This is a genomic window from Stenotrophomonas nitritireducens, from assembly GCF_001700965.1.
GTDB classification, from domain to species: Bacteria; Pseudomonadota; Gammaproteobacteria; order Xanthomonadales; family Xanthomonadaceae; genus Stenotrophomonas; species Stenotrophomonas nitritireducens_A.
The window spans coordinates 2,903,094-3,018,436 of record NZ_CP016756.1; the positions used below are offsets into that span (position 1 = coordinate 2,903,094).

The 115,343-nt window shown below is 61.5% G+C and carries 97 protein-coding genes, 1 pseudogene and 1 riboswitch (2 of these 99 cut by a window edge); of the genes and pseudogenes, 55 read left to right on the forward strand and 43 right to left on the reverse strand.

Annotated elements, in window-relative coordinates:
• Both ubiB and BCV67_RS12285 read left to right on the forward strand, forming a co-directional pair.
• Window positions 1–336, forward strand: partial view of a ubiquinone biosynthesis regulatory protein kinase UbiB gene (ubiB, locus tag BCV67_RS12280; RefSeq protein ID WP_062169616.1) — the final stretch only. It extends 1,332 nt beyond the left edge of the window; the window shows 336 of its 1,668 coding nt (coding positions 1,333–1,668); its start codon lies off the left edge, out of view; it ends in the stop codon at window positions 334–336.
• Window positions 333–1,082, forward strand: a complete 750-nt coding sequence (locus tag BCV67_RS12285) for a pseudouridine synthase (RefSeq protein ID WP_062169614.1) — start codon at window positions 333–335, stop codon at window positions 1,080–1,082. The genes ubiB and BCV67_RS12285 overlap by 4 nt, the downstream gene beginning before the upstream one ends.
• Before the next feature lie 235 nt (window positions 1,083–1,317).
• Here the strand turns inward: BCV67_RS12285 and BCV67_RS12290 are convergent, their stop codons facing one another.
• The gene (locus BCV67_RS12290; protein WP_062169612.1) at window positions 1,318–1,875 is read right to left on the reverse strand and encodes a DUF2059 domain-containing protein; all 558 of its coding nucleotides are present in this window, start codon (window positions 1,873–1,875) and stop codon (window positions 1,318–1,320) included.
• 273 nt (window positions 1,876–2,148) lie between these two features.
• On the opposite strand from BCV67_RS12290, the gene BCV67_RS12295 reads away from it, so the two are divergent.
• The 8 genes from BCV67_RS12295 (at window position 2,149) to dcp (ending at window position 13,247) form a co-directional block, all read left to right on the forward strand.
• Complete coding sequence (locus BCV67_RS12295) at window positions 2,149–3,210, forward strand: HEAT repeat domain-containing protein (RefSeq protein ID WP_062169609.1); 1,062 nt, start codon at window positions 2,149–2,151, stop codon at window positions 3,208–3,210.
• Complete coding sequence (locus BCV67_RS12300; protein ID WP_082746627.1) at window positions 3,207–4,721, forward strand: glycosyltransferase family 2 protein; 1,515 nt, start codon at window positions 3,207–3,209, stop codon at window positions 4,719–4,721. The genes BCV67_RS12295 and BCV67_RS12300 overlap by 4 nt, the downstream gene beginning before the upstream one ends.
• A 17-nt stretch (window positions 4,722–4,738) precedes the next feature.
• Window positions 4,739–6,016, forward strand: a complete 1,278-nt coding sequence (locus BCV67_RS12305; protein WP_065868113.1) for a YaiO family outer membrane beta-barrel protein — start codon at window positions 4,739–4,741, stop codon at window positions 6,014–6,016.
• Window positions 6,017–6,030: 14 nt separating this feature from the next.
• Complete coding sequence (locus tag BCV67_RS12310; RefSeq protein ID WP_062169604.1) at window positions 6,031–8,391, forward strand: LTA synthase family protein; 2,361 nt, start codon at window positions 6,031–6,033, stop codon at window positions 8,389–8,391.
• Window positions 8,388–9,323, forward strand: coding sequence for a hypothetical protein (locus BCV67_RS12315; protein WP_062169602.1), 936 nt, complete (start codon window positions 8,388–8,390; stop codon window positions 9,321–9,323). The genes BCV67_RS12310 and BCV67_RS12315 overlap by 4 nt, the downstream gene beginning before the upstream one ends.
• A gap of 614 nt (window positions 9,324–9,937) precedes the next feature.
• Window positions 9,938–10,369 carry an alternative ribosome rescue aminoacyl-tRNA hydrolase ArfB gene (gene arfB / locus BCV67_RS12320; RefSeq protein WP_057630429.1) on the forward strand — a complete coding sequence of 144 codons (432 nt, stop codon included), beginning with the start codon at window positions 9,938–9,940 and terminating at the stop codon, window positions 10,367–10,369.
• Window positions 10,370–10,372: 3 nt separating this feature from the next.
• Entirely contained in the window at window positions 10,373–10,975 is a 603-nt protein-coding gene (locus BCV67_RS12325) for a lysophospholipid acyltransferase family protein (RefSeq protein WP_062169600.1), read from the forward strand.
• A 112-nt stretch (window positions 10,976–11,087) separates the two neighbouring features.
• On the forward strand, window positions 11,088–13,247 hold the full coding sequence (gene dcp, locus BCV67_RS12330; protein ID WP_062169598.1) for a peptidyl-dipeptidase Dcp: 2,160 nt from the start codon (window positions 11,088–11,090) through the stop codon (window positions 13,245–13,247).
• Between the two features lie 94 nt (window positions 13,248–13,341).
• Here dcp and BCV67_RS12335 read toward each other — a convergent pair whose 3' ends face one another.
• On the reverse strand, window positions 13,342–13,671 hold the full coding sequence (locus BCV67_RS12335; protein WP_062169596.1) for a hypothetical protein: 330 nt from the start codon (window positions 13,669–13,671) through the stop codon (window positions 13,342–13,344).
• Between the two features lie 159 nt (window positions 13,672–13,830).
• Here BCV67_RS12335 and BCV67_RS12340 point away from each other — a divergent pair, with 159 nt between their 5' ends.
• Window positions 13,831–14,895 (forward strand): linear amide C-N hydrolase, encoded by a 1,065-nt coding sequence (locus BCV67_RS12340; protein ID WP_062169594.1) that lies wholly within the window; start codon window positions 13,831–13,833, stop codon window positions 14,893–14,895.
• Window positions 14,896–14,945: 50 nt separating this feature from the next.
• Entirely contained in the window at window positions 14,946–15,716 is a 771-nt protein-coding gene (locus BCV67_RS12345; RefSeq protein ID WP_062169592.1) for a hypothetical protein, read from the forward strand.
• Window positions 15,717–16,427: 711 nt separating this feature from the next.
• Here the strand turns inward: BCV67_RS12345 and BCV67_RS12350 are convergent.
• Entirely contained in the window at window positions 16,428–17,219 is a 792-nt protein-coding gene (locus tag BCV67_RS12350; protein ID WP_062169590.1) for a siderophore-interacting protein, read from the reverse strand.
• Window positions 17,220–17,306: 87 nt separating this feature from the next.
• Window positions 17,307–17,804, reverse strand: a complete 498-nt coding sequence (locus BCV67_RS12355) for a PadR family transcriptional regulator (RefSeq protein ID WP_062169588.1) — start codon at window positions 17,802–17,804, stop codon at window positions 17,307–17,309.
• A 396-nt stretch (window positions 17,805–18,200) separates the two neighbouring features.
• Here BCV67_RS12355 and aceE point away from each other — a divergent pair, with 396 nt between their 5' ends.
• Complete coding sequence (aceE, locus tag BCV67_RS12360; protein WP_057629774.1) at window positions 18,201–20,888, forward strand: pyruvate dehydrogenase (acetyl-transferring), homodimeric type; 2,688 nt, start codon at window positions 18,201–18,203, stop codon at window positions 20,886–20,888.
• Between the two features lie 158 nt (window positions 20,889–21,046).
• On the opposite strand, the gene BCV67_RS20135 is transcribed toward aceE, so the two are convergent.
• From BCV67_RS20135 to dcm, 8 genes are all read right to left on the reverse strand, one after another.
• Window positions 21,047–22,705 (reverse strand): hypothetical protein, encoded by a 1,659-nt coding sequence (locus BCV67_RS20135; protein ID WP_156455876.1) that lies wholly within the window; start codon window positions 22,703–22,705, stop codon window positions 21,047–21,049.
• Window positions 22,705–23,127 (reverse strand): EcoRII N-terminal effector-binding domain-containing protein, encoded by a 423-nt coding sequence (locus BCV67_RS20715; RefSeq protein WP_082746624.1) that lies wholly within the window; start codon window positions 23,125–23,127, stop codon window positions 22,705–22,707. Before BCV67_RS20715 ends, BCV67_RS20135 begins: the two co-directional genes overlap by 1 nt.
• The gene (locus BCV67_RS12365) at window positions 23,127–24,776 is read right to left on the reverse strand and encodes a DEAD/DEAH box helicase (RefSeq protein WP_062169585.1); all 1,650 of its coding nucleotides are present in this window, start codon (window positions 24,774–24,776) and stop codon (window positions 23,127–23,129) included. Before BCV67_RS12365 ends, BCV67_RS20715 begins: the two co-directional genes overlap by 1 nt.
• Window positions 24,777–24,948: 172 nt before the next feature.
• Entirely contained in the window at window positions 24,949–25,773 is an 825-nt protein-coding gene (locus tag BCV67_RS20140) for an HNH endonuclease (RefSeq protein ID WP_156455875.1), read from the reverse strand.
• Window positions 25,770–27,419, reverse strand: coding sequence for an ATP-binding protein (locus BCV67_RS12370; RefSeq protein WP_062169583.1), 1,650 nt, complete (start codon window positions 27,417–27,419; stop codon window positions 25,770–25,772). Before BCV67_RS12370 ends, BCV67_RS20140 begins: the two co-directional genes overlap by 4 nt.
• An 86-nt stretch (window positions 27,420–27,505) precedes the next feature.
• The gene (locus tag BCV67_RS12375) at window positions 27,506–28,750 is read right to left on the reverse strand and encodes a type II restriction endonuclease (protein ID WP_062169581.1); all 1,245 of its coding nucleotides are present in this window, start codon (window positions 28,748–28,750) and stop codon (window positions 27,506–27,508) included.
• Window positions 28,751–28,774: 24 nt separating this feature from the next.
• Entirely contained in the window at window positions 28,775–29,203 is a 429-nt protein-coding gene (locus tag BCV67_RS19595; protein ID WP_082746622.1) for a very short patch repair endonuclease, read from the reverse strand.
• A 2-nt stretch (window positions 29,204–29,205) separates the two neighbouring features.
• Window positions 29,206–30,456 (reverse strand): DNA (cytosine-5-)-methyltransferase, encoded by a 1,251-nt coding sequence (gene dcm, locus BCV67_RS12380; protein ID WP_062169579.1) that lies wholly within the window; start codon window positions 30,454–30,456, stop codon window positions 29,206–29,208.
• A 548-nt stretch (window positions 30,457–31,004) separates the two neighbouring features.
• On the opposite strand from dcm, the gene BCV67_RS12385 reads away from it, so the two are divergent.
• From BCV67_RS12385 to BCV67_RS12415, 7 genes are all read left to right on the forward strand, one after another.
• Window positions 31,005–32,198: a GGDEF domain-containing protein gene (locus tag BCV67_RS12385; protein WP_065868115.1), complete on the forward strand. Its 1,194-nt coding sequence runs from the start codon at window positions 31,005–31,007 to the stop codon at window positions 32,196–32,198.
• Window positions 32,199–32,565: 367 nt separating this feature from the next.
• Window positions 32,566–33,519: a hypothetical protein gene (locus BCV67_RS12390; protein WP_062169575.1), complete on the forward strand. Its 954-nt coding sequence runs from the start codon at window positions 32,566–32,568 to the stop codon at window positions 33,517–33,519.
• Window positions 33,520–33,720: 201 nt separating this feature from the next.
• A complete protein-coding gene (locus BCV67_RS20145) occupies window positions 33,721–34,233 on the forward strand; it encodes a hypothetical protein (RefSeq protein ID WP_156455874.1) in 513 nt (170 codons plus the stop codon).
• A gap of 116 nt (window positions 34,234–34,349) precedes the next feature.
• Window positions 34,350–35,441, forward strand: coding sequence for a DNA glycosylase AlkZ-like family protein (locus BCV67_RS12400; protein ID WP_062169571.1), 1,092 nt, complete (start codon window positions 34,350–34,352; stop codon window positions 35,439–35,441).
• 268 nt (window positions 35,442–35,709) lie between these two features.
• Entirely contained in the window at window positions 35,710–36,045 is a 336-nt protein-coding gene (locus BCV67_RS12405) for a hypothetical protein (RefSeq protein WP_197430023.1), read from the forward strand.
• A 174-nt stretch (window positions 36,046–36,219) separates the two neighbouring features.
• A complete protein-coding gene (locus BCV67_RS12410) occupies window positions 36,220–38,163 on the forward strand; it encodes a hypothetical protein (protein ID WP_065868116.1) in 1,944 nt (647 codons plus the stop codon).
• A gap of 122 nt (window positions 38,164–38,285) precedes the next feature.
• On the forward strand, window positions 38,286–38,486 hold the full coding sequence (locus BCV67_RS12415; RefSeq protein WP_062169565.1) for a hypothetical protein: 201 nt from the start codon (window positions 38,286–38,288) through the stop codon (window positions 38,484–38,486).
• A gap of 230 nt (window positions 38,487–38,716) precedes the next feature.
• On the opposite strand, the gene BCV67_RS19600 is transcribed toward BCV67_RS12415, so the two are convergent.
• Window positions 38,717–39,082, reverse strand: a complete 366-nt coding sequence (locus tag BCV67_RS19600) for a BON domain-containing protein (protein WP_082746621.1) — start codon at window positions 39,080–39,082, stop codon at window positions 38,717–38,719.
• A 235-nt stretch (window positions 39,083–39,317) separates the two neighbouring features.
• Here BCV67_RS19600 and BCV67_RS19605 point away from each other — a divergent pair.
• Window positions 39,318–39,497, forward strand: a pseudogene (locus tag BCV67_RS19605) (HupB); the annotation flags it as partial.
• A gap of 134 nt (window positions 39,498–39,631) precedes the next feature.
• Here BCV67_RS19605 and BCV67_RS12420 read toward each other — a convergent pair.
• The 3 genes from BCV67_RS12420 to BCV67_RS12430 form a co-directional block, all read right to left on the reverse strand.
• A complete protein-coding gene (locus BCV67_RS12420; protein WP_062169563.1) occupies window positions 39,632–41,263 on the reverse strand; it encodes an alkaline phosphatase D family protein in 1,632 nt (543 codons plus the stop codon).
• Between the two features lie 208 nt (window positions 41,264–41,471).
• Complete coding sequence (locus BCV67_RS12425) at window positions 41,472–44,486, reverse strand: TonB-dependent receptor domain-containing protein (RefSeq protein ID WP_062169561.1); 3,015 nt, start codon at window positions 44,484–44,486, stop codon at window positions 41,472–41,474.
• Between the two features lie 642 nt (window positions 44,487–45,128).
• Entirely contained in the window at window positions 45,129–46,274 is a 1,146-nt protein-coding gene (locus BCV67_RS12430) for a hypothetical protein (protein ID WP_062169559.1), read from the reverse strand.
• A 142-nt stretch (window positions 46,275–46,416) separates the two neighbouring features.
• On the opposite strand from BCV67_RS12430, the gene BCV67_RS12435 reads away from it, so the two are divergent.
• Window positions 46,417–47,022, forward strand: coding sequence for a hypothetical protein (locus BCV67_RS12435; RefSeq protein ID WP_062169557.1), 606 nt, complete (start codon window positions 46,417–46,419; stop codon window positions 47,020–47,022).
• A gap of 28 nt (window positions 47,023–47,050) precedes the next feature.
• On the opposite strand, the gene BCV67_RS20355 is transcribed toward BCV67_RS12435, so the two are convergent.
• Entirely contained in the window at window positions 47,051–47,332 is a 282-nt protein-coding gene (locus BCV67_RS20355) for a hypothetical protein (RefSeq protein WP_062169554.1), read from the reverse strand.
• Window positions 47,333–47,437: 105 nt separating this feature from the next.
• On the opposite strand from BCV67_RS20355, the gene BCV67_RS12445 reads away from it, so the two are divergent.
• The 3 genes from BCV67_RS12445 to BCV67_RS12455 all read left to right on the forward strand — a co-directional run bounded on the left by BCV67_RS12445 (window position 47,438) and on the right by BCV67_RS12455 (window position 49,153).
• Window positions 47,438–47,764 (forward strand): hypothetical protein, encoded by a 327-nt coding sequence (locus BCV67_RS12445; protein WP_062169552.1) that lies wholly within the window; start codon window positions 47,438–47,440, stop codon window positions 47,762–47,764.
• A gap of 69 nt (window positions 47,765–47,833) precedes the next feature.
• The gene (locus BCV67_RS12450) at window positions 47,834–48,766 is read left to right on the forward strand and encodes a CorA family divalent cation transporter (RefSeq protein WP_065868118.1); all 933 of its coding nucleotides are present in this window, start codon (window positions 47,834–47,836) and stop codon (window positions 48,764–48,766) included.
• A gap of 78 nt (window positions 48,767–48,844) precedes the next feature.
• Window positions 48,845–49,153: a DUF3817 domain-containing protein gene (locus tag BCV67_RS12455; protein ID WP_062171811.1), complete on the forward strand. Its 309-nt coding sequence runs from the start codon at window positions 48,845–48,847 to the stop codon at window positions 49,151–49,153.
• A 129-nt stretch (window positions 49,154–49,282) separates the two neighbouring features.
• Here BCV67_RS12455 and BCV67_RS12460 read toward each other — a convergent pair whose 3' ends face one another.
• Window positions 49,283–49,462 carry a CsbD family protein gene (locus BCV67_RS12460; protein WP_057630613.1) on the reverse strand — a complete coding sequence of 60 codons (180 nt, stop codon included), beginning with the start codon at window positions 49,460–49,462 and terminating at the stop codon, window positions 49,283–49,285.
• Between the two features lie 689 nt (window positions 49,463–50,151).
• On the opposite strand from BCV67_RS12460, the gene mdoH reads away from it, so the two are divergent.
• From mdoH to hemC, 4 genes are all read left to right on the forward strand, one after another.
• Window positions 50,152–52,065: a glucans biosynthesis glucosyltransferase MdoH gene (gene mdoH, locus BCV67_RS12465; protein WP_062169550.1), complete on the forward strand. Its 1,914-nt coding sequence runs from the start codon at window positions 50,152–50,154 to the stop codon at window positions 52,063–52,065.
• 544 nt (window positions 52,066–52,609) lie between these two features.
• Window positions 52,610–53,275, forward strand: coding sequence for an alpha/beta hydrolase (locus BCV67_RS12470; protein WP_062169548.1), 666 nt, complete (start codon window positions 52,610–52,612; stop codon window positions 53,273–53,275).
• Between the two features lie 65 nt (window positions 53,276–53,340).
• Window positions 53,341–54,108: a LytR/AlgR family response regulator transcription factor gene (locus BCV67_RS12475; protein ID WP_172837741.1), complete on the forward strand. Its 768-nt coding sequence runs from the start codon at window positions 53,341–53,343 to the stop codon at window positions 54,106–54,108.
• Window positions 54,109–54,139: 31 nt separating this feature from the next.
• Complete coding sequence (gene hemC / locus BCV67_RS12480) at window positions 54,140–55,048, forward strand: hydroxymethylbilane synthase (RefSeq protein WP_062169544.1); 909 nt, start codon at window positions 54,140–54,142, stop codon at window positions 55,046–55,048.
• 371 nt (window positions 55,049–55,419) lie between these two features.
• Here hemC and BCV67_RS12485 read toward each other — a convergent pair whose 3' ends face one another.
• Window positions 55,420–56,196, reverse strand: a complete 777-nt coding sequence (locus BCV67_RS12485) for a DUF481 domain-containing protein (RefSeq protein ID WP_062169543.1) — start codon at window positions 56,194–56,196, stop codon at window positions 55,420–55,422.
• A gap of 154 nt (window positions 56,197–56,350) precedes the next feature.
• Here BCV67_RS12485 and BCV67_RS12490 point away from each other — a divergent pair, with 154 nt between their 5' ends.
• Window positions 56,351–57,316: a helix-turn-helix transcriptional regulator gene (locus BCV67_RS12490; RefSeq protein ID WP_062169540.1), complete on the forward strand. Its 966-nt coding sequence runs from the start codon at window positions 56,351–56,353 to the stop codon at window positions 57,314–57,316.
• Between the two features lie 397 nt (window positions 57,317–57,713).
• On the opposite strand, the gene fabB is transcribed toward BCV67_RS12490, so the two are convergent.
• Window positions 57,714–58,922 (reverse strand): beta-ketoacyl-ACP synthase I, encoded by a 1,209-nt coding sequence (gene fabB / locus BCV67_RS12495; protein ID WP_062169538.1) that lies wholly within the window; start codon window positions 58,920–58,922, stop codon window positions 57,714–57,716.
• Window positions 58,922–59,437: a 3-hydroxyacyl-[acyl-carrier-protein] dehydratase FabA gene (fabA, locus tag BCV67_RS12500; protein ID WP_057627977.1), complete on the reverse strand. Its 516-nt coding sequence runs from the start codon at window positions 59,435–59,437 to the stop codon at window positions 58,922–58,924. Before fabA ends, fabB begins: the two co-directional genes overlap by 1 nt.
• A gap of 209 nt (window positions 59,438–59,646) precedes the next feature.
• Here fabA and dinB point away from each other — a divergent pair, with 209 nt between their 5' ends.
• Both dinB and gph read left to right on the forward strand, forming a co-directional pair.
• A complete protein-coding gene (dinB, locus tag BCV67_RS12505) occupies window positions 59,647–60,732 on the forward strand; it encodes a DNA polymerase IV (RefSeq protein ID WP_062169536.1) in 1,086 nt (361 codons plus the stop codon).
• 63 nt (window positions 60,733–60,795) lie between these two features.
• Window positions 60,796–61,446, forward strand: coding sequence for a phosphoglycolate phosphatase (gph, locus tag BCV67_RS12510; RefSeq protein WP_062169534.1), 651 nt, complete (start codon window positions 60,796–60,798; stop codon window positions 61,444–61,446).
• Window positions 61,447–62,156: 710 nt separating this feature from the next.
• Here the strand turns inward: gph and BCV67_RS12515 are convergent.
• Together BCV67_RS12515 and btuB are read right to left on the reverse strand one after the other, a co-directional pair.
• Complete coding sequence (locus BCV67_RS12515; protein ID WP_062169532.1) at window positions 62,157–62,867, reverse strand: AraC family transcriptional regulator; 711 nt, start codon at window positions 62,865–62,867, stop codon at window positions 62,157–62,159.
• Between the two features lie 623 nt (window positions 62,868–63,490).
• A complete protein-coding gene (btuB, locus tag BCV67_RS12520; protein ID WP_172837742.1) occupies window positions 63,491–65,362 on the reverse strand; it encodes a TonB-dependent vitamin B12 receptor in 1,872 nt (623 codons plus the stop codon).
• A 115-nt stretch (window positions 65,363–65,477) separates the two neighbouring features.
• Window positions 65,478–65,713: riboswitch (cobalamin riboswitch) on the reverse strand.
• Between the two features lie 419 nt (window positions 65,714–66,132).
• Here btuB and cobT point away from each other — a divergent pair.
• From cobT to cobS, 3 genes are read left to right on the forward strand one after another with little or no spacing between them, the layout of a single operon-like run.
• A complete protein-coding gene (cobT, locus tag BCV67_RS12525; RefSeq protein ID WP_062169530.1) occupies window positions 66,133–67,203 on the forward strand; it encodes a nicotinate-nucleotide--dimethylbenzimidazole phosphoribosyltransferase in 1,071 nt (356 codons plus the stop codon).
• Entirely contained in the window at window positions 67,200–67,787 is a 588-nt protein-coding gene (locus BCV67_RS12530) for a histidine phosphatase family protein (protein ID WP_062169528.1), read from the forward strand. The genes cobT and BCV67_RS12530 overlap by 4 nt, the downstream gene beginning before the upstream one ends.
• Window positions 67,784–68,524 (forward strand): adenosylcobinamide-GDP ribazoletransferase, encoded by a 741-nt coding sequence (gene cobS / locus BCV67_RS12535; protein WP_065868119.1) that lies wholly within the window; start codon window positions 67,784–67,786, stop codon window positions 68,522–68,524. The genes BCV67_RS12530 and cobS overlap by 4 nt, the downstream gene beginning before the upstream one ends.
• 396 nt (window positions 68,525–68,920) lie before the next feature.
• On the opposite strand, the gene BCV67_RS12540 is transcribed toward cobS, so the two are convergent.
• The 4 genes from BCV67_RS12540 to queD all read right to left on the reverse strand — a co-directional run bounded on the left by BCV67_RS12540 (window position 68,921) and on the right by queD (window position 70,976).
• A complete protein-coding gene (locus BCV67_RS12540) occupies window positions 68,921–69,280 on the reverse strand; it encodes a TfoX/Sxy family protein (RefSeq protein ID WP_062169526.1) in 360 nt (119 codons plus the stop codon).
• Window positions 69,277–69,759 (reverse strand): GAF domain-containing protein, encoded by a 483-nt coding sequence (locus BCV67_RS12545; RefSeq protein WP_062169524.1) that lies wholly within the window; start codon window positions 69,757–69,759, stop codon window positions 69,277–69,279. Before BCV67_RS12545 ends, BCV67_RS12540 begins: the two co-directional genes overlap by 4 nt.
• A gap of 172 nt (window positions 69,760–69,931) precedes the next feature.
• Window positions 69,932–70,285, reverse strand: a complete 354-nt coding sequence (locus tag BCV67_RS12550) for a phasin family protein (RefSeq protein WP_062171805.1) — start codon at window positions 70,283–70,285, stop codon at window positions 69,932–69,934.
• Window positions 70,286–70,610: 325 nt separating this feature from the next.
• The gene (gene queD, locus BCV67_RS12555; protein ID WP_062169522.1) at window positions 70,611–70,976 is read right to left on the reverse strand and encodes a 6-carboxytetrahydropterin synthase QueD; all 366 of its coding nucleotides are present in this window, start codon (window positions 70,974–70,976) and stop codon (window positions 70,611–70,613) included.
• Between the two features lie 183 nt (window positions 70,977–71,159).
• On the opposite strand from queD, the gene BCV67_RS12560 reads away from it, so the two are divergent.
• From BCV67_RS12560 to BCV67_RS20155, 3 genes are all read left to right on the forward strand, one after another.
• The gene (locus tag BCV67_RS12560; protein WP_062169520.1) at window positions 71,160–73,790 is read left to right on the forward strand and encodes a TonB-dependent receptor; all 2,631 of its coding nucleotides are present in this window, start codon (window positions 71,160–71,162) and stop codon (window positions 73,788–73,790) included.
• A 444-nt stretch (window positions 73,791–74,234) separates the two neighbouring features.
• On the forward strand, window positions 74,235–76,811 hold the full coding sequence (locus BCV67_RS12565) for a M14 family zinc carboxypeptidase (protein WP_062169519.1): 2,577 nt from the start codon (window positions 74,235–74,237) through the stop codon (window positions 76,809–76,811).
• Between the two features lie 40 nt (window positions 76,812–76,851).
• On the forward strand, window positions 76,852–77,259 hold the full coding sequence (locus tag BCV67_RS20155; RefSeq protein ID WP_156455873.1) for a hypothetical protein: 408 nt from the start codon (window positions 76,852–76,854) through the stop codon (window positions 77,257–77,259).
• A 181-nt stretch (window positions 77,260–77,440) separates the two neighbouring features.
• On the opposite strand, the gene BCV67_RS12570 is transcribed toward BCV67_RS20155, so the two are convergent.
• A complete protein-coding gene (locus tag BCV67_RS12570; protein ID WP_062169517.1) occupies window positions 77,441–78,841 on the reverse strand; it encodes a DEAD/DEAH box helicase in 1,401 nt (466 codons plus the stop codon).
• 371 nt (window positions 78,842–79,212) lie between these two features.
• Here BCV67_RS12570 and BCV67_RS12575 point away from each other — a divergent pair, with 371 nt between their 5' ends.
• Together BCV67_RS12575 and maiA are read left to right on the forward strand one after the other, a co-directional pair.
• Window positions 79,213–80,202, forward strand: coding sequence for a fumarylacetoacetate hydrolase family protein (locus BCV67_RS12575; protein WP_062169515.1), 990 nt, complete (start codon window positions 79,213–79,215; stop codon window positions 80,200–80,202).
• 94 nt (window positions 80,203–80,296) lie between these two features.
• Complete coding sequence (gene maiA, locus BCV67_RS12580) at window positions 80,297–80,953, forward strand: maleylacetoacetate isomerase (RefSeq protein WP_062169513.1); 657 nt, start codon at window positions 80,297–80,299, stop codon at window positions 80,951–80,953.
• Window positions 80,954–81,453: 500 nt separating this feature from the next.
• Here the strand turns inward: maiA and BCV67_RS12585 are convergent, their stop codons facing one another.
• Window positions 81,454–82,584, reverse strand: coding sequence for a PilT/PilU family type 4a pilus ATPase (locus BCV67_RS12585; protein ID WP_062169511.1), 1,131 nt, complete (start codon window positions 82,582–82,584; stop codon window positions 81,454–81,456).
• Between the two features lie 98 nt (window positions 82,585–82,682).
• Here BCV67_RS12585 and BCV67_RS12590 point away from each other — a divergent pair, with 98 nt between their 5' ends.
• The 9 genes from BCV67_RS12590 (at window position 82,683) to BCV67_RS12630 (ending at window position 93,700) form a co-directional block, all read left to right on the forward strand.
• Window positions 82,683–83,069 (forward strand): DUF4398 domain-containing protein, encoded by a 387-nt coding sequence (locus BCV67_RS12590; protein WP_062169509.1) that lies wholly within the window; start codon window positions 82,683–82,685, stop codon window positions 83,067–83,069.
• Entirely contained in the window at window positions 83,069–83,950 is an 882-nt protein-coding gene (locus tag BCV67_RS12595; protein WP_062169507.1) for an OmpA family protein, read from the forward strand. Before BCV67_RS12590 ends, BCV67_RS12595 begins: the two co-directional genes overlap by 1 nt.
• Window positions 83,951–84,279: 329 nt before the next feature.
• The gene (locus BCV67_RS12600; protein ID WP_057627287.1) at window positions 84,280–84,498 is read left to right on the forward strand and encodes a YdcH family protein; all 219 of its coding nucleotides are present in this window, start codon (window positions 84,280–84,282) and stop codon (window positions 84,496–84,498) included.
• A 179-nt stretch (window positions 84,499–84,677) separates the two neighbouring features.
• Window positions 84,678–86,048, forward strand: a complete 1,371-nt coding sequence (locus BCV67_RS12605; protein WP_062169505.1) for a pyridoxal-phosphate dependent enzyme — start codon at window positions 84,678–84,680, stop codon at window positions 86,046–86,048.
• A gap of 84 nt (window positions 86,049–86,132) precedes the next feature.
• Window positions 86,133–87,320 (forward strand): cystathionine gamma-synthase, encoded by a 1,188-nt coding sequence (locus BCV67_RS12610; RefSeq protein WP_062169503.1) that lies wholly within the window; start codon window positions 86,133–86,135, stop codon window positions 87,318–87,320.
• A gap of 81 nt (window positions 87,321–87,401) precedes the next feature.
• Window positions 87,402–88,232: an ABC transporter permease gene (locus tag BCV67_RS12615; RefSeq protein ID WP_231732398.1), complete on the forward strand. Its 831-nt coding sequence runs from the start codon at window positions 87,402–87,404 to the stop codon at window positions 88,230–88,232.
• Window positions 88,222–89,541, forward strand: a complete 1,320-nt coding sequence (locus tag BCV67_RS12620) for an ABC transporter ATP-binding protein (protein WP_062169501.1) — start codon at window positions 88,222–88,224, stop codon at window positions 89,539–89,541. Before BCV67_RS12615 ends, BCV67_RS12620 begins: the two co-directional genes overlap by 11 nt.
• Window positions 89,541–91,670: a glycosyltransferase gene (locus tag BCV67_RS12625; RefSeq protein ID WP_062169499.1), complete on the forward strand. Its 2,130-nt coding sequence runs from the start codon at window positions 89,541–89,543 to the stop codon at window positions 91,668–91,670. Before BCV67_RS12620 ends, BCV67_RS12625 begins: the two co-directional genes overlap by 1 nt.
• Entirely contained in the window at window positions 91,670–93,700 is a 2,031-nt protein-coding gene (locus BCV67_RS12630) for a hypothetical protein (protein WP_062169497.1), read from the forward strand. Before BCV67_RS12625 ends, BCV67_RS12630 begins: the two co-directional genes overlap by 1 nt.
• Before the next feature lie 13 nt (window positions 93,701–93,713).
• Here the strand turns inward: BCV67_RS12630 and BCV67_RS19615 are convergent, their stop codons facing one another.
• The 11 genes from BCV67_RS19615 to BCV67_RS12685 all read right to left on the reverse strand — a co-directional run bounded on the left by BCV67_RS19615 (window position 93,714) and on the right by BCV67_RS12685 (window position 105,256).
• Window positions 93,714–95,168 carry a glycosyltransferase family 4 protein gene (locus BCV67_RS19615; RefSeq protein WP_062169495.1) on the reverse strand — a complete coding sequence of 485 codons (1,455 nt, stop codon included), beginning with the start codon at window positions 95,166–95,168 and terminating at the stop codon, window positions 93,714–93,716.
• Complete coding sequence (locus BCV67_RS12640) at window positions 95,165–95,887, reverse strand: glycosyltransferase (protein WP_062169493.1); 723 nt, start codon at window positions 95,885–95,887, stop codon at window positions 95,165–95,167. The genes BCV67_RS19615 and BCV67_RS12640 overlap by 4 nt, the downstream gene beginning before the upstream one ends.
• A gap of 20 nt (window positions 95,888–95,907) precedes the next feature.
• Window positions 95,908–96,918: a UDP-glucose 4-epimerase GalE gene (galE, locus tag BCV67_RS12645; protein WP_062169491.1), complete on the reverse strand. Its 1,011-nt coding sequence runs from the start codon at window positions 96,916–96,918 to the stop codon at window positions 95,908–95,910.
• Window positions 96,919–97,139: 221 nt separating this feature from the next.
• Window positions 97,140–98,546 (reverse strand): glucosyltransferase domain-containing protein, encoded by a 1,407-nt coding sequence (locus BCV67_RS12650; protein ID WP_172837743.1) that lies wholly within the window; start codon window positions 98,544–98,546, stop codon window positions 97,140–97,142.
• Window positions 98,547–98,702: 156 nt separating this feature from the next.
• Window positions 98,703–99,494, reverse strand: a complete 792-nt coding sequence (locus BCV67_RS12655) for an acyltransferase (RefSeq protein WP_062169487.1) — start codon at window positions 99,492–99,494, stop codon at window positions 98,703–98,705.
• Window positions 99,495–99,618: 124 nt separating this feature from the next.
• Window positions 99,619–100,017, reverse strand: coding sequence for a GtrA family protein (locus tag BCV67_RS12660; protein ID WP_062169485.1), 399 nt, complete (start codon window positions 100,015–100,017; stop codon window positions 99,619–99,621).
• Window positions 100,014–100,946 (reverse strand): WxcM-like domain-containing protein, encoded by a 933-nt coding sequence (locus BCV67_RS12665; protein ID WP_062169483.1) that lies wholly within the window; start codon window positions 100,944–100,946, stop codon window positions 100,014–100,016. Before BCV67_RS12665 ends, BCV67_RS12660 begins: the two co-directional genes overlap by 4 nt.
• Window positions 100,943–101,902: a glycosyltransferase family 2 protein gene (locus BCV67_RS12670; RefSeq protein ID WP_062169481.1), complete on the reverse strand. Its 960-nt coding sequence runs from the start codon at window positions 101,900–101,902 to the stop codon at window positions 100,943–100,945. The genes BCV67_RS12665 and BCV67_RS12670 overlap by 4 nt, the downstream gene beginning before the upstream one ends.
• Window positions 101,887–103,020 (reverse strand): DegT/DnrJ/EryC1/StrS family aminotransferase, encoded by a 1,134-nt coding sequence (locus BCV67_RS12675; RefSeq protein ID WP_231732397.1) that lies wholly within the window; start codon window positions 103,018–103,020, stop codon window positions 101,887–101,889. Before BCV67_RS12675 ends, BCV67_RS12670 begins: the two co-directional genes overlap by 16 nt.
• Before the next feature lie 554 nt (window positions 103,021–103,574).
• The gene (locus tag BCV67_RS12680) at window positions 103,575–104,510 is read right to left on the reverse strand and encodes an electron transfer flavoprotein subunit alpha/FixB family protein (RefSeq protein ID WP_062169479.1); all 936 of its coding nucleotides are present in this window, start codon (window positions 104,508–104,510) and stop codon (window positions 103,575–103,577) included.
• On the reverse strand, window positions 104,510–105,256 hold the full coding sequence (locus BCV67_RS12685; RefSeq protein WP_062169477.1) for an electron transfer flavoprotein subunit beta/FixA family protein: 747 nt from the start codon (window positions 105,254–105,256) through the stop codon (window positions 104,510–104,512). Before BCV67_RS12685 ends, BCV67_RS12680 begins: the two co-directional genes overlap by 1 nt.
• 246 nt (window positions 105,257–105,502) lie before the next feature.
• Between BCV67_RS12685 and rfbB the strand changes: the two genes are divergently transcribed.
• From rfbB to rfbD, 4 genes are read left to right on the forward strand one after another with little or no spacing between them, the layout of a single operon-like run.
• Complete coding sequence (gene rfbB / locus BCV67_RS12690; protein WP_062169475.1) at window positions 105,503–106,558, forward strand: dTDP-glucose 4,6-dehydratase; 1,056 nt, start codon at window positions 105,503–105,505, stop codon at window positions 106,556–106,558.
• A 51-nt stretch (window positions 106,559–106,609) separates the two neighbouring features.
• On the forward strand, window positions 106,610–107,497 hold the full coding sequence (gene rfbA, locus BCV67_RS12695) for a glucose-1-phosphate thymidylyltransferase RfbA (protein WP_062169473.1): 888 nt from the start codon (window positions 106,610–106,612) through the stop codon (window positions 107,495–107,497).
• Entirely contained in the window at window positions 107,494–108,051 is a 558-nt protein-coding gene (rfbC, locus tag BCV67_RS12700; RefSeq protein WP_062169471.1) for a dTDP-4-dehydrorhamnose 3,5-epimerase, read from the forward strand. The genes rfbA and rfbC overlap by 4 nt, the downstream gene beginning before the upstream one ends.
• Window positions 108,048–108,947, forward strand: a complete 900-nt coding sequence (rfbD, locus tag BCV67_RS12705) for a dTDP-4-dehydrorhamnose reductase (protein WP_062169469.1) — start codon at window positions 108,048–108,050, stop codon at window positions 108,945–108,947. Before rfbC ends, rfbD begins: the two co-directional genes overlap by 4 nt.
• 100 nt (window positions 108,948–109,047) lie before the next feature.
• Here rfbD and BCV67_RS12710 read toward each other — a convergent pair whose 3' ends face one another.
• Window positions 109,048–110,451 carry a mannose-1-phosphate guanylyltransferase/mannose-6-phosphate isomerase gene (locus BCV67_RS12710; protein ID WP_062169467.1) on the reverse strand — a complete coding sequence of 468 codons (1,404 nt, stop codon included), beginning with the start codon at window positions 110,449–110,451 and terminating at the stop codon, window positions 109,048–109,050.
• A gap of 8 nt (window positions 110,452–110,459) precedes the next feature.
• On the reverse strand, window positions 110,460–111,806 hold the full coding sequence (locus tag BCV67_RS12715) for a phosphomannomutase/phosphoglucomutase (RefSeq protein WP_062169465.1): 1,347 nt from the start codon (window positions 111,804–111,806) through the stop codon (window positions 110,460–110,462).
• A 174-nt stretch (window positions 111,807–111,980) separates the two neighbouring features.
• On the opposite strand from BCV67_RS12715, the gene BCV67_RS12720 reads away from it, so the two are divergent.
• Window positions 111,981–112,715: a CoA transferase subunit A gene (locus tag BCV67_RS12720; protein WP_062169458.1), complete on the forward strand. Its 735-nt coding sequence runs from the start codon at window positions 111,981–111,983 to the stop codon at window positions 112,713–112,715.
• 1 nt (window position 112,716) lies between these two features.
• On the forward strand, window positions 112,717–113,346 hold the full coding sequence (locus BCV67_RS12725) for a CoA transferase subunit B (protein WP_062169456.1): 630 nt from the start codon (window positions 112,717–112,719) through the stop codon (window positions 113,344–113,346).
• Here BCV67_RS12725 and BCV67_RS12730 read toward each other — a convergent pair.
• Window positions 113,343–115,343 carry the 3' portion of a rhamnan synthesis F family protein gene (locus BCV67_RS12730; protein WP_065868121.1) on the reverse strand. The gene runs 825 nt beyond the window's last position, so the window shows 2,001 of its 2,826 coding nt (coding positions 826–2,826); its start codon lies off the right edge, out of view; its stop codon occupies window positions 113,343–113,345. The two genes, BCV67_RS12725 and BCV67_RS12730, sit on opposite strands and share 4 nt — an antisense overlap.

The window sequence follows — 115,343 nt, forward strand, 5'->3', positions numbered from 1 at the left end:
CGCCGCGCGCTGAAGGAACTGCGTAAGCGCCTGCCGGAAATCATGACCCAGGCGCCGGACATGCCGGCGCTGCTGCACAGCTGGCTGCGCCAGCAGGTGGAAGGCAAACATGAGCTGGCGATGCGTTCGCAGGACATCGTCAACCTCGACGACACGCTCAAGCGCATGCAGCGCCGCGTGGTCACCGCCGTGGCCGGTGCCGGTTTGATGGTGGTGTCGGCGTTGTTGTACGGCCTGCAGGCCGCTGGCCCGCAGTTCGCGTCGATCCCCGTTTGGTCGTGGGTGACCGGCGTGGTCGGTGCGGTTGCGGTGGCGTCGGCGTGGTTGCGTCGATGAGTGATGTGATTGAAGAAGTGGCAGCGGCGCCGGTGGTGTTTGAACCGCTGCCGCTGTTGTACGAAGACCAGTGGTTGGCGGTGGTCAACAAGCCCGCCGGTTTGATGGTCCACGACAGCAAACTGGCGCGCGGCGAGGATGATTTCCTGGCCGACCGCCTGCGCGAGCAGTTGGGCAAGCCGATCTTCCTGGTGCACCGCCTGGACCGCGCCACCAGCGGCTGCCTGCTGCTGGCCTTTGATCGCGAAAGCGCCAGCACGCTGGGCAAGACCCTGATGGGCGGCGAGGTGGAAAAGCATTACCTGGCTGTCTGCCGTGGCTGGCCGGCCGAAGACGCCTTCACCGTTGACCACGATCTGGATGGCGGCCCTGGCAAGCCGGTCAAGAAGCAGGCCATCACCCACTTCCAGAAACTGCTGGAAGGTGAGCTGCCGATTCCGTCGGCGGGCTTTCCTACCTCGCGTTATGCGTTGCTGCGCTGCCAGCCGCAGACCGGCCGTTTCCGCCAGATCCGCCGGCACCTCAAGCACATGTTCCACCACATGATCGGCGACACCAGCCACGGCGATGGCCGCCACAACCGCAGCTTCCGCATGCAGGGCGTGCACCGCATGCTGCTGCACGCCGAGCGCCTGGCCTTCCCGCATCCGCAGGACGGCCGCCGCATCGACGTACGCGCCCCGCTGGACCGCGAGTTCCAGAAGGCAATGGACCTGTTCGGCTGGAAGCTGCCAGACCAGCCGTAGTGCCCGCACCGCCAATGTAGTGCCGAGCCATGCTCGGCAATGGGCATCACCGATAATCCATCGGCCTTTTGTAGGAGCGGCGTAAGCCGCGAAGCTCGCAGACTTTCAGATTGCAGGCATGCCGCTAATTCCAACAATGCCGGCTTCGCGGCTTACGCCGCTCCTACAGCCTCACTGACGGTTCCGCGGTAACGCCCCTGCCGAGCATGGCTCGGCACTACATGTTTGCGCTGCCTTACTTGGCGCTTTCGCTGCTGATCTTTTCCAGATCCTTCTGCAGGTCCGCCATCAGCGGCGTCATCTTCTGCTGGATGGCGACCATCAGGTTCTGCATCAGCGTCGGGGTCTTGTCGAGCAGGCTCTGGCCTGCCGGGCTTTCATAGAACTCGGCCATCGCCAGCACGTCTTCCTTCGAGAACGATTGCTTGTACAGGTCCACATACATCGGACGCATCTGCGACCAGGCCAAGGCCTGCCGCAATGTCTGCGAAGTGCGCTGCTGGATGCGCTGCAGCCCCGCCTTCTGCTCCGGCGTCAGCGACTGCCGCTCGGCGATCTGGGCGAACTGCTGGGCCTGCATGGCTTCCATCTGCGGCAGCATCGCGTCGAGCATGTTCTGCGCGCGCGAGGCCGCCAGCAGCCGGTTGACGTCGGCATCGGTGGCGGGCGTGGCCCAGGCGGGCGCGATGCCGCCCAGCAGCAGGCCGGCGGCCACCAGTACAGGGGCAAAACGGGTACGGAGGGAGGGGTAGCGCTGCATGGGTCGTCCTTGCGATGGGCAGGGCTTGAGCATAACCGGCGTGCTGCCAGCCACGCTTGACGGTTGTTCGGAGCTTCCAGCCCGGTGTTCAGACGTTCCAAGCGTATTCCATAACGTATTGATTGTTATGGGTAATCGCCCTCTTACGCTCGTTCATTAGCATAAATGAATGACGCACGCATTACATAAACTGCGAAAAATAGAGACGCGGGTCACGTTTTTATCTATGCTCTGCCCCGAAGCTGCACTCCAGGGGGGAGCACGTGGATTCGCAACCCGCGTGCCCGCAACAATCAGGAAGCTGCGATGGACAGTCTGACCGAGGGACCGACAGTACTGGTGGTAGCCAGCGGGGTGGCGATATTCACGCTGCTGCTGGCGAGTGTCCTGTTGGCGATCATTGTGTTCCTGCGCGCACGCGCGCAACGCCGGGATCAGCGTGACGCGCAGGCCCGGCACTATTGGACCGACGTACTACAACGCGAACTTGCCGGTGAAACCGTGCCGGTCAAGCGCCTGCAGCGTGACGAGGTCATCGGCTTCATCGAAGCCTGGAACGCCCTGTGTGAAACGCTGCCCGAAGCCTCGGTGCGACGATTGGCCGCGCTCGGTCACCGGGTTGGCCTGGCAGAGGCGTCGCAGCGCATGCTGCGTGGCAGCTACCACGATCGCGCCATGACCATCATCGCGCTGGGCCACCTGCGCGACCGTCACCTGTACGACCAGCTGGCGCCGTTCCTCGACGACCGCAGCCCTATTGTCTCGCTGTGTGCGGCGCGGGCGTTGGCACAGGTGGACCCACCGCGCGCGATGTCCGCATTCGTGCCGATGATCGCCGAACGCGAGGACTGGGTGCCGGGCAGCGTGGCGCGCATTCTGGCCGAGAACGTCGATGGCAGTGCCGCCCGCGAGATCAGCAATGCCCTGTTGCGCGCCAATGCCGACTCCACTGTCAAGCTGGTGCGGTTCCTGGCCGACATCGATCCGCAGCGAGCGGCGGTGGTGGTCAGGCAGCTGCTCGACGGGCATGTGGACGACCACATCATCTCGGTCTGCCTGCAGTTGATCACCGATGCCCAGGACCGTGAGCGGGTGATCGGATTCCTCGCCGCCTCGCGCTGGCATGTGCGCATGCATGCCGCCGCCGCATTGGGACGCATCGGCACGGCGGCCGACCGCGGGCGCCTGGAAATGCTGTTGTCCGACAGCGTGTGGTGGGTGCGCTACCGCACCGCCCAGGCCCTGCTGGTGCTGCCCGGGATGGGCGCCGATGCGCTGCGCGAAATCCAGTTGCGGCATACCGATGCCTATGGGCGCGACATCATCGAACAAGTGTTGTCCGAACACGCACTGAAGAGTTCGGTATGAACGCTTACTGGCTGATGCTGGTGGGCTATGTGCAGCAGATACCGTGGCTGCGCATCGCCGATTCGATGCAATGGTTCTTCATGATCTATTTCGTCGCGATCAACCTGGCCTACCTGATCCTGAACTACATCTCGGCCTACCAGATCGTGCGCTACATGCGCGAGTACCGGGCCAATTACCTGCCGGCGGGGCTGCGCGAGTACCAGCCGCCGGTCAGCATCGTGCTGCCCGCCTACAACGAGGCCACCTCGGTGGTGTCCTCGGTGCGCTCGCTGCTCAAGACCAGCTATCCCGAGTTCGAGATCGTGGTGGTCAATGACGGCTCCAGCGACCTTACCCGCGATGCGCTGATCGCGGCATTCGGGCTGGTGCGCGTGCCCGAGGCCTACCGTACCCGGCTGCCGACCGAGCCGGTGCATGGCGTCTACGCTTCGGCCACGCATCCAAGGGTGCGGATGGTCGACAAGAGCAATGGCGGCAAGGCCGATGCGATCAATGCCGGCATCAATTGCGTGCGCTACCCGTTGTTCTGCGTGGTGGACGCCGACAGCATCCTGCAGCCGGAAAGCCTGTCGCGGGTGGTGCGGCCGTTCCTGGAAGACAGCAGGGTGGTCGCCAGCGGCGGCGTCGTCCGCGTGCTCAACGGCTGCACCGTGCGCGATGGCATGCTCGACAAGATCGGTCTGCCCAAGCGCTGGCTGCCCAGTTTCCAGCTGGTCGAATACCTGCGCGCGTTCCTGTTCGGGCGCATGGGCTGGTCGCCGATGAACGCACTGCTGATCATCTCCGGCGCGTTCGGTGTGTTCTATAAGGAACGGGTGATCGCCATCGGCGGCTACCGCACCGATACCGTCGGCGAGGACATGGACCTGGTGATCCGCCTGCACCGCAACCTGCGCGAGGAGCAGCGCGACTACCGCATCGTGTTCGTGCCCGACCCGGTGTGCTGGACCGAGGCGCCCACCGATCTTTCATCGCTGCGCAACCAGCGCATGCGCTGGCAACGTGGCCTGGCCGAAAGCCTGTGGACCAATATCGGCATGCTGTTCAACCGGCGCGGCGGTGCGGCCGGCTGGGTCGCTTTCCCGTTCATGCTGTTCTTCGAGTTTCTCGGGCCGGTGATCGAGGTGGTGGGCTACGTCTCGATGATCGTGCTGGCACTGTGCGGGCTGGTGCAGCTGGATGTGTTCCTGATCTTCCTGGCGGCAGCGGTGGGCATGGGCATCCTGCTCTCGGTCAACGCCATGCTGCTGGAAGAACTGTCCTTCGGCCTGTATTCGCGGCCAAGCCAGCAGTTGCGCCTGTTCCTGGTGGCGATCCTGGAGAACTTCGGCTACCGCCAGCTGAATTCCATCTGGCGTTTCTCCGGCACGCTCAGCTGGATGTTCACGCGGCGCAAGCGGCATACCTGGGGGCGCATCAGCCGTGATGGCTCCTGGCAGCAAACCCACAAGGAAGACGCGCCGGCGGCATCGCCGGTGGCGGTCAGTGAATCGAGCACCCAACAATGATTTCCAGGAACCGTTCCATGACCCATTACCGCTCCGCGCGCGCTCCCCGTCACGTGCTGTCGCATTGCCTGATGCTGGCGCTTGCTGCCTTGCCGTTGCTGGCCAGCGCGCAGGAGGCACCCGATGCCTTGAGCGTGCAGCTGACCCAGATCCGCGAGCAGTCCGACGCGAACAACCGCGCGGCCACCATTGCCCGCTACAGCGCGTTGCTGGCCGAGCATCCGGGCAACGGCGACGTGCTGCTGGCACGCGGCCGTACCTATGCCTGGGACGGCCAATACGCCGCCGCCGAGGCCGATCTGCAGCAGGTGGTGACCAACAGCCCGACCTATGCCGATGCCTGGTCGGCGCTGGGTGACATGTACCGCTGGAGCGACCGTCCGCAGCAGGCCGCCGATGCCTATACGCGCTGGGTGGAACTGGCGCCGCAGGATCCGGCGGCGCACATCGCGCGTGGCCGTGCGCTGCGCTCGCTCGGGCAGATCGCCGCGGCACGCGCCGACTTCGATACCGCCGCCACGTTGGGGGCTGATCCCAAGGAAATCGCCGAACTACGCACCAGCCTGCTGCCGCGCATGGCCAACCCCGATGCGGTGGCCGCCGATGGCTACCGCTGGGGCGCCAGCGTGGGCTGGGATCACACCCGCTTCAGCGGGGGGCGGGAGAGCTGGAACGACAACGACCTGAGCTTGCGTCGCTATTTCCGCCGTGGTTCGCTGGGGCTGGAACTGCTGCGCGCCGATCACTTCAACACCTCCGACACTGCTTGGGCGCTGGATGGCTACGTGCCGCTGTGGTCACGCGCCTACGCAAACCTGCGTTACCAGCGTGGCCCGTCCAGTGGCGTGCTGCCACGGCAGAGCTGGCGTGCGGAAGTGTTCCAGGGCGTGGGCAGCGGCTGGGAACTGTCGGCCAGCGTCGATCATCTGCGTTTCTCCGACAACACCGAGTTCTATGGCGTGGGCGTGGGCCGCTACGTGGGTAACTGGTACGGCCGCTACAAGCTGCAGCACGTGCCCGGCGTCGGCTCGGGCAGCTGGAGCCATCGCCTGCTGCTGCGCAACTATTACAAGGGCGATGCCGACAACTATCTGGAAGTCAGCGTCAGCAGTGGCCGCAGCACCGATCTGGATCGCTTCGGCACCGTAGTGCGTGACAGCAACGCAGCCATCGGCGTGGCGTGGCGGCACCAGGTCACGCCGAACTGGGGCTTCAAACTGGGCGCCGGTTATGCCGACGACAACGCCGGGTTTGACGAACAGCGCCTGTCCGGCTCCATCTATACGCGCTGGTAACGGAGCAGTTGACGATGATCTCCACGCATGACGGTGGCGCCTGGGCGCGCTTTTCCTCGGTATTCCCGGTGTTGCTGCTTGCGCAGCTGGTGTTGGTGGCCATGGCGGTGAGCAACGGCGTTGCCGGCGCCGGTGGCGGCGTGCAGGGCGGGGCAGTGGCCGGCATCGCCGTTGCGCAGGCGGTGTTGATGCTGCTGCGTGCGCTGCCGTTGTTGATGCTGTTGAGCGTGCCCTTGCTGATGATCAAACGGGCGCTGCCGCGTACCATTGCATTGGGCGTGCTGTGGTCGTTGTTCCTGGTGGTGCAGGTGCTGCTGGACCAGTATTTCCAGGTGGCCCATGTGCCGTTGGGTGCGGACCTGTTTGGCTACAGCGTGGCGGAAATCCGCACCACCCTGGCCGATGGCGCGCCGTTGGGGCTGCGCGGCGTGCTGGCGATGGCCTTGCCGCTGCTGGTGCTGTGGCTGGGCCTGGGGTGGCTGGCGCGGCGTGATGGGCGAGGCTCCACGGTGGGGAGCACGGTGCTGCTGGTTGCCGCCGGCATCGCCTGGATACTGCCGTTGCCTGCCGGCACCGTGGCCTTGAAGGATGTCGCCTCGCGCGATCTGGCCTGCAACAAGCTGGCCTGGTTCAGCGCCGATGTATGGCGCTGGTTCAAGGGAGAGGCGGATGTGGCGGTGGTGCCCAGCGCGGCGGCCAGCAACGAGCCGGCGTTGGACCCCGACTTCCCGTTCCTGCGCCAGGAGCAGACGCCGGACACCTTGGGTGCGTACTTCTCGCCCACCAGCGATGGCCGCCCGCCGAACGTGGTGCTGATCGTGGTGGAAGGCCTGGGCCGCTCGTTCTCCGGCCCGCAGGCGTCGCTGGGCAGCTTCACCCCGTTCCTCGATGAGCTGGCTGCGCGCAGCCTGTACTTCGACAATTTCCTGGCCAACCAGGGCCGCACCTTTGGCGTGCTGCCCACCCTGATCGGGTCGGCGCCGTTTGCCGATGAAGGCTTCACCGCGCTGGGCGAGCGCATGCCGCCGCATCCGGGCCTGTTCAGTGTGCTGCGCCAGCAGGGCTACAACACCGCCTTCTACAACGGCACCGATACCAGCTTCGATGACGAGCGCGGCTACATGCAGGGCCAGCAGGTGCAGACGCTGGTGGACATGAACAATTTCGGCGCTGCCTACCAGCGCAATCCGTTCAGCGCCTGGGGCTACCCGGACAAGGAACTGGTGTCGCGCGTGCTGGCCGACAACGACACGCTGCAGGCGCCGTTCCTGATGGCGATGCAGACCATCTCGATGCACACCAGCTACGAGTTCCCCGACCAGGATGTGTACCGCAAGCAGTTCGAGCAGCGCCTGCAGCAGTTGCAGGTGCCCGAAGCGCAGCGTGCCGGCTACCGCGCCAGCACCGACATCTACAGCACCATCCTGTACACCGATGAGCAGCTGCGCCGCTATTTCGCCTCGGTGGAAAAGACGCCCTGGTATGCCAACACCATTTTCGTGGTGACCGGCGACCACCGTCTGCCGGAGATTCCGATGGGTGAGCATATCGATCGCTATCACGTGCCGCTGATTATGTTCTCGCCGCTGCTCAAGCAGCCCCGGCGCATCCGCGCGGTGTCCTCGCAGCTGGACGTGACGCCGTCGCTGATGGCGCTGCTGTCCAACACCTATGGGCTGAAGCGGCCCGCGCAGACGGCGTGGCTGGGCACCGGCCTGGATATGGCCGAAACCTTCCGCAACACCCATCAGCTGCCGCTGAAGCAGACCAAGACCAGTGCGCCGGAATATCTTGCCGAACGCTGGTGGCTGCATGACGGCAAGGTGTACGAGTTGCAGGACGGCATGCACCTGGCCGAAACCGACGACGCCAGTGTGCGTGCCTGGGCCCAGCAGCGCCTGCAGCGTTACACCCAGGCCAATGCGATTTTCATGAAGAAGAACGCGCTGACGCCCGAAGGGCTGACCCCGAAACTGGTGGCTTACAGCGCGCCGGCAGCGCCCATGGAAGTGACGGCGGCGCCGGTGGCGCATGGCCTGTCGCTGGCGTCGGCCGAGCTGGCTCGCACCGCCGATGGCGTACAGCTCACCGCGGTATTCAGCAGCGGCGATGCCAAGCCCAGCCAGTTGTTCGTGCCGCTGGCGGTGATGTCCAGCGAGGACGGCCGCGAGCTGCAGGAAGTCTATGGTCAGGCCATGCAGCTGCCGCCCGCAGGCAGCCAGCAGGTGCAATTGCAGCTGCGCCTGCCGGAACAGTGCGGCGGCCATTGCTATGTGTCGGTATTCCCGTCCGATCCGGACACCGGCAAAGCCATCGGCCAGGGCCGTTATCACCTGCAGGTGGATGCAGGCGCAGCGGTGGAGAAGTCGCAATGACCCGGTTTTTCAGCCTGGGTGTGCTGGCAGCGCTGTGCCTGGTGCCGATGGCGCCAGCCGCTGCGGCCAGTCGCGCGATCTGGACCTGGGAGGCCGAGTCCTACGCGATGATCGAAGACCCGGCGGTGGCCGACGAAGCGGTGACGTACCTGAAGTCGCAGCGCATCGATACGGTGTATCTGTACGCCGACGCCTTCAAGGACCGCAACCTCATCGTCGAGCAGCCGCAGCTGTACCGTGCCTTCATCGAGCGCCTGCATGGCAAGGGGATGAAGGTGTATGCGCTGCTCGGTTCCTGGTACCTCAGCACGCAGAACTACGTGTTGCCCGAGTACCGCAAGGAGGCTGAAGCGATGTTCCGCCGGGTGGTGGAGTACAACGCATCAGTGCCGGAAACGGCGCGCTTCGACGGCGCCAACCTGGACATCGAGCCGCATATTCTCGACCAATGGGAAGACGACACCCGCGAAGACCTGCTGATCGGCTTCCTGGACATGAGTGCGGCGGTGATGCGCATCAAGCAGGAAACCGGCGCCACCTTGACGGTGGGCCCGGCCATCCCGTTCTGGCTGGACGGCATCGAGGTGGAATGGAACGGCCGCAGCCGGCCGGTCAGCGAGCACACCATCAACATCTACGATTACGTGGCGTTGATGGATTACCGCGACAAGGCCGAAGGCCCGGACAGCATCCTGTCGCACGCCGCCAGCGAGATCGCCTATGCCAACGAGGTTGGCAAGAAGGTGGTGATCGGCCTGGAAGTCTCATCCAATGACATCAACAAGGTCACCTTCGACGAAGAAGGGCCGAAGGTGTTCGAGCAGGAAGTACGCAAGGTGGAACGCGCACTGCGCAACGAGCCTTCGTTCGATGGCTTTGCGATCCACCATTACCGCGCCTACCGGCGTTGGGCAGGGCGCTACTGGAAGTAGCGGCCTCCGCATGGCACCGGCTTTTCTCCCTCCCTTTTGCGCAGCAAAGGGGAGGGCTGGGGAGGGGTGCTTTTGGGGCTCCATCACCGCAGCAAAATCGAGCTCGCAAGAATCCGTAGTAGTCACCTCTGCTGGTACTCCGGATCAATCGCGAAAAGCCCCCCTCCCCAACCCTCCCCTGCGCTATGCGCAAGGGAGGGGGCAGATGGCTGCGGGCCGCCGAGTCCGCAGCGCCGCCCGCTTTGCTCCACCCCTTTGCGCAGCAAAGGGCAGGGGCCTATGGCTGCAGGCTGCCGAGTCCGCGCGGTGCCCGCTTTGCCCCCTCCCTTTTGCACAGCAAAGGGGAGGGCTGGGGAGGGGTGCTTTTGAAGCTCCAACGCCCCGGAAAAAGGCCACGCCGTAGCCTGGGTAAGCGCAGCGCACCCGGGGTCCAAAAATGGCGGGGTCTTCCCGAAGGTGCGCCAACCACCCCGGGTGCGCTGCGCTTACCCGGGCTACGTTCATGCCTCATCCCGCGCACCACCGTTGTCATCCCGCGCTACGCGCAAGGAAGCGGCCAACACGTTGCGCTCCAGGGGAGGGGCTAAAACTGCCGCAGCCCGTACAATGCGCCGATGGCGACGGAGCAGATTGAAATCTCGGAACGATTGGCGATACCGGAAACGGAGATCGTCGAACGCTTCGTGCGCGCTTCCGGCGCGGGCGGGCAGAATGTCAATAAGGTTTCCACTGCGGTGGAGCTGCGGTTCGACATCGCCGGCTCGCCGTCCCTGCCCGAACCGCTGCGCGAGCGGCTGCTGGCCCGCCGCGACCGCCGGGTGACCAGCGAGGGCGTGCTGGTGATCGACGCGCAGCGCTTCCGTACCCAGGACCGCAACCGTCAGGATGCGCGCGAGCGGCTGGCCAGCTTCATCCAGGCCAGCCTCAGCGTGCCCAAACCCCGCGTTGCGACCAAGCCTTCCTACGGCTCCAAGCTGCGCCGTCTGGATCAGAAAAAAGAACGCGCGCAGGTCAAGCGCGGCCGTTCAACACGTAATTGGGAGTAGTGCTTGAGCAACACGCCGCCGATCGTTCCGGATCTTCCCGCCGCCATGCCGCAGCGCAAGAATGCCGCCTTCAGCCGTTGGCTGGGGCGCAGCATCCTGCGCATGGGCGGCTGGCATATCCGTGGGCCGATCCCGGACCTGGCCAAGGCGGTGGTGATCGCCGCGCCGCATTCGTCCAACTGGGACGGCCTGTGGGGGCTGGCGGCAAAGATGGCGCTGGGCCTGGAAGCGCGCATCCTCGGCAAGGACAAGCTGTTCTGGTGGCCGCTGAGCGTGCTGCTGCGCCGGCTCGGCGTGGTGCCGCTGGACCGCAGTTCGCCGCAGGGCACGGTGGGCCAGGCGGTGGCGATGATCCGCGACAGCGAGCAGGTCTGGTATGCGTTGGCGCCGGAGGGTACGCGCAAGCAGGTGACTGAATGGAAGGGCGGTTTCCTGAAGATCGCCCGCATGGCCGATGTGCCGATCATTCCCGCCTACTTCCATTATCCGGAGCGGGTGATCGGCTTCGGGCCGGTGTTCCATACCAGCGGTGATGATGTGGCCGACATGGCCGCCATCCGCCAGTGGTACCGGCAGTGGCAGGGCAAGAACCACAGCTCCAGCTGAGCCGCTGCCGACACATCCGGCGCTGGCCGGCGCCACCATCGGCACATGTCGGCGGGGCTGGATCGGAGTAGGGTGAAAGGCTGTTCGAAGCCCGTTCCCAAGGAGCCGTTTCATGTCGCGTACCGTTGTTCTGGCCGCCGCCATCAGCCTTGCGCTGGCCGCCTGTTCTGGCAAGGAGTCTACTGCCCCCGTGACCGCCAATACCCCCGCGCCGGCCGCCAATCCGGCCGATGCTTCCACCAACCCCTTCATGAGCGTCAGCACGCTGCCGTTCCAGGCGCCGGCCTTCGACAAGATCAAGGACAGCGACTACCTGCCGGCCTTCGAGGAAGGCATGCGCCAGCAGCTGGCGGAGATCAAGCAGATCACCGACAACACCCAGCCGGCCACCTTCGACAACACCTTGCTGCCGATGGAAAAATCCGGCGCCATCCTGGACCGCGTCAGCCGCGTGTTCTTCAGCGTGGTGCAGGCCGATACCAACCCGGAACGGCAGAAGATCCAGGAAGACGTGGTGCCCAAGCTGGCCGCGCACAGCGATGCCATCCGCCTGGATGCCAAGCTGTTCGAGCGCATCAAGGCCATCCATGACGGCCGCGCCGAAGCGGGCCTGGACCCGGAGCAGCTGCGCGTGGTCGAGGAAACCTACAAGGGCTTCGTCAAGGCCGGCGCGCAGCTCAGCGATACCGACAAGGAAACGCTGAAGCAGTACAACGCCGAGGAAGCTACCCTCGCCAATGACTTCCACAACAAGCTGGTTGCAGCCACTGCCGCCGGTGCGGTGGTCATCGACGACAAGGCGCAGCTGGCTGGCCTGTCCGATGGCGATATCGCCGCCGCCGAAGATGCCGCCAAGGGCCGCAAGCTCGATGGCAAGTGGGTGCTGAGCCTGCAGAACACCACCCAGCAGCCGGTGCTCGGCTCGCTGCAGGACCGCGACGTGCGCGCCAAGGTGCTGCAAGCCTCGGAAACCCGCACCGAGCACGGCGACGCCAACGACACCCGCAAGATCATCCAGCGCCTGGCCCAGCTGCGCGCGGCCAAGGCCAAGCTGCTCGGCTTCCCCAACTTCGCCGCCTACAACCTGACCGACCAGATGGCGCAGACGCCGGAGCACGCGCTCAAGCTGCTGACCGACACCGTGCCGGCGGCAACCGCCAAGGCGCGTGGCGAGCTGGCTGAAATCCAGAAGGTGATCGATGCGCAGAAGGGCGGCTTCAAGGCCACCGCGTCGGATTGGGACTTCTACGCCGAGCAGGTGCGCAAGGCCAAGTACGACCTGGACGAAGCGCAGATCAAGCCCTACTTCGAGCTGGACAACGTGCTGCAGAACGGCGTCTTCTTCGCCGCCAATCAGCTCTACGGCCTGACCTTCAAGGAGCGCAAGGACCTGCCGGTCTACCACCCGGACGTGCGCGTGTTTGAAGTCACCGATGCCAACGGCCAGCCGCTGGCGCTGTTCTACGCCGATTTCTACAAGCGTGACAGCAAGTCCGGCGGCGCCTGGATGGACGTGTTCGTCGAGCAGGACGGCCTGACCGGCACCAAGCCGGTGGTCTACAACGTCAGCAACTTCACCAAGCCCGCCGCCGGCCAGCCCGCGCTGCTGAGCTGGGACGACGTGACCACCATGTTCCACGAGTTCGGCCATGCCCTGCACGGCATGTTCTCCAACACCAAGTACCCCAGCGTGGCCGGCACCGGCGTGCCGCGTGACTTCGTCGAGTTCCCGTCGCAGTTCAACGAGCACTGGGCATCGGACCCGAAGGTGTTCGCCAACTACGCCAAGCACTACCAGACCAAGGCAGCGATGCCGCAGGAGCTGGTGGACAAGATCGCCAAGGCCAAGACCTTCAACCAGGGCTATATGACCACCGAGTACCTGTCGGCGGCACTGCTGGACCTGGCCTGGCATACGCAGGGCGCTGACGCACCGCTGCAGGACGTGGACAAGTTCGAAGCCGACGCGCTCAAGCGCTACAAGGTGGACCTGGCGCAGGTGCCGCCGCGTTACCGCAGCAGCTACTTCGACCACATCTGGGGCGGTGGTTATTCGGCCGGCTACTACGCCTATTTCTGGGCGGAAATGATCGACCACGACGCCTTCGAGTGGTTCAAGGAGAACGGTGGCCTTACCCGTGAGAACGGCCAGGTGTTCCGCGACAAGATCCTGTCGATCGGCAATACCCGCGACCTGGCAACGGCCTACCGCGATTTCCGCGGCAAGGACCCGAGCGTGGAGCCGCTGCTGCACAACCGCGGCTTGAAATAAGCCTAGGCGTGCAGGTGTAAAACGACGAACGGCAGGGGAAACCCTGCCGTTCGTGTTTGTACGTGTTGTTCTGCAGCTGCAGCGCGGGTGCGTGTTACTCGCAGCGCACTGCGGTGATCACATTGTTGGCGTCGACAAACACGCGCAGGCGGTCCTTGCGGATATCACGCGAAACAATGGTGGTCGGGCTGATCGGGTTGAGCAGGCCGGCGCCGCTTTCCTTCTTGAGCCGACGCACGGTGGGCTCATCGTTGACCGTGCCCACCGCCCATTGCAGTGACGAGTCGCTGCACAGGCCGAAGTTCGGGTCGGTATTGGCGACCGGCGGCGCGCTCACGCAGGCGCTCAGGGCAGTGGCCAGCAGGCCGCCGACCAGCAACGGGCGCAGCGCTGCGGCAGTGTGATGCAGTGTGATTGCAGGCATGGGGCGGATCCTCCATTCAAATATGCGCTGAGCATAGCAGCGGCCTGTCACCGGATATTTGTTTTTTTGGAATGCCAACTGCATCGAAGCTGAAAAATGAATAGCTGTTAGGATCATTCCGATTGCATCACTGACCTGACCCCGCCAAGGAAGCTCATCATGAAATCAGCAAAGCGATCCCTTATTGCCGCCTGTGCCACCTTGCTGGTCGGTATGGCAGGCCTGCAGCACGATGCCGATGCCTGCACCCGTTTCGTCTACCACGGCGCCGGCAATGAAATCTTCACCGGCCGCTCGATGGACTACAAGATCGACACCGGCACCCACCTGTGGATGTTCCCGCGCGGCATGCCGCGCACCGGCGAGACCGGCCCGGACACGCTGAAGTGGACCTCGCGCTATGGCAGCGTCATCGCCAGCGCCTACGATATTTCCACCACCGACGGCATGAACGAGGCCGGCCTGGTCGCCAACCTGCTGTGGCTGGCCGAATCCGAATACCCCGAGCGCAACAGCGGCAAGCCTGGCCTCGCAATCTCGGTGTGGACGCAGTACATGCTCGACAACTTCGCCACCGTTGAGGAAGCGGTAAAGGTGCTGAGCGCCGAGCCCTTCACCCTGGTCAGCGATGCAGCGCCCGGCGAGCAGCGCCTGGCCACGCTGCACCTGTCGCTGTCAGATGCCAGCGGCGACAGCGCCATCATCGAGTACATCAAGGGCAAGCAGGTCATTCATCACAGCCGCGACTACAAGGTGATGACCAACTCGCCGATCTTCGAAGAGCAGCTGGCACTGGAAAGTTATTGGCGGCAGATTGGTGGCACGGTGATGTTGCCGGGCACCAACCGCGCCTCGGACCGCTTCGCCCGCGCCGCGTTCTATATCGACGCCATTCCCAAGTCGACCGACCCGGTGGAATCCACCGCCAGCGTGTTCGGCGTGATCCGCAACGTGTCGGTGCCGTACGGCATCACCACCCCGGACCAGCCCAACATCTCCTCCACCCGCTGGCGCACGGTGTCCGACCAGTCGCGCATGCGCTACTACTTCGAGTCAGCGCTGGCGACCAATGTGTTCTGGGTGGACCTGAAGAAGATCGACTTCAGCGAGAAGGGCGGCAAGGTCAAGCGCCTGGACCTGGGCCCGCAGCAGCGCACCATCTATTCGGGTGAAGCCAACGCCCAGTTCAAGGAAACCAAGCCGTTCCGTTTCCTCGGCGTGTAATGCACAACCTGCGTGCCCGGCAAACCGGGCACGCGACATCCGGAGCTTCAATGAAAACCCGATTCAACCTCAAGCGGCCATGTTTGCCGCTGCTGTTGCTGGCGATGGGCGGCATTCCGCTTGCGCATGCGCAGGACAACAGCAATGACGACAGCTGGCGTTTCCAGGCCACGCCCTACGTGTGGATGAGTGGCATGGAAGGCCAGGTAAGGCCGTTCCGTGCTGCACCGATGGCCGACGTGGACAAGTCCTTCTCCGAGTTGATGGACAGCCTGGACGCGGCCGCCTTCATCACCGGCACCGCGCGCCGTGGTGACTTCGTACTGCAGGCCGATTTCACCCATGCATCGACCTCGGATTCGACGCCGCTGCCGATGGGCCTGGCAGCGAAGGTGAAAGTGCGCCAGACCTCGGTGACTGCGACGGCGGGTTATGCCTGGATGGCGACCGAGCGCACCGGCATCGATCTGCTGGCTGGTGTCCGCTATTGGGACATCAGCGCCGCGGTGAACGTACCGGGGCTGGTATCGGCGCGTTCGGATTCCTCCTTCGTCGACCCGATTGCCGGCGTGCGCTGGCGGCAGGCGCTGACGCCGCGCTGGAGCAGCATTGCCTACGTGGATGTAGGCGGTTTTGGTGTGGGCTCGGATTCCACCTGGCAGCTGTTGGCCTTGGCCAACTATCAGGCCACCGACAAGCTGTTCGTCTCGATGGGCTACCGCCACCAGAGCCTGGACTACCGCGACAACGGCAAGCGCCTGGACGTATCCCTGTCCGGCCCGATGCTGGGCGTGACCTACCAGTTCGGCGCAGCGCGATAAGGCCCAAAGCCTGAAAGCCCCTCTCCCCTCGGGAGAGGGGTTGGGGTGAGGGTAGGAGCGAAGCCCCTCTGGAAATCATTCATGCAGGTGCTTCGCTCGCACCCTCATCCGCCCTCCGGGCACCTTCTCCCAAGGGGAGAAGGAAAGCGCTGAAAGCCCCTCTCCCCCCGGGAGAGGGGTTGGGGTGAGGGAAGGGGGCGAAGCCCCCCGCAATCATCGATGCAGGTGCTCCGCACCAACCCTCATCCGCCCTCCGGGCACCTTCTCCCAAGGGGAGAAGGAAAGCGCTGGAAGCCCCTCTCCCCCCGGGAGAGGGGTTGGGGTGAGGGTAGGGGGCGAAGCCCTCCGCAAGCATCGATGCGGGTGCTTCGCACCAGCCCTCATCCGCCCTCCGGGCACCTTCTCCCAGGGGGAGAAGGGAAGCGCTGGAAGCCCCTCCCCCCCGGGAGAGGGGTTGGGGTGAGGGTAGGGAGCGAAGCCCGCTGGAATCATCAATGCAGGTGCTCCGCACCGACCCTCATCCGCCCTCCGGGCACCTTCTCCCGAGGGGAGAAGGGAAGCGCTAGAAGCCCCTCTCCCCCCGGGAGAGGGGTTGGGGTGAGGGTAGGGAGCGAAGCCCCTCTGGAAATCATTCATGCAGGTGCTTCGCCCGCACCCTCATCCGCCCTCCGGGCACCTTCTCCCGAAGGGAGAAGGGTCAGGCTTCAAGCATCACTCCGCCTCGTTCGGATCAGCCTTCCAATAACCGGTAGCGCGGATCCAATCCTTCGGCACCTGCAGATGCCCTTCGACAAACTTGCGCATCATCCGCGCACGCTTGGACTCGGTGGCAATCCAGTAATGCGTGTCGCCATCGGGCTGCTCGAAATCGACCAACGCGTCTTCCAGCAAGGTGCTGCTGGCCGCATCAAAGCCATTGCGCTCGAACCACGACACCGTCACCTGCGCTGCACTCTCCAGCGGCTGCCGATCGCCTTCTTCCGGGATCTCGATGAACACCTCGGCCTGCGCGCCTTCCGGCAATTCCTCCAAGCGCCGCGCAATCGCCGGCAACGCAGTCTCATCGCCAATCAGCACATAGCAGTCGAAATCATCGGCCACCACGTGCGAGCCGCGCGGGCCGGCCACCACCAGCTCATCGCCTACCTCGGCATTGGCCGCCCAACTGGTGGCCGGGCCATCGCCGTGCAGCACGAAGTCCAGCACCAGCTCGCCGGCATCGGCATCGTAGAAACGCGGCGTGTAATCGCGCGCCGGCGACGGCTGCTTGCCTTGCGGGTAACGCGGGCCCTGTTCGGTCAGTTCGGGCAATACAAACTCGCCCTCGGCATTGGCGAAAAACAGCTTTACGTGGTCATCCGGCGAGCGGCTGTCAAAGCCTTCCAGTGCGGCGCCGCCAACAACAATGCGCTGCATGTTCGGGGTCAGGCGTTCAGCGCGCAGCACCTGCAGCTGGCGGAAACGCGGGGTCATGCGGATCAATTGGGTTTCATGCTGTGACATGGGGGTACCTGTGGTCAGTGTCGGCAGGGCCGGGGTGACCTGGCTGGATCGCTCTGGCTGGGTCGTAAGGTGCAACGGTGATGCGGATCAGTTTTCCTGCGATTGCTGTTGCACCAAGTCGGTGGCTTCGGCAATCAGGGCGGCGATGCGGGCCACGTCCGGCGCCTGCCATTCGCCCTTGCGCAACATCAGCGCGTGGGTGAACTGATGCATGGCATCGCGCAGTGGCGCCGGCAGGCTCTCCCGGGCGATGACGCGGGAGTTGTGGCGCGCGCGCATGCGGGCGGTCTCCACGTCCTCGGCGCGCAGCTTGAGCTGGGCCTGGCCCAGGCTGGTGATGTGGTAGCGCTTGCGCCCGCCATCTTCCTCGGCGCTTACCCAGCGCTGGCTCTCGAAATCGGCCAGCAGCGGGTACACCGAGCCCGGGCTGGGGGTGTACACCCGCACGAACATCTCGCTGATCTGCTGGATCAGCTCATAGCCATGGCGGGGCTGTTCGCCGATCAGCGACAGCAGCAGCAGACGCAGATCGCCACGGCCGAGGGGGCGTGGGGTGGGGCGGCGGCGGGGTTCGGTGGGGTTCATCAGAGGTTTTCGATATATCGAAATTGCGCAAAACGATATATCGAAACCGCCACGAGCACAAACGAGCCTGCGGCATTTGGGACGGTGCAGACCAAGGGGGCTTGCATTCCGTACCCCGTGTTGCATTGCAGCATTGCCGGTCTGTCACTGCGCTGACCCTTGCCGATGGCAACTTCGCCCGGTGTTTCGCGCCATTAAGCGTTTGCAGCGGGGTGCCGGCACTGTCCACGGGTGTCCTTGCAGGTGCATGCGGCATGTCGCCAACTGTCTTGCAGACACTGGCTTTTCCCGCCCCATACGCATGCGTAGCCAGCTTGGGAACGTGGCGGGTGCGCTACACTTTGGGGCTCAAAATAACGACAAGCGCGCGCGTGCGTGCAGTAACTGGGAGCGCTAATGAACTGGTTGAACGAGATGCTTAACAACGATACGAACCCCCTGGAAACCCAGGAGTGGATCGAGTCGTTGAAGGCCGTTATCGATGTCGAGGGCCCCGAGCGCGCGCATCAGTTGCTGGAAGGCATGGTTGAACTGACCCGTCGTTCGGGTGCATTCCTGCCGTTCTCGCCCACGACCGAATACGTCAACACCATCGAGCCGCAGCTGGAAGCCAAGAGCCCCGGCAATGCGGAGCTGGAATGGCGCATCCGCTCCATCATCCGTTGGAACGCGATGGCCACCGTGGTGCGCGCCAACCGCAAACCGGGCGACCTGGGCGGCCACATCGCCTCGTTCGCCTCCGGCGCCACCTTGTATGACGTGGGCTTCAACCACTTCTGGCGCGCGCCCAGCGACAACCACCCGGGCGATCTGCTGTTCATCCAGGGCCACAGCGCCCCGGGTATCTATGCGCGTTCCTTCCTGGAAGGCCGCATCAGCGAGCAGCAGCTGGACAAGTTCCGCATGGAAGTGGATGGCGGCGGTCTGTCGTCCTATCCGCACCCGTGGCTGATGCCCGATTACTGGCAGACCCCGACCGTGTCGATGGGCCTGGGCCCGCTGGCTGCCATCTACCAGGCGCAGTTCCTGCGTTACCTGGAAAACCGCGGCCTGATCGAGAAGAGCGACCGCAAGGTGTGGTGCTTCATCGGCGACGGCGAGTCGGACGAGCCGGAAACCCTGGGCGCGATTGCGCTGGCCGGCCGCGAAGGCCTGGACAACCTGATCTTCGTGGTCAACTGCAACCTGCAGCGCCTTGATGGCCCGGTGCGTGGCAACGGCAAGATCATCCAGGAACTGGAAGGCGTGTTCCGTGGCGGCGGCTGGAACGTGATCAAGCTGCTGTGGGGCGGTTACTGGGATGCCCTGCTGGCCAAGGACACCAATGGCGTCCTGAAGAAGCTGATGATGGAAACCGTCGACGGCGAGTACCAGAACTGCAAGGCCTTCGGCGGCGCATATACGCGTGAGCATTTCTTCGGCAAGTACCCGGAAACCGCAGCCATGGTTGCCGGCCTGTCCGACGACGACATCTGGCGCCTGAACCGTGGCGGCCACGATCCGCACAAGGTGTACGCCGCCTACCACCAGGCCGTGAACACCAAGGGCATGCCGACCGTGATCCTGGCCAAGACGGTCAAGGGCTACGGCATGGGCAGCGCTGGCGAAGCGCTCAACCCCACCCACCAGACCAAGAAGCTGGACGACGAATCGGTCAAGCACTTCCGCGATCGCTTCAACATTCCGGTTACCGACGAGCAGCTCAAGGACGGCCAGGTGCCGTTCTACCACCCGGGCCCGGATTCGCCGGAAATGAAGTACCTGCAGGAGCGTCGTGCAGCGCTGGGCGGCTACCTGCCGCAGCGTCGCCAGAAGGCCGACAAGTCCTTCATCGCACCGAAGCTGGAAACCTACGAGCGCCTGCTCAAGGAATCTGGCGAGCGCACCTATTCCACCACCATGGCCTTCGTGCAGACGCTGAACATCAGCCTGCGTGACAAGGAGCTGGGCCCGCGCCTGGTGCCGATCGTCGCCGACGAAGCGCGTACCTTTGGTATGGAAGGCCTGTTCCGCCAGATCGGCATCTACGCTCCGTACGGCCAGAAGTACAAGCCGGTCGACGCCGACCAGCTCATGTACTACCGCGAAGACCAGAGCGGCCAGGTGCTGCAGCAGGGCATCAGCGAGCCGGGTGCCATGTCCTCGTGGATGGCGGCCGGTACCAGCTACTCGGTCAGCAACGTGCCGATGCTGCCGTTCTACATCTACTACTCGATGTTCGGCTTCCAGCGCATTGGCGACATTGCCTGGCAGGCAGCGGACATGCGTACCCGCGGCTTCCTGCTCGGCGGCACCGCCGGCCGCACCACGCTGAACGGTGAAGGCCTGCAGCACGAAGATGGCTTCAGCCACATCGTTGCTGGCGGCATTCCGAACGTGCGCAGCTACGACCCGACCTTCGGTTTCGAAGTAACCGTCATCCTCCAGCACGGCACCAAGGCCATGATGGAAGACCAGATCGACGAGTACTACTACATCACCCTGATGAACGAGAACTACGCCCACCCGGCCATGCCGGAAGGCGCAGCCGAAGGCATCATCAAGGGCATGTACCTGCTCACCGACGCCGGCAAGCCGAAGAAGGGCGAGCTGCGCGTGCAGCTGCTGGGCAGCGGCACCATCCTGCGCGAGGCCATTGCAGCGGCCGAACTGCTGGACAAGGATTTCGGTGTTACCGCCGACATCTGGAGCTGCCCGAGCTTCAACGAACTGCGTCGCGATGGTTTCGACGCCGAGCGTTGGAACCGCCTGCACCCGGAAGCCGAAGCCCGCAAGCCCTACGTCACCCAGCTGCTGGAAGGTCGCCAGGGCCCGGTCATCGCCGCAACCGACTACGTGCGCGCCTACACCGACCAGATCCGCGCCTTCGTGCCGGCAACGTACTCGGTATTGGGCACGGACGGCTTCGGTCGCTCGGATACCCGCGCCAACCTGCGTCGCTTCTTCGAGGTTGACCGTTATTACATCGCGCATGCGGCCATTGCGGCGCTTGCGAAGGATGGGAAGATGACGGCGAAGGATGTCGCCCGGGCTATCAAGCAGTATGGGATTGATCCTGAGAAGGCTAATCCTGTTGGGGTTTGATGTAGAGTTAAGAACTTAGCATCTGCGGAAGAGGTAGCCTAGGAGTGGGCTGCCTCTTTCGTTTCGACGATGCAGCTTGCGGTTTGGGCATATGGTGTGATTAGCGATGTGAGGCTGCCTAGCCACCTTTTCCAATTCTTGTCAGGGAGAAGAATTGGTCAGTGAACCCTTCTAAAGCCTCGAAGTTTGATGGCTGAGCCCGGTGTTTGGAGTGATGCGTAAGTGTGCGCATGATCCAAAATCTTACGAGAGCGATTCCTCCCTCCGGGATACTGATTAAGAATTGACCAAGCGGCCTCAAGAGTGGCCGATGACGATTCTGGTACTTCCTGACAATGAAGCTTGACCAACCGTCCGAACTTGTTAAAGTCGCCGGCACTTTCCGAGAATAGGCCGGCTAATTGCTGCCATGCCTCTAAGTGAGCTTTGTCGATTAACAGCAGAGAGGTGCATAGCTCCCTTTCTACAAGAAGAGAATTCAGTCCGCGTAGTAATAGGGTTTCATCGCGCTTAATGCACGGGCCGAAGGTGCAAAGCTTCTCTGCAACTTGTTGGAGAGTTGGTCTGGTTTTTCGATTTACTGCAATGCGCATCCGGAATATGGCTTTTGAATTTCTTGGGTAGTTCCCTATCGAAATCGCCGTTTCCACGATCTCGGGTAACCTTGTGAGCGCATCTGCGACACATTCAATCGGGTCTCCGCTGATGCGAATCACGCCCAGCGCTTCGCAGTAAGCTTTCCAATCAAAGGTCGCGTCCGCTTCGCGAGAAGACGTGCGTAGCGCTCTCGCGAATGCTCTAAGGGACTTTCCTAGTTTGGTGTTTGGACCAGGAAGGATTTGATCACGAAACCCCTGCCAGAGCTCACCTACTGTATTGATTCCTAGGGCCTGAAAATCGGCAAGTGCAATTTCACAAGGAAAAGCGGAGATCGGAGCTTCTTCGATTTGTACTGGGAGTGGAGCGAGAAAATCGCAGCCTTCGCGAATCTGTGACGCAAGGCCAAAAGGAAGTGACGCCTTGCTCGTAAGTACAGCTAGTATGAGGGGCAGGTTCGCTAGGACCGTCGAATGTGGAACGTCCCAAACGCAATGAAGTCCGTGGACAAAGTCATAGAGGCTAACCTCGCCCTCGGCGGGAAAATGATCCCTCGCTCTATGCCAATAGTCAATGAAATCGGCCCTAAGTGCGAGCTTTGATGCATTCTTGGGTGATCCAGAAAACAAGTCCGATAACGATGAGAGCATTTTCTTCTCTCGTTGCCTGACTCGTTCACGGGTCACCTTTGAGAAGGAGGCAGTCGCGACCCCTTCCAGTGTCATTCTCTCCTCGGGATACTTTAATACTCTATTTTCGAGAATTAAGGTGTCAATATCAGATCCCCTCGATGAAATGAAGGCAGTGAGAACTTCCGGAATCGAGGACAAGAATGAATGGCCGTCAGCTATCGGCTGTCTAGGAAAAAATGTGGCAAGACTGTCGCATCTGATGGGTTTATGATGTTCGTTATCTTTGATCGATGGTGCGATATCGAACAGCTCTATTTCTTGGAACTTTTCCCAATCTACATTCCCATCTTCATCGAGAAGGCTCTCAATAAGTAGGAGCCTATGTCGTAGGACATGAATTTCATGATGCTCAAGCTTTGTCTTTTTGTTCAGGAAGCCGGGAGTGATTGCAATTCTGCTTAATAAATCGCCCAGCGAATTAATGTTGCTGTCTTTAAGGCGTCTTTCAATTTCTCCGATTCTCAGTACGTCTAACGAGATCAGATGCTGACTTGGATCTAGGCGGAAGAATAGAGCGTCATCTATCACTAGTGAACCTTTCGCCAGCCGGTGAGTACTACGCGGCGGCGGTGTGTGTGTATTTCCGGTTTTATAGAGCGTTCGAGGCGCACAGAAAAGTGCCTCGGCTCAGACGAGGAGGTGAAAACAAGAGAGTCTCCGTGAGCGGCGTTGACTGACTTGAAGTACTTTGTGAGGTGGGTAATCCTATATTCGTTTCGAGTACCGCCAGGGGTGTGCAGCTTATTGTTGTAGTAAACAAACCTAAGTCTCCACTCTTTTAGTTCTTCATCCACGCACGAGATCCAAGCGTCTGGGTTAAGGTGGCTTGGGTCTAGCTTTCCAAAGAATCCAACCAACTCAGGGTCCCCCTTAGGGACAAGAATGCCAGCTTGGTGACTTCCAGTGGATCCAATGTCGTTTGCGCTCAACTGCTTGATAAACGTGGTCATCAAATATCCGTTACGGGGCTGATGATGAGCGCCCTTGCAATATCGTCTTGAATTGGGCGCCAGTGGGGTACGGCCTCTTCGCCAAGCTCCCTTCGCTCTTGGGCCCGCTGAAGCATAATTTCTTCGACCGTGCTGACGTAGTAGAGATGGTAGATGCTCACGGGCGCGGTCTGTCCTCTTCGATGCGCGCGCGCACTGGCTTGTGCCTCAAGTGCAGGATTCCACATTTGAGTGAAGTGAATAACGACCGTTGCTGCCGTAATATTAAGTCCAGCTCCCGCAGCTTTGGGGTTCAGTACTAGAACCGCGTCTCCGTCGTGCTTTGAGAATTCATCTACAATTAACTGGCGGTCTACTTGGGGTGTAGAGCCATTGATTGAGTTCCAGTAAATGTCGCGAGAAGGGCGCATCCTGTTGCGAATGACTGAGTTGCATTCGTTATAGCTTGCAAAGATAAGCACCTTTCGATTATTGGCGAATGCTTCTTGAATAATCTCAATGGTACGCGCTAGTTTTGGCGTTATTTTACTTCGATCTGAGTTGATGCGTGTATTAGCGACGTTTTCCCGATACGAATCTGTTTCATTTTTTAGTAGCGATGGGTGTGCACAAAATATCTGAAGCTGCCCTGTAGCAACCATGGAGCCAGCAATTGGATAGGTTGCAATTGTTTCGATTCTGACAGCTTCATAGGCGTCAGCTAGGTCTGGGGTGAGCTCCAAAGGAACAATAATATCAATTCGATCCGGTAAATCTTGAGCAACGTCGGTCACGCGTCGCTTGAGAACGATTGGGGCAGTGATTGCGGCGAGAGATGAGGCTGCCGATTCCGTGTTTGGATACTTGGCGTCGAAATTGGCACGCGAACCCAATAGCCCGGGAATCGCTAGGTCAATAAGGGACCATATGTCAAGAAGTTGGGTCTCTATTGGAGTGCCGGTCATGGGCACTGTTCTTGTTCTTGGAATCTGCGCTATCGACTTCCGCCTCGCTGAATCCGGATTCTTGAGGGCCTGGGCCTCGTCACAGATCATCCACGACCAATTAACTGCCTTAAAGAGTACTAGGTCATTGACCACGGTGTCATACGTCGAAATAACGATCTCTGCGCCAAGAAGGTGCCGGGGCAAGGTCCCCCGTAGTGCGCCTCTATGAACTGAAACGCTGAGGCTCGGAGCAAATCTATCTGCTTCCCTTTGCCAGTTGGCAATAAGCGTGGTTGGACAAATTATAAGTGCAGGTTGGGTTGGCGTTGGACGAACTTGCAATAGTAGCGCGAGAATCTGTAGAGTTTTCCCAAGCCCCATTTCGTCGGCAAGGATGAAACCGTTGAGCCTCTCTGCAACATGAGCCATCCAAGCTACCCCCCGCGCCTGGTAATCGTAAAGTTTCGCATTCAATCCTTCAGGCGAATGCGGGGGGGCGCCGAGATTGCTGAGCTCGGACGCTGGTACCAAGACGGATTCTTCAATTTCGACGCTAATGTTCTGATTAACCGATGCACTTAGATGCAGAACGTCAGGGAAGGATAGATTTAAAGGATTCCGTCCATCAAGAATTGACCGAGCAACAACACCCGAGTCCACAGGTAGCGCAAAGATCACGTCGGCGTCGGCAGCCCAGTTGCAATCAACTGTTGCCGCCTTCAAGAATCTGCGCCCTGCTGTCCTTGTAGCATGATATCCGCCAAGTTCTGCAACGTAGCTTAGTCCGACTCTCGTGATTCGGAGCACTGGCGCTAGCACCGAGGATCTTACAGTCCGGCCTGCGGGTGGGGCGGCTGCGAGATCTTCAAAGCTAATTGACCATGAAGTGGGTTCTTTATTTTCCATCAGCAAGAAGTAACCTAAGTTCTTCTAGAGAATAGGGGGTTGGCTTCCGAAGATGAACAATTCTATGGCAGTTTGGGCAGAGTGGTACTAGGTCGCATCGAGGGTCGTATTCCCTTGGTGTAGTCAATGTCGAGAGCGGCTGCAAGTGGTGAACTTCAATTATTGAGCACGCGCCCCCGAAAAGTTCTTCGATGCCAAAACCGCAGCCTGCGCATCTGTTTCCATGGATTGATAGACATAAATACCGGTTCCTGCGACTACGCTCTCTCTTTATGACAAGAGACGCGGATATAGCTCCCTCCATATAATTCTCGTCGATGACAACTTCATTTTCATCGTATCCAATCAACTCTGCCATGGCTGCGAGTATTGGAATTATTGTGTCAGTCGCAGCTTCTTTCAGTGCTTCAAATGTCCCGTGATTGCCGATGGCGGGACCAGTAGCTTCGATGGCGAATTTTCCATCTGTGATATTCCACTCGTTGTTCTCACTCTCCCCGCAGACTGTCAACTTGTATTTAGGCGGAATCTGTTTGAGAAGAGCTCGCGCGGTTAAGAGCTGCTCCCGTGGGGCCGACAACATTTGATCAATGCACGGTGTGGAATAATTCCCGAAGCTCATTTGAACTTTGTATCGCTTCAATCCATGCGGAACTATTCTGCATACGGGGCCCCTGGTGTTCCCGAGTTGATCGAAGTATGCAATCAATCCAGAGCGAAGGCCTGGTGATGTGTGACCGACAGCTATTTTAGTGCCAATGCCCTTTTCTAAAGCCATTCTCAAAAGAAAAGCCGAATCTTCTGGCGCATTCATTGTCCTTCGCCACCTTTCTCATCGGGCAGTAAGTCGTCAGCGCTCGGGGTCGGGGTGTCGCGCAGAAGTTTCTTCAGATTCATGGATATCTCATCGCGAAGGTCCTCAAAAACCGGCATTAGCTCAGGATTGGAGTTGTTGATTTCCGCAGCGGCGAAGGCCCATAGGAGATAGTCTATTCCGTCCATGGTGTAGCCTTGGGATTGTGCACGGAGGTAGATCTTCTGAAAGAAGTCATGGTGCTTGTTTACTCTTACCCCAACGCGATGGCCCGACTGCCCGGAGCTTCGCATGGCTGGTTCCCATACATGGCCGGATGTGATGTCGTCTACGGTGTCGATGTATATGGCACGAGGGTTGACATCGTTATCAATCGGTACACGTAACTTGATGCCTTGGCCGTGATTATTATCCACTGTGGCTGTTTGCGAGTTCGAATCAACTGAGGATACTGCCGCCGTCTGTGCATTGGTCGAGCCAATTGTCTTGTTTGCACTTTGGTGATCAAGGACAAGTGCAGCGGCCGCTTGTTTATCTTTTCGTCGATAACGCTTATTCGCTTCGTTCCAAAACGGACTTAGTTGCTTCTTGAGGAATTCCTCCAGCGCGGGATCAAAAAGTACTCGGGATTTCTTGACATCGATTTTGAAAGCATCGTCAAGGTTGTGATCAAAATCAAACTCGACGCGTAGAAGGGAATAATGATAGTCGTCGGAGCGGAAGACGCCTAGCCAGCCGCCATGGTGGATGATTCGTCCTTCACGATGAATGTAGAACCCCTGGGCGCGGCTAGATATCTTCGCCCGTTCGTTCTCTTCCTCGCTGAGATCTTTGCTGTGGGGAAGAATCCACGCGCGCATCCGAGCTTCGTGGGTTGATCCATCTTCAAGTTCCAGCTCGATTTTCTGTGCGTGGGAAGGAAGGACTTGTTCTGATTTTTCAGTAAAGAATGGATCCCAAGAGTGGATGGCCTCTCCATTGAGTTCAATGCTTACATTCGGATAATCTTGATTCGTGAGATCCAAGTAGCGATGGAAAACCAGACCGATATGTTCGCGAAGTCGCTCCACTCTGCTTGTTACAGCCCTTCTCTCCGGTGCGCCCCCGGCTTGTTCATATGTTTTAGTAAGCAGACGGTCGCATTTCGACCAGACGAGTAGCGTCCCGTGATCGCCACAAAGCTCGGCAAACTGCGTCTTTTCAGAATCAGTTACGTCTTCCTCAAGCATCTCCCACACATTGTTTTTCTCAACATGATCAAGGTCCCAGGCGAGCTTTTTCAACGTTTCTGATGCGGCTTTTTTACTTATAAGCGCGAATTTTAGGCAGATGGAACTTGATGCGGTTTTTAGGCCCAAGCCGAATTTTCCTAAACTCTTTAGGTTTTCTCGTTTCGGAGCTCCATAGCGCATGGCTTGAAATAACTCGTCCTCGTCCATGCCTGCTCCGTTGTCTCCGAAGTAGACGAATTTTCTTCCGTCACGCTCTAGTTCGACCTGAATGCTGATGTCGGTGGCGCCGGCTGCAATAGAATTATCAATGATATCCGCAGCGGCGGTGTTGAAATCATAGCCGGTATCTCTCAGGCCAAAGATCAGTCTGGACGGATCCGGAAGGTTTGTTAGGTCTCTTGGAGCTGTACTCATTTAGGTATTCCTTTAGATTGACGCGGCAGGACGGTGAGCAGGTTTCCCCAATGAAATCTTTTGGTCGAGGCGAAGCCCGCGATTTATCAGAGGCCGTTCTGACTCGTCTGCACCTCTTGGATGAATTGCGCGAGTGAAATCAAGTACCCACGGTCGCTCTTGGGGTAGGCATCGTGGAGGTTTGAAGGAACGACTAGCGCAAGCTTCTTCGCCCTCATCTCGTACAATTGATGGGTAGAGATTGGGGCCTCGAGTGTAAGGAGATGCTTGTGCTCCACTCGGTCGGCTTCAGTAAGCACTTGTCTCCACCGATCCTTACATGTCGACTTCACGCCCAGCATGATCAGCCGTTGCGAATCAAAGCTCAGGTCAAGATAGCTGTTTTGACTCGGGAACAGAAAATCGGGCTTCGAGCGGTTCTCTGTACGGGCGGTCCTGGAGTGCCTGAGCAGGTTTGCTTTGAATATATGCTCGAGGTGGTTCTCAAGCGTCAGACCTACGCGGCTCTTTCTTCGATTTTGGACAGAAAGAGAATAGGAGATGAACGAGTCCACGTCGGGCTTACCGTCTCCAGAAAGAAATCCTTCCTTCAGGCGCTTGGAGACAATGTGGTTTTCCAAAGCGCGGAATAGTTGCTCCTCCTTCTCCATCCATGCCATCAGCGCATGATCTGGGTCTGCGAGGGTATCGACGCTCATGCACTTGGATCTGCTAAACGCAGAAAACTGAAGTGTCGTGGGAAAGGACTCTCCGAAGAGATTGATCATCTCATCCAAATGGCTGTCGTCGAGCCACCCGGGATCTAGGCCGATAGTTTCGAGAATTACCCTGGATGCGAAACTGAGCTGCTGCTTGTCGAAATCGTTCTCTGATCTGAGAACATAACGGACGCCGCTGGTGTCCACGCCGAACAACCACTCAATCTGCTGCCCAACGCTCGATCCGCTTTTCGCAACAATCAGCAGAAGAGAGCCGTCTTGGCAGTGTGCAATGACAAGAACATCACCAGCGCCGAAATTTGCGGATACCGATGTGCTGGGGAAGTAGAGGCGATACTCATCTCGCATCACTCCGCGTTCCTCCCGAGCCTTCTGCCGGGCGTCGTACCAAGTCAGTAACGCATCCTCAACGATGGGCTCAGGCTCGCTATCGCTCAAATACATCATCTTTGAGGGATACGGCACTCGCTGGTTGGGCTCTCCCAACATTTCACGTAGTGCTCTTACGCCATTGAACTCATGCTGATTTGATCTGAGTACGTTCGCTTCCACCTCCGTAAGCCGCTTTGCAGCCACGCCTTGGAAATACTCAGACAGACTTCCTTGTTTCATGCCGCCCCCTGTTGGCGCCAGTAACTAGTGCTCTTTCAGTACATCTGACGCAATTTCATCTAAAGCCCTACTTCGTCCATCGGAATGCAGTCCGCGGAGCGTGCATTCCCATACTTCTATTACTTTCCACCCCAGCGACTTTAGCTGATTTTTGACGCGTCTGTCTCGGGCTCTATTTCCATCAATCTTTGCTTGCCAGAACTCCGGTCTTGTCTTGGGTAGACGGTACAACGAGCAATCGTGACCATGCCAGAAGCATCCATGGACAAAAACCACGGTCCGGTATTTCGGCAGCACGATATCCGGTCGTCCAGGCAGTCCAGCTCCACCCAGGCGGTAGCGGAATCCCCTCGCATGGAGGCCCTTGCGTACAAGGACCTCCAGCTTGGTATTCGAACCACGGATCCGCGACATCTGTGCGGACCGCTGTGCGGGAGTAATGCTGTCAACCAAGTTCAGGCCTTGGCCCTCTTCTTCGCTGGCTTTGCCGGCTCCGAAGCGGACTCCTGCAGGAGGTGGGGAACCATGATCCGCGCAACCTCGCTGATTACCGGGACCACTACCGAGTTGCCGAACTGCTTGTAAGCACGGGTATCGGAGACCGGAATGCGGAAGTTGTCATCGAAGCCCATCAGGCGCGCGCACTCACGCGGTGTCAGGCGCCGAGGATTTTTCTTCGAGCCCTGCGAGATCAGGATCTCGGAGCCATCCTTGTAGTAACGGGCAGACAGCGTGCGGCAGGTTGTTTCGGGGGTGACAAGGCCAAAACCGAAGCCGTTGCCTTTTTCTCTATGCTTGGCCGCATAGTTCTGCAGGTACTCCCAGAGTTTGTCGGACAGTGTGTACTTGTCCAGAACCTTACCCTTGACACCGCCGATGTAAGGGGCGTCGGCGGGCTCGGAGCCGTCCTGGCGGTGCATCACTGATCCCATCTTTGGCGCGAAGCCAATGTCAGGCAGATCAAGATCGTCCCAGGTGAACGGAGTTTCTTCGCGGAACCCGACGATGATGATGCGCTCGCGATGCTGTGGGCCGAAGTGCTTGCCGTTGATCACTCTGTGGTGGACGTGATAACCAAGCTCGTTCTGCAGCACGTCGATGATGGTCGAGAATGTGCGGCCCTTGTCATGGCTCATCAGGTTCTTGACGTTCTCCAGCAGGAACGCGCGGGGCTTCTTCTCGGCAATGATGCGGGCTACGTCGAAGAAGAGCGTACCTTGCGTCTTGTCCGAGAAACCATGGGGACGGCCCAGTGCGTTCTTTTTCGAAACACCTGCAATGGAGAACGGCTGGCAGGGGAACCCTGCAAGCAGAACGTCGTGGTCGGGAACGTCACTTTCGTGGACCTTGGTGATGTCGGAGGCGAACATATGGCCCTCCCCATCATGGAAGTTCGCTCGATAGGTCTTTACCGCGTAAGGGTCCCACTCGCTGGTGAACACGCAACGGCCGCCCTGCTTCTCGAAGGCCGTACGGATGCCACCAATGCCAGCAAACAGATCGATGAAGCGGAATTTACCTTCACCTGCTGGAGGCTCGCCGAAAGGCAGGAGGCGCTGACGGATGGCGTCGGCAATGTAGGGCTTTGGTTCGGTTTCGCGGGTCTGCCAGCGGCGGACAGTCTTCGGATCGACTCCCAGTGCCTGGGCGACCTCCTTCGGGCTGAAGCGTTGGAGGGAAAGGTCGATCAATTGGTACGTATTCATGAAGGCTCCGGGAACAACGGGGACAGTATGTCCAATTTCTTCCCGTGGGAAAAGAAATAAATCAGGCGAATTTGTCAGAATCCGTAAGGCTTCGGGCCAGCGTGCTCAGCGCGCCCACTTTGAACACGTGTTGTCGCAGATGTTGAGACGGAAGAGCACTCAACATCTGGTTCTGGCTGCTCAGGAAAATTCATCGTGTTGGCGCTGAGCTCGAAACCGGGTACCAGCCAGCAAGCGGGTTGAGACCCGACGGCCGACGCTCCAGGGGCGGGGCAATGGGCTTCGGAAGAAAGAAGGAAGAAAGAGACTGTTTGGCTGAAGCATCTTCTCCCTGGCTGCTACCTCGAAAGGGTATCCGGTGCGGAATGGCGCTCCAGCAGCTCACGAATTCAATCGCCGTACGGGCCAAAAGGTTTTGTACGATAGCGGCCGAAACAACCGGCTACGGGCCGCTACCGGCTCTTACGATTGACCGGCACGTCAAGTCTGAAACATGTCCATCATCGGCTGATGTCATAGCCAACCCATCCCAGAACCACGAACACCCAATGATCGCCACCCTCCTAGTCGGCATGCTCTGCGTTTACCTGCTGAGCTTCACCGTGATGTTTCTGCTCATCAGTCGTCGGCTGCAGGACGAGAACATGGGCATGGACGTCTTTGGCGTGGGCAACCTCATGCTGGGTGGCGCCTATGTGCTGCAGTTGCTGGAAGGGGCGCCGGGCTGGAGTTGGCTGAGCATGCTCAACCACACGCTCACGCTGTGCTCGCTGCTGGCGTATTGCGTGGGGGGGGCGCGGTTCTTTGGCCGCTCGACACCGCTTGCGGTGCCGCTGCTGTGCCTGGCTGTGGGTTACAGCCTGGTGCAGATCCTGGTGAACTGGGCCTTCGGCCCGGTGGCGCGCTATGTGATGTTGGCCGGTGTCTGCGCGGTGTCCTTCGTCGCGATGGTGGCGATGCTGTTGTACGGCGTGCGCAGCTTCGCCAAGGATCTGCGCGGCGAAGTGTTGTTGTTTGCCGGCCTGATCAGCGGCATCTGCGTTTTGAACGTGATCAAGCTCAGCAAGCTGTTGTCCGGCGGCTTTGAGGCGGTGAGCAACGATGGCCGGTTCTCTATGGTCTTCTACGTCTACATGTGTTCGCTGGCGACCATCCTGCCGCCGTCGATTGTGTGGTTGGTGCTGCGGCGCCTTACCGACAGCTTGCGGACCGTTGCAGCCCGCGATCCGCTGACCCATCTGCTCAACCGTCGCGGTCTGAGTACGGCGCTGGACGCCTGCTTCCGGCGGCCGGGAACCACGGCTCGGCTGCTGTTGGTCGATCTGGATCACTTCAAGAACATCAACGACAGCTACGGCCATCATGTGGGTGATGAGGTGCTGTGCGGGGTGGCCGACGCGCTGCGCGCCTCGGTGCGCAAGGACGACCTGGTCTGCAGGCTGGGCGGCGAGGAGTTCGCGGTGATCTGTGTGGGCGCCGATGATGCGTCCGTGCTGCGCCTGGCCGAGCGCGTGCGCAGCAGTATCGAGCAGAAGGTGATGCTGCAGGGCGCGCTCTACGCGCAGCTGCGTTGCACGGTGACCATCGGTGTATCAGACAGCTTTGGCAGCGAGGCGGCCTTGGGCCAGGCCATGCAGCAGGCCGATGCGGCGCTGTATCGCGGCAAGCACACCGGCCGCAACCGGGTGGAGCACAACCAGGGCCCGAGTCGGCGCAACGCTACGCTGGATACGGTTCACTAGCCGCTTGGGTTGCTGTCCCGGTTTTGTTGATGCCGATATTTGGCTCGGGAAAAATCTTTCTAGGTCCAGCCTTGCGCGCGATAGATGAGTTGGCCGAGTGTTGGCTGCGATGCTCATCCACGGCCGGATATATGCATTTTGGATCGCTGGACCGACGGCTCCCTGCCGGCAGTCGGCCGTGCATCCCGAAGGGCCAAAATATTGACGCGCTTGAGCGCTCTATCGCCTGCATGCGCTGTGTATACGCTGCCAATTGCCGTCTATAGAATTCGCTCCGGGGATTCCAGATATTTGCTTCGCGCCTTCAACGGGGCGGGATGGCTGGCGGGTTCCTCCCACTATTCCTGTCGAAATGGAAGTCGCATAAATGCAGATTCGTTTGTTGTCGCTGGCGCTGTTGGCACTGGTGTGTGCGGATGCCCGCGCTGTTGAAGACCTTGCACCGCAGGAAGCTGCAGCAACCGTCGAGCGCCCTGCGCGTATCCGCCTGTTCGGGCAGAACGGCGTCGGCCTCACGATGTATACCAATGCACGCTGCAAGGACGAATACGACGAAGAGGTCGAGGCGTCCGGTTCGATTGGGCACTACTTCAAGGCAATGGTGCGCAAGAAGCCGGAGAACGTGACCATCGGCATGCCCGAGACCGCCGACACGCGCAATCTGGCTACACGCGACAAGCTATGGGCCAGCCCGTATTACGCCGAGCACCCGCTGGTGCCGGGGCAGCCGGTGATGCTCAAGGCGAACATCGCCAATGGCTCAGGCTGGACCTGCAACCGCGGCCGCGGTATCGAAGCCAGCTTTGTTCCAGAGTCCGGCGTGGACTACGAGGGCGACATGATCCGCGACTTCGAAGGCGGCAGCTGCGGCATCGCCTTGCGGCGGATAGCACCGGACGGAACCACCACACCGGTCATCAGCCGCATGATGGCGCCCAAGTGCGAGGCTGAGCCGGCACCTGCGCCATCATTGATGGTGATGCTGATGGATCCGGACAACCTGCAGTACCGGCTCGCCGAAGAGGGCGCCGGCATCGATGAGCTGGACAACGATGAGGACAGCATCGAGGACCTGGAGGAAATGATCGCCGAGGCGCCCATCGCACCGGGCGTGCCGGTATGCATCGTCGCCAGTGACGAAACCAATAGCAGCGAGTTCGGCAAGGCGCTCCCGGCGCTGCTGGAAAAACGTGGTGTACAGGCACAGGTGACCCGGGTAGACGCCAAGGTGCTCACGGCGGAATGGAACCTGACCGAACAGCGGCCGCTGAGCTTTGCCCTGGCCGAGTACTACTGCAGGTCGATTGCCGGGCAGCGTTGATGGAGCCGCATGTATTTGCGGGGAATTGCAGATAGCAAGCGTGGAGCCAGAACAGCACGAATGGAAAGGATTGGGCCTTCCTGTGCTGCGCATTTGCTTTTTTGGCGGGACGAGACAGGGGCGTGATTTCACCACGCCCTGATTGCGGCTTGGGCTGCATCGAGCGCTATGCTGCGAGCAACTGCACAAGGAAGCTGCGCTATGACTCAACGGCAAAAAAGCGTGTTCATACTATTGGCAGCGCTATTGATGCTGCCGGGCACAGCTCCAGGTAGTCAGCCCAAAGGTCGGTATCAGAAAGCGGTGATTTCAGACGAAGGCGGTGTTCTTTGCTTGCGGGCGAATGATGTGCCGGAGTTGAAGCGCGCCGCATCCATAGTCACCAACCTTACGATCTACCATCGCCAAGGCGGCGCTCAACGCCCCATCTGGTCGCAGAGCTATCCTCCGAATGAAGTGGCGCCGCCAGTGATATCACCGGGTGATTGCATGGATGACGTCGGCACGGAAGAAAATCCCTTGCCGGCGCTAGTTCCTGGCGCGCAGTATTCGGCGGAAGTTGCTGCCTTCATTGTGGACAAGAGCGGGAGCCCAGTGAGGCGTTGGTATAGCGGCCACTTCTGCGTGGTGCGCAGTGAGGGCGGGTTTGAGGTTCGACAGGTGCTGTTTGACCGGCGCCGGGGCGTTTGGGGCTGGGATGCATGCGGCTTGTAGGTTGGATCGCACCTGGGGCAACGACGGTATTGCGTTGGGGCTGCTTCCTTGGGTGAACGAATGGTCTGGCCCGGTCACTCGCTACCACGCCAACCACTTGCTGGCATCATCCCTCCATGGCCATCACCCTCGACCACCTGCGGCGCTATGCCGTCGCCCGCTCGCTGTTCAAGCCAACCACGCTGATGCAAGCCATCGCGAAGCTGGGCTTTGTCCAGGCCGATCCGATTCGTGCACCTGCACGGGCGCAGGATCTGACCCTGCGGCAGCGGGTGGTGGGCTACCGCGCAGGCGATCTGGAAAGGCGTTATCCGCGCTTGCCGTTGGAGGAAGATTTCTTCGTCAACTATGGCTTCCTACCGCACAGCCACCACGCGCTGATGCATCCGCGTCAGGCACGCTTGGAGTGGACGCCGGCGCGCTGGAAGCAGGCGCAGGCAGTGCAGGAATTCATCGCCGAGCGCGGTGCGGTACACCCGCGGGAAGTGGATGCCCACTTTGCACATGGCAAGACCACCAACTGGTTTGGTGGATCGTCCAATGCCAGCACGCAGTTGCTGGATGGCATGCATTATCGCGGCCTGCTGCGGGTGGCGCGGCGTGATGGCGGTACCCGCGTGTACGCGGTGCATGAGGCGGCACCGGCGGTGCCTGCGTTCGATATCGACGTACGCATGGATGCACTGATTGATCTCATTGTCGCCAAGTACGCACCCTTGCCGGACGCCAGCCTGGGGCAGCTGGTGGCCTACCTGGGCAATGGTGTCCCGCAGTGGAAGGATGCGCGCAAGCCGGCCCTGGTGCGGGCGCGTCAGCGCTTGCAGCGGGTGAGGGTGGATGGTGTGGATTGGCTGTGGCCGGCCGATGAGCGCGCCGAGCGCCGCCGTTGGAAGCCGGATGCGCAGGTACGGCTGTTGACGCCATTCGACCCGGTGGTATGGGACCGGCGTCGTTTCGAGCTGTTATGGGGCTGGGCCTATCGCTTCGAGGCGTATACCCCGCCGGCCAAGCGCAAGTTGGGCTATTACGCCTTGCCGCTGTTGTGGGGCGATCAGGTGATTGGCTGGGGCAATCTGTCTGTTGCCGGTGGCGCATTGAATGCTGAACTCCGGTACGTCGACGGGCGGCCGCCGCGCGATGTCGCGTTTGTCCGCGAACTGGACGCAGAGCTGGCGCGGATGCGGGTATTCCTGGGCCTTGAAGATTGAGCTGAAATCGTTGGCGCCGCTGGGGTAGGGCGGGTTTGGCCTTGTGCATCCCGGCTGTCCTGCTTGTATCGGAGTGGGCGGAGCATGCAGCTCGTTTGGCTGCGGCTATTGATGGCAGGAAGTCATGTTGCTCGGATAAGTTGATCGGTCGCGGCTGCATCGGGCATGCTGCATCGCCTCCACAAGCGCTGTCGCCAGGATCACCCACGTGCCGCCAACCACCGCTGCAACCGCCCGCAACAGCGGTGTCCATATGGCTGTGGCTTTCGTGGCCATGGGCAGCTGGGCCGCGTTCGCGAATCTGGCGCATCCGATGCCGCGGCCGTTGATCGCAGGGCTGGTGCAGGGCACCTTGTCGGCGCTGATCACCTTGTTCCTGAAGCGGATGATCGAAGCGCTTTCGGCCCGCTTGCCCGGCAGTGCGGGTTATTGGGTGCCGCCGGTGGTTGCGATCGCGGCGTCTTTGAGCCTGCTCAGCAGCATTCATTGGCTGGCAGGCACGCCTGAGATCCTGCGGACGATTGTTGTCCCGTTGTCGGTTACGGCTGTTTACGCGACTACTTACAATCTTGCGCTGCGGCGCGCGGCGAAGGCTGGCCAGTAGGCGTGGTGTAGGGCGCGAAGCGAAAGGCCTTGAAGCACCCCTCCCAACCCTCCCCTTGCCTGCGGCAAAGGGAGGGCTCAACGCGGCGCTCGCTTCCGCCGGCGCATGCCGCGTACTACCATCGCCGGGCCGGCCAGCGAGGGACGCGGGCGCGAGCATCCAACCGGGGGCGACATGGATCAGGTCTTGAAGGTGCTGGGTGTATTGGCCGTAGCAGCCGCTCTGGCGGGCTGCGGTAATCTGGGCAAGTCCAATGAAACACGTATCAACGATGCAATACCGCCGGGCAGTGCGGTGCTGGCCAGCAAGCAGCGGCTGGAAGTGCAGTTGAAGGCAATGGGGCAGGATGTCGCCGGGTTCGAACAGGCCTACCAGCAGCGTTTGCAGCAACGTGCACGTGAGTGCGGCAAGGACTACAAGGTTTCGCTGTTTGCCAGCAGTGAGAGCGTACGCGACGACCTGGCCGGCAATACCTGCTTTGCCGAAAGTGATGCCGCCCTTGAAGAGTGGCTGGTGCTGCAGCGGATGGCGGTGTTGCTGACCGCGCCGCCGCTGCGCGCGCTTGCCAAACCGCCGGCCAGCTTCATCAGCAGCAACAGTACCTTCCAGCAGCCCGTGTTTGCCGCTAAAGCTGGCGTTGTGGTGCTGCAGACGGATAGCAAGTACCGGTTGATCGACATGCAGACCAGTGAGGTTCTGCGCGAGGCCGAAGGACGGCTTGATGGTGGCACGCTGTCAGCCAATGGTCGCCTGCTTACCGTGGCCGCTGCTGACGGCGGCATGGAGGTGCTTGAGTCGGCGACCGGTGAGGTATTGACTACTTACGCGGTGTCACCACGGCGTTTCCACTGGCTGGAAGGCGTGGGGGCGATCTTCAGTGAACCGGCCAAGAAAGGCACGCAGCGGCGAACGACGATTGTCCTGCTGGATGCAACGGTAGGAAAGCGCATTCCCATTCCGCTCGACGCGGCATCGGTGGACCAGGTGTTGTCGGTACCAGGCAAGCCGAATCACTACCTGCTGTTCTCGCCCCGGCGCTTGGCCGAGATTGCGTTGCAGAAGGGCAAGGATGGCTGGTCGGTGCAATTGGTGTCCGAGCAGCCTACGCAGTTCGTTGCCAGTGATCGCGGCCTGGCAACCGCCGTGGACGGCAGCTACGTCGTGGTGGCACAGGGCCAGCTGCGGCAGTTCCTGCTCGCTGACCGGCAGCATCGGATACTGCCGCTGCAGCCGCTGCTGATCAATGCAGTATGGGCAACGCCGCGCAGCGATGAGCTGTTATTGCGCGCGCGCGTCGCCGGGCCGGTGTTCGACTACCGTCACTATGTTTATTCGCTGAGCCGGCAGACGCTGGCGCAGGTGGATTCAACAAAGTTGACATCCACGCAGTTCATCTTCATCCCGTCGTTGCAACGCAATGGTGTCATCGACCAGACCAAGATCCAGGTGTTGGAAGAGCTGCCCTTGCTGCCCGCGCAGGCAGCCAGCAGCGCGATCGCGCAGTACCAGGAGGAAGCCCGTGTCGCGATGTCCACCCGCACGCAGCAATGGGCGGAGATGGAGAGCAATCTCCGCGATGTCGAGCTTGCTGCTGCTGGTGCTTCGCCGGAGCATCAACTGCTGGTGCAGCGGGCGCGTGCGGCCCTGGCTGCGCGCAACCAGGCGGTGTCAGCGGCGCCGGCTGCACAGTCGCGCTCCGCCAATGCGCCGTTGGCGGTGTTGGCAGGAAACGCACGTATCGAAGCGGTGGGTGTGTACGAAGCCGCCAATGGGGTTCATGGGGTTGGCATACAACGGCAGGCCGGGTCCATCCAGGTACGGGTGCGCCGCTCCAATGCGCCGACCATTCTGGTGCTCAGTGCCTACGAGCCGGTCAATTGGATGCTGACCGTGGAGAGCGGCGCCAATCTGCAGGCCGTGCTGGTTGGCGGCTATCACCAGGGGCAGGTGTTTGGTGCCGGCAATGCGCGGATCATGCAACTGGGCCGCAATTATGCCTACAAGCGCGGTGACGGCGGTTACAGCGCGCTGGATGCCGAAGTGCAGCGTTTGACCGGCAAGTCGATCGGCGTGTTCCAGGGCCGCTATGACGGCACTACCTTCGTCACCGGCTTGTAGCGGCGTATCGCAGCGCGGCACCTGCTCAGCTTTGTGCGCGCTGCAATACGGAAAAGCCACGCTGCAATAACCGTGGCCGTTGCAGGCTGGCGTTGCGGCATGCTGCCGCTGTGGAGGTTGCAATGATCAGCAAGCAGACCCATCAGAACATGCACAAGGGCGAGCAGAATCGCCCCAACCGTCCGGCTACAGAAGAGGCGCGCAATGCCAATCCTTCGCGGCAGGCCTCGCGTGGTGAGCCCAGTCATCAGAAGGACATGCACGACCAGCACATGCTCGATCAGCGCGAGGCGGGCAAGCGCGATCAGGACAAGAAGCACTAGCTTTACCGCACAACCGGCTGGCGTCGCCCAAGTGCGGGTGACGCTGGTTGGAATCAGGACTTCGCGTCGTCGCAGCCTAGTGGGAACCACGGCGCTTGATTAAAGCAGGGCGATGCTGCGATTTCATCAGTGTCGAGCAAACGCGCCGAAACGCGGTGATGGCACTTTCCGGTTACAGCACCTGCGGCACGCATTCGCGTGTCGCAGGTGCCTGTCGATGCGGGGATCAATCAATTGGCCGGTTCACCGATGACCAGGCCGCTATCGTCGACGCTGATCACGCCATCCACGGCGGCGGCTGCGGCGCTCATGCGGTCGGCCTCGCTCTGGCTGCCGACCTGGCCGCTCAGTGACACCATCCCGCCACGCGTCTGCACGTGGATCTCCATGCCCGGCGTATCCCGCACACGCAGCAACCTTGCTTTCACTTCGCGGCTTATCCAGGCGTCACTTCCTGGTTGCTCGGCAGCGCGGTCGCCGCTATCGACGGCTGGAGGCGCCTCCTGCGCGGGCAGGGCAGTGGCGGTGGCCACGGGAGTGCAGGTGGGAAGGGCGGCTGCAATCAACAAAGCACTTCGCAGGTGCAGGCGTTTCATCGCGATGCTCCTCTGGGTGGACAGGGGCCGGGTTTTCCTCGACCCGTTGCGAGCCTAGCAAGGCAGGGGTTAGCCAACCGCGTCCTTGTTGTTAGCAGCATGCGAACACCCGGTATTCAGCCAGGGAAATGCCCGCTGAAGAATTGCCTGTCTTTCGGAATTTTCAGCGCACCCGCACGCGACGCTTACGCGATCCGGCCTAGTGTCATCGCCACATCCAAAGCGGAGCCAGCTGATGACACGCGGTGATAGAAGTGCATATACAGACAAGCAGAAGCGCCAGGCCGAACATATCGAGCAGAGCGAACGCAAGGAAGGGCGCTCGAAGGAAGACGCGGAACGTATCGCCTGGGCGACAGTGAACAAGCAGGATGGTGGTGGCAAGAAGTCTGGTTCGGGGCGAGCTTCTAACAAGCACTAATTAGTGTCTGTTTGTGGTTGTGGGAGCGGCGTAAGCCGCGAAGCTGGCGATCTGAATAAGCCGCGAAGCTGGTGATCTGAACGTGCAGTGGCTTCGCGGCTTACGCCGCTCCCACAAAGGTGAGCTCTTTAGCTGAAGGCTTTCCTGTCCTTCTCTGCACTCATCCGGTGGCTGCCTGCGGTTGCGATGCTACGTGTCTTGATGCTCTGCATGAACACCCATTCGCCGCTGATGCTTGCCGGTGTGATATCGATCATGGCGTAGCCGCGCTGCGAGGTGTCGCACCAGCTCAGTTCCGGGTTGCTGGCCATGAAGGCGCGCGCAACGGCATCCGGTGCGGCGGCGAGGCTGCCTTCGATACCGCCGGAAGTGACAGCCTGAACAGCGAACTCCACGCCCGCAGGCCTGCCCTCGTGTTGCAGCGAGTACGCCCAGGCGTTGTGGCTGTCACCGGACAGCATCACCAGATTGGCATCGGCACTTTGCGCTGCCTGCAACAGGCGCGCCCGGGCAGCCGGATAGCCATCCCAGCGGTCCATCCACATCGGCAGCCCAAGCCGTGCGCCATGCACGTTGTTCTTGAAGGCCTGCACGCTGCGCTCACTGGCGTCACTGCGCAGCATGCCCAGCGTTTCGGCTGGCATCACGGTGCGGCCGAGGATGGTGCCCATGCCAACCAGCTGCCACTGATTGCGCGCGGCGTTGGCTTTCAATGCGTCATGGAGCCAGGTTTCCTGTTCCAGGCCGAGCATGGTTGCCGAGGGATCCTGCCACGGCCCATCGCGGAAGGCTTCCAGGGCGGCATCGGTGCCGGCCTTGTAGGCGCTGCCGATATCGGCGGGTTGGGTGCGGCCCAGCAGGCGGGATTCGGTACGGTACAAGGTGCCGAGGTTGCCGATCGGGTAGGCCTTCCACGGTTCATCGGATACCGGCATCCATTCGCGATAGGCCTGCATTGCGGCGGCCTTGCGGGTATTCCAGTCGCCTTCACTGGCGGGCTGGTGATTCTGCGCGCCACCTTCCCAGCTGTCGTTGGCGCTTTCATGGTCGTCCCACAACGCCACCATCGCCGCATTCTGGTGCAGGGCCTGCAGGTCGGCGTCGGCGCGGTAGCAGGCCAGGCGCATGCGGTAGTCCAGCAGCGAGATCATTTCGTGTTCGTGAGCCGGCATCACCTCGCGCTCGGCGATGCGGTCCTGTGCCTTGTACGCGCCGATGCCGTACTCGTAGAGGTAGTCGCCCACATGCAGCCACAGGTCCATGTCCTCGCGTTGCGCGGCATGCGCGTAGGCGTTGAACCAGCCCATCGGCAGGTTGGCGCAGGAGAACAGGCCCAGCCTGAAACGGGCCACGTCGCCTATCGGCAGGGTGCGGGTGCGGCCGGTGGGGGAGTGGCTGCCGTCGGCGGCGATGAAGCGGTACCAGTAGGTGATGCCGGGCTGCAGGCCGGCCAGGGTGAGCTTGGCGGTCCAGTCGCGGTAGCTGCCGGTGCGTACGCTGGCGGCTGCAACCACATTGCGGAACGCGCGGTCGCTGGCGATCTCCGCCTGCAGGGTGGTCTCGTCGGTGTCGCCGGCGGGCACGTAGCGGGTCCATAGCAGCATCGAATTGGGGCCGGGTTCGCCGCTGGCGACGTTGTGGGTAAAGCCCTTGGCCGCCTGGATCTGCGCGGCGAAGGCGCGGCCGAGCGGAAGCAGCAGCGCGCCCAGCCCGAGGCTGGCGCCAATGATCAGACGGCGGCGGTCGATGTTGGTGGTCATTGCGGGCTCTTTGGGTTGCTGGTGGCGGGTGAAGCAAGATGGATTGTTGGGCGCGACGGCCTTCCCGCTTCGCACTCCGGCCCTTGCATTGATGCAAGAGCGTTCGTTGCGCAGCGAACCTGCGCTTTGCAAGCTGCCCTCTCCCGCAAGCGGGAGAGGGCAGCAAGCCTTCTTCTTTCGGGGCGTTGTGCCCTTGCCAGTTCGCGCCTCAGAAGCGGCCGCGGATGCCGAAGTTCCACATCGAGCCGTATACCGTGTACATCTGCACGCGGCTGGGGATGTTGGAATAGATCACTTCCGGTTCGTTGAAGATGTTGCGGCCGGCCAGCATTACGTCGATGTTGTCGGTGAGCTTGTAGCTGGCGCTGATGTTCCACAGCTCACGTGCATCGCGGTAGAGGATGCCGTTGTTGGCGGTGGTGGGCGTATTGCTCAGCGCGCTGACGCGGTGCTCGGACTGGTAGTTGCCGTTGATCTGGAAATCAAAGCGGCCGTAGTTGTAGCGGATGCCCCAGTTGGCCGCTTGCTTGGGAATGTTCTGGCGCGGGCCGTCCGGGTTCACCTGGGTCAGTGAGCCATACACGCTCAGGCCCTTCCAGGCGCCGGGCAGGAAAGTCATCTGCTGGTTGTATTCCAGCACCACGCCCTCGTTGGTGCTGGTACCCGGTGCGTTCTGTGCGCTGCGGAAGGTATAGCCCTCGTAGTCGTTCGGGTTGAAGCCGACGTCTTCCGGATTGACGGTGATGCCGGTGACCTGCATGTCCTGCATATCCAGCTTGTAGTACGACAGGCCCAGCAGGCCCGACGGCTCCAAGTAGTACTGCAGGCTGGCGTAGTACTTGGTGGAATGCTCGGGCTTGAGCTGGGCGTTGGGCACGCTGACGATCATGGTGTCGTCGTTGACTGCCACCACGCCGCCGAGGTTGCCGTAGTCCGGGCGCAGGATCGACTGGCTGAAAGATAGCTGGCCAACCAGCTTGTCGGTGAAGTCGTATTTGACCCCGCCGCTGAGGAAGAAGTCGTCGTACTCGCCCTTGCGGGTGGTGTAGCGGCCGTTGTTGTACTGGTACATCAGGCCTTCGACGGTATTGACGTTCAGGCCGGCGGCAGTGACCTCGCTGACCGGGCGCACGTCGGCCACGCGGGCGGCGGTACGGGTCTTCTCATAACGCAGGCCGAGGTCGAAGCGGGCATCGCCCAGGCGGGTTTCGGCTTCGATATAGGCCGCATCCACTTCTTCCTGGATACGCTTGTTGTTGTCCAGCCGGCGCTTGAGGTTTCCCACCACATCCGGCACGAAGTATTCCGGGTGTTCCTGGAAGATGTCGTACATCGCGTAGTTGCTGTCGGCGCGCCAACCCTGCTGGTTCATGTTGCCGGCACCGGTACCGATGATCTCGAAGTCGTAATTATTGGTCCACGGCACGCTCGCACCCGGATCGGTCTGACTGCCGTTGGGGCCTACATATTTGTATTGCTGGTACGAGCCTTCATTGGTGCGCCAGTCATTGCGGCGCGTGCCCAGGCCACCCATCAGCGTCACCGGCGTGTCGTTGAAGCTGAGGTGGCGCTTCAGGTCGAGGTTGACGCCATACTGGTCGTTGAGTGCATCGGACTCCGCGCTGCGCACGTTGTAGCCGATCTCGGCATCACGGTTGAAGTTGCTTGGGTCGCCCCACGGGCGCCCGCCGGTCTGGGCGAGGTTCCATTCGTGCGAGCTCTCCGAGGGGCGATCCAGGGTGAAGCCGATGCCGGTCAACCAGCTGTCGGTGCGCTGGAAGAAGCCCTTGCTGGTGTCGCGGAAATTGAACTCGGCACCGGAATAACTACCGCGCAGCACTGCTTCCCAGTCCTCGCCCTTGTACTCCAGCTTGGGCGCGATCAGGTAGGCCGGCGTGCCGGCATAGCGGTGCGAGTACTGGGTGTGCAGGCGGGTATTGGTGCCGTTGGGATTGACCACGATGTGGTTGGGGGTGGAACCCGGCGCGGCTTCGGACTTGCTGGTGGTGCCGAAGATCAGATAGGTGTACTGGTTGAAGTACTCCACGTCGTACATCGAGTAGGTGCTGCGCAGGGACGCCACCAGCTCATCGGTGATCTGGTAATCCAGGCTCAGGTTGGCGGCGGTGCGGCTGGTCATCTTCGGGCCCGGGCGCCACATCACCCGGTAGGGCATGGCGCTGCCATCAGCCTTATAGGCGTAGTCGGTCTGGATGCGGTCCTGCTGCACATAGTTGGCGTTGTAGCTGGCGTTGAACTCCACGCCGAAGCGCCCGTCCATGAACACGTCGCCGAAGCCGAACTGGCCGGATGGGTAGATGGTGTCGTGCTTCTTGTCATCCGGAAAATACTTGCCCGACCAGTTGGAATCGGAGGTGCCCACCGCTCCAAGCTGGAACACGATGTCGCGCTTGGTGCGCTGGAACGCGTACTTGCTGCGCAGGTTGATGTTGCCACCGGGCGAATCGGCATCCATCGCCGCGGTCAACGTGTTGTTGAGCTCGATCGATTCGATGCCGGTGATCGACATCTGCTCGAACGAGTTCTGCCGGCCCGAATTATTGTTCGAGGTGGCCGTGGCCATGCGCGCGCCATCGGTGGTGAAGGTGGAGTACTTCGGGTCCAGGCCGCCAATGCGCACCGCGGTGGCATCCACCTCGGTGTAATCCAGCGACAGGCCCGGCATCGACTTCATGAACTCACCGACATCGCCCATGGTCAGCGCGCCATAATTGTCGGCAGCCACCACGTTCTTTGCGTTCATCGCCGCGCGCCGCTCCATGATCGCGCTGGCCTGGCCGTCGCGCGAAGCGGTGACCTTGATCGCATCCAGGTCGGTTGCATCGCCGCCACCGGCGGTATAGGACGGCGCCTTCAAGGCGACTTCGACGCTGGTGGTCTTGCCGGCATCAATCGAAGCGCTGAGTCTTGCTTCCTGCAGGCCGGTGTATTTCACCTGCACGGTGACATCGCCGGCGGGAATGCCGGTCAACTGGAAGTGTCCGCCTTCCTGCGAGTAGCTGACATTGCGGCTGCCTTCAATACGCACCTCGGCGTTGCGGACGTACTCGCCGGTGGCAGTGTTGAGCACGCGGCCACGCAGGCTGCCGCTGCCAATGGTCTGGCTGCTGCCGTCTGTGACTTGTTGCGCCAACAGGTCGGGTGAAACGCAAAGCGCTGCCAGGATGGCGCTGACCAGCGCCGACTTCTTTACTTCGAGCATGGATCTGTTCCGGAGAGTGTGGGAGTACCGCACACAGCTGGGGCTACGCCGTGCAAGCGGCGCCACCTTACGTCCGGACAATTACAGAACCTTTACGTTTGAGCCATGGATACTGTCGCTAGTGAAACTGCTTTTGCTTTGCTCTGGCTGCGGAGTGGTGCGGGGCGCCAGCGGGGCTGGCATTTGTCGCGCGCGAGGCTTGTGTATCTGAGAATTTCTGATCGCGTGTGGGAGTGAAGATGTGTGCGCTGGCGCACATGCAGGTTTCAGCGCCGAGGCCATCAACCCGCCGGGCCGCGGGCCATTGTCTTTGTGGTAGCGGCGTAAGCCGCGAAGCTAGAGCTGCCAGAAAGCAGCCGCTTCGGGCATTGAGTTAATTAGCTGAAGTGCGTTCGTACTGAGTTCTGCAGATGTGTCAGCTTCGCGGCTGACGCCGCTCCTACAAAAGCAGGGGATTCGCGACAACAACGGCTGTTGTAGGAGCGGCGTAAGCCGCGAAGCCACTATTGTCCGGGACACGCATTGCCGTTGAAATCTGCAACAACAGAACTTCCATATGATTGGGCAGCTTCAAGGTTGCTTGTTGCTATCAGCTTCGCGGCCTACACCGCTCCCACATGCGGGAGATTCCTCGGGGACGCGTCATGGCGCAACAAACGGCTGCTCAGGCTCGCCAGTCCAGCGCATCAGCTGCAGGTCTGCGCCTTGTTTGCCATCACGCTTGAAGTTGGTGGCCAGGTAGAACAAGCCATCGCCTACGGCCTGCAGGCCGACGTCGGCTTTCTGGTTCCAGCCGCGGATGCCGGTGGCTGGGTCTTTCAATCCGGCATCGGCCAGCGGCAGCAGCAGGCCTTGTTCCCAACGGTTTTGGCTGTTGCCGGGCACGCCAATCAGATCGCCCTGCCGCGGCGTTGCGGCTGCATCCACGGCGAACAGCAGATAATTCGGGAACGTCGGCTTCCTGCCCTGGTAGACGCCCATGAACCAGCGCTGTTGCGAGGCGTCATAGCTCAGGTTCTGCACGCCATAGCTGGTATTGCCGGTGCGCACGAAGTACTTGCCTTCCAGCTCGCGCGGGCCGCTGTGATGCGGTGCCGCCTCTATCAGCGGTTTTGCCTGTGTCTGCCAGTCGCCGGTGTCGTATTGCAGCAGTACCTGGTGATCATTGTTGCTGCGCTCGGTATTTCCATAGATGCCATAGGCAACGGTCAGCAGCTGCGGGCCATCGGTGTGGCCAAAGCGCGGGCCAAAGGCGACGCCATCAATGCCGGAACAACCATAGCGGTGATCGGGCGAGGCGGTCTCATTGCCGCGGTACTTGCCATCGTCGCCGTCAAAGCGGCCATCACCATTGATGTCGGCGGTGTAGTCGCTCACCACTTCCGGCAAATAGACCGTGCGCAGGATGTCGCTGTCAGCGGCCTGGATGCCGACCCGGTTGATGCGCTGCACATCGATCATCGCGATGTAGAACGCCTGGTCCTTCTTGTACTCCAGCGATCCGTACACCTTGCCATCGTCGGGATTGAAATCCAGATCACCAAGATGGCCGGTCCAACCTTCCAGCGTGCCGATCAGACGGCCTTGCAGATCGTAGCGGGCCAGCAGGTTGGTGAAGGAGTAATAGATATAGCCGCCCTGCAGATCGACCGCGATGCCTTGTACATGGCCGGAGGCCCAGCTGCCGCCGTGTTGCTGCACGGGCAGCTGCGCGGGCGCGGCAGCGTTGGCAGCGCCGCTGGCAGCGATGCACGTAGCCAGAAGGATCTGAAGCAGGGAACGTTTCATGTTGTTGGGGTGATTGCCGGACCAACCATCTAACCTGGCTGCCGAAGGTGACGTCGGCATGACAGCGGCGTGCAGGCTTACGCAATTTCGGCGACGTGTGTTTCAATGCCGCAACGGAAGTCGCGCTTCAAGGAGAGATGCAGTGCAATTCAAACGGAAAGTTGCCGGTGTTTTGTTGTTGCTGGTGGCTGGCCAAGCCAACGCACAGTCGCCCAGCGACGAGGCCCCGGTATCACGGCTGCGCTTGTTTGGCCAGAACGGCGTCGGCATGGTGCTCTATACCAACACCACCTGCACGGCGGAATATGCGCAGAAGATCCGCGCGTCCGGCTCACTGGGCAGCGCCTTCGGATCGATGCTTGGCAAGGTGAAGAATGAGAGCCTGGGCATTGCCGAGACCGATACCAGCCGTGGCCTGAAGCAGCGCGGCATGATCCTGTCCAAGGCCTATTTCAAGGAATACCCGCTGGTACCCGGGCAGCCTGTGGTGGTGGAGGCCGGTATGGGCTCGCCAACCGGCTGGCGATGTGATCGCCTGATCAGCTCGGTCTTCACCCCGGAGGCGGGCAAGGATTACGAAGTGGCGCTGGACGTCGACTTTTCCGGCGGCGTGTGCACGCTGAAGGTCAATCAGGTTGCCGCTGACGGTACGCTGCTGCGCCTGCCGGTACAGCCTGCCGGCAAGCACTGCGGCGTGCCGGCGGACCAGCCCGGGCAGGGCCCGGAAGCTGGCGGGCAGCCGACCTGATCTCGGCTGCCAGGCAGGGGAGAAGGGCTCAGGCCTCTTCTTCCTCGTCTTCTTCTTCTTCTTCCTCGTCTTCGTCTTCTTCCTCATCCTCTTCTTCAAAGGCGTCGGCTTCTTCGACGCGGACGAAGTTGGGCAGGGTGTCGGCAAAGCCGATCTGCTTGCCGTTGGCCAGCATCGGGCGCACGGCACGTTTGCCGGCTTCTTCCACTACCGCGAAGCACACCAGGCTCTGGGCGCTTTCGTCGCCGGCTTCTTCGAACACGGCTACCCAGCCGTCGGCGGGGATGATCTGGATGATATTGTCTTGCATGGCTGGACTACTGGTTGAAGGAAGCACGAGCTTGCGTGAAGGCAGGCGCGCTTTGCAACCGTGCGGCGGTGGGATACTGGCGTGGCCTGTTCACCGGAGCCGCCGATGCCGCAAGCACCATTACGAACCCCCGACGGCCGCTATCTGGTGGTGCGTGGGCGGTTGTGGCGGGCCAGCAATCCTGGCCTGCCCGAGCAGGACCGCAGCACGCTGGTAAAGGCGTTGATGGCGGCGCGCCGTGAGGTGGGCATCGCGCGCCGCAGCGGTGACCGCGAGCGCCTGGCGCAGGCCGGCGCGGCCGTCGACGCGGCCAAACAGTCCCTGGGCGAGCGTGGACCGGTGTGGTGGCAGGATGGAGCGCCAGATTTCAATCGGCACCTGGCCAGAAACACGCCCTATGCTGACTGGTATGCGGCGCAGCAGCAGGACTGAGCGCCAGATGGCTTTACTCGGCGTGGCGTGGCGACGACGATGGCGCCAGTCCCGTAATGGAATAGCACCATGCTCCAGTGCCGCACCCTTGCCACCGCCGCTGGCGGCACGGCGCCCGCCTCGCTGTGGGTGGACCTGTGCCAACCGACTCCGGAGGAACTGGACCAGGCGTCGCGGCAGGTGGGTTTCCGCATTCCCGACCGCGCCGGTATCAGCGAGATCGAGTTCAGCAGCCGGGTGCGCGTGGAAGGCGAGGCGCTGGTGCTGAACCTGCCGCGTTTCCAATACGAAGTTGAGCATATGGTCGGGCCGCTCGGGTTCGTGGTGGAGCCCAATGCACTGGTGGTGCAGCGCGAGCACCGCATCGATGCGCTGGAAGGCGTAGAGGCCGAACTGGCCAAGCACCCCTGCCAGGGCTCGGCCGATCTGTTCCTGCGCATGATCGAACATATCGTCGACCGCCTGGCCGATCTGCTGGAGTCGCTGGAAAGCACGATGAGCGAGTTCTCCCGGCAGGCGTTCAACCATCCCAAGGGCAAGCGGGCAACGCGGCGGCTGGAGCAGATGCTGCACGAGGTGGGCATGATGGGCCGGCGCATCGGCGCACTGCACAACACCCTGCACGGCATGCTGCGGATGATGAACTACCTGGATGAAGCCACCCCCGACTGGTTTGGCGCTGAGGCGCCAAAGCGCATCAAGCTGGTGATCAAGGACCTGACCTCCTTGAGTGAATTCGAGCAGCAACTGGGCGACCGCAACGAATTCCTGCTCGACAGCGTGCTGGGCCTGATCAACATGGACCAGAACGAGGTGATGAAAGTAATGGCGGTGGCCTCGGTGGTCGGTATTCCGCCGACCGTGCTGGTCGGCGTGTGGGGCATGAATTTCGCCTCGATGCCGGAACTGCATTGGCATTATGGCTACGCAATAGCGCTGGCTGCGGTGGGACTGAGCATCGTGCTGCCATTGCTGTGGTTCAAGCGGCGCGGCTGGATCTGAGCCTGCCGGCAGCAGGGCGATGTCGCCTACAATCGGCGCTGTTCTGAATGCCTGATGGAATCGATGTCTGCCAAACCCATGACCCCCGCCGGCAAGTTGTTTGCCGCCGCTGCACTGATTGAAGGCGTTACCTGGGCCGGTCTGCTGATCGGCATGCTGCTCAAATACGGCACCGGCACCACCGAGCTGGTGGTGTGGTTGTTCGGCCGCCTGCACGGGGCGGCGTTCCTGTTCTACGTCGCGGTCAGCCTGTACGCCTGGGTGAAGCTGCGTTGGCCGCTGTGGGCGATATTGCTGGCCCTGCTGGCGGCGGTGCCACCGCTGGTGACCGTACCGCTGGAAATGTGGTTCCGCCGCATCGGCCTGCTGTCCGCGCGCAGCGCCTGAGTGTGTACTACAGACAATGGCGCGGCCGGCTTCCACACGGCCACGCCATTGATGCTGCAAGGTGACGCTGGGTAGTACGGGCTCCGGCTGGTCAGTTACGGAAGCAGTTCTTGCGCGGTGTTGCTGTCGTCATGAATGTCGATGCTTTACCTCGTCAGCTGCCTTGCCCATTGCTTTCTGCGCCTTTCCAGCATTTTTTTCCATGTTGCCGGCCATCTGCTGGGTTTTATTGCCGGTCATCTTTCCAGCAGCTTCCTTGATGGCACCCTTGATTTCGTGTTTGGTGCCTTCAACGCGATTGCGGTCCACGAACGGTCTCCGGAAACGTCTGCGTTGCTGCAGACGCCTCGAGCCTGCGCAACCCCGGGTTTGCTGCGGGTGAGGGCGATGTTGCGATGGTGTTGTGGGCGCGCGGATATTTAGCCTGGGTTGGGGATATGCGTGTTTGGCGAGCACGCACATTCGCGACAGATGAGCAGGGCCTGCCGGGTACGCGCGGGGCTGTGAGGTGGAGGCCATTGCCATCGGGTTTGTATCGCTTATGTGCGTCGGCCAGCGCCCCGTGGCCACGCTGGTTGGCGGCAGGTGGGGGCAGGTGAGGGGCAAGGAAACCTGCCCTCTGCATCAGCTGCAGTGCCGGGCGGGCGGCACGCCGGCACAGCGGCCGGGCGGTCCGTCACCGCGCCAATCTGGCTGGCAGAGGTGTGCCTGCGGTTTTGATGGTGGATAATTCAATGGCCGACACTGCCATCAAGGCAGTGCCGCAGAGGGCCAGGAACGGCCGGGGGGGCAGAATTGCCGCCCACAGCGAGGTGGTTCGAGGGGGCTCCCGCATCGCGACAGGCAGGGTTCGTTTGCCGCAGGTTTAGGTTGGTTCTTCTAGTTTTCCCGGCTGCTCGGCTTCTCCATCAAGGAATTCAGGTGCAACACGCAAGCAAACAGCGGTACCGCACGGTGGGCCGCCAGGACTGGCTGCAGATGCCGCAGTGGGGCGATCAATGAGCAACAGTGTCACCACCAGCAACGGTCTGGATGCCGGTATCGCCGTGCTGCCTGCCGAGCACCCGTTGCCGATGCCCGAGCAATCGCTGCGCAGCGGCTCCCTGCATGTGCGCCGACAGAAGACCGCGCCGGCCAACATCGGCCTGCGCCGCCTGTACGTGTTCGGCACGACCGCGCTGACCACGCTGGCGGCGACCTGGCTGATGGCGCGGGTGCTGTCCAGCGGCGGCATCAATGTGCTGGAAGGCTGCCTGCTGGGCCTGTTCGTGCTGCTGTTCGCGTGGATCGCGATGTCCTTCGTCAGCAGCCTGGCCGGCCTGCAGGCGCTGCTGCGCGGCCGCCGCAAGCTCGGTATCTACCCGGATACCCCGCTGCCGCAGCTGCGCAGCCGTACCGCCTTGCTGATGCCCACCTACAACGAAGACCCGCGCCGGATGATGGCCGGCCTGCAGGCGATCTACGAGTCGGTCGCGGCTACCGGGCAGCTGGAGCACTTCGATTTCTACGTGCTCAGCGACACCACCCGCGATGCGATCGGCCGCGCCGAGGAGCAGGTATTCGCGCGCCTGGTGCAAGCCACCGGCGGTGCCGAGCGGCTGTATTACCGGCGCCGCGCCAGCAATGTCGGGCGCAAGGCCGGCAACATCGCCGACTGGGTGCGCCGTTTTGGTGGCGCCTACCCGCAGATGCTGATCCTGGATGCCGACAGCCTGATGACCGGCGACGTGATCGTGCGGCTGGTCTCGGCGATGGAAAACCACCCCAGCGTAGGCCTGATCCAGTCGCTGCCGGCCGTGGTCGGCGGGCGCACCGCATTCGCCCGCATGCAGCAGTTTGGTGGCCGCGTCTACGGGCCGGTGATGGCCTACGGCGTGGCCTGGTGGCACGGCGCGGAAAGCAATTACTGGGGCCACAATGCGGTGATCCGCACCCAGGCCTTCGCCGAGCAGGCCGGCCTGCCGGAGCTGCCCGGGCGCAAGCCGTTTGGCGGCCATGTGCTGAGCCATGACTTCGTCGAGGCGGCGCTGATGCGCCGTGGTGGCTGGGCCGCGCACATGGTGCCCTACCTGCATGGCAGCTACGAAGAAGGCCCGCCCACGCTGACCGACCTGCTGATCCGCGACCGCCGCTGGTGCCAGGGCAACCTGCAGCATTCCAAGGTGGTCACCACGCCGGGCCTGCACTGGGTAAGCCGGGTGCATATGCTGATTGGTATCGGCCACTACTTCACCGCGCCGATGTGGGCGATGCTGATGCTGATCGGCATTGCCATTCCGTTGATCCATGGCGGCATCGATCTGGCCCAGGAGCTGCACCTGAAGATCTCGCCGGTGCATTACTGGCGCGGCCTGGACCAGAACGGCGTGTTCTGGGTGTTTCTGGTGACCATGGTGGCGTTGCTGTCGCCCAAGCTGATGGGCTATGTGGCGATGCTGACTTCGCGCAAGGAGCGCATTGGCTGCGGCGGTGCCGCGCGCGCTTTTGTTTCGATGCTGCTGGAGACCGTACTGGCAGCCTTGATGGCGCCGGTGGTGATGTACGTGCAGTCGCGCGGCGTGGCCGAAGTACTGGCCGGCAAGGACTCGGGCTGGGATGCACAGCAGCGCGATGACGGCAGCATTTCCGTGCGCGACCTGCTGCGCAGTTACGGCGGCCTGAGCGTATTCGGCGTGGTGATGGGCGTGGCCGCCTACGTGGTGTCGCCGTCATTGGCGGCCTGGATGGCGCCGGTGGTGATCGGCATGGCGCTGGCGGTACCGGTGGTGGCATGGACCTCCTCGCGCAAGGCCGGCGACTGGCTGCGCCGGCACGGCCTGCTGTGCATACCCGAAGAAAGCGCTCCCCCGGCCGTGCTGCTGCGCGCCGCCGAGCTGCGGGCAGCCGCGTTGAAAGAACCGCTGCAGGACTGAAGCGATGCCGTTCCTACAGGACCCCGGATCTGCGGTGGTTTTGTGGGAGCGGCGTAAGCCGCGAAGCCGGTGGTACTGCGGCCGCCATTCAATCAGCAACCTGACCAATGCAGCCGGCCTTGCTTCAACCGGCCACATAGCCAGCTTCGCGGCTAACGCCGCTCCTACAAGAATCCGGATCTGCGGTGGTTTTGTAGGAGCGGCATAAGCCGCGAAGCCGGCAGCACCGCGGTCTTCATTCAATCAGCAACCTGACCAATGCAGCCTGCCTAGCTTCAACCGGACACATAGCCAGCTTCGCGGCTGACGCCGCTCCCACAAGAAGCCGGATCTGCGGTGATTTTGTAGGAGCGGCATAAGCCGCGAAGCAGGCAGTGCTGCGGCCGCCATCCAATCAGCAACCTGACCAATGCAGCCGGGTTTGCTTCAACCGGCCACCCGATCAGCTTCGCGGCTAACGCCGCTCCTACAATCAATATTCCGGAATCCGGCGATCCCGGCAGCAGGCAGGCATAATCCCGGCTTGTCCCTGGGAGTTGTAGACATGCTGGAAACAGTGGAGCAGCAAACCGGCGCGGTGCCGGAATGGTCGGTGATCTGGTTGCATGGGCTCGGTGCCGATGGCCATGACTTCGCGCCGATCGTGCCCGAGCTGGTGCGCCCGCAGTGGCCTGCCATCCGCTTCGTGTTTCCGCATGCCCCCAAACGCCCGGTCAGCATCAACAACGGCATGCCGATGCGGGCGTGGTATGACATCGTCAGCATGGATTTCCGCAGCCGCGCCGACGCAACCGGTGTGGCCGAATCGGTGCAGCAGCTTGAAGCGTTGATCGCCCGCGAGCAGGCCCGCGGCATTCCCGCCAGCCGCATCGTGCTGGCCGGGTTCTCGCAGGGCGGGGCGATCATCCTGTCGGCCGGGCTCAAGCGCAGCGAGCCGGTGGCCGGGCTGGTGGCCTTGTCCACCTATCTGCCGGAAGTGGATGCCGCTGCGGCACAGCTGGTGGAAGGCGCGACCGCGCAGCCGGTGTTCATGGCCCATGGCAGCGCCGATCCGGTCATTCCGCTGCAGGTTGCCGAGCACAGTGCGCAGGTGCTGAAGACCTTGGGCTTCGACGTGCAATGGCAGCGTTACCCGATGGCCCACCAGGTCTGCGACGAGGAAATCCACGCGCTCGGCGACTGGCTGCAGGCCCGCTTCGCACAGGCCTGAGCAGTTTGTGAGCTGCAGCGCAGTTGCCGGTTTGTTGACGGCGGCGCGCGCCGAACCCGGCTACCATGTCGCCACGACTGGGGAGCCGTGAGCGAGGTAAGTGTGTGAAGGTAGTGATTGCCGATGACGAGCCGTTGGCGCGCGAGCGCCTGCGCGCGCTGTTGGCCGAGCTTGGGCAGGTGAACGTGGTGGGGGAGGCGGCCAACGGCAATGATGCGTTGGATGTCTGCGCGCAGACGCTGCCGGATCTGGTGCTGTTGGACATCGCCATGCCGGGCCTGGACGGTCTTGAAGTTGCGCGCCACCTGGCCCGCTTCGAGCCGCGCCCGGCGGTGGTGTTCTGCACCGCCTATGACGCGCACGCCCTGTCGGCCTTCGAGGCAGCGGCGATCGACTACCTGATGAAGCCGGTGCGCGCCGAGCGCCTGCTCGCAGCGCTGGAGCGTGCGCGCACTTTCATCGCCGGCCGCCTCAGCGCGGCACCGGCCGCGGCCACTCCTGCACGACGGGTGCTGTGCGCGCGGCTGCGTGGCAGCCTGCGGCTGGTGCCGGTGGAGGACATCCTGTACCTGCAGGCCGAGGAGAAGTACGTGGTGGTGCACCATCTGCGCGGCGAGGATTTGATCGAGGAATCGCTGCGCTCGCTGGAAGACGAGTTTTCCGGGCGCTTCATCCGCATCCATCGCAATTGCCTGATTGCCCGCGATCGGCTGCAGGAGGTGCGGCGTACGTCGGCCGGGCAGGTGCAGGCAGTGCTGCGGGACGTCCCGCAGCCGCTGGAAATCAGCCGCCGCTGCGTGGCGGGTTTGAAGACTGAACTGGAACGGCGGTGACCGGGCTGCTGGCAGCGGCGATAATGGCGGCATGAGCATCCTGCGTATCGCCACCCGAAAGAGCCCGCTTGCCCTGTGGCAGAGCGAACACGTTGCCGACCGCCTGCGCCACGCCCATCCGGGGTTGCAGGTGGCGCTTGTGCCGATGAGCACGCGCGGCGATGAAATCCTCGACCGTTCGCTGGCCGCCATTGGCGGCAAGGGCCTGTTCCTGAAGGAGCTGGAAGTGGCGATGCTGCGCGGCGACGCCGACTGCGCGGTGCATTCGCTCAAGGACGTGCCGATGGAACTGGAGCCGCCGTTTGCACTGCCGGCGATTCTGACCCGTGCCGACTCCGCCGACGCCTTCGTATCCAACCACTATCCCTCGCTGGAAAGCCTGCCGCAGGGCGCCTGCGTGGGCACCTCGTCACTGCGCAGGCAGGCCCAGCTGCGCGCGCTGCGCCCGGACCTGCAATCGCGTGACCTGCGCGGCAACGTCAATACGCGCTTGGCCAAACTGGATGCCGGCGAATACGACGCCATCATCCTGGCCTGCGCCGGTCTGGAACGCTTGGACCTGGGTGCGCGTATCCGTGACCGCCTGCGCGCGCCGCAGTGGTTGCCGGCACCGGCTCAGGCAGCGGTGGCGATCGAATGCAGGGCCGAAGATACAGCGACCATCAACCTGCTCAAGGGGCTGGATGACGCCTCCACGCGCAGCTGCGTGGAAGCCGAGCGGGCCATGAACCGCGCGCTGGATGGCAGCTGCCATGTACCGGTAGCGGGTCTGGCGCAGTGGCGCGGCGAGGAGCTGTGGTTGCAGGGCCTGGTCGGCGGCGTGGCCGATGGCCGCGTGGTGCGCGCACAGGCACAGGGCCCGGCCAGCAACCCGGAGGCCGTGGGTCGCGAAGTGGCAAGGCTGCTGTTGGAAGGTGGCGCAGGCGAGCTGCTGCGCTGAGGTTGGCGGCCATATTGGCTGTTGTGGGCTGTTGTAGGAGCGGCGTAAGCCGCGAAGCCACAAATTCCTGGTTCCGCCATGGGCGCCGATCATATCGGCGCGCACGCATGGTCAGCTTCGCGGCTTACGCCGCTCCCACAACACCGACTGCCGGCCTTTCCTGGGTTCCCCTGCCAAGCATGGCGCTGCACTACCGATGCCGATTGTTCCGGGTTTGCCGGTAACGCCTCTGCCGAGCATGGCTCGGCACTACGGTGCTGGACCTCGGCAGGGAGCTGAGCCCTCCCTTTGCCGTAGGCAAGGGGAGGGTTGGGAGGGGTGCTTTGGCTTTGGCTTCGAGGCCTACCCCATCCGCACAACCAACGCGGGCATCACTTGAAGCTGTAAACCACGTTCATGGTGGTCAGGGTGTCGGTCTTGCGCTTGTCTTCGGCGACGTCGCTGTTGTGGCGGGCCTGCCAGCCGGCCTTCAGGGCGAAGTGCTTGTTCATGCTTACCGATACGCCGAAGTCATTCTGCGCGAAGGTGTTGTACGAGCCGGATTCCACCAGCAGCGAGTTGACCAGTTCGGTGTTCTCGGTGAGGGCGTATTTCAGGTCGAACAGGCCACGGCCGATCAGGCCGGTGCGGTCTTCGTCGGTGTCGGCATTGTGCGAGCGACGCACACCGGGGCCGATCTGCGTATCCAGGATCAGGCGCTCACCATCGATCAGCCGGGTACCGTAGCCCAGACCGAAGCTGGCCTGACGGTCATAGGTGGCGAAATCGTCACTTTCGTAACGCACCGTGGCAGTGAGCTGGCGATGCTCGCCCAGCTGCAGGGCGCTGCCGGCGCTGCCGGTGTACCGGTTGGCAGTGGTCTGGCGCTTGCGGGTGGTGCTGCCGTCGTCGGCGGTTTCGGTGTATTCAGCGCTGGAGCGCAGGCCGAACAGGTCCATGGAATGGATCCAGTCATCGTCGGTGTAGCGCAGCTTCAGGCGGCCGTTGAAACTTTCGGTGGTGCTATTGCCGTGCGCCGAGGCAAAGCCCAGTTCGCCGCCACTGCCGCTCCAGGGTGAGGTCATGGCGGCCAGCTCGGAAGCGTCGTCGGCCCAGGCCAATGGGGCGCTGAGCAGCAACGGCAGCAATAGGGAAACACGCAGGGACATCGGGGGGTCTCCAGGGGCGAAACGGGAATGGGTGGCATTTGGATGATACCGGATGGCCCCTGATGCCCAGACGGATGCGGGCCGGGGCTTCATTTGCGGTTATACGGGCCGCAGGCGTGCTCCATTGCTGCCCGGAGTCGGACATAATCCGGGCATGGACCGCTATGAACGCATCAATGCGCTGCATCGTCTGCTCAAGTCCGCCCGCTACCCGGTCACGGTGATGCGGCTGCAGGAGGAGTTGAGCTGTTCCCGTGCCACGGTCTACCGCGACCTGGCCTTCCTGCGTGATGCGCTGATGGCGCCGGTGGAGGGCGATGGCGAGGCCGGCTTCCGCTACCAGAGCGGCGAAAGCGACCGCTTCGAGCTGCCGGGTTTGTGGCTGAGCTCGGAGGAACTGCATGCCTTGCTGGCATCGCAGCACCTGCTGTCGCGTACCGGCGGCGGGGTGCTTTCGTCGATGCTGGCGCCGCTGCAGCAGCGTATTGAAGGATTGCTGGCGGCACAGGCCGGTGCCTCGCATTGGCCGGTGGAGCGGGTGCGGGTGATTCCGCACCGCGGCCGCAAGCTGGACGAAGCCAGTTTCCGCACGGTGGCCTCCGGGGTGCTGGAGCGCAAGCAGCTGTCGTTCGAGTACCGCGCGCGCTCCACGGACGAGGCGACACGGCGTACGGTATCGCCGCAGCGCATTACCCATTACCGCGACAACTGGTATCTGGACGCCTGGGACCACAACCGCGAAGCGGTACGCAGTTTTGCGGTGGACCGCATCCATCAGGCACGCCTGCTGGACCAGCCGGCGCGTGATGTTGCCGACAGCGAGCTGGATGAGCAGTTGGCGGCCAGCTATGGCATTTTCTCGGGTGCGCCGAAGGGCTGGGCCACCATTGTGTTCAGTGCCAAGGCGGCGCGTTGGGTGGCTGATGAGCATTGGCATTCCAAGCAGCAGGGGCGCTTCCTTGCCGATGGGCGCTACGAGTTGAAGCTGCCGTACAGCGTGTCGCGCGAGCTGCTGATGGACGTGCTGCATTACGGCTCGGATGCGGAGATCGTGGAGCCGCAGTCCTTGCGCGAGCAGGCCAAGGCGCTGTTGTCGCTGGCCTTGAGCAATTACGACTGAGCAAGCTTCGTTTGGCCCTTGCGTTGCTTTAGCGTTGCTTTGCTTCGCTCATGCTCTGCTTTCCCCTCTCCCGCCTGCGGGAGAGGGGTAGGGGTGAGGGCAGCTCCTGCTTGTTGCTGTTGCCCGTGCTGTTGTTTTGCGGAACAGCAGAGCAACGGCCAAAGCTGGATCCAAAGCCAAAGCCAAAGCCAAAGCCAAAGCCAAAGCTTCCCCTCACCCCAACCCCTCTCCCGTAAACGGGAGAGGGGACGGCAAGAGCAAAGCCAAGGCAGAGCACAAAGCAGAAGCCAAAGCCAAAGCCAAGGCCAAGGCCAAAGCAGAAGCCAAAGCCCCCAAAGAAAATAGCCGCTTTCGCGGCTGTTTTCTTTACATCACTTCGCCATCAAACTTTCCGCCATCAAACCCGGGCGAAGATCAACGTCGCATTGGTGCCACCAAACCCGAAGCTGTTCGACATCACCGTGTCCAGCTTCGCTTCCTGGGTCTTGCGCAGGATCGGGAAGCCTTCCACGCGCTCGTCCAGGGTCTCGATGTTGGCCGAGCCAGCCATGAAGCCATCACGCATCATCAGCAGGCAGTAGATCGCCTCGTGCACGCTGGCTGCGCCCAGCGAGTGGCCCGACAGCGCCTTGGTCGAGGACAGCGGCGGCACGGCGTCGCCAAACACCTGGCGTACCGCGCCCAATTCGGTGACGTCGCCCAGCGGGGTCGAGGTGCCGTGGGTGTTGAGATAGTCGATCGGTCGGTCCAGGCCTTCCATCGCCATCTTCATGCAGCGCACTGCGCCTTCGCCGGATGGGGCGACCATGTCGGCACCGTCGGAGGTCACGCCATAGCCAACCAGCTCGGCATAGATGCGCGCGCCACGGGCCACGGCGTGGTCGTAGTCTTCCAGCACCAGCATGCCGGCGCCGCCGGCAATGACGAAGCCGTCGCGGTTGGCGTCATACGGACGCGAGGCGGTGGCCGGGGTTTCGTTGAAGCTGGTCGACAGTGCACCCATCGCGTCGAACATCACGCTCATCGACCAGTGCAGGTCTTCACCGCCACCGGCAAACATCACGTCCTGGGCGCCATGGCGGATCAGGTCGGCGGCCGCGCCGATGCAATGCGCCGAGGTGGCGCAGGCGGCCGACAGTGAGTAGCTCAGGCCCTTGATGCTGAAAGCGGTAGCCAGGTTGGCCGACACGGTCGAGCACATCGTGCGCGGCACCATGTACGGGCCCACCTTGCGCACACCACGGTTGCGCAGCAGATCGGCCGCTTCCACCTGCCATTCGCTGGAACCGCCGCCGGAACCGGCAATCAGCCCGCTGCGCACATTGCTGACCTGGCTCTCGTCCAGGCCGGCATCGGCGATGGCGTCACGCATGGCGACGTAGCTGAAGGCGGCCGCATCGCTCATGAAGCGCTTGAGCTTGCGGTCCACCTGGGCGTCCAGGTCGATATCGACCTTGCCGCCCACCTGGCTGCGCAGGCCGGCTTCGGCGTGGTCGGGCAGGGCGACAATGCCAGGGCGGCTGTCACGCAGGGCGCTGGAGACGGTATCCAGATCGTTGCCAAGGCAGGACGTGATGCCCATGCCGGTAATGACGACACGACGCATCAGAAGCTCTCGGTTGAGGTGAACAGACCTACGCGCAGGTCCTTGGCGGAATAGATCTCGCGGCCGTCGACCAGCATGCGGGCGTCGGTCTGTGCCATCACCAGCTTGCGGTTGATCACGCGCGAGACATCGATTTCGTACTGCACCAGCTTGGCGCTGGGCAGCACCTGGCCGGTGAACTTGACCTCGCCACAGCCCAGCGCACGGCCGCGGCCTTCGGCGCCCAGCCAGGTCAGGTAGAAGCCGGTCAGCTGCCACATGGCATCCAGGCCCAGGCAGCCGGGCATTACCGGGTCGCCAATGAAGTGGCAGCCGAAGAACCACAGGTCAGGACGGATATCCAGTTCGGCCCGGATCATGCCCTTGCCATGTGCGCCACCGTCCTCGCGGATTTCGGTGATGCGGTCGAACATCAGCATCGGGTCGTTGGGCAGGCGGCCTTTGTTGGGGCCGAAAAGTTCGCCACGCGCGCTGGCCAGCAGCTGGTCGCGCGAGAAAGCATGCAGACGGGTCATCCGGGGTAATCCAAAGCCTTTGCGAGCCGCCGAGCATGCTGCAGCATTGCCGTTCAATCAAATGTTTTAACTGGACGGTTGCGTATGTTAGCTGCAGATAAGCGCCGTTCGCGGGCTGTTACGGGAGGTATGAATAAGTACATTTGTGAGGACAAGTGTGCATTTAGCGACAACAGCTATCATGTTGACGACCTTTTCGGACTGTTGCCTTGAGCCCACAACGCAAGATCATCCATGTCGACATGGACGCCTTCTACGCGTCCGTGGAGCAGCGTGATGACCCGGATTTGCGCGGACGGCCGGTGGTGGTGGCCTGGCGCGGGGCGCGTTCGGTGGTCTGCGCGGCCTCCTATGAGGCGCGCAAGTTCGGGATACGCTCGGCGATGCCGGCGCTGCGGGCCGAGCGGCTGTGCCCGGATGCGGTGTTCGTGCCGCCGGACTTTGCCCGCTACAAGGCGGTATCACGGCAGATCCGCGAGATCTTCCTGGGCCACACGCCGCTGGTGGAGCCGCTGTCGCTGGATGAGGCCTACCTGGATGTAAGTGACTCGCCCAGCTGTGGCGGGATCGCCACCGAGATCGCCCGCACCATCCGTGCCCAGATCCGCGAGACCACCGGCCTGACCGCCTCGGCCGGCATCGCACCGAACAAGTTCCTGGCCAAGGTGGCCTCGGACTGGCGCAAGCCCGATGGCCAGTTCGTGGTGCCGCCGTCGCGGGTCGAGCAGTTCCTGACGCCCTTGCCGGTCAAGCGGGTGCCGGGCGTGGGCAAGGTGATGGAAGGCAAGTTGTCGGCCCTGGGCATCGTCACCGTGGGTGATCTGCGCGCGCTGCCGCTTGAGCAGTTGCAGGCCTTGTTCGGCAGTTTTGGTGGTGGCCTGTACCGGCGCGCACGCGGTATCGATGATCGGCCGGTGGAGCCGGACCAACCGGTGCAGTCGATTTCCTCGGAAGACACGTTTGCCGAAGACCTGCACATGGGCGAGTTCGACGAGGCAATCACCCAGTTGGCAGAACGCACCTGGCGTGCAACCGGCCGCACCGAGCGCATCGGCCATACCGTGGTGCTGAAGTTGAAGACGGCGCAGTTCCGTATCCTTACCCGCAGCTATACACCGGATACGCCGCCCAGCTCGGTCGAGGAGCTGCGCGATATCGCCCTGGCCTTGTGCCAGCGCGTGCAGCTGCCGGGCGATACGCGTTATCGCCTGGTCGGCGTGGGCCTGGCCGGCTTCCGTGATCGCGAAGAAAGTGTGGTGCAGGGGGATCTGTTCCGCAGCACAGTGGCAGGCTGAGCACATCCTTTGCGCGGGCCCGCGCCGCTACAATCCAAGCTTCATTGTCGGGAGTGTGGATGCGTGGCGATCAAGGCCCTGGTGTTCGATTTGGATGGCACGCTGGTAGACAGCGCGGGTGATATCGCCGAGGCAGTGAACCTCACGTTGCAAGAGCTGGCGTTGCCGCGCGTATCGGAGGCGACGGTGCGCAGCTGGATAGGCGAGGGCGTGCGCAAGCTGATGACCACCGCATTGGCGCATGCCAACAGTGCATTGGTGCTGGATGCGGTGATGCCGGTTTTCATGCGTCATTACACCGCATGCCTGCTGCGCAGCCCGCGTCTTTATGACGGTGTTGGCGAAACCCTGGCTGCATTGCAGGCGCGCGGCCTGCCGATGGCCATCTGCACCAACAAACCATCGGCGCTCGTATTGCCGTTGTTGCAGCACCTTGGAATAGCGGAATTTTTCGCCCACATCATCGGTGGTGATTCATTGCCGCAGCGCAAGCCCGCAGCAGAGCCGTTGCTGCATGTGGCGGCGCTGTTGCAGCAGCCGGCGGGGAATTGCCTGATGGTGGGTGATTCAGGCACCGATCTGGGCGCGGCCAATAATGCCGGCATGCCGATCGTGCTGGTGCGCTATGGCTATCTTCGCGACCTGGATCTGGACGCCGTCGATGCAGTGGCAGTCATCGACGATATGCGCGAGCTGCTGGCGATCGTGCCCTGATGAAGGGTGAAGGCGCGGCCAGTGCAGAAGCACCCTGCTGGTGGGAGCGGCGTAAGCCGCGAAGCCGGCAGTAATGACGCAACGGGAATATGCGCAATCGGATGATCCATCAGCTTCGCGGCTGATGCCGCTCCCACAGGGCGCAGGAATACCCGGCTTGTAGGAGCGGCGTAAGCCGCGAAGCCGGCAGTAATGACGCAACGAAAATATCCGCAATCGGATGATCCACCCGCTTCGCGGCTGACGCCGCTCCCACAGGACGCAGGAATACCCGGCTTGTAGGAGCGGCGTCAGCCGCGAAGCCGGCAGTAATGACGCAACGAAAATGTCCGCAATCGGATGATCCATCAGCTTCGCGGCTGACGCCGCTCCCACAGGGCGCAGGAATACCCAGCTTGTAGGAGCGGCGTAAGCCGCGAAACCGGCAGTAATGACGCAACGGGAATATCCGCAATCGGATGATCCATCAGCTTCGCGGCTGACGCCGCTCCCACAGGGCGCAGGAACACCCGGCTTGTAGGAGCGGCGTAAGCCGCGAAGCCGACAGTAATGACGCAACGGAAATATCTGCAATCGGATGATCCACCCGCTTCGCGGCTGATGCCGCTCCTACAGGACGCAGCGCTGTTCCGCTTGTGGGAGCGGCATCAGCCGCGAAGCTATCTTGGGTTACGCGCAATCCTGCTGTGGAGGATGCTGATCCGCCCCCGCTAGCGCGGCGTCTGCGCCAGTGCGCGGTAATCGCGCGGGGTCATGCCCACGGTGTTCTTGAACTGACGCGAGAACGCGCTCTGATCGGAAAACCCACAAGCCTGGCCGACGCCGGCAATGCTCGATTCGGTGAACAACATGCGCGTGGCTGCGTCGATCCGGAACTTGGTGAGCAGCTGCTGCGGGGTGAGCTGGAAGACTTTCTTGAACAGGCGTTCCAGCTGCGCCACCGACACGCCGCTCTTGCCGGCAAGCGTGCGTACCCGCAGCGGTTCGTGGAAGTGCGCCTGCATGTATTCCACCGTGTCGAGCAGCCGCTGGAACGAGGAGTGCTCGCGGTCAGGCTGACCCAGATCGCGGGAGATGCCGATCAGACCGACGATGCGGTTGTCTTCCACCAATGGCTGCTTCAGCGTCAGGCACCAGCCGGGGCTGCGGTTGGCGTACAGCTGCAGTTCGAGCAGATCCTCGATGACTTCACCACCGAGCACGCGTTGATCCTGCTGGATATAGCGTGCGGCCAGATGCGCCGGGTAGAGCTGCAGCACGCTTTTGCCGACGATTTCCTCGCGGCTCTTCTTGGCAAGCCGCTGCATCAAGGTCTGGTTGACGTGGGTATACCGGCACTCGGTGTCCTTGATGAAGAAAACCACGTCGGGTAATGGATCAAACATGCGCACCAGCACCTGGGGCGACAGGGTGACAGCCATGGCTGTGCTCTCCGTTGCAGAGCGCACACCCTGCCATCTCGACGGTGTCCTCTCAAGCAAAATAACTGTGCTCAAATCCGCATCGTGGGGGCGAACAAATGCCTAGCGGGGCGCGGCCGAAGCAGCGGATCATGGGGCATCGAAATGTCCGGTCAAAATAGATTTCGCTTTATTTTGACTATACAAATCAATTGGTTGGGCGATATTTTCACCCGCCAATGTTCGCAGGCGGTGCAAGCGCTGTCGCGTCGGGGAGCAGCTGCAATCGATAGCTGACGGTTCCATTCGGCGGATTTCAATGTCGCGAAGGCAGCACCAATCCGTCCGTTTGCGGGGAAAGATCCCGACCCGTTTGCCACGCAGGCACCGAACGCCTGCGGCGTCGATTGCGGGCCTTCATAACGCGTAGCGACACGCTTTCGCCTGCGCGCCTCGAGGCGGAAAACTGCGAATCCATCAGCATGATTGCGCGGCCACCGCGTTGGGCCCGTCTTCAACTTGGGTGTGCGCTTGAAGCTGTAACGCTCCACCGCGGATGCAAACGCACTGGGCCGACGGCATGACCGTCGGCCCAGTTCTTTTCAGCGTAGCGAAGGCGGCGTGGTGGACGCCGCCTTGCCGGCTCAGTTGGCCTTGCTGTTGTAACGCAGGGTCAGCTGGTACTCGCGGCCCGGCTGGTTGTACCAGGCAACGGTTTCGTAGTCGCGGTCGAACACGTTGGCGGCCTTGGCCTGCAGGCTCCAGGCATCGTTGATGGCGTATTCAACGCGCACGTCCATGGTGCCGTAGCCGGCCAGGCGAACGGTGTTGGCGGCGTTGTCGAAGCGGTGGCCACTGCCAGCGGCGGTAATACCAAGACGCAGCGGGCCGAAGCTCTTGTCCACGTCGATGCGGCCGCTGGTGCGTGCGCGGCGGGCCAGCAGATTGTCGTAGCTGGCGGCACCGGAGGTGTGGTCGCGCGGGTCGGTGAAGCTGGCCTGGGCGTTGATGTCAAAACCGGCCAGCGAAACAAAGCCGGTCAGCTCGGCGCCACGGATGCGCGCTTCGGCGACGTTGACCAGGTCGAAGTTGCTGTCGTAGCCGATCAGCTGGTCGACGCGGGTTTCGTAGGCGTTGAAGGTCCAGTTCCAGTTGTCGGCGTACTGCGCGATGCCCAGGTTCAGGCTCTTGGATTCTTCCGGCTTCAGATTCGGGTTGCTGAAGCCCGGGTAGTACAGGTCGTTGAAGGTCGGCGCCTTGAAGCCGGTGCCGGCGCTGGCGGTCAGGCGCAGGCCATTGCCGAAGGCAAAGCCATAACCCAGGCTGCCAGTGGTGTGGTTGCCGAACTGCTCGTTGTCGTCGTTGCGCACGCTGGCCTGCAGCGTGTGCGCGCCGAACTGGCCCTGGTACTCGGCAAACACGCCCAGGTTGTCGCGCTGGTCGATGTCGAAGGCGGTGGAGCTGGTGACCTTGTCGTTCTGCCAATCGGCACCGGCGGTGATCTGCTGGCCTTCGGCGAAGCTGAAATCGCCCTGCACGCTGGCGGTGTCGCGGCGGGTGTCGAAGGCGCTGGCGAAGCTGCGGGTGCCGGCGTCGGCATCGGCGAAGTAGTTGTCGGCTTCGTCGCGGTTGCGGCCAACCTGGGCAGTCAGGCGGAAGGCATCCGAAGCGGTCCAGGCGAGCTTGGCACCGTAGACCTGCTGGCGGTTGTCGGCTTCGTTGCCGCCAAAGATGCTGCCGTCGTATTCGTTGAAGCTGTCGGCATTGAGCACGTGGCCTTCCAGGCTCAGCGTGTCGGTCAGCGCATAGCCGCCGCGCACGTTGATCGAGGTGTTGCGGTAGCCATCGCGGTCCGGCTCATCGGCGAAGCAGCCCGCGCCCCAGCCAGCGGCGGTGCCACGGCAGGCGTTGATGCCGTCGGTCTTCTGGTAGCCGCCCTGGGCCGAAATCCAGCCGCGCTCACCGCGGTTGCTGAAGCCGGCGCTGACCTGGCGCAGGTTGTTGCTGCCGGCGGTGATCGCCAGGTTCTGCTGCAGGCCCTGGCCGGCAGTGCGGGTGAAGATCTGGATCACGCCGCCAATGGCCTCGGAGCCGTACAGGCTCGAACGCGGGCCGCGCACGATTTCCACGCGTTCGATCTGGTCAACCGGCAGGTCCTGCAGTGCGGCCATGCCATTGGTGGCCGACGCCACGCGCACGCCGTCCACCAGCACCAGCACCTGGTTGGAGTTGCTGCCACGCAGGAACAGCGAGGTGATCTTGCCGGTGCCGCCCTGGTTGGCGAAATCCAGGCCAGCGCGGCCGCGCAGCAGTTCCTGCAGCGAGTTGGCCTGGCTGCGGTCGATCTGTGCACGGTCGATGACCTGCACCGGCACCACGCTGTTCTCGATGGAGATCGGGGTGCGGGTGGCGGTAACCGTGACGTCGTCCAGCTCGGTCGGTGCGTTCTGCGCAGCGGCAACGCCTGGCAGCGCCAGGGCAAGGGCGAGGGAAAGGGTGTGGTAAGACAGTTTCATGGAAGCTCCTGAGCCTGCACGCTCCCGCGCAGGCGGATGGGGAAGGCTGCCAGAGGAGGGAGAAGACGGAGGCGGCGCACACGGCGCTACAGCCGCCGCCATGCCCTCCGCATCGCAACCAGTCGGCTTTCGGGCCGGTCTCCGGACTCGCAGGCGAAGCAGCCTTGCTGCTTCCGTCCAGACGCCTTCCCGTGCCGTGCACAGTGGCGCCATGTCTGGACTTGTCCTGCTTACCGTTGCGGGGGCAGCGCCGGAATGGCGACATGCTGGAGATCCAGCAGTGCGCGGCACCGGCTTCCCGTTTCAACCGGCCGGCAATGCCGGTCGGTCACCCGAAAGTGCGCGCATTCTATGCCATTGCCGGCAGCCCTGCCGGAATGGCTGTTCACGACAGCGCGGCGGCAGCGAACCAAACCCAAGGTAGCCCGGGTAAGCGCCAGCGCACCCGGGAACTGCAGGGTGCCGCAGCTTGCAGCAACGCTCGACGCCGATTTCCCCGGGTGCGCTGCGCTTACCCGGGCTACGTTCCTGTTCGCGCCAGTGTGGCGGTAGCGCACCATGCCCAAGGTAGCCCGGGTAAGCGCCAGCGCACCCGGGAAGTGCAGGGTGCCGCAGCTTGCAGCAACGCTCGATGCCGATTTCCCCGGGTGCGCTGCGCTTATCCGGGCTACGTTCCGTTCGCGCCTGTGCCGCCAACCGGCAACACCAATGGGCGGTAATGCCTGCCGAATGGCTAGAATGCGGGCTGCAAACGCAGTATCGGAAGTGTCGTGACAGAAACATGGTACGGGCAGGCCTGCGGGCAGCCTTCGCAGGAATACCGGCAGCGTGCGCTGGCCCGCCAGCGCCAGCTGACCAAGCCGGAAGGCGCCTTGGGCCGCTTGGAGACATTGGCCGTTGAACTGGCAGCGCTGCAAGGCGTGGATCAGCCGGGGGCGCAACGCGTACCGGTGGTGGTGTTCGCTGGCGACCACGGTGTCACCGCGCAGGGGGTTTCGGCCTATCCGGCGGAAGTGACGGTGCAGATGCTGCACAACTTTGCCGGCGGTGGCGCCGCCATCGCGGTGCTGGCGCGCGAACTGGGCCTGCCGTTGCACGTCTGGGATGTGGGCAGCCGCGCTACCTCGGCCATTGCCGGTGTGGTCAGTGCCAAGACGCGTTACGGCACCGACGATTTCAGTGCCGGGCCGGCAATGTCCGCCGACGACCTGGACGCCGCATTCGATGCCGGCCGCCGCGCGGTGGAAGTGGCCTGCGCCGACGGTGCGGACCTGCTGGTGTTCGGTGAGATGGGCATTGGCAATACCACTGCCGCAAGTGCCTTGGCTGCGGTGCTCGGCCCGCTGCCGCTGGAAGAACTGGTCGGTGCCGGCACCGGTCTGGATGCGGTGCGCATGGTGCAGAAGAAGAACCTGATCGCCCGCGCGCTGAGCCTGCATGGCGAGGCGATCACCGCCGCGCAGTCGCCGGGCCTGGAGGCACTGCAGCGCGTGGGCGGTCTTGAGATCGCCGCGATCAGCGCGGCGATGATCGCCGCCGCGCAACGCCGGGTTCCGGTGCTGGTGGATGGCTTCATCGTCTCTGCCGCTGCGCTGGCGGCAGTGCGCATCAATCCCAGCCTGCGGCCATGGCTGCTGTTCTCGCATCAATCGGCCGAGCGGGGTCACATCCGCTTGCTTGAGGCGCTGCAGGCGCAGCCGTTGCTGGCATTGGACCTGCGGCTGGGCGAAGGCTCCGGCGCGGCGCTGGCATTGCCGCTGGTACGCATGGCCTGTGCCCTGCACAACAGCATGGCGACGTTTGCCGAAGCGGCCGTCGCCGATCGCGATGGCAACGCATGATTCTTGATCTGCTGCGGCATGCGTCCACCGGGCGCGCCGGCCACCTGGACGGGCGTACCGATCCGCCCTTGGTCGACGGTGCGATGGATGCCTTGTACCGCTGCCATGCCGGTATCGGCTGGAGCCGGGTGATCAGCTCGCCGCGCCGTCGCGCGCTGGATACCGCGCATGCGCTGGTGGCCGGCAGCAACCAGTTCTGCGAGATCCATCCGGATTGGGCCGAGCTCGATTTCGGCGATTGGGACGGCCTGCATTTCGATGAACTTCCCGCCGAGCAGTTGGCCGGGTTCTACAGCGAGCCGCATGACGTGGTGCCGCCCAATGGCGAATCCTGGCAGCAGTTCCAGGCACGCGTGGAAGAACAACTGCACCGCCTGGTGGACGAAGATGATGGCGACGGCCAGCCGGTATTGGTGGTCAGCCACGCCGGCGTGCTGCGGCTGGTGGTGTCGCGCGTTTGTGGCATGGCTTTGTCGTCGTTGTGGGCGATGCGCATTGATTACGGCACGCGCGTGCGGCTGCGCGTTGAACGTGGCGAAGACGGCCTGCTGTGGGGCGAACTGCTGGAGTTGCGACAGCCATGAGCGTGCGCCGACTGATCCTTGCCATCCAGTTCCTGACCCGGCTGCCCACGCCGCAGGTGCGCGATTTCCGTCAGCAGGATCTGAGCAGGTCGGCGGTGTACTACCCCTTGGTCGGCGCCATCATCGGCGTATTGCTGGCGCTGCCGCTGTATGGCTTGGCTGAGCGGCCATGGTTGGCCGGCGCCTTGACCCTGCTGATGTGGGTATGGGTGACCGGCGCCTTGCATCTGGATGGCTTGGGCGATGTGGCCGATGCCTTCGGTGCGGCGCATCGCAACCCGCAGCGCTTCCTGGAAGTGCTCAAGGACCCGCATATGGGCGTGTTCGGCGTGGTCACGCTGATCATGCAGTTGCTGCTCAAGTTTGTGCTGTTGACCGAACTGGCGGTAAGCCCATTGTGGTTCGGGATCGTGCTGGTGCCGGCCTGGGCGCGCTGGGGCACCTTGTGGTGGAGCCAACGGATACCGTCGCTGCATGGCGATGGCCTTGGCGAGCGTTTTTCCTGGCAGCTGCGTCCTGCGGTGATGTGGCTGTGGGCGTTGCTGCTGGCGGCGATCAGCGTGTTTGTTGCCTGGCCGTTGCTGCTGGCGTTGTTGCTGGTGCCGCTGGTGGCGCTGTGGTGGAAGCGCAAACTCGGAGGCATCTCCGGCGACGGCCTGGGTGCCAGCGTCGAAGTCACTGAAACAGTGTTACTGCTGGCCCTGGTGATAGCAGCAAATGTTGTAGGAGCGGCGTAAGCCGCGAAGCCACAGTTGCTGCCGGCGCCGCGCATGGCGAACTACCCGCAGCAATTACCGTGCGATCTGCTGGATGGCCAGCCTCGCGGCTGATGCCGCTACAAAAGAAAACCCGGTAGGTGTGGGAGCGGCGTAAGCCGCGAAGCCATAGTTGCTACCGGTGCCGCGCATGGCGAACCACCAGCAGCAACTGCTGTGTGATCTGATGGATAGCCAGTTTCGCGGCTGACGCCGCTCCTACAAAAGAACATCCGGTACTTGTAGGAGCGGCGTAAGCCGCGAAGCCACAGTTGCCGCCGGCGCCGCGCAAGGTGAACTAACAGCGGCAACGACTGTGCGATCTGATGGATGGCCAGCCTCGCGGCTGACGCCGCTCCCACAACAGCCTACGAGGCTTCACTCCTCGAAGCGAATCTCGCGGGTCTCTTCTTCGTCGGCATCAGGCTGCATATGCGTTTCGTGCACCGGGCCGGCCAGTTGCCCGGCGCGTAAGGTGGGCAATCCGGCAACTGCGATTTCGTACTCGGCAACCAGTTGCTGGCGGCGCGCTTCGGGGATTTCCTGCCAATGACAGCCGAGCAGTGCACCTTCCAGCGAATACAGCAGGTTGAGGCTGGGCTTGAAGCCGGCGCGACGAACTTTCATGAACGCCGCGACCGGGCCGATCGCGCTCAGATCCTGCTCGCTGCGCAAACCGACCTGACGCAGCCAGGCTGCACTCTTGGGGCCGATATTGCGCAGCTTGGGCGCGCTCATTGCAGCGCCTCGACAAATACCTGGGCGATGGCTTCCAGGCCAAGTTGATCATCGGCGTCAAAGCGCGCGAGCACCGGGCTGTCGATATCCAGCATGCCGATCAGTTCGCCGTTGTGCACCAGCGGCACCACCAGTTCCGAGCGCGAGGCCGAGTCGCAGGCGATATGCCCGGGGAAGGCATCCACGTCGTCGATGCGCTGGGTCTGGCGGCTACTGGCCGCGGCACCGCATACGCCCTTGGAGAGGGGAATGCGCACACAGGCCGGCAGGCCCTGGAACGGACCAACCACCAGTTCCTTGCCGTCGTAGAAGTAGAAACCCACCCAGTTGAGCTCTGGCAGCGCGTGGTAGACCAGCGCCGACAGGTTGGCGGCATTGGCAATCCGGTCGGCTTCGCCATAAACCAGTGCGCGGGCCTGGGCCAGCAGCTGGGCGTACTGTTCCGGCTTGCTGCCGGTGAGTGTGTCGGTACTGAACATCGTTGAGAGTCTAGCCGCTGCGTGACCCGCGATTCTGCCAGCGGCTGCCGGCAAACGCAGCCATCGCCAATGGAATGCTGGATCGCGGGCAAAAAAAGACCCGGCAGCGGGAGGGAGCTGCCGGGTCCGGATTGCGCGGGGGAGGGACCGCGCAAATGCTGTTGTAGGGGTATCAGCGGGCCTTGCGTTCGGCCTTGGCGGCAAACGGTTGGCTGGCGAGTGCGCCCAGCGCTGCGCTGGTTTTCAGGCTGAGCCCGACCACTTCCTGGTTGGCGCTGGCCAGCCGTTCCATGCTGTCGCGCGCCAGCTGCATTCCCTTGGGCAGCAGCGCCTGCAGATCCGCCTGCGCGCCGGCCTGCGCCAGTTCGCCCAAGAACCCGGCTGCCGCGGTGGTATTGCGCTCGAACGCACGCAACTGCACCCCGAACACGCTTTCCGCATTCTCCAGCGCAAGCCGGTTGGCACGGTTGGCGGCAGCGGTGAGCTGCTGGGTATAGCTGCTGAAGTCGTTGAACTGAGCGGACATCGGTGCAATCCAGCTGGGCGTGTTGCGTTGCAGCATAGCGTGGATTTTGCGCAGTGCAACATTCAATAGTGAACGGTTCAGTATCTCGCTTCTCTGTAGAGCCGAGCCATGCTCGGCTGGAGCCTTATCGGGAAAGCCTCTGCCGAGCATGGCTCGGCACTACGGCTCCCTCCCTTTGCCGCAGGCAAGGGGAGGGCTGGGGAGGGGTTGGCTTTGCGGCCCCTTTCAAGCGCTGCCAGCTTCGCGGCTTACGCCGCTCCTACAGAACTGCGGTGCTTGCTTCGGTAAGGCTTCTGCCGAGCATGGCTCGGCACTACCGCTCCCGTCAGGCGGCTTTGTCGCCCTTGTAGCTGCAACCCGAAGTACAGGTCTCGTGCACCACTACTTCGCTGAGCAGCGGCAGTGCCGGCTTCAGCTTCTCCCAGATCCACATCGCCAAGCGTTCGCTGGTGGGGTTTTCCAGGCCGGGGATGTCGTTGAGGTAGTTGTGGTCGAGCTGGTCGTACAAGGGCTGGAAGGCGGCCTTGAGCTCGCTGAAATCCATGATCCAGCCGGTCTCCGGGCCGGGCTCGCCGCTGACCCGCAGCTCGATGCGGAACGAGTGGCCGTGCAGGCGCGAGCATTTGTGGCCGGCCGGGACGTTGGGCAGCCGGTGTGCGGCTTCTAGGGTGAAAACCTTGAAAATATCCATGAGCGCAATTGTAGGGCGACGCCGCCGTTGCGCGTATCCGCCCGTGATGCCAGTCATGTTTTCATATCCATCAAGATAGAGCGATGTAACGGTTGGTTATGTGCGAATGCAGCAAAGTGATTGGCCGGACATTTGCCTGTCATGAGGTACTGCCCGGGTTGTCATTCACCTCCTCCGGATTCCATGCCTACTCGTTCCCTGCTCGCCTTCGCGGTGGCCGCTGCTGTCGCCGCTCCCTCCCTCGCCCTGGCTGAAACGGCTGCCGATGGCAGCAAAACCCTCGATGCGGTGCGTGTCACCGGTTCCAACATCAAGCGCACCGATACCGAAACCGCCAATCCGGTGCAGGTGATTGAACGCCAGCAACTGGAGCAGACCGGCAAGGCCAGCGTGGCTGACCTGCTGCGCTCGATCTCAGCCAATACCGGCAATGCCAGCAACGAAACCAGCAACAGCGGCTGGGCTTCCGGTTCGGCCGGCATCGGCCTGCGCGGCTTGTCGCAGAAGAACACGCTGGTGCTGCTCAACGGCCGTCGCCTGGCCAACTACGGTTTCCCGGCAGGTGGCCTGTCTGACACGTTCGTTGATCTCAACGCGCTGCCGCTGGTCGCCGTTGAACGCATTGAAGTGCTCAAGGATGGCGCCTCGGCCGTGTATGGCTCGGACGCGGTTGCCGGCGTGGTCAACATCATCACCCGGCAGAATTTCGAAGGCGCCGAAGTCGGTGTCAGCGGCGGTACCTCCGATGCCGGCGGCCTGGATCAGCAGAACCTCAAGTTCGTTGGCGGCATCGGTGATCTGCAGAACGATGGCTACAACATCCTAGTGTCGCTGGAAGGCTATAACCGCGACCGACTCGACCAGGACCAGCGCGAGCTGACCCGCTCGGGCATCTACACCGACAAGGCGGGCGGGCGCTGGAATGGCTGGTCGGCGAAGGGCGCGCGTTATCTGATCAGCGGCAAGTCGGTGCCGATGCTTGATGCCGCCGGCAACTGCCCGGAAGGCACGGTACTCACCGCCAGTGCGCCGATCGATGGTCTGGCCGGCGACACCTGCGCCTTCAACCAGGCGCCGTACACCACGCTGATTCCCTCGACCAAGCGCTGGCAGGCCTATGTCAACGGCACGCTGCGCATCAGCGACTCGGTGGAAGCGTTCGCCGATGTGATCTACAGCGACATCAAGGGCGTGTCCTGGTTCGGTTCCAGCCCGTTCTTCACCCTGGAAAGCGGGCGCTTTGCCCTCAACGCCGATACCGGCCTGGCCGAGCCGGTGCGCTCGACCCTGCCGGCATCCAATCCGTACAACCCGTATGGCGTGGACGTACCGATCGAGTACACCTTCTTCAACCTGGGCGGCACCATCAAGACCAACCGTTCGCGCTCCTATCGCGGCGTGCTTGGCCTGCGCGGCCAAGGCGAGAAGTGGGATTGGGAACTGGGCGCCTTCCAGGCCGCCAGCAAGCAGCGCGAAACCGTGTCCGGTGGCTTTGCCAACCGCTGGACGCTGTATGACGCCCTGGCCACGGGCAGCTATAACCTGCTCAACCCGTCGGCCACCGATCCTGCGGTGCTGGCAGCCATCGGCCTGAGCACGCTGCGCCCGGCCGATTCGGTGCTCAAGGGCATCGACGCCAAGGTATCCGGCACTCTGGGTGAAACCTGGGCTGGCCCGATTGGTTTCGCCGCAGGTGCAGAATGGCGGCAGGAAAAGCTCGACTCCGACAATCCCTGGCAGATCGATGCCGGCCTGCAGGTGCGCCCGGCCATTGCCGAAGTACACGGGCAGCGCCAGGTCAGTGCTGCCTACGCGGAAGTCAGCGTGCCGCTGCACAGCACGCTGGAGTTGCAGGCGGCTGCGCGCGCGGATCACTACAGTGATTTCGGCAATGCCTTCTCGCCCAAGCTGGGCCTGCGCTGGCAGCCGTTGGACTGGTTGCTGGTACGTGCCGCGGCTTCGCGTGGTTTCCGTGCGCCGTCGTTGTCGGAGAACTCGGCATCGACCAGCATCGCCTACGGTTCGGTGGTGGACCCGCACGATCCGGACGTGGCCGGTTCGCGACAAAACCCGACCTTCTTCACCGTAGGCAACACCAACCTCGACCCGGAGCGCACCCGCAGTTTCAACGCCGGCTTCGTGCTGTCGCCGTGGCAGAACACCAACCTCAGCGTGGACTATTACCGCATCAAGCTGGACAACCTGATCGGCAGTGGCAACACCACCACGCTGGTGGCGGAAAACGACCCGGCCAATGTGCTGCGTGATGCACGCGGCAAGCTGTTGGCGGTCTACAACCGCTACCAGAACCTGAGCGAGCTGGAGACGTCGGGCATCGATGTGGAGCTGCGCCAACGCTGGCAGACGGCGGCTGCGGGCGATTTCGGTCTGTCTTCGGCGCTGACCTACGTGATCGACTACAAGCGCCCGCAGGTGGTTGGTGGCCCGCTGGTGGATTACGCCGGTTCCAACCTCGGCCCCTCGCTGCCCGATACCAAGGCCACCACCACGCTGGATTGGGCGCTGGGTGATTGGCGCACCGCACTGACCTGGTATTACACCAGCAGCTATGACCAGCAAGGCAGTGCTGCTGCCAAGGCGGTGCAGAAGCAGGTGGCCAGCTACAGCCAGTTCGATCTGTATCTGGGTTACACCGGCATCGACAAGCTGACCGTGTACGCCAAGGTGCAGAACATCGGTGACCGCCAGCCGCCCTACGACGCCACCTTCCCGGGCGTGCGTGCGCCCTACGACTTCAGCCAATACGACCTGCGTGGCCGCTATTACACGCTGGGCTTTGATTACCGCTTCTGATTCGAAGCCCTCGCCCTTCGGGAGAAGGGGGCAGCTCTGTAGAGCCGAGCCATGCTCGGCTGAGGCTCTACCGGTAAGGCTTCTGCCGAGCATGGCTCGGCACTACATGGTGCTTCAGCTCGCAGCGATCTAGCCCTCCCGCTCGCGGGAGAGGGGGTTGGGGTGAGGGCCGCTTTGTAGAGCCGAACCATGCTCGGCTGGGGCTCTACCCGTAAGGCCTCTGCCGAGCATGGCTCGGCACTACAGGGTGCTTCAGCTCGCAGCGATCTAGCCCCTCTCCCGCACGCGGGAGAGGGGTTGGGGTGAGGGCCGCTTTGTAGAGCCGAGCCATGCTCGGCTGGGGCTCTACCGGGAAGGCCTCTGCCGAGCATGGCTCGGCACTACATGCATCGATTTTTCCGAAATTTCGCAACAAGGTTCATGCAATAGGGGAGTGCAATACACATGTCGTTTCGCCTTTCACGCCTGCTGCCAGTGCTGTTGCTGGCAACGCTTATCAGCCTGTCACCGGCCTACGCCCAGAACAGCTACTACTTCCCCGCCGCGCAGCAGTTCGACGCGAAGGTGCCATCACCGCAGCAATTCCTTGGCTACGAGATCGGCAGCCACTACACACGCCACGACCAACTGGTTGCCTATTTCAACGAACTGGCGCGGGTTTCGGACAAGGTCAAGGTCGAGGTGATCGGCCAGAGTTATGAGCAGCGGCCGCTGCTGCTGGTGACCATCACCTCGCCGCGAAATCATGCGCGCAGCGTCGAGATCGCCGCGCAGCGACAGGCATTGATCGATCCTGCGCAGCCGCTACCGGGTGCCGATGCACCGGCAGTGGCCTGGCTGGGTTACAGCGTGCACGGCAACGAAACTTCCAGCGGTGAGGCGGCAATGCTGACCGCCTATTACCTGGCCGCCAACCAGGATGCGGAAACCGAGCGCTGGCTGGATCATGCCGTGGTGGTGATTGATCCGGCGCAGAACCCGGATGGCCGCGACCGCGCGGCAAACTGGCACAACGCCTGGGCCTCGCAACCGCCGTCGGCCGACCCGGCAGACAAGGAGCACGTGGAGCCTTTCCCCAGTGGCCGCGTCAACCACTACTTCACCGATCTCAACCGCGATTGGCTGGCCTTGTCGCAGACCGACAGCTGGCCCAAGGTTGCCGCGTTCCATCGCTGGTATCCGAACATCCAGATCGACTTCCACGAGATGGGCAAGGACAGCACGTATTACTTCGAGCCCTCGCCGAAGAGCATGGAAAGCCCGCTGCTGCCCAAGTCGTCCTACGAGGCCAACAAGTGGCTGGCGCGTTTCCATGCGCAGGCGCTGGATGCACTGGGTTCGCTGTATTACACCGGCGAGAACTTCGACAACTTCTCGCCAATCTACGGCTCGACCTACCCGGATTTCCATGGCGCGGTGGGCGTGACCGTTGAGCAGGCCAGCTCGCGTGGTCTGGTGCAGGAGTCGGTCAATGGCCCGCTGCATTTCAACTTCACCGTCCGCAACCAGGTGGCGACGGGCCTGGCCAGCGTGCGTGGTGCGGTTGAGGACAGGGATCGTCTGTTTGCCCTGCAGAAAGAGTTCTTCCGCAGCGCATTGAAGCAGGCGGCCACCTATCCGGTGAACGATTGGGTGTTTGGCGACGCGGCAGATGCCACGTTGACCAACAAGCTGCTGGCTGTGCTGTTGCAGCATCGCATCGAGGTGCATGCGCTGGCGCGTGATATTGAGGTTGATGGCAAGCGCTTTGTGGCTGGCTCGGCCTATGTGGTGCCGGCGCGGCAGCCGCAATTTCGTCTGGCGCATGCCATCTTCGAGTTCACGCCGGCAGTGAAGGGCGATGTGTTCTACAGCGGCACTTCGTACGCGGTGGCACCGGCGTATGGCCTGCGTTACGCGGGCAGCCGTGGTGCATTGCCGGGTGGTGCGCTGGTGGAAGCGGTGCCCACGCAGCAAGGTGGCATAAGTGGCGGCCGGGCAGGTTTTGCCTATGTCGCCGACGCACGTGATTTCGGCAGCTACCGTTTGTTGGGTGCCTTGCTGGGCGACGACGTGCGTGTACGCACTGCACACCAGCCGTTCACCGCCGCTACCGCCACCGGCGATGTTGCGTTCGGGCAGGGAGCGGTGGTGATTCCGGTAGCGGGACAGCGCCTGGATGGCGAAGCGCTGCAGGCCAAGGTGCTGGCCGCCGCGCAGGCGGCGGGTATTATGGTGCATGCGCTGGCCAGTGGCCGCGCTGCCAGCGGGATTGATCTGGGCAGTGACAGCGTGCGTGTTCTGCGCAAGCCGAGCATCGCGCTGGTGATGGGCGAGGGCGTATCTGCCACCGAGATCGGCTCGACCTGGTTTGCGCTGGATACCGCACTTGGCCTGCCTTCGAGCAAGATCGACCCGGTGCAGCTCGCCAGTGTCGACCTGTCGCGCTACACCTCGATCGTGCTGTCCGGTGGCAGGTACACAACGGTCAGCGATGCCGGCGTGGCAGCGCTCAAGCGTTGGATTGCTGCGGGTGGTTCGCTGGTGGTCTATGGCAGCGGCGCCCGCTGGGCGATCGACAAGGGTCTGGCCGAGGCCAAGCTGCGCGATGGCGACAAGAAGGATGATGCCGAGCGTTTGGATTTCGGTACGGTGCGTGACGTGTTCGCGCTGGGCCGTGTCAGCGGCAACATCCTCAGTGCTGATATTGATCCGACCCATCCGTTGGGCTTTGGCGTGCAGCAGCGCCGCATCTGGGTGAACAAGGAAGGCGGGCAGGTCTTGGAGCCGGCGAAGAATGCTTTCCTCAACGTGGTGAACATTGATCGCGAGCCGGTGGTGAACGGCTATCTGTCCGATGCCAACCGTGCACGTGTTGCAGGGTCGAGTTATCTTCAGGTGGTGCCGACCGGTAGCGGCAACGTGGTGTTGTTTGCTGATGACCCGGCGCATCGCAAATATTGGTATGGCACGGAGCGTCTGCTGCTCAATGCCTTGTTGCAGGCGAACTATCTGAGCACGCCCAAGCAGCGCGGGGAGTAGTGCTTGAAGCCCCTCTCCCGTTTCACGGGAGAGGGGAATCGTGGCAAGGCCAAGCAGCTTCTGTAGTGCCGAGCCATGCTCGGCAGGGGCTTTACCGCAAAGCAAAGGCTGCCCTCATCCGCCCCTGCGGGGCACCTTCTCCCGCAAGCGGGAGAAGGGACAAGCTCAAAGCCAAAGCTCAAAGCCAAAGCTCAAAGCCAAAGCTCAAAGCCAAAGCTCAAAGCCAAAGCTCAAAGCCAAAGCTCAAAGCCAAAGCTCAAAGCCAAAGCTCAAAGCCAAAGCTCAAAGCCAAAGCTCAAAGCCAAAGCTCAAAGCCAAAGCTCAAAGCCAAAGCGCAAAGCCAAAGCTCAAAGCCAAAGCTCAAAGCCAAAGCTCAAAGCCAGAGTTCAAGGCCAGAGTTCAAGGCCAGAGGGGCAAGCGCGGTGCCTGGTTCCCGACGTGGCAATGACGGCCCTTCCCTTCTCCCGCTTGCGGGAGAAGGTGCCCCGCAGGGGCGGATGAGGGGCGCTTCTACCATTGATTCGGCCGTTGCAAAAACCCCCAAAGCCAAACGCCCACAAACCAGAAAGGCCGACGCAATGCGTCGGCCTTTCCTTTGCAACTCATCTCATCCCAACAACAAGCTGGAATCAGGCGCTGGTACGGCTCTGGCCACGGCCGCCACCGCCACGACGCTGACCACCACCCGGGTGCGCATCACGACGCTGCTGGCCACTGCCGGCATTGCGCTGGCCGCCCGGCTTCTGCGGCTGGCCGCCACGGCCGCCGCGCGGCGCATCGCCGGTCGGGCGACGTGCGGCATGGCCGCCGTTGCCGCGACGCGGAGCCTTCTGGCCGCCCGGATGCTCGGCCTTGCCCGGCGCGCTGTTGCCCCAACGGATCGGAGTATGCGGCTCGAAGCCCGGTACATCGCGGATGTCCATATCGCGGTCGAGCAGACGCACGATCTGGCGCAGCAGCTTGGCTTCGTCCTGCGCAACCAGCGACACGGCTTCACCGGTCGAACCGTTGCGGCCGGTACGACCGATGCGATGCACGTAATCTTCCGGCACCATCGGCAGGTCGTAGTTGATGACCTTCGGCAGCTCGTTGATATCGATGCCGCGGGCGGCGATATCGGTGGCCACCAGCACGGTCACGCGGCCGGCCTTGAAGTCGGCCAGTGCACGCAGGCGCTGACCCTGGCTCTTGTTGCCGTGGATCGCGGCGGTCTTGATGCCGGACTTCTCCAGGAAGTCCGCCAGCTTGTCGCAACCATGCTTGGTGCGGCCGAACACCAGCGTCTGCACGCGGGAGTCCTTGGCCAGCAGGTGCAGCAGCAGCTCACGCTTGCGCGCGCCATCAACCGGATGCACACGGTGGGTGATGGTCTCGGCGACGGTGTTCTTCGGCGTAACCTGGATCTGCTCCGGGTTGTGCATGAACTCCAGTGCCAACTGCTTGATGCTTTCTTCAAACGTTGCCGAGAACAGCAGGGTCTGGCGGTTCTGGCGCGGCAGCTTGGCCAGGATGCGCTTGATCGACGGCAGGAAGCCCATGTCGAGCATGCGGTCGGCTTCGTCCAGCACCAGGATCTCGACGCCGGACAGGTCGACGCTGCGACGCTCCAGGTGGTCGATCAGGCGGCCCGGGCAGGCGACCAGCAGGTCGACGCCACGGCGCAGGATGTCCAGCTGGTTGCCCATGCCGACGCCGCCGTAGATGCAGGCGCTGGGGATGCGCAGGTACTTGCTGTAGCCGCGCAGGCTGTCATGCACCTGGGTGGCCAGTTCGCGAGTGGGGGCCAGCACCAGCGCACGCGGGCGGCGCGGGCCGTTGCCCACGCTCTGCGGCGAGGTAGCCAGGTGCTGCAGCAGCGGCAGACCAAACGCGGCGGTCTTGCCGGTACCGGTCTGGGCGCCGGCCAGCAGATCGCGGCCGTCCAGCGCAAGCGGAATGGCCTGCTCCTGGATCGGGGTCGGGTTTTCGTAACCCTGCTCGGCGAGCGCGCGCAGCAGGAAGGGCGCAAGGCCCAGGTTTTCAAACGACATGGAGTGCTCCGAAACATGAATAACGCGCGCCCGAAGGGGCTTGCGTTGCTGATCATTGAAGATCAGCTGATCTCGGAGCGTTCCCGTAAACCGCGCTGCAAGATCTGGATGCAACCAACGCGGTGCGCTGGCTGGAATGCGTGACGATAGGCGTCGGAGTGGGGGCGGGCGGGCGGATGGGCCAGATGGCCGCTGATCCTGCACCGCCGGCGGTCCCTGAGGGAAACGGACGGCCGCTGGCAGACCGCGCTAGTCTAAGGGATTGTTGGCGCAGGCACAAAAACCCCTGTTCAGCTTTCCACCGGAAGGCTGGTCGTGGCCGGCTTATTCATTACAATTGAAACTTATTTCTACGCAGACTGGACACTCCCATGAAGCTTGGTTCCCTGAAGGAAGGCGGCCGCGACGGCACCCTGATCGTGGTTTCGCGTGACCTGACCCGCGCCGTGCGGGCCACTGGCATTGCCGCCACCCTGCAGCAGGCGCTGGAGGACTGGTCCAACCTGGCGCCGCGTCTGGCCGCCCTGTCCGAGCAGCTCAACGCCGGCACTGTGGAGGGCGAGTTTGCCGTGGACATGCAGGCGCTGGCTGCGCCGTTGCCGCGTGCCTATGAGTTTGTCGATGGCAGCGCCTACCTGCCGCACGTGGCACGGGTACGCAAGGCGCGTGGTGCCGAGGTGCCGGAGAGCTTCTACACCGACCCGTTGATGTACCAGGCCACCAGCGCCGGCTTCTACGGCCCGCGCGACGCGGTCAAGGTGATCAGCGAGGACTACGGCATCGACCTGGAAGCCGAGATCGTGGTGATCACCGACGACGTGCCGATGGCGGTGACCCCGACGCAGGCCGGCGGTCATATCCAGTTGGTGGGCCTGGTCAACGACGTCAGCCTGCGCAACCTGATCCCGGGCGAGCTGGCCAAAGGCTTCGGCTTCCTGCAGTCCAAGCCGCGCTCGGCGCTGAGCCCGGTGTTCGTGACCCCGGACGAACTGGGCGCTGCCTGGCAGGACAGCAAGCTGCACCTGCCGCTGCTCACCCATATCAACGGCAAGTGGTTCGGCGCCCCGGAAGCAGGTGTCGACATGCAGTTCAACTTCGCCGAGCTGGTGGCGCACGCTGCCAAGACCCGGCCGCTGTCGGCCGGTGCCATCGTCGGCTCGGGCACCATCGCCAATGAAGACACCAGCCTGGGTGCATCCTGCTTCGCCGAACAGCGCACCGTGGAGGCACTGCGTGACGGCAAGCCGTCGACGCCTTTCATGAGTTTTGGTGACGTGGTGCGCATTGAGATGCTGGACCGTGATGGCGTCAGCATTTTTGGTGCGATTGAACAGTGCATCGAACAGGCGCCGCGCCCCTGAGGCGGCTGACAACGTGTTGGCATTGCGTTGATGGTGAAGGAATCCTCACCATCAACGGTTATTGTTGTGGCGCACGGGAAGGGGGAAATCTGACATGGAAGCAGGGCTGACGCTCTACAGTTATTGGCGCTCGAGCGCTGCTTACCGCGTGCGTATCGGCATGAATCTGAAAGGGTTGGCATACGCCGTGACGCCGGTGCACCTGGTGCGCGATGGCGGTCAGCAGCATGCAGCCGATTACGCCGCGTTGAATCCGCAGGAACTGGTGCCGACGCTGCGTCATGGCGAGCGTGTGCTGACCCAGTCGCTTGCCATTCTTGAATACCTGGACGAAGTATTCCCCGAGCCAGCGCTGTTGCCGGCCGATGCCGGCGGACGCGCCCGTGTGCGCGCGCTGGCGCAGCAGGTGGCGTGTGACATCCATCCGCTGAACAACCTGCGGGTGATGCAGTTCTTCGATCGCGAATGGAACGTGCCGCAGCCCGAGCGTGACGAATGGACGCTGCACTGGATGCGCAAGGGTTTCACCGCGCTGGAGGCCATGCTGGCAGGCTCGTTCGATACCGGCCGCTACTGCCATGGTGCCGAACCCGGGTTGGCCGATTGCTGCCTGGTGCCGCAGCTGTACAACGCCCGCCGCTTTCATCTGGACCTGGCGCCGTACCCGACATTGCAGCGGATTGAAGCGGCCTGCCTGGCCCTGCCAGCATTCGATGCCGCCCGCCCGGAAAACCAGATCGACGCGGTTTGAACGGCAGCAGGCAGGGGCGGCGGCTGATTGTGGGAGCGGCATGAGTCGCGAAGCCAGCCTCGTTCTTGTGGGAGCGGCGTAAGCCGCGAAGCCAGCATTGCTTCTGTAGGAGCGGCGTAAGCCGCGAAGCCGGCATTCCATCCGAAGCAGCAGCTAACCAAATGCCCGCCGAAGCAGGCCTGCAGCTCGGAGCCAACAATGGCTTCGCGGCTTACGCCGCTCCCACCAACATCGGTGCCGTTTCTCCGCTGCTCGGTATGTGGCTGTGGGCGCAATCTGGTTCTACCAGGCTGTTGTAGGAGCGGCGTAAGCCGCGAAGCCGGCATTCCATCCGAAGCAGCAGCTCAACCAAATGCCCGCCGAAACAAACCTGCAGCTCGGTGGAAGCAGTGGTTTCGCGACTTACGCCGCTCCTACACGAGCGGCTTGCCGCAGCTTTGACTTACCCCAAACGACAAAGCCCCGCATCGCGGGGCGTTGTCGTGGGCTACGCCGCTGGCTCAGAAGCCGTGGGTGATTGCCGCTGGTGCTGCTACCGCGAAATCCGCGTACGGGTCATGCTCGCCGCTGCCGCCTTCGGACAGGCGGAACTTCAAGGCCAGACCGTCGCGCGAGTCGGCGGCGCGCAGTGCCTCCTCCTGCTCGATGATGCCGTCCTTGGCCATGCGGAACAGGCACTGGTCGAAGCTCTGCATGCCTTCTTCCAGCGACTCTTCCATGGCCTGCTTGATCGCATGCACTTCGCCGCGGCGCAGCAGGTCGCGGATCATCGGCGTGTTGAGCAACACCTCGGTGGCCGGGCGGCGGCGGCCGTCCTTGCCCTTGACCAGGCGCTGCGAAACCACCGCGCGCAGGTTCAACGAGAGGTTCATCAACACGTTCTTGTGCGCGCTCTCGGGGAAGAAGTTGAGGATGCGCTCGATGGTCTGGTCGGCGTTGTTGGAGTGCAGCGTGGCCAGGCACAGGTGGCCGGTTTCGGCGAAGGCGATGGCCGCTTCCATGGTTTCGGCGTCCAGGATCTCGCCGATCAGGATCACGTCCGGCGCCTCACGCATCGCGTTCTTCAGCGCGTTGTGGAAGGCATGGGTGTCCAAGCCGACTTCGCGCTGGTTGACGATGGACTGCTTGTGCTTGTGCAGGAACTCGATCGGGTCCTCGATGGTGAGGATATGCCCGGTCGAGGTGCTGTTGCGGTGGTCGATCATCGAGGCCAGCGAGGTCGACTTGCCGGAGCCGGTCGAGCCGACCACCAGCACCAGCCCGCGCGGGGTCATGATCACGTCCTTCAGCACCTGCGGGAGGTTGAGCTCCTCGATGCTGGGGATGCGGCTCTTGATCGCACGGATGACCATGCCCACTTCGCCGCGCTGCTTGAACACATTGACGCGGAAACGCCCGGCGTCGGCCAGGGCGATGGCCATGTTCAGCTCCAGGTCGCGCTCGAACTGCGGCACCTGGCCCTCGTCCATCAGCGAATAGGCGATTTTCTTGACCATCCCCGGCGGCAGGCCGGTATTGCCCAGCGGGTACAACTTGCCTTCAATCTTGATGTAAACCGGCGCTCCGGTAGTCAAAAACATGTCCGAAGCGTTCTTTTCGGTCATCAGCTTCAAGAAATAGCCGATATCCATGCGCAATGTTTCCCCAACAAACGGCGGCCTGCCGTTGCAAGCACGCCTCTGGCTTGACCACAATGGCCGCGCTCAGTCACCCAAGCCACGGCTCCCCAATGAAACCTAGCTTCGCACAATTAAGACGATTCCTGTGTGTCACCGCCTGCATATTCGTGCTAAGCGGCAGCGCATTGGCACAGGATCCGGGCGCAATGGAACTGCTCACCGCACAACAGGCCGTGGAGAAGGCTGACCGCGCCGACGCCGACCAATACGCGCCGGACATGATGGCCATGGCCCGCCAGCAACTGGGCCAGGCCCAGCAGGCCGCAGGTGATCGCCGGCTGCGCAAGCAGGCGCCGGTGCTGGCGCTGCGTGCGGCAGCCGACGCCGATCTGGCGCGGGCGCAGAGCGAGGAAGCGGTTGCGCAGGCCCAGTTGGCCCAGCGCAAGGCCGAGGTTGCCCAGCTGCAACGCCAGTTGGCGACAGGGGAGGGACGTTGATGCGGATCAGGAATCTGGTGGTCGTAGGCCTGCTGGCCATGCCGATGCTAGCGCTGGCGGCGGAAGACCCGGCAGTGGCTGGCTTGAACCAGCGGCTGCTGACGCTGCAGGCGGACATGGCCACGGCCGATGTGGCGCCGTTTGAAAAGCTGCAGGCGCAGCAGGCCATTGCGGCGCTGGCCAAGGCCAAGCGCAAGGACGTGGAAGATGCCCGTTATCTGGCCGAGCGCCGGGTTGCCATTGCCGAGGCGGCCAGCCGCACCGCGCTGGCACGGCGCGAAATCGACCAGCTCGAGCGCACCCGCAGCGAGCTGCTGATCGAGGCCAGCCGCCGGGATGCGGCCCGCGCCCGACAGGAAGCGGAGCAGTTGCGCGTGCAGACCCAGATCCAGGCCGAGGAAGCTGAGCGCCTGCGCCTGGCTGCCGAAGCCGAGACCCTGGCCCGCCAGGACGCCGAAACCGCGCTCACCAGCGTTGCCGGCCGTCAGCAGCAGCGCCTGAGTGCCGCCCAGCAGAACGCGGCCAAGCTGGCCCGCGAAGAGGCCGAGCTGGTGTCCGGGCAGAAGCTGCCTGCATCAAAGTTCGATGGACGCGGCGAGGTCTATACCTTTGCCGGTGATGCCTTCGCCGCCGGCCAGGCGGCGCTGTCCGGCGGTGCCCGCAACCAGGCCAAGGCACTGGCCGAATACCTGAACATCGGCAAGAAGGGCCGGGTCACGATCGAGGCTTACGACAGTGCCAACGGGGTGGGCCAACGCCGTGCGCAGGCACTCAAGGACGCGTTGGTCGAGGCCGGTGTGGCTGCCAGCCGGATCCAGGTGACGGGCAAGAAGGCGGCCTCCACACGGGCCCGTTCAGCCGAAGTGATTATTGCCCCGTAACAAACTTAAACGGCTGAACTTGTTAGGTTTTTGTCATTCGGTCATGGCTGAATGTGGCCCAGTCTGGATATTCAGGAAACGTTCCCGCAGAACCCTTGCCGGAACCTTTTTGCAGGCGTAGGGTCAATTGTCCGGGCGGCAACTCCGTCGCCCGGACAACGGAGGGCCGAGCCGGTGCAAGCGTGGCGCGAACCAGTAACCGAAGGCATCTGGCAGGTTGGCCAGAGCACGGTGGGTGGTGCCGGCTTGGGCGGTCACGGCTTTCCAATCCAGCAACGCCCCGTGCCAGCCGGCCGGGGCGTTCTTGTTTCTGCATGAAGGAGGTAGTCATGTTCGAAGGGCAGCCGCAGAGTGAAATCGACGCATTGGCCAAGGCCAACCCGGAGTTCAAGCAGCTCTACCAACAGCATAAGAAGCTGAACAAGAAATGCATGGACGCGGAGCTGGGTGTGCTCCCGATTGATGGGGTCACCCTGGGACAGATGAAACGGGAAAAACTGCTGGCCAAGCAGAAGCTCCTGCGGATTTACGAAAACAGCCTCAACTAAACCTTCCCCACGCTTTACCGCTTATGTCGCGGACGGTGGCGGCCTCCTCGTCGGCCGCCATTGTCCGCGTCACTTGGCAGAGCAGTTCCGGTGCCGGAAAGCGTCATTAACTGACTTTCCTGCACAACCATCGGATAATCATCGGTCCGGCCGCTTGCGGCGCGATCTGAACCAAACCGATGCCCATCCATTCCTCCATCCTCGAACTCATCGGCAATACGCCCATCATCAAGGCCCAGCGCCTGGATGTCGGCGTGTGCGAGCTGTACCTCAAGATGGAGAGCGCCAACCCGGGCGGGTCGATCAAGGACCGCATTGGCTTGTCGATGATCGAGGCGGCCGAAAAGCGCGGGGATCTCAAGCCTGGTGCGACGCTGGTCGAAGGCACCGCCGGCAATACCGGCCTGGGCTTGGCGCTGGTGGCGCAGCAGAAGGGCTACAAGCTGATCCTCGTGGTTCCCGACAAGATGAGCCGGGAAAAGATCTTCAACCTGAAGGCAATGGGCGCCGAAGTGGTGCTGACCCGTTCGGACGTGGCCAAGGGCCACCCGGAGTACTACCAGGACCTGGCAAAGACCGTCGCCGACCGTACCCCGGGCGCCTACTTCATTAACCAGTTTGGCAACCCCGACAACCCGGCCGCGCACGAGTTCGGCACCGGCCCGGAGATCATCGAGCAGATGGGCGGTGACCTGGACGCCATCGTGTTTGGCTGCGGTAGCTCCGGCACCATGACCGGCCTGTCGCGCGCCTTCGCCAAGCTCTCGCCCAAGACCGAGCTGGTGCTGGCCGACCCGGTCGGCTCGATCCTGGCCGAGTACATCAACGAGGGCACGCTGAACGAAAAGTCCGGCAGCTGGCTGGTGGAAGGCATCGGCGAGGATTTCCTGCCGGACATCTCCGATTTCAGCCGGGTCAAGAAGGCTTATGCCATCACTGATGCCGAGAGCTTCCACACCGCGCGCGAGCTGCTGGGCAAGGAAGGCATCCTCGGTGGCTCCTCCACCGGCACCCTGCTGGCCGCCGCGTTGAAGTACTGCCGCGAGCAGACCACGCCGAAGAAGGTTCTGGTGCTGGTGCCGGATACCGGCAACAAGTACCTGTCCAAGATGTACAACGATTACTGGATGCTGGACAACGGTTTCCTGGAGCGCCCGCAGTTCGGCGACCTGCGCGACCTGATCCTGCGCCCCTACAGCCAGCGCGACACCGTGGTGGTGAGCCCGAAGGACCTGCTGACCACTGCCTACCAGCGCATGAAGCTGTATGACGTGTCGCAGCTGCCGGTGATGGATGGCAGCCAGCTGGTCGGCATCATCGATGAAAGCGACGTGCTGCTGCACGTCTACGGCGACGAAGCCCGCTTCCGCGACCCAGTCTCGGTGGCCATGGTCAGCAAGCTGGACCGGCTGGACGTCAAGTCGCCGATCGAGGCCCTGCTGCCGGTGTTCGACCGCGGCCAGGTGGCGATCATCACCGATGGTGACGCCTTCCTCGGTCTGATCACCCGCATCGACCTGCTGAACTACCTGCGTCGCCGCGTTCAGTAAGCGCGGCTGGTCCCCTCGTAAGAGGGGGCCACGGTAGATTCAGACAGCACTGATAGAATTTCGCCTCTTTAGCTGGAAGCCCTTATGACGGATCAGCATTCACGCAGCCAGGACGGCGAGCGCGCTTTGTCGCTTGCCACGTTGGCCATCCATGGCGGGCAGTCGCCTGACCCCAGCACCGGCGCAGTCATGCCGCCGATCTATGCCACCTCGACCTATGCACAGTCCAGCCCGGGCGAGCATCAGGGTTTTGAGTACTCGCGCACGCATAACCCGACCCGTTTCGCCTACGAGCGTTGCGTGGCCTCGCTGGAAGGCGGTACGCGCGGCTTCGCCTTTGCTTCGGGCATGGCGGCCAGCTCCACCGTGATCGAACTGCTGGATGCCGGCAGCCACGTGGTGGCGATGGATGACATCTACGGCGGCAGTTTCCGCCTGTTCGAGCGGGTGCGTCGCCGCACCGCCGCGCTGGATTTCAGCTTCGTCGACCTGACCGACCTGGCCACGTTCGAGGCTGCGATCACGCCCAAGACCAAGATGGTGTGGATCGAGACCCCGACCAACCCGATGCTGAAGATCGTCGACATCGCTGCGGTGGCCGCCATCGCCAAGCGCCACGGCCTGATCGTGGTGGTGGACAACACCTTCGCCTCGCCGATGCTGCAGCGCCCGCTGGAACTTGGCGCGGACCTGGTGTTGCATTCGGCCACCAAGTACCTCAACGGCCATTCCGACATGGTCGGTGGCATGGTGGTGGTGGGTGACAACGCCGAACTGGCCGAGCAGATGGCCTTCCTGCAGAACTCCATCGGTGGCGTGCAAGGCCCGTTTGACAGCTTCCTGGCCCTGCGTGGCCTGAAGACCCTGCCGCTGCGCATGAAGGCGCATTGCGCCAATGCGATGGAACTGGCTACCTGGCTGGAAACCCATCCTGCCGTCGAGAAGGTGATCTACCCGGGCCTGGCCTCGCACCCGCAGCATGAACTGGCGGGCAAGCAGATGGCCGGCTACGGCGGCATCGTCTCGATCGTGCTCAAGGGCGGTTTCGAAGCTGCCAAGCGTTTCTGCGAGCGCACCGAACTGTTCACCCTGGCCGAATCCCTCGGCGGCGTGGAAAGCCTGGTCAACCACCCGGCAGTGATGACCCACGCCTCGATTCCCGTCGCCCGCCGCGAGCAGCTGGGCATCAGCGATGCGCTGGTGCGGTTGAGCGTGGGGGTTGAGGATGTGGAGGATTTGCGGGTGGATTTGGGGCAGGCGCTTGCCGATTGATCTCGGTTGCGGGTGATCAGCTTTGCGCATCGCCTTCTTATGCAGGAGGGGTGCTGTCTCCAGAATCCAGGAAATCCAAGAATGTTCAACTCAAGTCAATCGATGAGTCTTGCGCCCAAGACCGCGCTCAGTTCGATGATCCGTCACCGAGCGCTCATTATTGAGATGGTCAAGCGTGAGGTGGTTGGTCGCTATCGTGGCTCTGCAATGGGGCTGCTCTGGTCTTTCTTTACGCCTGTACTGATGTTGATCGTCTATACCTTTGTCTTCAGTGTGGTGTTTCGAGCACGTTGGGCAGGCGGGTCGGGATCGAAGACCGAGTTTGCGGTGGTTTTATTTGTCGGCATGATGATTTTCGGGCTGTTTTCGGAGTGCATCAATCGTGCACCCTCTCTTATTTTGTCCAACGCCAATTACGTCAAAAAGGTCATCTTCCCCCTCGAGATATTGCCAATCGTTTCGTTGGGAGCGGCGCTTTTCCACTTCGTCGTCAGTATGCTGGTCTGGATTATTTTCTATCTGGTCCTTTTTGGTATTCCCGCCGTCCAGGCACTCTGGCTGCCGGTGGCGATCGCCCCTCTCTTGATCATGTGCCTTGGTCTTTCCTGGTTCCTTGCGTCCTTGGGTGTGTATCTGCGCGATGTAGGACAGATAATTGGTGTGGTAACTACGGCACTAATGTTCATGTCGCCAGTTTTTTTTCCGATGGTGGCGATGCCAGAGGAATTTCGTCCTTATCTTCATCTGAGTCCGCTCACCTATTTCATTGAGCAGTCACGGGCGCTGCTTGTCTGGCACGGGGACATGCAATGGGGCACCTGGCTCAAAATGCTCGGTTTGTCGCTGGTGATTGCGGCATTGGGATTTGCTTGGTTCCAGAAGACCAGGAAGGGTTTCGCAGATGTCATCTGACAACGCCATCGAAGTAAGTGGGCTCAGCAAGTACTATCAGATCTACGACAAGCCCCGTGATCGCCTGATGCAGATGTTGTTCGGACGCGGCGGAAGGCGCTTCTATCAGGAGTTCTGGGCGTTACGTGATATTTCCTTCAGCATCCCCAAGGGGCAGGTCTACGGAATTCTCGGCAAGAACGGTGCGGGTAAATCGACACTTCTGCAGATAATCTGCGGGACGCTTGCCGCATCATCGGGAGAGGCAAGGGTAGCGGGGCGTGTTTCTGCGCTGCTTGAATTGGGCTCCGGATTCAATCCGGAGTTCACTGGTATCGAAAACATCTACATGAATGCTCAGCTGCTTGGCCTGACCCGATCCGAGGTCGACAAGAAGTTGGATAAAATTCTCGCGTTCGCGGACATTGGCGATCATGTGCATCAGCCGGTGAAAACCTATTCGAGCGGCATGTTTGCGCGATTGGCATTCTCGGTGGCAATCCATGTCGACCCAGACATCCTGATCGTCGATGAGACCTTGAGCGTCGGTGATGCTTGGTTCCAGCATAAAAGCATGGCACGCATGCGCAAACTCATGGAAAGCGGCTGCACTGTTTTGTTTGTAAGCCACTCAATCGATGCTGTTCGTGCACTCTGTGATCACGCGATCTGGATTGATGGCGGCGCGCTGAAGATGCAGGGTAATGTCACTGAAGTCACAAATGCCTACATGAATGACGTATTTGTTGAACACAACAAGATCATTCTAGAGGCCAATGAGGTCAGTGCCGAATCACCGTCTGTTCGTCTGGTAGACGCCGTAATCGGTGGTTCAATTGCCAGTGAACCCGCTGAATTGATACTTGGTAGTGCTGGCGTGCCTGTTGATGGCGCAGTACTGAAAGTGCATGCGGTTCAGCTGCTGAATGCCGACGGAGAGCCAACTGACCGTATCGAGCAACGTGATGAGTTCTCTCTTGCCGTGGATATAAATTTTCACAAGGCATTGAAGAACGTAAGTGTCGGATTCTTGATAAAGGATCAGTTCGGCCAAGAGCTCACTGGTGAGAGCATTTTCAACGCGTTCCGCAAGGGGCTTGACGTTTCCGCAGGGCAGGCCCTGCGTGTACGCTTCGCCGGGCCGAATCTGCTAAGAGGTGGGCAGTCCTACTCGATTGCCATTCGTATCAATCAGGTGAGCCGATGGGATCGCAGCGACAACGTCGTTATTTATGCGGACGAGCTAGCTGCAGTTTTTGACGTGCTCACGGACAATGATGAGCCAATGTGGTTCAAATTCAGGATGCCCTTCAAGGTGGAGTGCGAGTGATGCATATGGACGTTAGCGTTGTACTGAATCTTCATCGGGAAGCATTGCTGGTTACCCCTACTCTGCTGTCGCTGAACCAGTGCGCGTATGCAGCCAGGGAGGCCGGTATCTCAGTGGAGCTGATCGCGGTATTCGACCGTTCGGACGAAGCTACGCTGCGGGCCTTCAACGCGCAGAAGCTCGCGAACTTTGATCGTGTCGAAATCATTGAGGTCGATGTCGGTTCATTGGGCCTAGCTAGAAATGCCGGTATTGAGCGGGCAACGGGCGATTACATCTGGACGTCGGACGCCGACGATCTGGTGTCGTCCAATTCGATCGTTTCGCTGCTGCGGGCTGCTCGCCAGCATGATAATCCGAACGTTGTTGTTTTCATCGAGTACCTTTGCGCCTTCGGTGATCGTTACCACAATGTCCGGTATTTTGATTCAAAATATCTGACTGCTGCTGATTTCGCGCTGCAGCATCCGTATATATCGCGGGTCTTTCTGCCTCGTTCGGTATTTGATCATCTCAAGTACGATGATCTACGGGTGGCTTCCGGGTTTGCTTACGAAGACTGGCATTTCAATGCCGGGCTACGGGCGCGCGGCTACGAAATGATCGTTGCTCCGAACACCGTGATCTTCTACAGGCAGCGCAGCGGTAGCCTATTGCGTCAAGCTGACGCCGCATCCGCCCGCTTGGTACCGCATGGACTTTTGTTCGACCCTGCCGTATTCCTTGCTGATATGCAGCGATGCCGCGCGAATGCCGGAGACTGGTCCAAATTTGTCCGTGAACGACAGGAAATTTTTGCGGCCGATAGCACTAGATCGTTCACTGCTTCGGAGGAGCTTAGGGGCTACCTCCGGCAAGCAGTCGCAATCGAACCCGAGATCGAACCTGATCGGGTTGAATCGGCTGTCAGTTATAGCCCCATGCCTTGGAGTCCAGCGCACTGGGGAATGCAGCTCGAGTCGCTGTACCGAATGATAGGCGCTGGTCAGTTCACAGACGTGGTGTTGCTGCCTTGGCTGCGCCCTGGTGGCGGAGAGAAATATATTCTCCAGATACTGGATGCGATTGCGGAACGGGAGCCTGGCGCACGCTTTCTGTTCATTACCGGGGAGTCTGCAGCACGCCACGAATGGATGGCGCGGCTGCCTGCCGGGAGTGTCTTCGTCGATATATTCAATGCTTTTCCCTCATTGAATGAGGTCGAACGCGACGCTATGTTGATTCGCGCGTTGTTGGCGGTTTCCTCGAGCAATGCGCGTCTGCATGTGAAGTCCTCGGGCTTCACTCATCGGCTGCTGGATTCGTTCGCTGCGGTGATGTCGACGAGCTTTCGTATTGTGTACTACCGTTTCTGCGACGCGACATATAGTTGGGACGGGCGGATATTACGTGGGCCGTGGGGACTACGGGTGATGCGTCAGCACCTCCCCGGGTTCTGGAAAGTCGTCACTGACTGTCAATCTGTCGTTAGTGAAGATCAGGCATTTTTGGGTCCTCTACCAAGCTATGAGGTGATTTACGCAAAGTGCGACTTGCATCCTGCGTCCGTTCACCAGCAGGGTCCGCAGATGCGCTTGCTCTGGGCCTCCCGAGTGGATGTCCAGAAGCGACCGGAGCGATTGACTAAAATTGTCCACGCGCTGCAAGAGGCGGGGTTGAATGTTTCAATCGATGCTTACGGTTCAGCGGATCCTGGGCTCGACACAAAGGCAATCTTCACTACGACTGAAGCAAGAGTTGACTATCGAGGCGGGTTTTCTGTGTTGTCGGATCTGCCACTGGCTAAGTACGATGCGTTCATCTATACCAGCGACTTTGACGGTCTTCCTAATATTCTGCTTGAGATGATGGGAGCAGGATTGCCTGCCATCGCGCCGGATGTTGGTGGTATTCGAGAGGTCGTCATCGATGGTGTGACTGGCAAGCTCGTGAAAGGATTGGACGAAGTGGAGTTGATTGCTGCCTATGTGAAGGCAGTGGCCGAAATCTATCTGGACTGGGAGGCGACACGTCAATGTGGGCTTCAGGCACGTGAACTGATTCGATCGCAACATGGTCAGGGTGGTTTTGTTGAACGGGTGGCAGAGGCTCTCGATATTCGTCGTTTGGATTTGAGTAAGGTTGCTTGATGTCGAAAATTCTATTTTACGCTGATGCTGAAAGTATCGAGGTTCTCCGCTCTGGCCGGTCCAAAGCGGTGATGCTAGGCAGCGACTTTGGTTATGGTAATTTCGGCGACGTGCTTCAGCACGTAGGCACTGCATCTAGACTAAGAGAAACGACGTCGCGAGATTTGGTTTCCATTTTTGCGCTGGAGGCAATCTCTAGATTCGTCTCGGCAGCTGCGCTGAGGCAGGTCTATAAGGTAGATGCGTTGGCATTTGTCGCTTCGGAGCCCCTCAGTCGTGAGGATCTTGCCCGGTTGGGTCTTCAGCAAGTTTTGGTCGTCAGGAATGTTTCCCTAATCCATCTCTACGGTGGCGGGTTCTTGAATGAGATGTGGGGGGATTTCTCTCTTCAGATTGCTGAGCTGCTTTTGCAGCGGTTGCCCAGTGCTGTTTACGTGATATCGGGGCAGCAGGTTTCTTCTGGATATTCACCGCGCGTAGCTGAGCACATCGAGAAGTTCAAGCCGTTGCTTGTGGGCGTACGTGATCGCGATTCGCTCCGTAATGTCCAAGAGCACGGTGTTGCGGCGGTGTTCTCTTTCGATGATGCTGTTGAGCAGCTGCTTTCATTGTCTCGCCTGTTCCGCGTGGAGCGCGGTGCGGGGGCTTTCATCCACCTGAATTCTTCCGGGTACACCGGTAACGATTCGGCCCTGTCTGAAATGACGCAGCACCTCGCTCTAGTGGCTGACCGCGTTGGACAAGCAGAGCTGCCAGTGCTGTTCCAGGCATTCCAAGACGGGCGCGAAGAGGTGGTCGATTCCATCGAGACCGTCAAGCGGTTGGAACGGGCGTTCCCATTTGCAGGGACCCAAACCGAGCTGCTGGTAGAGGCGATTCTGGCTCCGCAGAACAAGTGGTCGCAACGTGTTCTAAGGGGGGAGTTCGGGTATTCCTGCTCTTATCACATCACTATGTGGCTCCAACTCAACGGGGTGCCCTGCTGGTTGCGCGGGAGCAATGGATACTACGACCAGAAGCGCCGGTCCCTTGGCGTACAGGGGAGTTTTGAGACATTCCTGGAAACGCTACCGAAGGTCGATCATGGGGCTAATTTGGAGGCTCGTAGCGCGTGGCTTCATAGGCTGGATGCGGTGGTGGGTGGCGCGGGCGACTTGCAGAACCGCGCAGAGTGGGAAGCGGTGTCCGACGGTAGCAGGGAGTTCTATTTCAAGGGGGAACCCCGCCTCGAGACGCGTCTTGGCACCATGTGGTGCGAAGTTCGCAAACAGCAGGAGGAAAGAGGGCGACTGCTGGAGGACTTGGAGCGTCTGAAGAGTGAGGCCCGCGCAGAATATGAGCGACGGAGTGCGCTTGAAGATGCATTTGGGCGAAATAGTCAGGAACTGGAAATTGCACAGATGGAGTGTGCATCTCTGAAAGAAAAGGCCGGCTCTGCCGAGGCGCAGCGAGATGCCATTGAGAAGGAGCTGCACGCTGCACGGATTGAGCGTGAGGCTTTGATCAGCAATGCAGAGGCAGCCGTGGTTCAGCGAGAGGTAATGGAATATGAGCTGGCAGCGGCACAGGCCGCACAGGTGGAGGCGCAGGCTACTTTGATTCGTCTCTTCGACGAGTCTCAGTCCGTGTCAGCACGCATCGCTTCTGTGCAGTTTGTGCATGAGTATGTCAAGGACCAGCAGGCGATACTTGAGTCAAGATTGCTCGCCTGCAGCGAGCAATTAACAGCTGTAGGTCATGAAGCTCGGCGTTACAGGCAGGAGGCTGAAGCCGAGCATGATGCGCGTATCAGTCTTTCAATCCGCGAATATGAGGCCAATAATAAGCTTGGTGACGTATTAGCAAGCAGATCCTGGCGGTGGACACGTCCATTGAGAGCATTCAATCGTTTCGTAGCAACACGTCGATTTGATGCAAAAGGAGATGTCGGCTTGTTTGAAGCAGTTCGTCTGGTTGGCAGCCGATTGCCCATCCCTCGGTCTTGGAAATCTCAGCTAGGAAACTGGTTGCGGAGGATGCGCAGGCGCTAAGCGCCTGCGTCATCTAGTGCTCCTCATTATAACCTGATATCTCGCGCATGCCGTTGGCGAAATGTTCCCAAGTGAAGGACTCAAGGCGCTTGGTTTGTGCTGTCACGCGTTGCTTTCGGAGAGTGACATCTGTCAGGTTCACAATATCAACTGCATATTCAGCGGCACCTGCCCGGGGGGAAAGCAACCATTCAATTGGTATCAGATCTCGAATACCTCCCACGTCAGGTGCCACTATCGGTAAGCCTGCTTGTGCAGCTTCGAGTAGGACGTTCGGCAAACCATCCCAAGCGGTGGTGTATACGTAAGCCAAATGCTCGGGTGAGACGATCTCATGGAAGCGATCAAAGGCGCCGTGCAATGTTACATTCTCCAGCCTTGCCAACGCAGCTAGGTGCGGATCAGTGCCTGCGAGCGAGACCCCATAAACGTCCCAGTGGTAGTCCTGTAGTTTGGTCGCGATTTCAACCAGCAGCTCAGGACGCTTTTGCCGCTCCAAGCGGCTGGCCCAGAGGATGCGCTTGCGAGGGGAATTTGCGTTGAGTATCACCGGCGCTTCGGGTGCGGGAAAGTGCACAACCTTGAACAGGTCACTACGTGTGCCAAGCGTTCTGCACCAAACGTGTGGAGAGGCACTATTGTCCGTGATTACAGCATCCAACCGATGGGCAGTGCTAGGAAGGTAGCGTTGTGCAAGGCCATCCGCTCGTCCGTCTTCAGTGATTTCGTCGCAATAGAGCGAAGCGAAGATGCGTGTCTTCTGTCGAAGTGCCAAGCCGAAGCGTTCGACGGTATGCCACGCGACGTGGGAGTTGATGATGTGTAAGCGGCGTGGCGCCAGCTGGATCAACAAGCGAGACAGAACAATTTCAGGTTCATGCAGCGTCGTGCTGAGGTTAGTGAGTTCGCGCCCAGCATCGACAAATAGAACTCCCTCAGGTAGCCGCTCGGCCCAAGGGGAGCTACCACCCTCAGTTGCTATCACCAGTGTACGCTGGCCAAAATCCTGGTCGCATAGCCTTGCATGGTGCAGCGCGCCTAGATCTGCGCCTCCGCGCCGCAACCACGGCACTAGCAACACTGTTTCAAACTGGCGATCTCCCACCTTTTCCAGTATCCGTTGATATGCCTTGCCAGCGCTGGTCCAATGGGTTGGAGCGTAGAGCGCCCGAGGGTGCTTTGCCTGGAAAGGGCCTGGAGCAAGCAAGGAATCGACCTGAATTGAAAGATCATGCATATCGCGAACAGCCCAATCTGGCAGGACGCGCATAATTTTCTCTGGTTCGCGCAATGCTCTTCGCACCATAAGTGCGTCGACGGATGAGGGCCAGTTCGCACTTGGTCGCATGCGTTTCGCCAGCCCCAATATCGTGGACAGGACTGCGCGCTGCAAAAAAGCCGGAAGCCTTGATATAAGTTGCCTGTCGATCAAGTGATAGGTGCGCGAGAAGAAAGTACGTGACATCATGTGCGGGGAGCAAACAGACGGGTCGGCGGAATCAGTGCATGATTTCCGGAGTGCGCATTGTTGAGAGAACCGGTTGATTTTTTGCGTACATAGTGAACGGTCCCGCTTGTGATGAGATGAGGGTGGCCGAGTGCCAGTGTTTCGCAATTCCAGTGCCAGTCCTCGAAGCCGAATCCGGTCTCGCCTGGGCGTGCCAAAGCGTACGGCGTTCGCAGATAGGTGGTCCGTGCAGCGAAGCTGCACGCGTTCCAGGGATTGGTGACCAGCATGCAGGTAGGGTCGAAATCGGCCGCGTTGCTTCCCTTCTGCCACCACAGGCCATTCTCTGCTTCGAACGTGACAATGAGTTCGGGGTGAAAGATCGCGTTCTCGTTTTCGGCTGCGGCGTCCACGCTACGGATGATGAAGTCTGCGGAGAGATAGTCATCGCCGTCGCAGATCAGGATCCATCGACCTGTCGCAGCCTTTATTGCAGCATTGCGGGATAGTCCCAGATCTCCATACTCCAATACCAAAATGCGGTCGATCAGGCCGGAACGCTGCTGGTCAGTCACGATGCGGACAGTTTCTTCGTCAGCTCGATCCAGAGTGGCGATCACTTCTACGACGATGCTCCGTTGGGATGCGGCAAGTTTACAGCGACGCAGTGACATCAGACTCTTGTGAGCCAGCAAGCCCTCGCGATGGAAAGTAATAACGGCTGTAACATCTGCTTGCATTGGCGGCACCAAGGTGAGGTTCAGTCTGATTCGGCGTTGCTGTGAAGCTGCCAACGCCAAGCATCGATGCACATCTGATCAAGATTTCTCTCGGCGGTCCAGCCGAGCAGATCCTGTGCCAATTTTGCATCAGCGAAACAGGCCGCTACATCGCCGTGCCTGCGGTCGACGATTTTGGTTGGTACTTTTTGGCCGCTGGCCCGCTCGAATGCAGCTACAACCTCCAGTACGCTATAGCCCTTACCAGTGCCCAGATTGACGGTTATATTCGATTTGTTTGAAATGACAAAATCGAGCGCGCTAACATGGGCGATAGCCAAGTCAACGACATGGATGTAGTCGCGGACGCCCGTGCCGTCGGGGGTGTCATAGTCCTTCCCGAAAATTTTAAGATGCTCGCGCTGTCCCGCGGCTACCTGCGCGACGTAGGGCATCAGATTATTGGGAATACCGCTGGGTGCTTCGCCGATCAGCCCTGTGGGATGCGCACCAACAGGGTTGAAATAACGGAGTACTGCGACGTGAAACGACGGATCAGCACCAGCCTTGTCAGCAAGCATCTGTTCACATATGAGTTTGGTACGTCCGTATGGATTGGTGGTGCGGGTCGGTGCAGATTCCAAAATCGGGCACTGATCGGGCTCTCCGTAAACGGTTGCCGAAGAGCTGAAAACGAAATGGCGTACCCCTGAAGCCTCCATCGCTCTTAAGATAGTAATTGTGCCGGATATGTTGTTGTCGAAGTAGTCCAGCGGATGATGCCAGGATTCGCCCACAGCCTTGAGGGCTGCGAAATGGATTACCGCGTCAATTGCATGGGTCCTGAAAGACTCTTCCAGTAAGTTGCGGTCGCGGATATCGCCACGAATGAATATAGGAGCCGCTCCGCAAATTGTGGTGATGCGATCAATGACCCCCTCGTTGCTGTTCAGGAGGTTGTCGAAAATAATCACATTGTGTCCACGTGCAATTAATTCCACGCACGTATGTGACCCAATGAATCCGGCCCCTCCTGTGACGAATATGTTCATTTTATTATCCTGGTTTGATGGCGCGTATGTACTGGGGGCGGATGATAATGCGCTCAGTGACGGAGTTCGGTTTCAATGTGCGGAAACATAGGAGCATGCATTAACGCGTATTGTTCGAGACCAAAAGATCCGCTTTGCTGAGTAGCAAGGGGGCTTCATCCAGAGTCGGTCGCTGCTGTCCCCTCGTTGCAATCAAGGTGTAGCGGGCCGGTACCCACTTATCAGGGGCGCGATAAGCAGACCACAACCAGTCCATCGTCAAGTTCGGCGCTCGAGTTGGTTGCCGGCCAAGACCCGGCAAGCGGGGATGCGCAATACTCTTGGCTGCGTGTCAATTCCTGCTCGTCGGGGGGAAGTACCGGATACCCAATAAATTCCGAAATCGCCTTTGTCTTCGACCAGAGCGGCCAGTACGCGGAGATATTCATGTCTCCACGCACAGTAGACAGGCCGAAAGCATTATTGGGTCCTCCGATGATGGCGAGGTGTGTTCCTGGGGTCAGTGGGATACGCGCGACTAAAGAGGCTGCGAAAAGTGCATCACGCTTGTTCATTCTGACTTGCTCGGTGGCGACCAGATTTCCGATGCCCATAAAGGAAATCAAAATAATTGCAGAAGATGCGGTAACAAGACGATTTGCAATTGGTGAGGTAATAATAAGCGGTATTATGCAGGCGGCGAACGCCGGGATCAGTGCGATGGCGACCAATGTGCGTGGCATGGGCCAAAAATCCCTGCCTACGGAAATTATTCCTACACTGGAAATCAACGTAAGTATCCCAATAGCTGGCACTAGCGCAAATCGCCATGTACTACTTCCCTTAAGTAGTATTACAAACGACGTTGCAAGGACCAATCCGGCAATGAGCAATGATGTCAATGGTGCTGGTGAAATAAGGTCGACGTGGAGAAATTGCTTGATAACACCCAGTACCTCGATCACCCGCTTGGGTGCTTCCTCCCAGGTGATGAATGTGGCGCGCCCTGTAGCTGCGGTGCCTAGTGCCAAATTGAGCAATTTGGTCGCCATCATATAGGCGAGCACCGATATCGCGACGGTCGCCAGTTGGATTGCAAGTTTCCGCCGCTGGGCTGTAGTGGTTGTGCCGCTGCGTGGGGCAACTACTGCTAATAAGAGCTGCAGCAACCAAGCGATGGCAAGGAAATTCAGGAAGGACTGGTAGATCGTCAAGCCTGCAACTATCAATAGCAAGCCCATGGCCACACTTTTTCGTGTTCCTTGCCCTGCAATGTAATAGCCTGTGCATCCCAAAAGGGTAGCAGTCGCGTAAAACGGAACAGCATCCCTGAAAGTGAAAATTTCCGCTTGGTAGGGGTGGGAAAGAAACAGCAGGCTGCCTATTAGGATGAGGGCCCACGCATTGCCAAGTACCGAGCGGAATAGATAGAAAGCTGCAGCTGATAGTGCAGAAATGCCTAGCAATACATTTAGAGGTTGAAAGTAGGGTCCGTAAATGCCGAGCCCACTCATTAATTTCATCAATACATAGGCGCCATGACGTCCTTGGCCTGCAAGGAACTCATAGGGAGGGAGTGCGGAGCCGTTGTTATATGCGTCGGTGGACATCCCGATGTAGAAAATGAACGGTGCACGAATTGCCAGCATGGCTAGGAAAATTGACGCAACGCAGATAAGAGCAGGTCGCTCCTCTAAGTTTTTTATTACTGACCTACAATCCATTATCGACTCCAATTTACAGCTCTCCGGCTGGCTCTGACGGTTGCGGCGGCATTCGCTTGCGTACTACTACCGCAGAGATATTCAAGTGGTGGGTAGGTTCTGTGCACTGACCCATTTGTCATAACCGATATCCTTCCAGGGCATGCCTCGATCAAACGTCTCGCGCCAAGGGTAGACCGGGGTGCCATCGAATTTGGACTTGATGTCGCGAACACTTGCTACTTGCTTACCGGGATTGCCAACAACGACTGCTTCGGCCGGAACATTGGACCGGACGAGCGAAGAGGCTCCAATCAGTGCGTCCTTGCCAATGGTGACGCCGGGCAAAACCACTGACATGGTGGCCACCACGGCAAATTCTTCGATAGTGACGCCAACAAGCGTATTGGATGGCGGATGTGGGTCATTGGTGAGGACAACATATGGGAAGATCCACACGTAGTCCTTGATGATGCTCTTGTGGCCGACGTGTACGTTGCTGTGCAAGCGAACATAGTTGCCGATCTCGCAATGGCCTTGAATATCAGACAGAGTGCCGATGCGTACGTGATGGCCTATGTTGGCTTGTTCACGGATAGTGACGCGGTGGCCGGTCTCGAAATGATCGCCGAAGTTACTGCCTGCATATACGATGGTGCCAGAGCGGATCAGCGAGTTGCGACCTATTGTCAGTACGGGATTGACGTAGGCGTCGCGCTCTGCATGGATTGCCACGTTCGGCTCACCGATGATGCAGTCCGGGCCGATGAAGGTGTCATCACCGATCTTGACGTTGTCGTAGACGATCGTGCGCGCGCCGACAGTGACGTTCTGGCCGAGGCTGACGTTCTCGCCGATCAGTGCGGTGGGGTGGATGCCGAAATAGTTCTTCATAGTTGTGTCCCTGGGTTCTAGAGAGTTGCCTTCTCCCGCGGCGGCAACACAGCGGTCGGAGATCTGGAGATTCTCGCATGACAGACGGCTCCGATTCGGCTGCAGCTTTGATAATCGCGCAGGGTCAGTTGTGCCGAGCGGGCTTGCGGCCTCCAGCCAACACCAGCCTGGAAAGAAGATAGGTCAGTGGCAAGGTCGCGCAAATTGAGATGAACGGGGCAATCAGCGCGTCCACTCCGAAACGGGAGACCGAGACGTCCAGCACTACTGCGCCTGCGAAATAGGTGGCGATGTAGACCAGCGGAAACAGGATGAGCTTACGCAGGGTGTAGTCGGTGCGAAACACGAACTTGGTGTTGATCACATAGCTGAGCAGGATGCCGGTGACAAAACTGATCGCGTAAGCTGCCTGATACTCCATCACCAGCAGCAGAAGCCAGTACAAGATAAATGTGCTGCCGGTATTGAGCGCGCCACCTGCCAGAAATCGGGCGATGGTAGGTAGGGATTCGCGTAGGTTCACGCTTTGGCCGCGGCTGTCAGGGCGATGAACTCATCATAATGCCGGATGTACTCATCCGAGTCGTAGCCCTCTGAGGCGAATACGAGCAGCACCGCGCCAGGAGAGTATTGATACTGGGTACCCCATATCATCGGCGGCAGATGCAGCCCGACGCTCGGCGAGTCCAGAGTAAATTCCTCTCGGCGGGTACCGTCGTCGGCGAGCACGCGGACACTACCTTTGACGCAGATAAGAAACTGATGGCAGATACGATGTGCATGTTCGCCGCGAGTTTCCTGGCTGGGTACGTCGAACACGAGGAAGTAGCGTTTGGGTTGGAACGGCAGATCCTTGGAGAATTCACCTACGGACAGCGCGCCACGCAGATCCTGATAGCGCGGTAGTTTGTGCAGCTTTACCCCGGATACGTTGCAGTGCGGCGTTTCATCGCTGGACACAACAGTCGGGCGGGTCTGGTTCTTGCCGTCGGTGACGTAGCCCACGATGCGTGCCGGATTGCCCGCTACGATGGCGTTGGGCGGAACCGAACGGGTGATTACCGAACCCGCGCCGACCATGGCGCCGCTACCGATACGGACGCCTGGTAACAAGGTGGCATTGGCGCCGATTGATGCCCCTGCTTCGAGCACTGTCTCCGGGAAGCTGTCCAGGTGCTGGCCAGAACGCGGAAATCGATCGTTCGTGAAAGTGGCATTGGGGCCCACGAACACGTCATCCCCGAGTCGGGTGCCGTTCCACAACTGGACGCCAGATTTCACGGTTACACGGTTGCCGACCACGACATCGCCTTCGACGAATACGCCATCGCAGAGGTTGCAGTCCTCACCAATCACGGCACCTGGCAGCACGTGTACGAATGCCCAGATCTTGGTACCACTGCCAATCTTGTCGGATTCGCAAAGTGCATTGGGATGGCAGTAGAAGCTCATGGATGATGTTCCGGGAAGGTTTCCAGCGATTGCAGGATGGACAGCGGACGTGCCTTGGTATTCTCGAAGGTCCGCCATGCGTAAGCACCCACCACGCCCAAGCCGAGCGAGTTGAGTGCGCCGAAGAAAAGGATAGTCACCATGGTGCCCGCGTAGCCAGGTACCGCGACCAGTCCCGAGAGTTTGGCGCCCAGGATAAGGATAGACAGCCCAATGGCGGCGATCAGTGCCAATGTGCCGATGGCCATCAGTAGGCGAACCGGTAGGTCGGTAAAGGCGAAGACACTGTCAGACAGGTAGCGCAGTTTCTTCTTCAGCGTCCATGCGCTCTTGCCGTGTTCGCGGCGGAGCCGTTGGTATGAGACGAATGCACGTCGCCCACCGAGCCAGAACAGCTGTGCCAGCAGGCTGGTGTTGCTTTCTTTAAGCTGCAGCAAGCGATCACGCATGTCCGAGGTGACCGCGAAGATGTCCACGCCGCCCTTTGGAATGTCCGGCATCACGAAGCGTCGGTACAGCGACCAGAAAGTACCCGATGCCAGCTTGGAGAGACCTGGGTCCTCACGTGATTCGCGCACGCCCATGGCAATGTCCTTGTCCCCCGGCAGGAGCGCCTTGAACAGATCGAGCACCAACGCAGGCGGCTCCTGCAGGTCAGCAGCCATCACTGCGATGACCGAGCCATTGGCGTGTTCAAGGCCGACCCGGATTGCCGAGAACGCGCCGAAGTTACGCGAAAGCGCAATCAGCTGAGCATCGAAGCCTGCCGAGGGAAGTTGATCGTGCAGGCGCGCATAGCTCTGATCAGGGCTGCCGTCGACAACAAACACAGCCTCGAACGGAACGCCGACCTCCTGCTTGATCGACGCCAACGCGGCGATCAGTGGTGTAATCGAGCCTTCGTTGCCGTAAACCGGGACAACGACCGTTAGCGAGGGGCTCAGAAGCGGTTGCATGCGTCGATGACTCGATCGATTTCGGAATCCGTCAGTTCGGGGAAGCAAGGCAGGGTGAGCACGACAGTGCAGTCCAGCTCGGTCTGCGGCAATGCGACGTGGTCGAAACGACCGGCGTGGCAGGGCTGCTTGTGGTCGGCGATCGGGTAATGCACATCGGTCTGGATGCCGTTGTCGGTGAGATGTTTCTGCAGTGCTGCGCGTGCATCGGTGCGGATGACATACAGGTGGGCAACATAGTCCTGGCCGGCACTGGTATTGGTGCGGATCCGGGGATTGGAGATGCTGGCTCTATAGCGTTCGGCGACGTGGCGGCGGTTTTGGTTCCACTGGTCCAGATGCGGAAGCATCAGCAGCAGCATGCTGGCCTGAATCTCATCCAGCCGGCTGTTACGTCCGCCCGCGATGCCATTGGTGTACTTCTGGGTCCAGCCATACTGGCGCAGCATGCGTACGCGATCGGCCAGGTCGGCGCGACCGGTGACTACCGCACCACCATCGCCCAAGGCGCCGAGGTTCTTGGTTGGGTAGAAGCTGAAACTGGCGATGTCGCCGAAGGAGCCGGCCATGCCATTGCCGTTGCGGGCCCCATGCGCCTGAGCGCAGTCTTCCACCAAGCCCACACCATGCGCCTTGCACAGAGCGGCGATGGGCTCGATATCGGCCAACTGACCGTACAAGTGGGTAACAATGACGGCCTTGATGCCGCCGTTGGCCAGCGCCGCCTTCAGTTTGGCCGGATCCATGGTCGCGCTGTCGGCGCTAATGTCGATGAAGACTGGTTCGGCGCCACAGGCCAGTACAGCCGAGGTTCCGTACATCGCCGCGTTGGCCACAACTGCAACGCGGTCCGTACTGTTCACGTCCAGTGCTCGCAACGACAGCTCCAACGCATCGGTGCCATTGGCAACGCTGATGCAATGATCGACCCCGCAATACGTGGCGAAGGCGGATTCGAAAGCGCGGACGTTCGGGCCGAGCACGTAATAGCCGCTTCCGACTACTTCGGTGGCGGCTGCCGCGAGGGCATCCTTCAGTGGCTCGATATGACGGGAGAGGGAATTGACAGGAATGGCTTCAAGCGTCATTGAGATGGTTTCTGCGGTGGTTGAAGCCATTGGAAGCTAGGTTCCAAGTGCGCTTCTTGTGGGCGCACCGGCGGATGATTGCCAGGGCTGGGCGATGGGCGGTTGATTGTAACCATTCCTGAAGCAATGGCTTCAGTGGCAACGGGACCGCTTACCAAGCCTTCAACGATGAGCCGAGGGCCTGCAGGGGTATTCCGCAGGAATCGCGTGTCCGCCCGGGTTCACATCCCGTTTTTTTTTACCGAGCCTGGCGGATCGCGGTCTGCGAATAGCTTTTCATCGCTATTGCCACCGAGTCAGAGTTTCATCGAAAGCAGAGTGGATGGGCTACTTCCATGCCGTGACACCGTAGTCTTCATTTGGCTTTCAGCCCTGCATCTCCACGAGATCGATGGACATCGCTCGCGTGGAGGACTGGATCAGTGCAGATGAGATCGGCTGGGTGGGTGGCGGAGGCGGCACTACTTCAGGCTGGCAAGCGTTCAAACCAAGCAGACATGGGAGCGGGCAGCAGGGGTATTCATGGCAGCCGTCTCAGTCTGAGTAGTGAAGTCGCCACCTCTATGGGGTGGCGACTTCCGGTATTACAGCGCCGCTTCCAGCTCCGGCAGCAAGGTGAACAAATCCCCCACCAACCCGATATCCGCAATCTCAAAGATCGGCGCATCGCCGTCCTTGTTGATGGCGACGATGGTGCCGGCGTCCTTGATGCCGGTCAGGTGCTGGATGGCGCCGGAGATGCCCACTGCGATGTACAGCTCCGGGGCGATGATCTTGCCGGTCTGGCCGACCTGCATGTCGCTGGGCACATAGCCGGCGTCCACCGCGGCGCGCGAGGCACCGACGCCGGCGCCGAGCTTGTCGGCCAGCTGGTAGATCACCTTGAAGTTCTCTTCCGAGCCGACGCCGCGGCCGCCGGAGACCACGCGCTTGGCGCTCTGCAGGTCCGGACGGTCGCTCTTGCCGGCGGCCAGGCCGATGAAACGGGTGTGGCCGGGCAGGGCGGCGTCGATGGCCAGGGCTTCGACCGGGGCGCTGTTGCCCTTGGCCGCTTCCGGCCAGGAGGCGGCACGCACGGTGGCCACGACCACCTGATCGGCGGGAGCTTCCACGGTGATGATGGCGTTGCCGGCGTAGATCGGGCGCTTGAAGGTGTGGCTGCCTTCCACGGCCATCAGGTCCGAGACCTGGTTGACGCCGAGCAGGGCGGCCACGGCCGGCATCAGATCCTTGCCGGTGGTGGTCGACGGGCCGAAGACGTGGCTGTAGCCAGCGGCGGTCTTGGCGATCTGCGGCGCCTGCACCTGTGCCAGGGCGTGTTCGTTGGCTGGGTTGGCGACGGTCAGCACCTTGCTGACGCCGGCGATCTGCGCGGCTTCAGCGGCAATGGCAGCCGGGTCGGCGGCCAGTACCAGTACATCGATATCGCCGCCTACGGCGGTCGCGGCCGAAACGGTCTTGGCGACGGCGCTGTTGAGCTTGCCGTCCAGGTGTTCGGCGATGACGAGAATCTTGGCCATTACAACAACCCCTTCTGCTTGAGTGCGGCCACCAGTTCGGCGGCATCCTTCACCATCACGCCCTTGCTGCGCTTGGCAGGTGCGGCGTAGTGGGTGGTCTTGAACGTGTCGGCGGCTTCGACGCCCAGGTCGGCCAGCTGCAGGGTTTCCAGCGGCTTGGCCTTGGCCTTCATGATGTCCGGCAGCTTGATGAAGCGTGGCTCGTTCAGGCGCAGATCGGTGGTGATAACGGCCGGCAGGTCGACTTCCAGCGTTTCCAGGCCGGCGTCGACTTCACGGGTGACCGTGGCCTTGCCGTCGGCGATCTCAATCTTGGAGGCGAAGGTGGCCTGCGGACGCGCCCACAGCGTGGCCAGCATCTGGCCGGTCTGGTTGGCGTCGTCGTCGATGGCCTGCTTGCCGAGGATGACCAGGTCCGGCTGTTCCTTTTCGACCAGCTTGAGCAGGGTACGGGCGGCGGTCAGCGGCTGGATGGCCTGGTCGGTGACCACGTGGATGGCACGGTTGGCGCCCATGGCCAGGCCGTTGCGCAGGTGCGCCTGGGCGTCGGCCGGGGCGATGGTGGCGACCACCACTTCCGTGGCGATGCCCTTGTCGCGCAGGCGCAGGGCTTCTTCCAGGGCGATTTCGTCGAACGGGTTCGGCGAGAGCTTGACGCCATCGGTGACCACGCCGGAGCCATCCGGCTTGACTTGAATGCGGACGTTGTAGTCCACCACGCGCTTGTACGCGACGAGGATTTTCATGTGCTGCGGGGTCCTTCGGTTGCTGATGGGGGCCGGTGCGGGCCGGGGGCAGAATTTTCTCGATTCTAGCCGGGTTGATAGGTCCGTGCGAATGCGTATGGAAGCATTCGTTTCCACTTAAATGTCCGGACAAAGTGTGACTACTGCAGCTTCGTTGTCAATGGTGCAGGTCTGGCAGTGGAGCCCGTTATATCCTTGTGGGGATTGTTTGCTGCCCAGCAAACGCAATAACGGGAGAATCACCGCGTGACCACATGGCTTGTGACCGGCGGCGCCGGCTTTATCGGCGGCAATTTTGTATTGGAAGCTGTAGCAAAGGGTATCCGGGTCATCAATCTGGATGCATTGACCTATGCCGGCAACCTGAAGACGCTGGACGGCCTGCAGGGCAACCCGGACCACGTTTTCGTCCACGGCGATATTGGCGACCGTGAGCTGGTGGCGCGCCTGCTGGCCGAGCACCGCCCCGACGCGGTGCTGAACTTTGCTGCCGAGAGCCACGTGGACCGTTCTATTGATGGCCCGGGCGCCTTCATCCAGACCAATGTGGTTGGGACGCTTGGCCTTCTGGAGGCCGTGCGTGACTACTGGAAGGCGCTGCCGGCTGACAAGGCCGATACATTCCGCTTCCTGCATGTGTCCACCGATGAGGTCTACGGCACGCTGGGCGAAACCGGCCAGTTCACCGAAACCACGCCTTACGCCCCGAATTCTCCGTACTCGGCCTCCAAGGCGGCTTCCGACCATCTGGTGCGTGCCTTCCACCACACCTACGGCCTACCGGTGTTGACCACCAATTGCTCCAACAACTATGGGCCGTATCACTTCCCGGAGAAGCTGATTCCGCTGGTGATCGCCAAGGCCCTGGCCGGTGAGCCGCTGCCGGTATACGGCGATGGCAAGCAGGTGCGTGACTGGTTGTTCGTGGCCGATCACTGTGAAGCAATCCGCACCGTATTGGCCAAGGGGAAGGTCGGCGAAACCTATAACGTCGGCGGAAATTCCGAGAAGCAGAACATCGAAGTGGTGCAGGCGATCTGCGCGCTGCTGGATGCGCGCTGTCCGCGCGCCGACGGCAAGCCGCGCCACGAGCAGATCACGTATGTCACTGATCGTCCCGGCCATGATCGCCGCTATGCTATCGATGCGTCCAAACTCAAGAACGACCTGGGCTGGGAGCCGAAGCATAGCTTCGAGCAGGGGATTGGCTTCACTGTCGACTGGTATCTGGACAACCAGCAGTGGGTGAATGGCGTACTGGACGGCAGCTACCGCCTGCAGCGCATCGGCACCGACGCCTGATATCGATGGTCCAGCGCCTGCACAGTTGTGCGGGCCAACTAGGGAACAACCATGACGCAACGTAAAGGCATCATCCTGGCCGGAGGCTCTGGCACGCGGCTGTATCCGATCACCAAGGGCGTCAGCAAACAATTGCTGCCGGTCTACGACAAGCCCATGATCTATTACCCGCTCAGCGTGCTGATGCTGGCGGGCATCCGTGAAGTACTGATCATCAATACGCCGCATGAACAGGCTTTGTTCCAACAGCTGCTGGGTGATGGTTCGCAGTGGGGAATGGACATTCAGTATGCGGTACAGGCCAGCCCGGACGGTTTGGCACAGGCGTATCTGATCGGCCGTGAATTCGTCGGTGGCAAGCCCAGCTGCCTGGTGCTCGGTGACAATATTTTCCACGGCACGGGCTTGCGCGAAGTGCTCAAGCGCGCCGATGCGCGTGACGATGGAGCGACGGTGTTCGGCTACTGGGTCAATGACCCGGAGCGCTACGGCGTGGCCGAGTTTGGCAAGGATGGCAAGGTTGTTGGGTTGGTGGAAAAGCCTGCCGAACCGCGCTCCAACTATGCGGTGACCGGCCTGTATTTCTATGACGGTAATGCCAGTGACTATGCGGCTGCATTGAAGCCCTCGCCGCGCGGCGAGTTGGAGATCACTGATCTCAATCAGGTGTACCTGAACGAAGGTAAATTGCAGCTCGAGGCACTTGGTCGTGGCTACGCTTGGTTGGATACAGGTACGCACCAGTCCTTGCTGGAGGCTTCCAACTTCATCGAAACCATCCAGACCCGTCAGGGTTTGCAGGTTTGCTGCCCTGAGGAAATTGCCTATGGCCAGGGTTGGATATCTGCGGAGCAGCTTGAAGCATTGGCTGCGCCGTTATCCAAGAATGGCTATGGACAGTATTTGCAGAAGCTCCTGCAGCGCGGTGTTGTTCCGTGAAAGTAATAAAAACCACCATACCCGGGTGCGCCGTCATAGAGCCTGCGGTGTTTGGCGATGCACGGGGCTTTTTTTTTGAAACCTGGAACGCTGAGCGCTTTGCTGCCCTCGGTCTGCCAGGCAACTTCGTGCAGAGCAATGTCTCTGCTTCAAGTAAGGGCGTGTTGCGCGGCCTGCACTACCAGTGGCCCCGCCCGCAGGGCAAGCTGGTCAGTGTGCTGGAAGGCGAGGTGTATGACGTGGCGGTGGATATCCGCCGTGGCTCGCCTACCTTCGGTCGCTGGGAAGCTGTCATCCTGAGTGCGGAGAACAAGCGCCAGTTCTGGATACCCGAAGGTTTTGCGCACGGCTTTGCCGTGCTTTCGGAGCGCGCGCTATTCAACTATTTGTGCACGGACGTCTATGTAAAAGAAGCGGATGCAGGCATTCGCTGGAACGATGCCGACATCGCAGTGGATTGGCCAATCAGCGCTCCGATCTTGTCGGGTAAGGACGAAACAGCGCCTTTCCTGAAAGACATCGCCGAAGACCGTCTGCCGGTCTACGTGCCATGACCGTATTGGTCTTTGGCGGCAACGGGCAAGTGGGCCGGGAGCTGCTGCGGGCACTGGCTCCACTGGGCCCCGTCATTGCCACCACGCGCAGTGGAACGCTGGCGGATGGCAGTGCTTGCGAGGTGGCGGATTTCGATTCGCCTGAAGGCCTGCCGACCTTGCTGGATCGGCTGCAGCCTTCGGTGGTCGTCAACGCTGCCGCCTATACCGCCGTCGACAAGGCCGAACAGGAGCCCGAAGCGGCGTTCCGGGCCAATGCCCAGGCGCCGGGCGTGATCGCTCAATGGTGTGCAGCTCACAATGTACCCATGGTGCATTACTCCACGGACTATGTATTCGATGGGCAGGGCACTGCGGCTTATGCTGAAGACCATGCCACGGCACCGTTGGGCGTGTATGGCAGCAGCAAGCGTGACGGCGAAGAGGCGGTACGCGCAGCCGGCGGCCGGCACCTTATCTTCCGTACCGCGTGGGTGTATGCCTCGCACGGCGGCAACTTCCTGCGCACGATGCTGCGGGTAGGCGCTGAACGCGATGAACTGCGGGTGGTGGCCGACCAGTTGGGCACGCCGACACCGGCAGCCTTGATCGCCGATGTGACTGCGCAGGCTTTGCAACACCCGGGGCAGTTGTCCGGCACCTGGCATTTGACGGCATCGGGGCAAACCAGTTGGCATGGTTTTGCCGAGGCGATTTTCGCCGAGGCAGTCGCTGCAGGTGTATTGGCGAAGGCCCCGAGCGTGCAGGCAATCTCAAGCGCGGAATACCCGACACCGGCCAAGCGCCCGGCCTGGTCGGTACTGGACAATCGCAAGCTGCAGAAGGATTTTGGCATCACCCTGCCGGCTTGGCGCGAGGGCCTGCGTCACGTGATCGCTGAGATCGCCAACGCCTGAGCTGTGCTCATGCGCATGGCGATGGATCATCATGCCGGCGCCGAGATGGAAAAAACCCCGGGGATGCCCGGGGTTTTTTCTGTGCGGCCTGCTCGTTATCTCAGGTGCGACCGTAGGTATCCTCGAAGCGCACGATATCGTCTTCGCCGAGATAGCTGCCGGATTGCACCTCGATCAGCTCCAGCGGCAGCTTGCCCGGGTTGCGCAGACGGTGGGTGACACCGAGCGGAATATAGGTGCTCTGGTTCTCTGTCAGTAGCAGCACTTCATCGCCGCGCGTGACCTCGGCGGTGCCGCTGACCACGATCCAGTGCTCTGCGCGGTGATGGTGCATCTGCAGGCTCAGGGTGCCGCCGGGTTTGACTGTGATGCGCTTCACCTGGAAGCGTTCGCCGTGGTCGATCGAATCGTAGGCGCCCCATGGGCGATAGACCTTGCGATGCCAGGTGGCTTCGCTGCGGCCATCGGCCTTCAGTCGCGCCACGACGTCCTTTACTTCCTGCATGCGGTCGGACTTTCCGACCAGCACCGCATCGTCGGTCTCGACCACGATCACGTCATCCAGGCCCACCATCGCAATCAGGCGTTCGCCATACGCGAAGGTGTCGTGGCAGTCGATGGCAATGACATCGCCGCGATGCGCGTTGCCGTTGGCGTCCTGTTCGGAGACATCGCGCAGCGCGGTCCACGAGCCGACATCGCTCCAGCCGGCATCCAGCGGCACCACGGCAGCGTCGGCGGTCTTTTCCATCACCGCGTAATCGATCGAATCCGATGGGCTGGCCTTGAAGGCCTCCGCATCCAGGCGGATGAAGTCGCTTTCGCGTCGTGCCTTTTCCCACGAAGCGCGGCAGGCAGCCAGGATCTGCGGCTGCAGGCGTTCCAGCTCCTGCAGGTAACGCGAGGCGCGGAACAGGAACATGCCGCTGTTCCAGTAGTACTCGCCCGAGGCCACATAGGCCTGTGCGGTAGCCAAGTCGGGCTTTTCGACGAAACGCTCGATGGCCCGTGCACCGTCACCGGGCGTAGCCTTGATGTAGCCATAGCCGGTTTCCGGCGCAGTTGGCTGGATGCCGAAGGTAACCAGCTTGCCCTGTTCGGCGATATCCGCCGCGTCCATGATGGCGCTGTGGAAATGCCCCACATGACGAATCAAATGGTCTGAAGGCAGCACCAGCAGCAGCGGGTCTGCGCCGTCGCGGCAGGCTTCCAATGCAGCGGCAGCAATGGCCGGTGCGGTATTGCGGCCGACCGGCTCCAGCAGGATCGCCGACGGTGTGGTCCCCACCTGCTGCAGTTGCTCGGCGGCAACGAACCGGTGCGCCTCGTTGGCCACCACGATCGGTGCCTGCGTGGCGACATCGGCCACCCGCAACCAAGTGGACTGCAGCATGCTGTGCTCGCTGGCCAACTGCAGGAACTGCTTGGGATAGGCCTCACGTGAAAGTGGCCACAGGCGCGTGCCGGAACCACCGGAAAGGATGACGGGCAGGATCTGGCTCATGGCGTTTCTCAGGCGGTGATCAAGGTGGAGATTTCAGCAGTGCGGTCTGCCAGCAAGGCTGCATCACCCCGGGTTTCAACGTTCAAGCGCAGCAACGGCTCGGTGTTGGAACTGCGCAGGTTGAAGCGCCAGTTGCCGAAGTCGGCGCTGATTCCGTCGGTATGGTCTAGTGCCGGCGACTGCGCGGCGAAGTGTGCCATTACCCGGGCGACGGCCGCCTTGGCATCGGCAACCTTGAAATTGATTTCGCCGCTGCACGGGAAGCGCGCCATGCGGTCTTCGACCAACTCGGCCAATGACAGGCCGCTGCTGGACACCTGTGCGGCAATCAACAGCCACGGGATCATCCCGGAATCGGCATAGGCGAATTCCCGGAAGTAATGGTGCGCGCTCATTTCGCCGCCATAGACGGCGTTCTCGGCGCGCATTTTTTCCTTGATGAAGGCGTGGCCGCTCTTGCACAGCACTGGCTCGCCACCGGCCGATTCGACCATCTCGACCGTGTTCCAGGTCAGGCGCGGATCGTGGATGATCTTGCCGCCGGGGTTGCGGGCGAGGATGGCCTGGGCCAGCAGACCGACCAAGTAATAGCCTTCAATGAAGCGACCGTTGTGGTCGAAGAAGAAGCAGCGGTCGAAGTCGCCATCCCAGGCGATGCCGAAGTCGGCACCATGCTCGCGCACGGCCTTGGCGGTGACGTCGCGGTTTTCCGGCAACAGCGGGTTGGGGATGCCGTTGGGGAAGCTGCCATCGGGTTCGTGGCAGATACGCACGAATTCCAGCGGAAGATGCGGCGCGAGCAGGTCGACAATGGCGCCGGCACCACCGTTGCCGGCGTTGACCACCAGCTTCAGCGGCTTGAGCTGGCTGGCATCGATGTAGCTGAGCAGGTGCTGGATGTAGGCGCTCTTGTCGTGCTGCTCGCTCTGGCCGGTGCGCGCGGGCTGCGGCAGCGAGTCATCGGCGGCGACGGCATCTGAAATGGTGAACAGGCCGGTGTCCGAGCTGATCGGACGCGCTTGTTCGCGCACCAGCTTCATGCCGTTGTAGTCCATCGGGTTGTGGCTGGCGGTGACCATCACGCCGCCAGCGGCCTGCAGATGGCCGGTCTGGAAATAGACTTCCTCGGTGCCGCACAGGCCGATGTCGATGACCTCGCGGCCCTGTCCGCGCAGACCCGCAGCCAATGCCTCCTGCAGCGCAGGGCTGGTCAGGCGCACGTCATGGCCCAGCACCACGGGCCCGGCGCCGAGCTCGGCGGCCAGTGCCTTGCCGATCTTGCGGGCCATGTCTTCATTGAGCTCTTCGGGCACACGGCCACGGATGTCATAGGCCTTGAACGCGGGGAGGGGCATGCATGCATCCTGCTGGGTGGAAGATTGCCTAGTTTAGTCGGGTACGCGCTCCGAGGCTGTCTGCCCGCTGGATGGAAATTCCAAGGAGCCGTATGCGCTGGCCGAAAGTCCAAGGGGGCCGTCACCGCAGTATGGCTAGAATATGGCCATCTTCAGTACTGTGAGCGTGATGCGATGAGCGATCTCTCCTCTTTGGCCCGGCAACGCGGCAAGGTCTTTGCCAGCGCTGCTGATGCCCTGGCTGGCATTGTGGCCGACGGGCAAACCCTTGCCGTAGGTGGCTTTGGCCTGTGTGGCATCCCCGAGGCACTGATTGCCGCGCTGCGCGACAGCGGGGTCAAGGGCCTGACCGCGATCTCCAACAACGCCGGCGTGGATGGCTTTGGCCTGGGCCAGCTGCTGGAAACCCGCCAGATCAAGAAGATGATTTCGTCCTATGTGGGCGAGAACAAGGAGTTCGAGCGGCAGTACCTGGCCGGTGAACTGGAGCTGGAATTCAACCCGCAGGGCACCCTGGCCGAGCGTCTGCGCGCCGGCGGTGCTGGTATTCCCGCGTTCTTCACCGCCACCGGCTACGGCACCATCGTTGCCGAAGGCAAGGAAACCCGCGAGATCGACGGCAAGCACTATGTGCTGGAAACCGCGCTGAAGGCTGATGTGTCGCTGGTCAAGGCGTGGAAGGCTGACGAAGCCGGCAACCTGCTGTTCCGCAAGACCGCACGCAACTTCAACCCCGCCTGCGCCATGGCCGGCAAGGTCTGCGTGGTGGAGGTGGAAGAGATCGTGCCGGTGGGCGCCATCGATCCGGATCAGGTCCACCTGCCGGGCATCTACGTCGATCGCATCGTATTGAACGCAACGCCGGAGAAGCGCATCGAACAGCGCACCGTGCGTCAGGAGGGGAACTGAGATGGCCTGGACCCGTGACGAAATGGCACAGCGCGCCGCGCGCGAGCTGACCGATGGTGCCTACGTGAATCTGGGCATCGGCCTGCCGACCCTGGTGGCCAACCACATTCCGGAAGGTGTGGATGTATGGCTGCAGTCGGAGAACGGCCTGCTTGGCATCGGCCCGTTCCCGACCGAGGCTGAGGTGGACGCCGACCTGATCAATGCCGGCAAGCAGACTGTCACCGCGCGTGCCGGTGCCAGCTACTTCGGCAGCCATGATTCGTTCGCGATGATCCGCGGCGGCCATATCAACCTGGCCATCCTCGGCGCCATGCAGGTGACTGACAAGGGCGACCTGGCCAACTGGATGGTGCCCGGCAAGATGGTCAAGGGCATGGGCGGCGCGATGGATTTGGTTGCCGGCGTGCAGCGCGTGGTGGTGCTGATGGAGCACACCGCCAAGAACGGCGAGCACAAGATCCTGCCCGACTGCACCTTGCCGCTGACCGGCGTGGGCGTGGTCGACCGCATCATCACCGATCTGGCGATCTTCGATGTCGGCGCCGATGGCCTGGTGCTGGTGGAAGCCGCGCCGGGTGTCAGTGATGACGAGTTGAAGGAAAAGACCGGCGTTGCGTTCCGGCGTTAATTGATGGAATTCCCGGCCGCTGCAACCTTGCCGCGGCCGGTGAAGCTGTCGTCGGTGGCCAGTTGTCGGAGTGTTTCATCGGCATCCCAGCGGCCGTTGGCCACGCATTGCAGTGGAACCTGAATGCCAGCGGCGTCCAGCTCGATATCAGCGATGTACTCACCGAGCATCGCACCAACGTCATCTATGAATGCCAGCGCGCCCTGATGGGTGCGCTGCAACGATTGCAGACCCTGTGCGTCCAGTTCGACAGGGCCAAAGCGTGGCTGGATGGACGCATTTCCATCCGTTCCAAAGCCGTTGAACTGCCCGGCGGGTGCGCCCAGCAAGGCCTCCAGCAACAAGTCATGGGACAGGATCGGTGAGGTTGTCTCCTCGCCGCCTTGGCGACCATCGAAGTAGCGGGCCTGTGCCCAGTTACCGTCCTGCAGTTGGCTGGCCCGTGAACGAAGGGCCATGTAGTAGCCGCCAAGCGGCTGTTGGCGCAAGCGGGAGAGGTTGCGCTGGATCGTCCCTGCGTAGCCTATGTCAACCACCATGGATGACTGGGTGTTGCCAAACGTGGACCAATAGGTCAGGTAATCGGCGCGCGCCTGCGCGGCGCGGGCAAGCAATGCCGGCAGCGCGGGCTGCAGCCATTCGGCAATGGTGGTCGCCATTTCTGGTAGGAATACGGCGCGATCGAGCAGATCCGGGAGAACGCTGGCGACCGCTTCGACAGCGGTATCGCCGCCGCGCGCTTGCAGCAGTTGGCATAGGGTGCCGTTGAAGGTGCCTTCCAACATCAGGTTCACGTCATCGGCGCGATGCATGGCTGGCAGTGCCGTGGCACGGCGTGAAGCAAGGAAATAGTGGGCATGCAGCTGCCTGGCGGTCGGATGGAACGGTTGCAGGCGTTCGAAGGCCTGGTGCAGAAGATGCCCCTCGCGGCTGAGAAAAAGCAGGCTGTCCACGCCTTGTTGTGTCGTTGTCCGCAGCATCGTCAGCAGGAAGTCGAGCAACAAGGGGCCAAGCGCTGCGTAACCCAGATTTTCGGCATCCAGTTGCAGGCGCCCGCGCAACCGTTGTGGCTGGGAATCGAGCAGGAAGGCGAAACGGTTCACCAAGAGCCCGCGCCAAAGCTGTTCAGGCCAGGGCGCGCGCGCGCCTTCGGGATGGCGGAGCGCTCGTAGTGCGGGGATGACATCCAGCAGGGCGGCTGGGCGCAGGACGTGCACGGGAGTTAGTAGGTTGGCCAATTGCGGCAATTGCACGTCGGCTTGCTCGTTGTCACCAACGTGCAACCAGCGGGCAATATTGATGCCTTCACGACGCGCCAGTTCTGGCCAGCTGCACAGCTGGTCCTTGCGCAGACCGGTCTCGCATGAGACGCGCCAGGTGGGGAGTGCGGCGACCACTATGTCAGGCAAGACCTGCTTCAGCTGCGCGGTATCCAGATACATGTCAGACAGAGCGAATCTGGGGATGGGATTCACTTGCATCAGTGCATTCACTACACCCAGCCGAGGACGCAGTTGGCGGCGCTCGTGCTCCAGCTCCGTGGCCATCAGACGTTCCGCCACCGCGATGGACATACCGAGCTGGCGCGCCAACTGCTGGTAAATCTCCGTCAGCGTGGGGTCGCGTTGCAATGCATTGCGTTGCGAAGCCTCAGCGTCGCAACGAAGACGGACAAATTCGTTAACGCCGTGCTCGCGCTCCATGCGCCATGCCAGATAGACGCGTGACGCGTCCGGCGTCAGGAACGGGCGCACCGCCAGTGTGTCGAACACATCGAAACTGACAGTAGAGGCCTGCAGTGCCGAAAGTCGGAGCCGCTGACCGATATCAAGGGCCAGCGCGTCGTGCACATTGCGTAGGCCCTCCGTTGTCAGTGTCAGGCCTCCGTCGGTGGGCAGGATGCCCAGCCAGTATCCCTGGTGACGTGCAACCTGGCTGAACATCCGTTCCGTTGCATGTTGCAGGGTGCCGTCCACTTGTCCTTGTTCAGGTGGAAA

Coding starts and splice junctions, on each gene's coding strand:
- BCV67_RS12285 (WP_062169614.1), top strand. CDS start 333: ATGAGTGATGTGATTGAAGAAGTGGCAGCGGCGCCGGTGGTGTTTGAA.
- BCV67_RS12290 (WP_062169612.1), bottom strand. CDS start 1,875: ATGCTCAAGCCCTGCCCATCGCAAGGACGACCCATGCAGCGCTACCCC.
- BCV67_RS12295 (WP_062169609.1), top strand. CDS start 2,149: ATGGACAGTCTGACCGAGGGACCGACAGTACTGGTGGTAGCCAGCGGG.
- BCV67_RS12300 (WP_082746627.1), top strand. CDS start 3,207: ATGAACGCTTACTGGCTGATGCTGGTGGGCTATGTGCAGCAGATACCG.
- BCV67_RS12305 (WP_065868113.1), top strand. CDS start 4,739: ATGACCCATTACCGCTCCGCGCGCGCTCCCCGTCACGTGCTGTCGCAT.
- BCV67_RS12310 (WP_062169604.1), top strand. CDS start 6,031: ATGATCTCCACGCATGACGGTGGCGCCTGGGCGCGCTTTTCCTCGGTA.
- BCV67_RS12315 (WP_062169602.1), top strand. CDS start 8,388: ATGACCCGGTTTTTCAGCCTGGGTGTGCTGGCAGCGCTGTGCCTGGTG.
- arfB (WP_057630429.1), top strand. CDS start 9,938: ATGGCGACGGAGCAGATTGAAATCTCGGAACGATTGGCGATACCGGAA.
- dcp (WP_062169598.1), top strand. CDS start 11,088: ATGTCGCGTACCGTTGTTCTGGCCGCCGCCATCAGCCTTGCGCTGGCC.
- BCV67_RS12335 (WP_062169596.1), bottom strand. CDS start 13,671: ATGCCTGCAATCACACTGCATCACACTGCCGCAGCGCTGCGCCCGTTG.
- BCV67_RS12340 (WP_062169594.1), top strand. CDS start 13,831: ATGAAATCAGCAAAGCGATCCCTTATTGCCGCCTGTGCCACCTTGCTG.
- BCV67_RS12345 (WP_062169592.1), top strand. CDS start 14,946: ATGAAAACCCGATTCAACCTCAAGCGGCCATGTTTGCCGCTGCTGTTG.
- BCV67_RS12350 (WP_062169590.1), bottom strand. CDS start 17,219: ATGTCACAGCATGAAACCCAATTGATCCGCATGACCCCGCGTTTCCGC.
- BCV67_RS12355 (WP_062169588.1), bottom strand. CDS start 17,804: ATGAACCCCACCGAACCCCGCCGCCGCCCCACCCCACGCCCCCTCGGC.
- aceE (WP_057629774.1), top strand. CDS start 18,201: ATGAACTGGTTGAACGAGATGCTTAACAACGATACGAACCCCCTGGAA.
- BCV67_RS20715 (WP_082746624.1), bottom strand. CDS start 23,127: ATGACCACGTTTATCAAGCAGTTGAGCGCAAACGACATTGGATCCACT.
- BCV67_RS20140 (WP_156455875.1), bottom strand. CDS start 25,773: ATGAATGCGCCAGAAGATTCGGCTTTTCTTTTGAGAATGGCTTTAGAA.
- BCV67_RS12370 (WP_062169583.1), bottom strand. CDS start 27,419: ATGAGTACAGCTCCAAGAGACCTAACAAACCTTCCGGATCCGTCCAGA.
- BCV67_RS12375 (WP_062169581.1), bottom strand. CDS start 28,750: ATGAAACAAGGAAGTCTGTCTGAGTATTTCCAAGGCGTGGCTGCAAAG.
- dcm (WP_062169579.1), bottom strand. CDS start 30,456: ATGAATACGTACCAATTGATCGACCTTTCCCTCCAACGCTTCAGCCCG.
- BCV67_RS12385 (WP_065868115.1), top strand. CDS start 31,005: ATGATCGCCACCCTCCTAGTCGGCATGCTCTGCGTTTACCTGCTGAGC.
- BCV67_RS12390 (WP_062169575.1), top strand. CDS start 32,566: ATGCAGATTCGTTTGTTGTCGCTGGCGCTGTTGGCACTGGTGTGTGCG.
- BCV67_RS20145 (WP_156455874.1), top strand. CDS start 33,721: ATGACTCAACGGCAAAAAAGCGTGTTCATACTATTGGCAGCGCTATTG.
- BCV67_RS12400 (WP_062169571.1), top strand. CDS start 34,350: ATGGCCATCACCCTCGACCACCTGCGGCGCTATGCCGTCGCCCGCTCG.
- BCV67_RS12410 (WP_065868116.1), top strand. CDS start 36,220: ATGGATCAGGTCTTGAAGGTGCTGGGTGTATTGGCCGTAGCAGCCGCT.
- BCV67_RS12415 (WP_062169565.1), top strand. CDS start 38,286: ATGATCAGCAAGCAGACCCATCAGAACATGCACAAGGGCGAGCAGAAT.
- BCV67_RS19600 (WP_082746621.1), bottom strand. CDS start 39,082: ATGAAACGCCTGCACCTGCGAAGTGCTTTGTTGATTGCAGCCGCCCTT.
- BCV67_RS12420 (WP_062169563.1), bottom strand. CDS start 41,263: ATGACCACCAACATCGACCGCCGCCGTCTGATCATTGGCGCCAGCCTC.
- BCV67_RS12425 (WP_062169561.1), bottom strand. CDS start 44,486: ATGCTCGAAGTAAAGAAGTCGGCGCTGGTCAGCGCCATCCTGGCAGCG.
- BCV67_RS12430 (WP_062169559.1), bottom strand. CDS start 46,274: ATGAAACGTTCCCTGCTTCAGATCCTTCTGGCTACGTGCATCGCTGCC.
- BCV67_RS20355 (WP_062169554.1), bottom strand. CDS start 47,332: ATGCAAGACAATATCATCCAGATCATCCCCGCCGACGGCTGGGTAGCC.
- BCV67_RS12445 (WP_062169552.1), top strand. CDS start 47,438: ATGCCGCAAGCACCATTACGAACCCCCGACGGCCGCTATCTGGTGGTG.
- BCV67_RS12450 (WP_065868118.1), top strand. CDS start 47,834: ATGCTCCAGTGCCGCACCCTTGCCACCGCCGCTGGCGGCACGGCGCCC.
- BCV67_RS12455 (WP_062171811.1), top strand. CDS start 48,845: ATGACCCCCGCCGGCAAGTTGTTTGCCGCCGCTGCACTGATTGAAGGC.
- mdoH (WP_062169550.1), top strand. CDS start 50,152: ATGAGCAACAGTGTCACCACCAGCAACGGTCTGGATGCCGGTATCGCC.
- BCV67_RS12470 (WP_062169548.1), top strand. CDS start 52,610: ATGCTGGAAACAGTGGAGCAGCAAACCGGCGCGGTGCCGGAATGGTCG.
- BCV67_RS12475 (WP_172837741.1), top strand. CDS start 53,341: ATGTCGCCACGACTGGGGAGCCGTGAGCGAGGTAAGTGTGTGAAGGTA.
- hemC (WP_062169544.1), top strand. CDS start 54,140: ATGAGCATCCTGCGTATCGCCACCCGAAAGAGCCCGCTTGCCCTGTGG.
- BCV67_RS12485 (WP_062169543.1), bottom strand. CDS start 56,196: ATGTCCCTGCGTGTTTCCCTATTGCTGCCGTTGCTGCTCAGCGCCCCA.
- BCV67_RS12490 (WP_062169540.1), top strand. CDS start 56,351: ATGGACCGCTATGAACGCATCAATGCGCTGCATCGTCTGCTCAAGTCC.
- fabB (WP_062169538.1), bottom strand. CDS start 58,922: ATGCGTCGTGTCGTCATTACCGGCATGGGCATCACGTCCTGCCTTGGC.
- fabA (WP_057627977.1), bottom strand. CDS start 59,437: ATGACCCGTCTGCATGCTTTCTCGCGCGACCAGCTGCTGGCCAGCGCG.
- BCV67_RS12515 (WP_062169532.1), bottom strand. CDS start 62,867: ATGGCTGTCACCCTGTCGCCCCAGGTGCTGGTGCGCATGTTTGATCCA.
- btuB (WP_172837742.1), bottom strand. CDS start 65,362: ATGAAACTGTCTTACCACACCCTTTCCCTCGCCCTTGCCCTGGCGCTG.
- BCV67_RS12530 (WP_062169528.1), top strand. CDS start 67,200: ATGATTCTTGATCTGCTGCGGCATGCGTCCACCGGGCGCGCCGGCCAC.
- cobS (WP_065868119.1), top strand. CDS start 67,784: ATGAGCGTGCGCCGACTGATCCTTGCCATCCAGTTCCTGACCCGGCTG.
- BCV67_RS12540 (WP_062169526.1), bottom strand. CDS start 69,280: ATGAGCGCGCCCAAGCTGCGCAATATCGGCCCCAAGAGTGCAGCCTGG.
- BCV67_RS12545 (WP_062169524.1), bottom strand. CDS start 69,759: ATGTTCAGTACCGACACACTCACCGGCAGCAAGCCGGAACAGTACGCC.
- BCV67_RS12550 (WP_062171805.1), bottom strand. CDS start 70,285: ATGTCCGCTCAGTTCAACGACTTCAGCAGCTATACCCAGCAGCTCACC.
- queD (WP_062169522.1), bottom strand. CDS start 70,976: ATGGATATTTTCAAGGTTTTCACCCTAGAAGCCGCACACCGGCTGCCC.
- BCV67_RS12560 (WP_062169520.1), top strand. CDS start 71,160: ATGCCTACTCGTTCCCTGCTCGCCTTCGCGGTGGCCGCTGCTGTCGCC.
- BCV67_RS12565 (WP_062169519.1), top strand. CDS start 74,235: ATGTCGTTTCGCCTTTCACGCCTGCTGCCAGTGCTGTTGCTGGCAACG.
- BCV67_RS12570 (WP_062169517.1), bottom strand. CDS start 78,841: ATGTCGTTTGAAAACCTGGGCCTTGCGCCCTTCCTGCTGCGCGCGCTC.
- BCV67_RS12575 (WP_062169515.1), top strand. CDS start 79,213: ATGAAGCTTGGTTCCCTGAAGGAAGGCGGCCGCGACGGCACCCTGATC.
- maiA (WP_062169513.1), top strand. CDS start 80,297: ATGGAAGCAGGGCTGACGCTCTACAGTTATTGGCGCTCGAGCGCTGCT.
- BCV67_RS12585 (WP_062169511.1), bottom strand. CDS start 82,584: ATGGATATCGGCTATTTCTTGAAGCTGATGACCGAAAAGAACGCTTCG.
- BCV67_RS12590 (WP_062169509.1), top strand. CDS start 82,683: ATGAAACCTAGCTTCGCACAATTAAGACGATTCCTGTGTGTCACCGCC.
- BCV67_RS12595 (WP_062169507.1), top strand. CDS start 83,069: ATGCGGATCAGGAATCTGGTGGTCGTAGGCCTGCTGGCCATGCCGATG.
- BCV67_RS12600 (WP_057627287.1), top strand. CDS start 84,280: ATGTTCGAAGGGCAGCCGCAGAGTGAAATCGACGCATTGGCCAAGGCC.
- BCV67_RS12605 (WP_062169505.1), top strand. CDS start 84,678: ATGCCCATCCATTCCTCCATCCTCGAACTCATCGGCAATACGCCCATC.
- BCV67_RS12610 (WP_062169503.1), top strand. CDS start 86,133: ATGACGGATCAGCATTCACGCAGCCAGGACGGCGAGCGCGCTTTGTCG.
- BCV67_RS12615 (WP_231732398.1), top strand. CDS start 87,402: ATGTTCAACTCAAGTCAATCGATGAGTCTTGCGCCCAAGACCGCGCTC.
- BCV67_RS12620 (WP_062169501.1), top strand. CDS start 88,222: ATGTCATCTGACAACGCCATCGAAGTAAGTGGGCTCAGCAAGTACTAT.
- BCV67_RS12625 (WP_062169499.1), top strand. CDS start 89,541: ATGCATATGGACGTTAGCGTTGTACTGAATCTTCATCGGGAAGCATTG.
- BCV67_RS12630 (WP_062169497.1), top strand. CDS start 91,670: ATGTCGAAAATTCTATTTTACGCTGATGCTGAAAGTATCGAGGTTCTC.
- BCV67_RS19615 (WP_062169495.1), bottom strand. CDS start 95,168: ATGATGTCACGTACTTTCTTCTCGCGCACCTATCACTTGATCGACAGG.
- BCV67_RS12640 (WP_062169493.1), bottom strand. CDS start 95,887: ATGCAAGCAGATGTTACAGCCGTTATTACTTTCCATCGCGAGGGCTTG.
- galE (WP_062169491.1), bottom strand. CDS start 96,918: ATGAACATATTCGTCACAGGAGGGGCCGGATTCATTGGGTCACATACG.
- BCV67_RS12650 (WP_172837743.1), bottom strand. CDS start 98,546: ATGCTGGCAATTCGTGCACCGTTCATTTTCTACATCGGGATGTCCACC.
- BCV67_RS12655 (WP_062169487.1), bottom strand. CDS start 99,494: ATGAAGAACTATTTCGGCATCCACCCCACCGCACTGATCGGCGAGAAC.
- BCV67_RS12665 (WP_062169483.1), bottom strand. CDS start 100,946: ATGAGCTTCTACTGCCATCCCAATGCACTTTGCGAATCCGACAAGATT.
- BCV67_RS12670 (WP_062169481.1), bottom strand. CDS start 101,902: ATGCAACCGCTTCTGAGCCCCTCGCTAACGGTCGTTGTCCCGGTTTAC.
- BCV67_RS12675 (WP_231732397.1), bottom strand. CDS start 103,020: ATGGCTTCAACCACCGCAGAAACCATCTCAATGACGCTTGAAGCCATT.
- BCV67_RS12680 (WP_062169479.1), bottom strand. CDS start 104,510: ATGGCCAAGATTCTCGTCATCGCCGAACACCTGGACGGCAAGCTCAAC.
- BCV67_RS12685 (WP_062169477.1), bottom strand. CDS start 105,256: ATGAAAATCCTCGTCGCGTACAAGCGCGTGGTGGACTACAACGTCCGC.
- rfbA (WP_062169473.1), top strand. CDS start 106,610: ATGACGCAACGTAAAGGCATCATCCTGGCCGGAGGCTCTGGCACGCGG.
- rfbD (WP_062169469.1), top strand. CDS start 108,048: ATGACCGTATTGGTCTTTGGCGGCAACGGGCAAGTGGGCCGGGAGCTG.
- BCV67_RS12710 (WP_062169467.1), bottom strand. CDS start 110,451: ATGAGCCAGATCCTGCCCGTCATCCTTTCCGGTGGTTCCGGCACGCGC.
- BCV67_RS12715 (WP_062169465.1), bottom strand. CDS start 111,806: ATGCCCCTCCCCGCGTTCAAGGCCTATGACATCCGTGGCCGTGTGCCC.
- BCV67_RS12720 (WP_062169458.1), top strand. CDS start 111,981: ATGAGCGATCTCTCCTCTTTGGCCCGGCAACGCGGCAAGGTCTTTGCC.
- BCV67_RS12725 (WP_062169456.1), top strand. CDS start 112,717: ATGGCCTGGACCCGTGACGAAATGGCACAGCGCGCCGCGCGCGAGCTG.